General features: G+C 58.0%; 75 protein-coding genes (1 of these 75 cut by a window edge). 38 read left to right on the forward strand and 37 right to left on the reverse strand.

Features of this window, described 5'->3' with window-relative positions:
- Positions 1 to 210 precede the first annotated feature (210 nt).
- Complete coding sequence (locus RISK_RS26630; RefSeq protein ID WP_236696744.1) at positions 211 to 1,260, forward strand: PDZ domain-containing protein; 1,050 nt, start codon at positions 211 to 213, stop codon at positions 1,258 to 1,260.
- A 54-nt stretch (positions 1,261 to 1,314) separates the two neighbouring features.
- Here RISK_RS26630 and RISK_RS32755 read toward each other — a convergent pair whose 3' ends face one another.
- Positions 1,315 to 1,608 carry a hypothetical protein gene (locus tag RISK_RS32755; RefSeq protein WP_173442733.1) on the reverse strand — a complete coding sequence of 98 codons (294 nt, stop codon included), beginning with the start codon at positions 1,606 to 1,608 and terminating at the stop codon, positions 1,315 to 1,317.
- On the opposite strand from RISK_RS32755, the gene mutY reads away from it, so the two are divergent.
- Both mutY and RISK_RS26645 read left to right on the forward strand, forming a co-directional pair.
- Complete coding sequence (gene mutY / locus RISK_RS26640) at positions 1,511 to 2,623, forward strand: A/G-specific adenine glycosylase (RefSeq protein WP_047817362.1); 1,113 nt, start codon at positions 1,511 to 1,513, stop codon at positions 2,621 to 2,623. The genes RISK_RS32755 and mutY overlap by 98 nt on opposite strands.
- Positions 2,624 to 2,873: 250 nt before the next feature.
- The gene (locus tag RISK_RS26645; protein ID WP_083435192.1) at positions 2,874 to 4,103 is read left to right on the forward strand and encodes a cytochrome-c peroxidase; all 1,230 of its coding nucleotides are present in this window, start codon (positions 2,874 to 2,876) and stop codon (positions 4,101 to 4,103) included.
- 413 nt (positions 4,104 to 4,516) lie between these two features.
- Here the strand turns inward: RISK_RS26645 and RISK_RS26650 are convergent, their stop codons facing one another.
- Together RISK_RS26650 and RISK_RS26655 are read right to left on the reverse strand one after the other, a co-directional pair.
- The gene (locus RISK_RS26650; protein ID WP_047817363.1) at positions 4,517 to 5,947 is read right to left on the reverse strand and encodes a malic enzyme-like NAD(P)-binding protein; all 1,431 of its coding nucleotides are present in this window, start codon (positions 5,945 to 5,947) and stop codon (positions 4,517 to 4,519) included.
- A 198-nt stretch (positions 5,948 to 6,145) separates the two neighbouring features.
- Positions 6,146 to 7,558 (reverse strand): magnesium chelatase, encoded by a 1,413-nt coding sequence (locus RISK_RS26655; RefSeq protein ID WP_173442738.1) that lies wholly within the window; start codon positions 7,556 to 7,558, stop codon positions 6,146 to 6,148.
- A gap of 340 nt (positions 7,559 to 7,898) precedes the next feature.
- On the opposite strand from RISK_RS26655, the gene rpmF reads away from it, so the two are divergent.
- The 6 genes from rpmF (at position 7,899) to RISK_RS26690 (ending at position 12,771) form a co-directional block, all read left to right on the forward strand.
- Positions 7,899 to 8,081, forward strand: coding sequence for a 50S ribosomal protein L32 (gene rpmF / locus RISK_RS26665; RefSeq protein ID WP_007331836.1), 183 nt, complete (start codon positions 7,899 to 7,901; stop codon positions 8,079 to 8,081).
- A gap of 34 nt (positions 8,082 to 8,115) precedes the next feature.
- Positions 8,116 to 9,045 carry an ACP S-malonyltransferase gene (fabD, locus tag RISK_RS26670; RefSeq protein WP_047817365.1) on the forward strand — a complete coding sequence of 310 codons (930 nt, stop codon included), beginning with the start codon at positions 8,116 to 8,118 and terminating at the stop codon, positions 9,043 to 9,045.
- 147 nt (positions 9,046 to 9,192) lie between these two features.
- Positions 9,193 to 9,951 (forward strand): 3-oxoacyl-[acyl-carrier-protein] reductase, encoded by a 759-nt coding sequence (gene fabG / locus RISK_RS26675; RefSeq protein ID WP_047817366.1) that lies wholly within the window; start codon positions 9,193 to 9,195, stop codon positions 9,949 to 9,951.
- Between the two features lie 140 nt (positions 9,952 to 10,091).
- On the forward strand, positions 10,092 to 10,337 hold the full coding sequence (locus tag RISK_RS26680) for an acyl carrier protein (RefSeq protein WP_007324899.1): 246 nt from the start codon (positions 10,092 to 10,094) through the stop codon (positions 10,335 to 10,337).
- A gap of 444 nt (positions 10,338 to 10,781) precedes the next feature.
- Positions 10,782 to 12,071, forward strand: a complete 1,290-nt coding sequence (fabF, locus tag RISK_RS26685) for a beta-ketoacyl-ACP synthase II (RefSeq protein WP_047817367.1) — start codon at positions 10,782 to 10,784, stop codon at positions 12,069 to 12,071.
- A complete protein-coding gene (locus RISK_RS26690; protein WP_047817368.1) occupies positions 12,058 to 12,771 on the forward strand; it encodes a response regulator transcription factor in 714 nt (237 codons plus the stop codon). Before fabF ends, RISK_RS26690 begins: the two co-directional genes overlap by 14 nt.
- A gap of 75 nt (positions 12,772 to 12,846) precedes the next feature.
- Here the strand turns inward: RISK_RS26690 and RISK_RS26695 are convergent, their stop codons facing one another.
- Complete coding sequence (locus RISK_RS26695) at positions 12,847 to 13,833, reverse strand: efflux RND transporter periplasmic adaptor subunit (protein ID WP_047817369.1); 987 nt, start codon at positions 13,831 to 13,833, stop codon at positions 12,847 to 12,849.
- Positions 13,834 to 14,101: 268 nt separating this feature from the next.
- Here RISK_RS26695 and RISK_RS26700 point away from each other — a divergent pair, with 268 nt between their 5' ends.
- On the forward strand, positions 14,102 to 14,317 hold the full coding sequence (locus RISK_RS26700; RefSeq protein ID WP_047817370.1) for a hypothetical protein: 216 nt from the start codon (positions 14,102 to 14,104) through the stop codon (positions 14,315 to 14,317).
- Here the strand turns inward: RISK_RS26700 and pyrE are convergent, their stop codons facing one another.
- Complete coding sequence (gene pyrE, locus RISK_RS26705) at positions 14,318 to 14,899, reverse strand: orotate phosphoribosyltransferase (RefSeq protein WP_236696745.1); 582 nt, start codon at positions 14,897 to 14,899, stop codon at positions 14,318 to 14,320.
- 205 nt (positions 14,900 to 15,104) lie between these two features.
- On the opposite strand from pyrE, the gene RISK_RS26710 reads away from it, so the two are divergent.
- From RISK_RS26710 to RISK_RS26740, 7 genes are all read left to right on the forward strand, one after another.
- The gene (locus RISK_RS26710) at positions 15,105 to 17,051 is read left to right on the forward strand and encodes a hypothetical protein (RefSeq protein ID WP_047817372.1); all 1,947 of its coding nucleotides are present in this window, start codon (positions 15,105 to 15,107) and stop codon (positions 17,049 to 17,051) included.
- A gap of 211 nt (positions 17,052 to 17,262) precedes the next feature.
- Positions 17,263 to 19,665: a heavy metal translocating P-type ATPase gene (locus RISK_RS26715; RefSeq protein ID WP_047817373.1), complete on the forward strand. Its 2,403-nt coding sequence runs from the start codon at positions 17,263 to 17,265 to the stop codon at positions 19,663 to 19,665.
- 749 nt (positions 19,666 to 20,414) lie between these two features.
- Positions 20,415 to 21,356 carry a DUF3472 domain-containing protein gene (locus RISK_RS26720; protein WP_053061318.1) on the forward strand — a complete coding sequence of 314 codons (942 nt, stop codon included), beginning with the start codon at positions 20,415 to 20,417 and terminating at the stop codon, positions 21,354 to 21,356.
- Positions 21,357 to 22,294: 938 nt separating this feature from the next.
- On the forward strand, positions 22,295 to 22,486 hold the full coding sequence (locus RISK_RS26725; RefSeq protein WP_150122716.1) for a hypothetical protein: 192 nt from the start codon (positions 22,295 to 22,297) through the stop codon (positions 22,484 to 22,486).
- A 27-nt stretch (positions 22,487 to 22,513) separates the two neighbouring features.
- Complete coding sequence (locus tag RISK_RS26730) at positions 22,514 to 22,795, forward strand: helix-turn-helix domain-containing protein (protein WP_083435194.1); 282 nt, start codon at positions 22,514 to 22,516, stop codon at positions 22,793 to 22,795.
- Between the two features lie 11 nt (positions 22,796 to 22,806).
- Positions 22,807 to 23,823 (forward strand): reverse transcriptase family protein, encoded by a 1,017-nt coding sequence (locus RISK_RS28545; protein ID WP_053061319.1) that lies wholly within the window; start codon positions 22,807 to 22,809, stop codon positions 23,821 to 23,823.
- A gap of 58 nt (positions 23,824 to 23,881) precedes the next feature.
- On the forward strand, positions 23,882 to 25,882 hold the full coding sequence (locus RISK_RS26740; protein ID WP_083435195.1) for an acyl-CoA dehydrogenase family protein: 2,001 nt from the start codon (positions 23,882 to 23,884) through the stop codon (positions 25,880 to 25,882).
- 1,069 nt (positions 25,883 to 26,951) lie between these two features.
- On the opposite strand, the gene RISK_RS26745 is transcribed toward RISK_RS26740, so the two are convergent.
- The 5 genes from RISK_RS26745 to RISK_RS26765 are packed head-to-tail and all read right to left on the reverse strand — an operon-like array spanning position 26,952 to position 33,101.
- A complete protein-coding gene (locus RISK_RS26745; RefSeq protein WP_047817455.1) occupies positions 26,952 to 27,992 on the reverse strand; it encodes a class I SAM-dependent methyltransferase in 1,041 nt (346 codons plus the stop codon).
- Positions 27,985 to 29,772 carry an endo-1,4-beta-xylanase gene (locus RISK_RS26750; protein ID WP_047817456.1) on the reverse strand — a complete coding sequence of 596 codons (1,788 nt, stop codon included), beginning with the start codon at positions 29,770 to 29,772 and terminating at the stop codon, positions 27,985 to 27,987. The genes RISK_RS26745 and RISK_RS26750 overlap by 8 nt, the downstream gene beginning before the upstream one ends.
- Before the next feature lie 8 nt (positions 29,773 to 29,780).
- Positions 29,781 to 31,079, reverse strand: a complete 1,299-nt coding sequence (gene tyrS, locus RISK_RS26755) for a tyrosine--tRNA ligase (RefSeq protein WP_047817377.1) — start codon at positions 31,077 to 31,079, stop codon at positions 29,781 to 29,783.
- The gene (gene ispD, locus RISK_RS26760) at positions 31,076 to 31,807 is read right to left on the reverse strand and encodes a 2-C-methyl-D-erythritol 4-phosphate cytidylyltransferase (protein WP_236696746.1); all 732 of its coding nucleotides are present in this window, start codon (positions 31,805 to 31,807) and stop codon (positions 31,076 to 31,078) included. The genes tyrS and ispD overlap by 4 nt, the downstream gene beginning before the upstream one ends.
- Before the next feature lie 16 nt (positions 31,808 to 31,823).
- Positions 31,824 to 33,101, reverse strand: coding sequence for a Gfo/Idh/MocA family protein (locus RISK_RS26765; protein WP_173442736.1), 1,278 nt, complete (start codon positions 33,099 to 33,101; stop codon positions 31,824 to 31,826).
- A 58-nt stretch (positions 33,102 to 33,159) separates the two neighbouring features.
- On the opposite strand from RISK_RS26765, the gene RISK_RS26770 reads away from it, so the two are divergent.
- The 3 genes from RISK_RS26770 to RISK_RS26780 all read left to right on the forward strand — a co-directional run bounded on the left by RISK_RS26770 (position 33,160) and on the right by RISK_RS26780 (position 38,337).
- Complete coding sequence (locus RISK_RS26770; protein WP_047817378.1) at positions 33,160 to 33,801, forward strand: hypothetical protein; 642 nt, start codon at positions 33,160 to 33,162, stop codon at positions 33,799 to 33,801.
- A 16-nt stretch (positions 33,802 to 33,817) separates the two neighbouring features.
- Positions 33,818 to 34,423 carry a DUF2585 family protein gene (locus RISK_RS26775; RefSeq protein ID WP_047817379.1) on the forward strand — a complete coding sequence of 202 codons (606 nt, stop codon included), beginning with the start codon at positions 33,818 to 33,820 and terminating at the stop codon, positions 34,421 to 34,423.
- 122 nt (positions 34,424 to 34,545) lie between these two features.
- On the forward strand, positions 34,546 to 38,337 hold the full coding sequence (locus RISK_RS26780) for a DUF7133 domain-containing protein (protein WP_047817380.1): 3,792 nt from the start codon (positions 34,546 to 34,548) through the stop codon (positions 38,335 to 38,337).
- A 281-nt stretch (positions 38,338 to 38,618) separates the two neighbouring features.
- Here RISK_RS26780 and mgtE read toward each other — a convergent pair whose 3' ends face one another.
- Entirely contained in the window at positions 38,619 to 40,034 is a 1,416-nt protein-coding gene (mgtE, locus tag RISK_RS26785) for a magnesium transporter (protein WP_047817381.1), read from the reverse strand.
- A gap of 29 nt (positions 40,035 to 40,063) precedes the next feature.
- On the opposite strand from mgtE, the gene RISK_RS26790 reads away from it, so the two are divergent.
- A complete protein-coding gene (locus RISK_RS26790) occupies positions 40,064 to 41,317 on the forward strand; it encodes a M20 family metallopeptidase (RefSeq protein ID WP_047817382.1) in 1,254 nt (417 codons plus the stop codon).
- Positions 41,318 to 41,346: 29 nt separating this feature from the next.
- Here the strand turns inward: RISK_RS26790 and RISK_RS26795 are convergent, their stop codons facing one another.
- Genes RISK_RS26795 through RISK_RS26805 form a run of 3 tightly spaced genes read right to left on the reverse strand, consistent with a single transcriptional unit; the run spans position 41,347 to position 44,027 of the window.
- Positions 41,347 to 41,850 carry a YraN family protein gene (locus RISK_RS26795; protein ID WP_047817383.1) on the reverse strand — a complete coding sequence of 168 codons (504 nt, stop codon included), beginning with the start codon at positions 41,848 to 41,850 and terminating at the stop codon, positions 41,347 to 41,349.
- A 9-nt stretch (positions 41,851 to 41,859) separates the two neighbouring features.
- Positions 41,860 to 43,455: a vWA domain-containing protein gene (locus RISK_RS26800; protein WP_047817384.1), complete on the reverse strand. Its 1,596-nt coding sequence runs from the start codon at positions 43,453 to 43,455 to the stop codon at positions 41,860 to 41,862.
- Entirely contained in the window at positions 43,455 to 44,027 is a 573-nt protein-coding gene (locus tag RISK_RS26805) for a DJ-1/PfpI family protein (protein ID WP_047817385.1), read from the reverse strand. The genes RISK_RS26800 and RISK_RS26805 overlap by 1 nt, the downstream gene beginning before the upstream one ends.
- Positions 44,028 to 44,285: 258 nt before the next feature.
- On the opposite strand from RISK_RS26805, the gene RISK_RS26810 reads away from it, so the two are divergent.
- From RISK_RS26810 to RISK_RS26820, 3 genes are all read left to right on the forward strand, one after another.
- Positions 44,286 to 45,875 carry an outer membrane protein assembly factor BamB family protein gene (locus tag RISK_RS26810; RefSeq protein WP_047817386.1) on the forward strand — a complete coding sequence of 530 codons (1,590 nt, stop codon included), beginning with the start codon at positions 44,286 to 44,288 and terminating at the stop codon, positions 45,873 to 45,875.
- 199 nt (positions 45,876 to 46,074) lie between these two features.
- A complete protein-coding gene (locus RISK_RS26815) occupies positions 46,075 to 48,684 on the forward strand; it encodes a DNA gyrase subunit B (protein ID WP_047817387.1) in 2,610 nt (869 codons plus the stop codon).
- A gap of 4 nt (positions 48,685 to 48,688) precedes the next feature.
- Entirely contained in the window at positions 48,689 to 49,723 is a 1,035-nt protein-coding gene (locus tag RISK_RS26820) for an AAA family ATPase (protein WP_047817459.1), read from the forward strand.
- 55 nt (positions 49,724 to 49,778) lie between these two features.
- Here RISK_RS26820 and pheA read toward each other — a convergent pair whose 3' ends face one another.
- The gene (gene pheA, locus RISK_RS26825) at positions 49,779 to 50,858 is read right to left on the reverse strand and encodes a prephenate dehydratase (protein ID WP_047817388.1); all 1,080 of its coding nucleotides are present in this window, start codon (positions 50,856 to 50,858) and stop codon (positions 49,779 to 49,781) included.
- A gap of 339 nt (positions 50,859 to 51,197) precedes the next feature.
- On the opposite strand from pheA, the gene dnaK reads away from it, so the two are divergent.
- The 4 genes from dnaK to RISK_RS26845 all read left to right on the forward strand — a co-directional run bounded on the left by dnaK (position 51,198) and on the right by RISK_RS26845 (position 57,747).
- Positions 51,198 to 53,135 carry a molecular chaperone DnaK gene (gene dnaK, locus RISK_RS26830; RefSeq protein ID WP_047817389.1) on the forward strand — a complete coding sequence of 646 codons (1,938 nt, stop codon included), beginning with the start codon at positions 51,198 to 51,200 and terminating at the stop codon, positions 53,133 to 53,135.
- A 226-nt stretch (positions 53,136 to 53,361) separates the two neighbouring features.
- Positions 53,362 to 56,007, forward strand: coding sequence for an ATP-dependent chaperone ClpB (gene clpB, locus RISK_RS26835; RefSeq protein ID WP_047817390.1), 2,646 nt, complete (start codon positions 53,362 to 53,364; stop codon positions 56,005 to 56,007).
- Positions 56,008 to 56,288: 281 nt separating this feature from the next.
- Positions 56,289 to 56,837 (forward strand): YceI family protein, encoded by a 549-nt coding sequence (locus tag RISK_RS26840; RefSeq protein ID WP_236696748.1) that lies wholly within the window; start codon positions 56,289 to 56,291, stop codon positions 56,835 to 56,837.
- A 4-nt stretch (positions 56,838 to 56,841) separates the two neighbouring features.
- Positions 56,842 to 57,747, forward strand: a complete 906-nt coding sequence (locus RISK_RS26845) for a hypothetical protein (RefSeq protein ID WP_047817391.1) — start codon at positions 56,842 to 56,844, stop codon at positions 57,745 to 57,747.
- A 65-nt stretch (positions 57,748 to 57,812) separates the two neighbouring features.
- Here RISK_RS26845 and RISK_RS26850 read toward each other — a convergent pair whose 3' ends face one another.
- Together RISK_RS26850 and RISK_RS26855 are read right to left on the reverse strand one after the other, a co-directional pair.
- Complete coding sequence (locus RISK_RS26850; protein WP_047817392.1) at positions 57,813 to 61,181, reverse strand: UTP--glucose-1-phosphate uridylyltransferase; 3,369 nt, start codon at positions 61,179 to 61,181, stop codon at positions 57,813 to 57,815.
- On the reverse strand, positions 61,181 to 62,083 hold the full coding sequence (locus RISK_RS26855; protein WP_047817393.1) for a sugar phosphate nucleotidyltransferase: 903 nt from the start codon (positions 62,081 to 62,083) through the stop codon (positions 61,181 to 61,183). Before RISK_RS26855 ends, RISK_RS26850 begins: the two co-directional genes overlap by 1 nt.
- 228 nt (positions 62,084 to 62,311) lie before the next feature.
- Between RISK_RS26855 and RISK_RS26860 the strand changes: the two genes are divergently transcribed.
- The 3 genes from RISK_RS26860 (at position 62,312) to pgl (ending at position 65,741) form a co-directional block, all read left to right on the forward strand.
- A complete protein-coding gene (locus RISK_RS26860; RefSeq protein ID WP_047817394.1) occupies positions 62,312 to 64,141 on the forward strand; it encodes an arylsulfatase in 1,830 nt (609 codons plus the stop codon).
- 26 nt (positions 64,142 to 64,167) lie between these two features.
- Positions 64,168 to 64,977 (forward strand): 3-methyl-2-oxobutanoate hydroxymethyltransferase, encoded by an 810-nt coding sequence (gene panB, locus RISK_RS26865; protein ID WP_047817395.1) that lies wholly within the window; start codon positions 64,168 to 64,170, stop codon positions 64,975 to 64,977.
- Positions 64,978 to 65,039: 62 nt separating this feature from the next.
- Entirely contained in the window at positions 65,040 to 65,741 is a 702-nt protein-coding gene (gene pgl, locus RISK_RS26870; protein ID WP_047817396.1) for a 6-phosphogluconolactonase, read from the forward strand.
- 105 nt (positions 65,742 to 65,846) lie between these two features.
- On the opposite strand, the gene RISK_RS26875 is transcribed toward pgl, so the two are convergent.
- Genes RISK_RS26875 through thpR form a run of 3 tightly spaced genes read right to left on the reverse strand, consistent with a single transcriptional unit; the run spans position 65,847 to position 68,076 of the window.
- Positions 65,847 to 66,374, reverse strand: a complete 528-nt coding sequence (locus tag RISK_RS26875; protein WP_047817397.1) for a DUF4112 domain-containing protein — start codon at positions 66,372 to 66,374, stop codon at positions 65,847 to 65,849.
- A 47-nt stretch (positions 66,375 to 66,421) separates the two neighbouring features.
- On the reverse strand, positions 66,422 to 67,510 hold the full coding sequence (gene tsaD, locus RISK_RS26880; protein WP_047817398.1) for a tRNA (adenosine(37)-N6)-threonylcarbamoyltransferase complex transferase subunit TsaD: 1,089 nt from the start codon (positions 67,508 to 67,510) through the stop codon (positions 66,422 to 66,424).
- The gene (thpR, locus tag RISK_RS26885; protein WP_047817399.1) at positions 67,507 to 68,076 is read right to left on the reverse strand and encodes an RNA 2',3'-cyclic phosphodiesterase; all 570 of its coding nucleotides are present in this window, start codon (positions 68,074 to 68,076) and stop codon (positions 67,507 to 67,509) included. Before thpR ends, tsaD begins: the two co-directional genes overlap by 4 nt.
- Positions 68,077 to 68,199: 123 nt before the next feature.
- Between thpR and RISK_RS26890 the strand changes: the two genes are divergently transcribed.
- Positions 68,200 to 69,132: a YheT family hydrolase gene (locus RISK_RS26890; protein ID WP_236696749.1), complete on the forward strand. Its 933-nt coding sequence runs from the start codon at positions 68,200 to 68,202 to the stop codon at positions 69,130 to 69,132.
- Positions 69,133 to 69,236: 104 nt separating this feature from the next.
- Here the strand turns inward: RISK_RS26890 and RISK_RS32390 are convergent, their stop codons facing one another.
- On the reverse strand, positions 69,237 to 69,539 hold the full coding sequence (locus RISK_RS32390) for a hypothetical protein (RefSeq protein ID WP_047817400.1): 303 nt from the start codon (positions 69,537 to 69,539) through the stop codon (positions 69,237 to 69,239).
- Positions 69,540 to 69,585: 46 nt separating this feature from the next.
- Positions 69,586 to 72,447 carry a 2-oxoglutarate dehydrogenase E1 component gene (locus RISK_RS26900; protein ID WP_047817401.1) on the reverse strand — a complete coding sequence of 954 codons (2,862 nt, stop codon included), beginning with the start codon at positions 72,445 to 72,447 and terminating at the stop codon, positions 69,586 to 69,588.
- A 273-nt stretch (positions 72,448 to 72,720) separates the two neighbouring features.
- Here RISK_RS26900 and RISK_RS26905 point away from each other — a divergent pair, with 273 nt between their 5' ends.
- Positions 72,721 to 74,514, forward strand: a complete 1,794-nt coding sequence (locus RISK_RS26905; RefSeq protein WP_047817402.1) for an ABC-F family ATP-binding cassette domain-containing protein — start codon at positions 72,721 to 72,723, stop codon at positions 74,512 to 74,514.
- A 76-nt stretch (positions 74,515 to 74,590) separates the two neighbouring features.
- On the opposite strand, the gene RISK_RS26910 is transcribed toward RISK_RS26905, so the two are convergent.
- From RISK_RS26910 to RISK_RS26940, 7 genes are all read right to left on the reverse strand, one after another.
- Positions 74,591 to 77,704, reverse strand: a complete 3,114-nt coding sequence (locus tag RISK_RS26910; RefSeq protein ID WP_047817403.1) for an FG-GAP-like repeat-containing protein — start codon at positions 77,702 to 77,704, stop codon at positions 74,591 to 74,593.
- Positions 77,705 to 77,882: 178 nt separating this feature from the next.
- Positions 77,883 to 79,112, reverse strand: a complete 1,230-nt coding sequence (locus RISK_RS26915; RefSeq protein ID WP_047817462.1) for a DUF1559 domain-containing protein — start codon at positions 79,110 to 79,112, stop codon at positions 77,883 to 77,885.
- A 420-nt stretch (positions 79,113 to 79,532) separates the two neighbouring features.
- Entirely contained in the window at positions 79,533 to 79,706 is a 174-nt protein-coding gene (locus RISK_RS32760; RefSeq protein WP_053061320.1) for a hypothetical protein, read from the reverse strand.
- Between the two features lie 77 nt (positions 79,707 to 79,783).
- Positions 79,784 to 82,837, reverse strand: coding sequence for an FG-GAP-like repeat-containing protein (locus RISK_RS26920; RefSeq protein ID WP_047817404.1), 3,054 nt, complete (start codon positions 82,835 to 82,837; stop codon positions 79,784 to 79,786).
- Positions 82,838 to 82,914: 77 nt separating this feature from the next.
- Complete coding sequence (locus tag RISK_RS26925) at positions 82,915 to 84,273, reverse strand: BBP7 family outer membrane beta-barrel protein (RefSeq protein WP_047817405.1); 1,359 nt, start codon at positions 84,271 to 84,273, stop codon at positions 82,915 to 82,917.
- A 413-nt stretch (positions 84,274 to 84,686) separates the two neighbouring features.
- Positions 84,687 to 89,243, reverse strand: a complete 4,557-nt coding sequence (locus RISK_RS26935) for a beta strand repeat-containing protein (protein ID WP_047817407.1) — start codon at positions 89,241 to 89,243, stop codon at positions 84,687 to 84,689.
- Between the two features lie 306 nt (positions 89,244 to 89,549).
- Complete coding sequence (locus RISK_RS26940; protein ID WP_047817408.1) at positions 89,550 to 91,181, reverse strand: BBP7 family outer membrane beta-barrel protein; 1,632 nt, start codon at positions 91,179 to 91,181, stop codon at positions 89,550 to 89,552.
- 551 nt (positions 91,182 to 91,732) lie between these two features.
- Here RISK_RS26940 and RISK_RS26945 point away from each other — a divergent pair.
- Both RISK_RS26945 and RISK_RS26950 read left to right on the forward strand, forming a co-directional pair.
- Entirely contained in the window at positions 91,733 to 94,762 is a 3,030-nt protein-coding gene (locus tag RISK_RS26945) for a DUF1553 domain-containing protein (RefSeq protein ID WP_083435200.1), read from the forward strand.
- The gene (locus RISK_RS26950; protein ID WP_047817409.1) at positions 94,759 to 96,231 is read left to right on the forward strand and encodes a DUF1501 domain-containing protein; all 1,473 of its coding nucleotides are present in this window, start codon (positions 94,759 to 94,761) and stop codon (positions 96,229 to 96,231) included. Before RISK_RS26945 ends, RISK_RS26950 begins: the two co-directional genes overlap by 4 nt.
- Before the next feature lie 125 nt (positions 96,232 to 96,356).
- On the opposite strand, the gene RISK_RS26955 is transcribed toward RISK_RS26950, so the two are convergent.
- Together RISK_RS26955 and RISK_RS26960 are read right to left on the reverse strand one after the other, a co-directional pair.
- The gene (locus tag RISK_RS26955; RefSeq protein WP_047817464.1) at positions 96,357 to 97,391 is read right to left on the reverse strand and encodes a tetratricopeptide repeat protein; all 1,035 of its coding nucleotides are present in this window, start codon (positions 97,389 to 97,391) and stop codon (positions 96,357 to 96,359) included.
- Between the two features lie 134 nt (positions 97,392 to 97,525).
- On the reverse strand, positions 97,526 to 100,489 hold the full coding sequence (locus RISK_RS26960; RefSeq protein ID WP_047817410.1) for a hypothetical protein: 2,964 nt from the start codon (positions 100,487 to 100,489) through the stop codon (positions 97,526 to 97,528).
- 186 nt (positions 100,490 to 100,675) lie between these two features.
- Between RISK_RS26960 and RISK_RS26965 the strand changes: the two genes are divergently transcribed.
- Complete coding sequence (locus RISK_RS26965) at positions 100,676 to 103,129, forward strand: hypothetical protein (RefSeq protein ID WP_047817411.1); 2,454 nt, start codon at positions 100,676 to 100,678, stop codon at positions 103,127 to 103,129.
- Between the two features lie 123 nt (positions 103,130 to 103,252).
- Here RISK_RS26965 and RISK_RS26970 read toward each other — a convergent pair whose 3' ends face one another.
- Together RISK_RS26970 and RISK_RS26975 are read right to left on the reverse strand one after the other, a co-directional pair.
- On the reverse strand, positions 103,253 to 105,724 hold the full coding sequence (locus RISK_RS26970) for a hypothetical protein (protein WP_236696751.1): 2,472 nt from the start codon (positions 105,722 to 105,724) through the stop codon (positions 103,253 to 103,255).
- Positions 105,725 to 106,061: 337 nt separating this feature from the next.
- Positions 106,062 to 108,251, reverse strand: coding sequence for a M13 family metallopeptidase (locus tag RISK_RS26975; protein ID WP_047817413.1), 2,190 nt, complete (start codon positions 108,249 to 108,251; stop codon positions 106,062 to 106,064).
- A 198-nt stretch (positions 108,252 to 108,449) separates the two neighbouring features.
- On the opposite strand from RISK_RS26975, the gene RISK_RS26980 reads away from it, so the two are divergent.
- The gene (locus RISK_RS26980; protein WP_047817414.1) at positions 108,450 to 109,802 is read left to right on the forward strand and encodes a Gfo/Idh/MocA family protein; all 1,353 of its coding nucleotides are present in this window, start codon (positions 108,450 to 108,452) and stop codon (positions 109,800 to 109,802) included.
- A 187-nt stretch (positions 109,803 to 109,989) separates the two neighbouring features.
- Positions 109,990 to 110,115, forward strand: coding sequence for a hypothetical protein (locus tag RISK_RS33735; protein ID WP_390173971.1), 126 nt, complete (start codon positions 109,990 to 109,992; stop codon positions 110,113 to 110,115).
- A 219-nt stretch (positions 110,116 to 110,334) separates the two neighbouring features.
- Here the strand turns inward: RISK_RS33735 and RISK_RS26985 are convergent, their stop codons facing one another.
- The 4 genes from RISK_RS26985 to RISK_RS27000 all read right to left on the reverse strand — a co-directional run.
- A complete protein-coding gene (locus RISK_RS26985; RefSeq protein ID WP_047817415.1) occupies positions 110,335 to 111,549 on the reverse strand; it encodes a hypothetical protein in 1,215 nt (404 codons plus the stop codon).
- A gap of 666 nt (positions 111,550 to 112,215) precedes the next feature.
- The gene (locus RISK_RS26990) at positions 112,216 to 113,682 is read right to left on the reverse strand and encodes a serine/threonine-protein kinase (RefSeq protein ID WP_047817416.1); all 1,467 of its coding nucleotides are present in this window, start codon (positions 113,680 to 113,682) and stop codon (positions 112,216 to 112,218) included.
- On the reverse strand, positions 113,679 to 114,260 hold the full coding sequence (locus tag RISK_RS26995) for a sigma-70 family RNA polymerase sigma factor (RefSeq protein ID WP_047817417.1): 582 nt from the start codon (positions 114,258 to 114,260) through the stop codon (positions 113,679 to 113,681). The genes RISK_RS26990 and RISK_RS26995 overlap by 4 nt, the downstream gene beginning before the upstream one ends.
- 257 nt (positions 114,261 to 114,517) lie before the next feature.
- Positions 114,518 to 115,343: the end of a TlpA family protein disulfide reductase gene (locus RISK_RS27000; RefSeq protein ID WP_047817418.1), read on the reverse strand. 2,120 nt of this gene lie beyond the right edge of the window; only the last 826 of its 2,946 coding nucleotides appear in the window; the start codon falls outside the window, past its right edge — the gene reads right to left on this strand; it ends in the stop codon at positions 114,518 to 114,520.

A 115,343-nucleotide genomic window follows, 5' to 3' on the forward strand; every position in this document is an offset into this window, starting at 1 on the left:
CGACCCGGGACACCCTGCCCCGCACTGCAAAGGTGTCATCCTGACCTCAACCATGCCCTTTCGCGGCCCTCCCACCCATCCTGTGGCCCCATGCGTTTTGTTTCGTTGATTCACCAAAGCACGAAAATTGCTGGTTTTGGGTTGCTCCTGGCGCTCTTTCCGACCGTTCAAGCGGCCCCACCTGAGGGGATTGCTGCTCAAATTGAAAGCTTGTCCAGCGATTCCTATTTGCGACGCGAGAACGCTACGGAGGCCTTGCTCAAGGCCGGCCCGGTCGCGATCGAGCCTTTGTTGCAGGTCCTCGAGCGGGGCGACTTGGAAACCACCCAGCGAGCGATCGGCATTTTGCAATCGATCGCGATGGCTCGCCCGATTCTCGAAGGCGAATCCGATCGTCCCCAATTGGCTCAACCTGATCCCAACGAACCCGATGCGTGGGAAACGTTGCTGACTCTGTCCACGATGGGCGGCAGTCGCGGTGAGCGAGCCACCATGGCGGTGGAGGAAATCACCCAAGTTCGACGGGCACAGACCATTCAAACGCTGTCGATGCAGGGAGCGATGATCGGTGTCAAAGAATTTGTCTACAACGCGACCACCAATCTGCAACGCATTGTCGAGATCACGGAGGGCTACACCGGTGATGATTCGCTGTTGGAACTGCTTCGCTGGATCGACAAGGTCGAGTTCGCTCGCATCGAAGGGGCCGCGATTCGGCAAAGCGTGCTGAAGGGCGTGATCCAAATGCCGGACCTGAAGACGCTGTCGTTGCTGTACGGCGAGATCGATCTCGAAACGATGAAGGTCATCGGTGATTTGGATTCGATCGATCACTTGGAATTCCGTTATGTCCCGCTCAATGACGAATTGATCGATGCGATTGCGAAGCTACCGATTCGCATTTCGCTGACCCTCAATGGCACCGATCTCTCAACCGAGCGAGTCGACGCCTTGCGGCAAGCCCTGCCGGGGTTGAACATCGAATTCAAACGCGGCGGCTTCTTGGGGGTCCGCTGCAACGATTCCTTCAATGAATGCATCATTCAAAGTGTCGTCGAGGGCAGCGGCGCCGAGGTTGCAGGCCTGCTCCCCAGCGACGTGATCATTCAAGCCAACGGCGAACCCATTCGTAAATTCGCGGACCTGCAAGCCGTCATCAACACGCGAGACCCCGGGCAAACCATTCGCATCGGATATCGACGCCGTAACGTCGAGTATGAAACCGACGCGAAACTTGGCAAACTGACTGAGCCCAACTGATGCATCATCCTGCCATCGACTTTGGGTCCGACGGGTTTCCAGGTCCGTCCAACGTCATTGGCACCGACGCAATTGGAAGTCCGTCGTGCCATCGTCCAACCCAAAAGTTGTGTGTGGCGGATGCACTTGCCTGCCACTGACGAATTGTTCTCGCCCGCCTTTCAACGCCTCACCTTCATCCAGCACCATCGACACCGAAGTCCCGCAGATCGATTCTGGCAATTGGCGTGATTCCAACTGGCGGTCTCGAGTGCGCAAGCGGCTGCTGACCTGGTTCTCAGAAAATGCACGCGACCTGCCCTGGCGACGTGACCACTCGCCGTACCGGGTTTGGATCAGCGAGATCATGTGCCAGCAAACTCAGGTGGCCACCGTGCTGCCCTACTTCGAGCGGTTCCTCAGCACCTACCCCACCATTCGTGATTTGGCCAACGCTGACGAGAACCAATTGATGCGGATGTGGGAAGGACTGGGGTACTACCGCCGGGCCAGGTCGTTGCATGCGTCGGCGAAAAAGATGGCGGCGGAACACGAAGGGGAGTTCCCCGATTCGTTTGAAGACGTGTTGGCGCTTCCCGGGATTGGACGCTACACCGCGGGAGCCATCCTGTCGATTTCTCGCAATGAAGCCTTCCCCATTTTGGAAGGCAACACCCAGCGAGTTTTCAGCCGCTGGATCGGACTGACCACGCCGCCAACGGAAAAGATCGCTCAGACGCGATTGTGGGAATTGTCGGACAAGATGCTGCCACGGAAAAAGGCTGGCGATCGGACCAACGGCCCGGCAGGATTCAACCAAGCCGCGATGGAATTGGGGGCACTGATCTGCTCGCCCAAGGCGCCCAAATGCGACGTGTGCCCCGTCGCGACAATGTGCCACGCCAACCAATTGGGACTGCAAGCAGAAATCCCTGGCAAGATCAGCAAGGTTCAATACGAGTCACGCACGGAAATCGCCGTCGTGATTTCACAGGCTGAAAAGTACTTGGTTCGCACCATCCCCGAGGGCGTCCGGTTCGCCGGGATGATTGATTTCCCACGTGCTGGACCACCAGAAGCCGAGGACGTGATCGGCATGGAATCGTGGTTGGCCGAGCATCTCGGTGGCGACGTGACGATCGGAATGCGTTTGAAAACCATCAAACACGCGGTCACTCGCTATCGAATGACGCTGCACATTCACCTCGCCGATTTGGCTGGGCCGAATGCAGGCGACAACTCCGACGAGGAACACGGGCCGCTACCGGAGCCTTGGCGTTGGGCCTCGATTGACGAGCTGGCCGACATGCCGATGTCCGTGACCGGACGCAAAATCGTCCGGTTGCTGGACCGTCCCCAGCGGTCTCTTTTTTCAGAGATCTGAGTCGCGAGGCCAGGGTTGGCAAATGCGGTTCCGCATCGAGATTCGAATCGCGTCGAATCGGTCTGATTTCAGTCACACCTGCTGGCAGAGATGCTAAAATGATGTTCCTGCCTTCAGGCGAGAAAACGACGTGTTTTGTGCCGCCTTCTGATCGATTCCTCCGCCGCGACGGACGCGAGGGGAATGAGACCGGCGCTGTCCGCCCGATCCTTCGTTTCAACGATGCCTTCCTACAAATCTTGATTTCACCATGACCATTCAGCGCATTTTGATGTGTGCCGCGGCGACCTTGGTTGCCACCAGCCCCACTGTTTTTGCCGCGGAAACCGTTTCGCTTGGCGACCCAACCCTGACGGCCGGAATCCCTGGCGAAGGCCCACTGACGTTGGAACAAGCCCAACGTTTCATGGCCGACTCGAAAAACCACGCCGAACTGGATGTCGCGCTCCCCAAGGGCCTCGATGCCGCCGCGGGAAACATTTACATCCCAGAAGACAATCCGATGACGCGGGCCAAGATTGAGCTGGGCCGTCAGTTGTATTTCGATCCGCGTTTGTCAGCCGACGGCACGATTTCCTGTGCCACTTGCCACGCCGCCGAAACCGGCTGGGGTGCCCCCACTCAATTCGGCGTGGGCATCCGCGGCCTCACCGGAAACCGCAACTCACCGGTCTCGTTCAATCGCATTCTCAGCAAGCATCAATTCCATGATGGACGCGCCGCTTCGTTGGAAGAGCAAGCCGTGGGACCCATCGCCAACCCCATCGAAATGGGCAACACACACGATGTCTGCGTGAAGACGCTCGCCGACAACGCCATTTACAAGGCACAGTTTGACAAGGTCTTCGATGACGGCGTGACGATCGACAACGTTGGCAAGGCACTTGCAACGTTTGAACGTGCCATCGTGACGGGGCCGGCTCCTTACGATTACTACGCCCCGTTGTCGGCGTTTGAAAAGACGTTTGCGGAGGACCTGGAATACCTCGACGAAGAACCCGAATTGGCCGAGCAATACGCGAAGCTCCAGGCAGAGGCCGCCAAGAATCCGATGACCGAATCATCGATTCGCGGCATGGAACTGACGTTCGGCAAAGCCAACTGCACCGCTTGTCACGCGGGTGCCAACTTCACCGATGAACAGTTCCACAACTTGGGTGTGGGCATGGAAACGGAAAAACCTGACCTGGGCCGATTTGAAATCACCAAGGACGACAAAGATCGTGGTGCGTTCAAAACCCCCACGATGCGAAACGTCGCCGACTCCGGTCCCTACATGCACGACGGCAGCCAAGAGACACTGGAAGAAGTCATTGAGTGGTACAACAAGGGTGGCCACGCCAACCCGTACCTCAGCGACAAGATGAAGCCGCTGAACCTGACCGAGCAAGAGAAAGCGGACTTGGTCGAGTTCATGCGTCAGGGTCTGCAGAGCGATTTCCCTGTCATCGAGCCGGGACGCTTGCCAGCCGACGGCTGATCCGCGAGCCAACAACCTGTCGCTCGGTGGTCTCCACCGAGAAAGAGGTCGTGCAGTTTCGAATTCTTGTTCCCAGGCTCTGCCTGGGAACACACTGTCTTGGAGGCTCCGCCTCCCGATTCTGTCTCAGCAGGCGGGGCCTTCTCAACAGGCGGGGTCTGCAGTGCATTGCGTTCCCAGGCCGAGCCTGGGAACGAGAAAAAGCCTCATTCGCTTCGCTCCACCTTCCCGGAGGGAGGATGATGGTCAATGCCTGGCAACACGAGACTTGAATGCCGCAGGGCCTCGCAACAGGGCGGGGGCCGCCGTGCGACACCGCAGTCCGCCGCGTTTTGTTCGAAGGTCTCGGGCGAGACCTGGACGAGGTCGACTCTCGCGGCACCACCTTGGATTGGCGGAGCGATCCAGGACTCTTACAGGATGTCTTCGGCGGCCTTGTTTCGCCGGCGAGCGACTCCGGTCTCCACCGCGGCTTTCGCGACCGCCTGGGCGACCACCTTTGCCACCCGGCGATCAAACACGCTGGGGATCACGTAATCGTCCAACAGATCGGACTCAGGAATGGTTGCCGCGATGGCTTCCGCGGCAGCCAATTTCATCTCGTTGTTGATCGTTGTCGCGCGAACGTCCAGCACCCCGCGGAACAACCCGGGGAAGCACAGCACGTTGTTGATCTGGTTGGGGAAATCACTGCGCCCCGTTGCCATGATCCGAACGTGTGGGGCCGCGTTGGCAGGCAAAATTTCAGGATCAGGGTTGGCGAGAGCGAACACGATCGGGTCCTTGCCCATGTTGGCCACGTCTTCGGTTTGCAGAACGTTCGGCGCCGAAACGCCAACGAACACATCGGCTCCCAAAATCACTTCAGAAAGCTTGCCGGATGCACCGCGAGGGTTGGTGTTGTCCGCGATCCATTGCTTGGAATCATCGGGCTGGCTGGGTTCGCCGGCGTGGATCGCTCCTTCGCGATCGCAGACGACGATGTCTTTCGCTCCAGAGATCAGCAGCAACTTGACAATCGCGGTTCCGGCCGCACCAGCGCCGTTGACCACGATCCGGACATCCGCAAGTGTTTTCCCGACGCGAAGCAAGCTGTTTTTCAATCCCGCCAACACCACGATCGCCGTGCCGTGTTGATCGTCGTGGAAGACCGGGATTTCCAGTTCTTTGTCCAATCGTTGCTCGATCTCAATGCACCGTGGCGCGGAGATGTCTTCCAAGTTGATGCCGCCAAAGGTCGGTGCCAATTGTCGAACCGTCTCGATGATGGCTTCGGTGTCCTGGGTGTCCAAGCAAATTGGAAACGCGTCGACGTTCGCGAACTCTTTGAACAGCATCGCTTTGCCTTCCATGACTGGCATGGCAGCGCGGGGGCCGATGTTGCCCAGTCCCAGCACCGCCGAGCCGTCGCTGACGACCGCCACGGTGTTGTGGCGAATGGTCAGTGCGAAGGACGAATCGGGATCTTCCGCGATCGCGTTGCAAACCCGAGCGACGCCGGGCGTGTAAGCCATCGACAAATCGTCCCGAGTCTTGATTGGCATCTTGGGCAAGACTTCGATTTTTCCGCCGAGGTGCATCAGGAACACTCGGTCGGAGGTGTGCACGACCTCGACCTCTTCCACTGTTCGCAGGTGCTCGACAATTCGTTTGCCGTGATCGACGTCGCGAGCGTTGACCGTGAAGTCACGCGAGATTTTTCCGCCGCGAATATTGACGATGTCGACCGCCCCAATGGCTCCATCCGCTTCGCCGATTGCCGTGGTGATCTTGCCCATCGCGCCAGGCGAATCGGAATAACGCAAACGGATCGTGATGGCGTAAGACGGGCTGTGTTGGTTCATCGTGGCGAGTCACCCTTCAATGGCTGGGGCGTCGGTGGTCAGAATTAGGAGAGCCGACCTTGTACCACGTCACCGCAATCACGTCATTGCCAGAGAATTGCACCCGAGCAATGACACACTGAAAAATCGCCGGGTTTGGGCCGAGGGCGAAGACGCCACCCGGCCGGCAACCCAGGCATCCGAGGCTCGCCTTGGCACTCAAGTCTCGTAGCTGATCTTGCCGTGCCGCTGTGAGCGACTGATTTTGTCCATGCTATAGAGTCCTGCCAACACAAACTCCACACACGAGGCTCGCATCGCTTCGTTTTCACTGGCGTTGACCTCAAACGCTCGGTCCCAGGCCGGCGGGACATGCTGCAAACGCTCCGCGTACTCGCTGCTGGGCAGCATCGTTCCCACCTCCACGCGCACGCCGCCGCGGAAGATCTCTGCGATTTCTGCCAGCCCGTGTTCCTCGATGTACTCGGCGAAAACGGTGTGAATTGCTTCCGCAATCACCGAATCGATCACTTGCTTTTCAGACATTTGATGCGTGCCCATCAAATCCAATTCCAGCTTGCCGAGGCTGCTCGCGTAGAGATGCCCGAGGTCACTGATTCGAGGCACCGCGGGGTTCTCGCCGTGCACAATCCCGCGTTGGCGAGCCGAGGCCACGATCGTCCGAAAGTTCGCCAATGAGAACCGCGCCGAAACACCCGAGGCTTGGTCGATGTACTTGCTCTGCCGGGCCTGGTGGGTGATTTCTTCGATGATCTGGTACATGAACAGCGGCACATGCACCGGGTAATCTCCACCCAAATCGTCGCCGACTTCCTGCTGCAGGATCTCGATCCCCTGCGTCCGCTCGCTGGGGTAATGGGTCTGGACGATGGTCCCGATGCGGTCCTTGAGTTGCGGGATGACTTTCCCCGATCGGTTATAAGTCGAGGGGTTGGCCGAGAACAAAATCATCACGTCCAAGTCAAACCGGATCGGGTAACCGCGGATTTGCACATCGCGTTCTTCGAGGATGTTGAACAGGCCGACCTGGACCAAATCATCCAGTTCGGGCAGCTCGTTCATCGCGAAAATTCCGCGGTGCATCCGTGGGATCAAACCAAACGACAGGGCTTCTTCGGCACTCATGCTGACGCCACCGGTTAACTTGGCCGGATCAATTTCGCCGATGATGTCGGCGAATTTCGTGCCCGGGGACAAGCGTTCCGCGTAACGTTCCTTGCGGTGCCACCATCCGATCGGGATGTCCTCGGGGGAGCGATCGGCGACCAGACGCTTGCCCAGCGAAGTGATCGGGTTCAGCGGATCCTCATGAATCGGCAAATCGGGGTGATCGATGTAGGGAACCCAGGGATCTAGGAATTGCACCAACTGCCGCATGATCCGGCTTTTGGCTTGCCCCTTTTCGCCCATGAACAACATGTCGTGACCGGCCAGCAGCGCCAGGCTGATTTCTGGGATGACCGTGTCTTCGTATCCGATGATTCCTGGAAACAGCTCCTCTCGCTGAGCCAACATTCGAGAGAAATTGTCTCGAATCTCGTGCTTGACCGTTTTGGAAGACCATCCGCTGTCGATCAATTGCTTCAAATCGCGGGCTTCGGGGGCATCCATCGTGATTTTCTCGGGACTTGGCACAGGGCTGGTCACGTGTGGGCTCGGGGGAAAAAGGCGTCGGTGCTGGGAAGCAACTTCTGGGGCGTGAATCCTATCTGATTCAATCGTATGCAACCGGGGAGGGCCTTGGTTCGGACATCTCGGAGGAATCAGAGACTCTTTCCGAATTGGTGCAAACCAACCACCCCGTGACCCGAATGGAGCAAAAGGCCATTGAAAGCGGGACTTTTGGGTCCAGGACGCGTTGACGAAACCCACGTCCGATGCTTATCTTTCGCGGTTTGAAATTCGTCCACACCACCCATTCCAAGATCGCCCGTTCGCGGGCTTGTCTGCCATGGCCGTCCCAAAACGCAAGCACTCCAACAGCCGTACCGGCAAACGCCGCGCCCACGATCACTTGAAAAAACGTCAAGTGACCTACTGCCCGCAGTGCAGCACCGCAGTGCCGACGCACGTCGTTTGTCCGAAATGTGGTTATTACCAAGGTCGCACAGTCGTTGAATCGACTGACCAGTAATTCCAGCCACCAATTGAACTGAGTACGACCTGCTGTGAGTCTCGACGCAACAAAACCAGCGATCCTGTTTCCCGGCCAAGGTGCTCAGACGCCCGGCATGGGGACATGGTTGTGCGCGGAATATCCCCTCGCCAACGAACTGTTTGAAGAAGCAGGCGATGTGCTGGGATACGACCTGAAATCCCTGTGTGCGGACGGTCCAGCTGAAAAGCTGAACGAAACCGTTCACAGCCAACCGGCACTGTTTGTCGTGGGGGTCGCTGCTGCACGTGTGCATGACGAGTTGAACCCCGAGCTGGCAAAAAAAATCGTTGCCGCCGCGGGACTCAGCCTGGGTGAATACACCGCCGTTTGCTACGCCGGAGGCCTGTCCTTCGCCGATGGCCTGAAGCTGGTTCAGAAACGCGGCGAAGCCATGCAGGCTTGTGCTGACGCGACCGATTCAGGCATGGCCAGCGTGCTGGGGCTGGATCTCGAAAAGCTGACCGCGGTTTGCGAAGAGTGCCGCAGCGGGGACGAGATTCTGCAACCTGCCAACCTGCTGTGCCCCGGCAACATTGCGGTGTCGGGCCATCGATCCGCTTTGGAACGCCTGGGACCTGCCGCCACTGCTGCGGGTGCGATGAAGGTCGTGCCACTCAGTGTTGCGGGTGCTTTTCACACGCCCATCATGGATGGCGCAGTGGAATTGCTCACGCAGGCTCTTGCAGAGGTCGAGTTGTCGGACACGCGAATTCCGGTGTACAGCAACGTCGACGCGAAACCACACACCTCCGCCGAGGAAATTCGCCAGCTGCTGGCACGTCAGGTCGTCAATCCCGTCCGTTGGGACGATTCCATCAACGCGATGCTTGGTGACGGCGTGGATGGTTTTCTGGAAGCGGGGACTGGCCGTGTGCTGCGAGGCACGATCAAACGCATCGCTCGCAAAACGCCAACGGATGGCTTCGGCGACCAACCCTGAGCCGGTGAATTCCGATCCGACGGCCTTGGAAGGCCATCGGGCAACCGTTTGTGAACGCCACCGACGAAGACAACGCCCCTGACATCGCGGGGCAGTCCGTTCTTACAACCATGCTCCCCAACCTCCCAACCCCACAGACCTGCCCCCATGGATCTCTCCCTGTCGGTTGATTTGAAAGATCAAGTCGCCATTGTCACCGGTGCCAGCCAAGGTCTCGGCCGAGCTGTCGCTGTCGCACTGGGGCAAAACGGAGCCCACGTGGTTTGCGTCGCTCGCAACGCAGAGAAGCTGGCCGCTACCGTCGCGGAAATCGAAGCCGCTGGGGGAACGGGCGAAGCCCTGCCCTGCGACGTCACCGATCGCAAAGCCGCCGCCGAAGCCATCGAAGGCACCCACAAAAAACACGGTCGTCTGGACATCTTGGTCAACAACGCCGGGATCACGCGTGACAAGCTGATGCGGGGCATGTCCGACGAAGAGTGGGATTCTGTCATCGCCACGAACTTGACCAGCTGCTTCGTGTGCTGTCGCGCGGCCGCGGGAGTGATGCGGCGCAGCAAGTATGGTCGAATCATCAACATGGCCAGCATCTCAGGCCTGATCGGCAACCCAGGTCAAGCCAATTACTCGGCCAGCAAGGCGGGGATGATTGGGATGACGCGGACGATGAGCAAGGAGCTCGTCTCACGTGGCGTCACGGTCAACGCCGTCGCTCCTGGGTTCATTGCCAGTGAAATGACCGCTGAACTGGGCGACGTCATCCTGGAAGAAGTTAAAAAACGAATCCCCGCCAAGCGGGTTGGTCAGCCGGAGGATGTCGCTGCGGCGGTGTTGTTCTTGGCCAGCCGTGATGCCAGCTACATTTCTGGGCAAACCATTGTCGTTGACGGTGGAATGGTCGGCTAACGGCATATTGACGCGTTTTAGCTGCGTCACCTATGTTCTGCCCCGAGCGGCTATGGAGTGCCGTCTCGGTTGTGCCCTGCCCCACAGATTTGCACTTTCCCTTTTCGAATCTAACTGACATTTAAATCGGAGTTACGCCCATGGCGTCTATCGAAGAACGCGTGGTCGACATTGTTTCTGAACAGCTCGGCGTTGACAAAGACAAAATCACCCGCGAAACATCGTTCGTCAACGACCTCGGTGCCGACTCGCTCGACACTGTTGAGTTGGTGATGGAGCTCGAAGAAGAGTTCGACATCAGCATTCCTGATGACTCCGCCGAAAAGATCCAAAAGGTCGGCGAAGCGATTGATTTCATCGAAAAGGAAAAAGGCGAAGACGCCTAGTTCCCGATCTGATTGCATCCATGGCGAATCACTCGCCGTGGGATGCAATGCTCAACCACGGAACGCCTCGCGGGATCTTCCAAGCAAGATCCGTGAGGGGCTCCGATCCAAGACGGCGAAGCCAGACGCGGTCGTTGTCCCTGGTGTGAATCGCGATCTGAGTGTTCCAGCCATGCTTGCTTGACTCATCCGAATCCTGCGGCGGGTGCTTCGTTCACTTGATTTCTGCACACCGGATGACTTGACGCACATCTGGGCTCGGCGTCGCCCCGGCAATCTTTCGCCAATCGCAATCATCCGCATTACAGACCGCATCGTCGCCATTTTGCCCTGTCATTTCGCTACATTGACAAGGTTTCATTGGCGTTTTTTGCTAGGGTGCCAGTCACGCTCCCTGCGGTTCCTTCTCCCAACATTGCATGACGTTCATTCGTCACCACGCTCATGACGGACGCCTCCACAACGCCATCTTACGACCCTTCCAAATCACGACGTGTTGTGATCACCGGATTGGGAACCGTCACGCCATTGGGATCCGATGTCGCCACCCTTTGGTCGGCGTTGTTGGCTGGTAAGTCCGGGATCCACGAGCTGTCCATCATGGACACCTCCAAGTACAAGGTTCACTTTGGCGGTGACATCCCTGACTTCAATGTCGCGGATCACGTGGAAGCCAAAGAAGCCAAGCGACTGGACCGTTTCACTCAGTTCGCTGTTCATGCCGGGGCGCAAGCCGTCCTGGACTCGGGCATCGATTGGGACAAAACCGATCGCAAACGCTGCGGCGTGATCTTGGGTTCGGGAATCGGCGGGCTCAACGAAATTGAAGAGCAGATTGAGCGGATGCTCAACAAAGGCCCCGATCGAGTCAGCCCGTTCACCGTCCCGAAGATGATGGTCAACGCTGCCGGCGGAAACATCTCCATCCGATACGGGCTCAAGGGTCCGAACTACGCGGTGGCGACCGCTTGTGCCAGTGCCACCAACGCGATGGGCGATGCCCTTCGCAGCATTCGCGGTGGCGAAACCGATGTCGTGATCACCGGCGGAACCGAAGCGGCGATCACTCGCATGGGATTGGCTGCGTTCCAAAACATGAAGGCCCTGTCGACGCGGAATGACGACCCACAACGAGCCAGTCGCCCGTTCGATTCCGACCGCGATGGATTTGTGTTGGCTGAAGGCGCCGGTCTGCTTGTGTTTGAAGAACTTGAGCACGCTCAAGCTCGAGGCGCGAAGATTTACGCAGAAGTTTTGGGCTATGGCACCACCAGCGATGCCGGCCACATCACCGCTCCCGACCCAGAAGGATTGGGAGCTGCCGCCGCGATGCGCGCTGCAATTCAGGACAGTGGCCGCGCGGCCCACGAAATCGATTACATTAATGCTCACGGGACAAGCACACCCTTGGGTGACAAAGCTGAAACTCGCGCGATCCATACCGTTTTGGGTGACCACGCCCCCAACGTTGCCATCAGCAGCACCAAGAGCGCCCTCGGGCACTCCTTGGGTGCTAGCGGCGGGATCGAAGCAGTCATCCTTTGTCAAACCATTCAGAACAATGTGATTGCCCCCACCATTAATCTCGACACGCCAGATCCAAGTTGCGACCTCGACTACGTCCCCAATCAACCTCGGGAACAAAAAGTTGACCTCGCAATGAGCAACAGCTTCGGATTTGGCGGTCATAACGCGTGCGTTCTCTTTGGACGATTCTCCCATGACGGCTCTTGATAATCTGAACTCCGACTTGTTCGATCCCAATGCATCACCCCAGGAGGACGCTGGTCCCGAACCAGTCGTTTACTTGGTCGACGATCAACAAGCCGAATTGGACCTGTTGCAACGCTGGTGTTCTCAAGAAGGCTTGAAGACTGAAACTTTCAATCAGGCCGAAGATCTTCTCAAAGTCTTGCATGCCGAATCCCACGGCTGTGTCGTTGCCGACCTGCGGATGCCGCGACTGAGCGGCTTGGAACTGCAAGCCGAAATGTCTCGCCGGGAACTGACCGTTCCTGTGATCTTGGTGACCGGGCACGGCGATGCGGAAAACTGCCGAGCGGCATTCCAGCAAGGCGTTTTCGACTTCATCGAAAAGGGATTCCGGCACGAAGAGATCCTGCATGCGATCAACAGCGCCATTCGCAAACACCGTCGCGATCGCTTTCGGCATCAAGTTCGCAAGGAAGCTCTCGACCTGCTGCGGAAAATCTCGCCTCGCGAAACCGAAGTCATGCTGCTGCTGGCCGGTGGGTCGCCACTCAAAGGCATCGCTCAGGAACTCAGCATCAGCGTCCAAACGGCGTCGAAACACCGTGGCAGCATTTTCACCAAGCTGAACATCGACAACGAAGTTGACCTCTACAAGATGCTGTTGGCAGCCGAAGTCAACTTGGATGCAGGGCCTGCCGCATTGGTCCCGCCTGCTCCCTGATTGAATGTCCCCTTCATCACGCGGTTCATTCTGTGGACCGCATGGATGAACCGCAGCGGAACCAAATCAGCCAGTTCATTCAGCTGGCAAATCCAGCGTGCGGTCCGCGGGGAATATTCGCAGTGTCCCCCGGACTCCAGGTCGCGCCTTGCGATCTGGATTTCGCAAGCTTGCCCACATCCGAACTTGTGAGTTCACCGGGTGAAGTTCCAATGACACAAACGTCACTTCACCACGCAGCACGGTGATGTTTTCTTGACCGTTGATGGATTCGGTCCACTCGAATTCAACCGCTCGGCCGTTCAGTTCGGCTCCGTGCTGGCGTCCGTCGACGAACCCGCTGACACGAATCGGATCCAATGAGATCAAACGCAGCAGTGGTTGGCCGGCATCCACCCACTCGCCGGGAGAGACCGTCACTTCCGCCACGCTTCCAGAGAGCGGTGACTCCAGGCGATGCTCCGCCACCCGAAGTTCCGCCATTCTGACGAGCGACTGTTTTTCGTTCGCGTTGGCTTCTGCGATTTCCGATTCTTTGTGAGCCTGTTCGATCGACAGCCCCGCCTGGTCGATCACCAACTGCAAGCGATCAATCTCAGTCGCGGTGACGCTGTTTTGAAAACGCCGATTCGCGTCCAGGCTCTGTTCGAGCTCTCGCATTCGGACTTCACGGGTGCGTTCGGCATAGCGTTGGTCAACGTCACTGGTGGATTGCAGCGCAGCCGCTTGAGAGGCTGCTTGTGCCGCTTCCAGTTCCGCTTTCGCGCGGCGATCGTCCAACTGAACCAGCAGTTCGCCTTTGGAAACCTGCTGGCCTTCGACCACGCTCAAGGACCGGACTCGCCCTGCAACCGGTGCGGCGAGCGGGAGGTCAGTGACCAAAGTCGCTTGGGCCGCTTCGATCACGATGGCTTGGTTGCCCGATTCATCGGCCTGTAGCGACGAAGAAATGCACAGCGTCGCTGCAACCCAAGCGGCCGCGACCGGCAGATGGGCGTAGACAGCCTTGGCGAAATGCCCAAGCGGATTCACGATTGTTGACTGGGTGCCAGAAGCAAACATCAGGCATCACTCCGACGGGTTGTTTTGAGTGGATCAAACCAACCGACCAGTCTAATTCGAACATTCCGCTCCGTCGGCCGTTCTCGCCCGGTGGCAGGCCACGACTGAGACCTTCGTCCGGGTTGGCCGCATCTCACCAAACCGCCCCTCCGGCAGCCAATCTTGGTTGGGATTTGTTACGATGCGGGCCTTCGCCGATGCATTCTGGTGCGATCGATGAAGGCTGAAAACGTCCTGCTTCTCTTGAAAACTGACCCCGGAAACCCTCGTGCAACAAGTCAAACTCTTCAAAGGTGTGGATTCCGAGCTGCCCGAACTCGAACGGCAAATCAATCGCTGGATTCGCAAGAGCGGCGCTCGTGTTCTTTCGATCAATGGCAATCTGGCACCCGCACCCTCAGCCGGCAACGGGCCGATGAATTCGTTCGCTGCTGGCGACGTGTTGATCATTGTGCATGTCGAGATCGACACGCCTCAGGGCTGATCAGGGTTCCAAACCGAAGTCGCGAATCGTGGTCAGCGTTTTCAGCTCCAGGCCTTTCTTGGCGAAGGCCTCGGCACCTCCGGCCAAGCGATCGATGATCGCGAGCACGTACTGGACTTCCAGTCCGAATGCTTCGACCGCTTCGACGGCCTTCAACGCACTGCCGCCGCTGGTGATCACGTCTTCCACGATCACGACTTTTTGGCCGGGAGCGACGGGGCCTTCAACTTGCTGCCCCATTCCGTGGCCTTTGGCTTCCTTGCGGACCATGAACCCTTTGAGGTCGATGTCGTCACCACCAGCCAGCGTCACGATCGACGCGGTGATTGGGTCGGCACCGATCGCCATGCCACCGACCGCGGCGGGCATCACGCCGGATTCCTTCGCGTTCTCGAGCACCACGTCCAGCATCGCTCGTCCGATCAAGCCCGCGCCCTTGGGGTGCAGTGTGATGCGGCGGCAGTCCAGGTAATAGTTCGCCTTCTTGCCGCTTGCCAGCGTGAACTCCCCACGCTGCAAAGCTTCGGTTTCCATCAAGGCGATCAGAGGGGCAAGGTCACGATTGGCCGAGTCAGACGACATCCAAGTATTCTCCAGCGGGAAATTGAGCGGTTCAATCGGAACGAATACCACAATCGCTGCGATTCAGACACCCGCCGCAATCGATCCCAGAGGCTCAACCAGCCGATGGATCGAATTGCGAAGCCAACCGGGGCCTTGCGTGTCGCCAGCACCAGCTAGAATACCCACTCCACTCAACCCGCACATTCTCTCGACAGCGTGCCCCATGCCTTCCTCTGTCCTTCCCGTTTCAGTTCGTTTTGTGTTGGCGATCGCCTTGACGGGTGCCTCGGTTTGCCTGAGCGCAGCAGGTGTCGTCGCGAATGAAGCCGCCCAGTGGTTGCAGTTGATTGATCAATCCAAGTCGGGTTTGGACGCGGGGAAGTTGCCGTCCGTGGAAGCCACGGAAGCCGATGTGGTGGAGTCGATGCAGGCCGCCGGTGCATTTTTCCAGCGAGTGACGGATCAGGCCAATCACGAGGCCTGGATGCGTTTCCTCGATTTCGAACCGCTGAGATCCGCGATTGAAAACAACGAATCGATCGCGAAACGAGGCAACGCCGCCACTGAACTGTCCCAACGTTTGAGCGGCCCCGAAGAAGGGCTGGAACTTTCGCGTCTGGTCGCATTGCGATCTTCACTGGATCGATACCTCGCCGCGCTTCGTTATGGTGATCCCGAACGTGGCCTCGCGCTCTCCGAACGACAGCTCGAAACACTCGCCAAGCTTTTGGCCGCTGATGAAGAAGCCGGTTCAACGCCTCGTTCACTGACGGACCTTTCGGGCGAAGAAGTTGCCCAAATCGAATCGATCATCGAGTCGCTGGCATCAGCCAATCAAGCCGACGAATTGGTTTCCCGAATCACAGGTCGCTACTCGTCGCCCAACCTGCGTGCCTATGTCGACGGTGGCGTGATCAGCGACGCGATCACCCGTCCGGTCAACAATCCCGAACGAGTCAACGATTGCTTGCTCGGCACCCGCATCATCGGCGACGCCCGAGTTGTCGGAAACGTCACCGGTTCGTTGCTGCCATCCGAAGGCAATGTCCGCTTGTTGGTTCGTCTCGACGGTCAATTTTCGACATCGACGAAAGGCTACAACGGCCCTGTGACACTCCGGTCGTCAGGCTTTGGTCAGGTCTACGCGGCTCGGCAATTGATCATCACGGAAAAACGAATTTTCGCAGGTGAACCAATCGCAACGGCCAGCCTTTCGACGCAGATCAACCAAATCAATCACCCGCTCAAGCTGGTCCGCAAAATTGCGTCCAAGAAAGCGGCTGAGATGAAACCGCAAGCCGAAGCGATCTCTCGCCGAAAACTGCAAGACCGAGTGCTGGAAGGTTTTCGCCTGCAAACCGACGAAGCGTCGACTCGCACGTTCCCCGACCTCGACGCGAAGATGAGCCCTTGGCTGCGTCGTCTGGATTTGCCTTCGCCTGTTCGCACGATTGGATCCACCACGGATTCCGTGCACGTTCGAGCGACCATGCGGCGACCGTATGGATTGTCGGCACCCAGCGAAGGCCCCTCGTTGTCGACGGTCCGAACCGCGGCCTCATCGGGAACTTACCCGGGTGGCTACAGTGCCGCGATTCAGGTTCACGAGAGCATCCTCAACAACACGGTGATGAAGTTGCTGGCCGGAGAAACCTTCACACCTGAAAAACTGCGTGACCTCACCAGTTCGTTTGGGATCCCATCGGACAAGAGCGACACCCCTGACGAAGCCTCAGCCGCTGAGGGAGAGCAACCCGAAAGCTTTGAAGTCGACTTCTCCGGTTTCCGTCCGGTCTATTTCGAAGCTCGCGATCAAACGCTTCGCATCGGCTTGCGAGGCGACCGCTTCGCCCAAGGGGACCGAGAACTGGATCGTCGCTTGGAAGTCTCCGCCGTCTACCATCCCGCGATCACGGAAGACGGCCGGATGATGTTGATTCGCGACGAAGAGATTGATCTGAAGTTTCCGGGGGGCCGTCGTTTGACGCTGTCACAGACGGCCATCAAAGCGAACATCGAAGAAGGCTTTGACAAACTTTTCCCGATGACGCTGCTGCATCGCGAATGGAAGCTTCCCTCGACGCTGAAGCTTCCCACGCTCGCAGGACGCTCGGCGAGAGTCATTGGCATTGATGCTCGCGACGGTTGGCTCACGATCGTCGTCCGCTAACCGGCGGTTGATTGAATACGCCTCGCAGATTGGGCGATCAGCCATTGGGCGATCGCTCACGGTTGCCGGAGACGAACCGGACACGATCGCGTTCCGGCTGACGAAATCAGCAGGCAGCTAGTTCCAATCGTACGATGGCACTGTCCAGCCCAGAACAGTCGGAATGAGAATTGCGTAAGCTGCAGGGAAGCCTCCTTCCCAAGCCAAAACAATGAATCCCACCGAAATCCAAGCCATCGATCCCGTTTGCGGCATGTCGGTGGCCCCGTCGACTTCACTCTCCAGCCAACATGACGGGCGGACGTTCTACTTCTGCAGCGCTGGCTGCCAGAAAAAATTCGAGGCGGATCCAGAAGCGGTGTTGCGGGCCCGCAAGCAAAAAGAGGCTGCCTCGGCCGGTTCCGAACCCTCGTGCTGTAGCACCAAACCGACTTGCTGTGGCGGCTCGCACAGTAAGTCTCAAACCAGCGACCAACCCGCCAACCCCGACGCCGTCTACACCTGCCCGATGCACCTGGAGATCGAACAGATCGGCCCAGGTGATTGCCCGATCTGCGGCATGGACCTCGAACCAAAATTCGTGGATCCCTCGTCCACCGCGGACGAAGCCCAGTACAAAGACATGCAGCGTCGGTTTTGGATCGGCGTTGCCTTGTCGGTTCCATTGTTGATCCTTTCGATGGGGCCGATGATCGGTCTTCCGATCGATCGCTGGATTTCCCCTCGTATCGACGGCTGGTTGCAATTCGCTCTCGCGACGCCCGTTGTGTTCTGGTGTGGATGGCCCCTGCTGGTTCGGGGGGCCAAATCGTTCCGATCGTGGAACCTCAACATGTTCTCCTTGATCGCGTTGGGATCACTGGCCGCGTTTGGGTTCAGCTTGCTGGCCGTCTTGGTCCCGGATTGGATCCCCGCTGCGTTCTACGACGCTGACAGGCCACCGTTGTACTTCGAAGCCGCGGCCGTGATCATCACGCTGGTGTTGCTCGGGCAAGTCCTCGAACTACGAGCCCGTCAGCAAACCGGTGGAGCCATCCGAGAACTGATGCAGCTCACCCCCGACATCGCCCATCGAATCGAAGGAGACAGCGAAAGCGACGTCTCCCTCGATGAGATTCAATCGGGCGACCGCCTGCGAATTCGCCCAGGTGAAAAGGTCCCCGTCGACGGCGAAGTCATCAGCGGCACGTCCCGTGTTGACGAATCAATGCTGACGGGCGAACCGGTCCCCGTTGAAAAGACCGAAGGCGACGCGTTGACGGGTGGGACCCTCAATCAATCTGGGGCGCTGGTGATGACTGCGACGCAAGTTGGCAGCGACACGGTTCTGCACCGGATTGTGCAAATGGTCGCCGATGCACAGCGCAGCCAAGCCCCGATCCAGAAACTCGTCGATCAAGTCGCCCAGTACTTTGTGCCGGCGGTCATCCTCAGTTCCATCCTCGCGTTCATCGCCTGGTCAATCCTTGGCCCTGAGCCATCGCTGGCCTACGCGTTCGTGTCCGCGATCGCTGTCCTGATCATCGCGTGCCCGTGTGCACTCGGGTTGGCGACGCCCATGTCCGTCATGGTGGGCGTGGGGCGTGGTGCCAAAGAAGGTGTCTTGATTCGAGACGCTGAAATCCTGGAGATCATGGAAAAGGTCGACACCATCGTCGTCGATAAAACAGGAACGCTGACCAAGGGGAGTCCCGCGGTCACCGCAATCGAACCGCAGGGTGACTGGAGCGAATCGGATGTCTTGTCCATTGCCGCGGCGGTGGAGCAATCGAGCGAACATCCCCTTGGCCGCGCGATCGTTGAGCACGCGGAATCCTCGGGTTTCGAAAAGCGTGTTGCCAGGGACTTTCAAAGCACAACCGGAAAAGGTGTCGTCGCACATGTCGATGGCAAACACGTTGCGATTGGCAACCCCAATTGGTTGGCCGATTTGAATGTGACGGGATTGGATCGCGTCCGCGGGCAAGCGGAGACGCATCAAGCGGACGCGGCCACGGTGGTTTACATCGCCATCGATCGTACGCTCGCCGCGATCATTGCCATCCAAGATCCGATCAAGGGCAGCACGCCGGGGGCCATCAAGGCGTTGCACTCGCTGGGACTGCAAGTCGTGATGCTGACCGGCGACGCTCAATCCACCGCTGAAGCGGTGGCCAAACAACTGGGCATCGATGACTTCCGAGCCAACGTGTCACCGGAAGCCAAGCACGACTTTGTTCAGCAACTCAAACAAGAGGGCAAAACGGTCGCGATGTGCGGCGACGGAATCAACGACGCACCGGCCTTGGCGGCATCCAATGTCGGGATCGCCATGGGCACCGGAACCAGCGTCGCGATGGAGTCCGCTGGGGTGACGTTGGTTGGCGGCGACTTGCGAGGCGTCGTGGCAGCGAAACAGCTCAGCCAAAAGACGATGCGAAACATTCGCCAAAACCTCTTCTTCGCGTTTGCTTACAACGCACTGGGCATCCCGATCGCAGCCGGTCTGCTGTACCCCTTCTTCGGGATTTTGCTCAGCCCCATGCTCGCCGCCGCGGCGATGAGTTTCAGCAGCGTCTCCGTGATCGGCAACGCTCTGCGTTTGCGAACGATCCAGCTCGACGTGTCGAATTAGATCGATGATGAGCCTTGGGCACACGTTCGGAATGAGGAGTGCGACACCGGGCGGCTCGCGCCACTCCGCGAGAAGGACTTTGCCGAAGCCTCGGCCGACATTGTTAGCGGCAGGGCGCGAGCCCTCCGGTTCCACACTGTTCAGCCCCATGCTTGCGGCCGCGGCCATGAGCTTCAGCAGCGTCTCCGCGATCGGCAACGCTCTGCGTTTGCGACCGATCCAGCTAGACGTGTCGAACCGAGTCTGAGACTGGCGTTGGAATCGGTTCGAAAGTAGGCAGGTCGTGGTACCGGGCGGCTTGCGCCGCTCCGCTAGAAAGACTTTGCCGACGGCTGGGCTGGCTTTGTTAGCGGCAGGGCGCGAGCCCTCCGGCCCAACACGCAACGACCAAGCCGACGTCGGACTCGCATCGCTGAATCACGACGAGTTCGCACTCGAACCGCCCGCGTCTTAGGCTACCGCCCGTTGGCTGATCGTTCGAACTGCGAAACGTTTTCAATCAACAGCCTGATAGGCTTCCAGCCTTTGGTCGCATGGGATGATTCGCAGGATCCAATTCCTATGCCACCAACCAAACCTTTGGCTTGAAAGTCGGATCGGATTTTCCGCCGCCTTTATCAGACAACAAGGCCGCGCAAACCGGACTCCATTCGTCTGCCCTTTCCGAGGCGTTGCATTTCGCACCCGTGCTTCAACAATGGGAGGAGGCGGAACGCATTTCAATCGCAATCTTCTAGTCGAGGCATCAAATGAACAAGCTTGGTCGCGTCCTGGTTCTGAGTGGACTGTTTGTTTTCCTGCAGTTGGTTCCAGCCATCGCTGCCGACGAAAAACAAGCGGAAACCAAACCCATCGAGGCCGGTGGAGTCCGTCTTCCATGGCATACAACGGACGTGAGATGGCGAGGTTCACGGACCATCGATGACGTCGAAACCATCGGCGTGACCTTCACCGTCGATCGTGACGTGCCTGACACGGTCAACCTGTACATCTCCCCAATGGGTGGCCAGTACCTCAACAAAATTGTCTTTTACGGTGGCATCCAGTCGAACGTGAATGGCTGGCCCTCGCCGACAGAAGAACGTCGCGTCCATCCCGGCCCCGGAGCAATTTTTTCGCGGTGGGGCGGTGAGCCCGTCAGCATCGATGCAGCCCGTCCCGAAGAAGGTGGGTTGTGCGAGAGCGCGGGTTACGAAGGAGAATTCGTGAGCGTCCGGAAACCCTATCGCTGGAAAGCGGGCACCTACACCTGGGAAGTTAGAAAGGAGTCCACCGAGGAAATCGACGGCGAGCCTCACACCTGGTTCGCTTGTTATTTAACCGACCATGACCGCGAAGATGAAATTCGTGTGGGAGCGTTGCGGTTTGAAGGCGAGACGTTCTCGTTCAACGGTCACTCGACCTCCTTCGTTGAGATTTACGCCACCACCAAGATCCCTCGTTCGGAAGTCCCTGAAGTATCCGTCGTGTTTCAACCACCGGTGGTCAACGGCGAGCCATTGCCTCCAAGTGCGGTTTCGATCTATCACCCTCGCCAAGGTGATCAAGGCTCACCATCCCCACCCCTCGGTCGCGCCGAAGCGGTGGAGGGCGGCGTGAAGGTCAACCTGTACAACGAAGTTTTGCAGGGCGAAGCAGTTCCCCCGAACCGATACAACCTCGAAGTCCCACTGCGTTCCCAACAGAGCTGACCCAGTCCTCTTTGTCCTGTGGCATCGGCTCGAAAGTTGGAGCGTGGCACCGGGCGGCTTGCGCCACTCCGCTAACAAAGTTCACCGCTGTTTTAGCGGAAGGGCGCGAGCCCTCCGGTCCCTCACGCAATCACCCAACCAACCGCTCGACTCGCGGCACGATTCTGCAACCACTGGCAAACCCTAAGCAGGTACGCAGGTGTCATCGGGTATGTGAGCCGTTGGCGTTAGCCACGGTTTTCACGCGCAACCGGGGCTAACGCCCAAACGGCTCACATGGTTGTGCCCGATCATTCCAGCCGACCTGCTTAGGGGCGTCCCTCGCTCACGCGTCGGGTTGTGATTGGTAGTCTTGGCCGACTCAGACGGGCAAGGGTGCCCATCCTACGGGTACAAACGCGTTTCGGCCTGGAGTCAACGATGCGACCACGCGGACGCCCGAATTAACTGAAGCGGTGAAACTTAATGTTGCCCAATCAGCCAATTCGCTGTCCGACACCTTTCTTCTTCCGTTGCAAACTACCTTGCCACTGGCGACCACAGTGCTGCCTTTTTGTTCTAACGCATTTTCAAGAAAAGATCGTCCAAGCCACTTGTGTGATATTAAACTCTGAGTTAAACATAGGGCAGGACACAGAAATTCTCCAGCAGGCCTCGCGATTACTTTTCGCTCGGCCTTCCTTCGCCGGGCTTGCTCTGCGGGGGCTACTTCGGTGTGGCGTTGCCATGCTGCCTATTGGCCCGTCATATCTGGGACGACCTCCCTCTGATGTGACGTGTCACCGTGATGCGACTGATGTCATTGACTTCAAGTCGTCGGATGATTCCTGAGGTTTGGAACCCGGTACGTTACCGGCGGAAGGACCTCACATTCCTCCACACGGAGAATTGTTATGAGCGGTAAACGCCGTGAAGTTGTGTCCTGCAGGGAACGAAAGTTGAGTGCGATTGTCAGTTTCTGGCACTCGCTCCCCGACCCGAGTGAACTGGCAGGAATGAGTGGGAGGTCGCTTGCGGACCTTCGTCGTGAAGCGTTGGCTTGTTTGAAACGTTCGCCTCCGGACCTCAACGGTGCGCAGGCAGCCACCTTCCAAGCGATCCACGACATGCGAAACGATGAGCAAAGTTAGCGACCTCCCAAAATCATTAGAGAACCAATGCGACGATTAGGAAAAACAGCCCGGAAAGTTCGATCCAAACTTGGGCTTTCGCAAGCCAAGATGGCGAAAGAGCTAGGTATTTCGATCGTTCAGCTCAGCAAGATTGAGAACGATCATGCGATGCCTTCACCAAATTTGATCGAGAAGTACCGCGAAGTTGCGAACGTCGATTTGTACGTGATGGATTGGTGCGAGGATCCCGACATGACGACGTTGCCAATAGCGGTTCGTGAAGCAGCAGCAGAATTGCGGAACGCTTGGTCCCAGGAATTTGATTGAGCTCGATCGGCATGGACGCGAAATTGTTCAGCTTGCACCGTCCCCGGCAGGTCGCAGATCGTCTTGGCCTTGACGAGTCATGGTTGCTTCGTCTCTCGGAGGAACTCCGCACCGCTGAAGGACGGTCAAACTACATTCGCGAGTTTACGCTTTTTGACCCCCGGCCCGGAAAGAAACCAAGAGACATCATCTCGGTTCGCGGCGATCTTCGATTGGCTCAGCGACGTCTTCATCAACGACTCCTGTCGCATTCCATTGAGCCGACCCCCTATAGTCACGGTGGCGTTCGTGGCCGAAGCATTAAGACGAATGCCGGGCAGCATGCACGCAACCGCTTTGTTTACCTGACAGATATCGCAAATTTCTATCCATCTATTCACAGCAGTCGCATCAACGACTTTTTCAAGTCGAATGGGTGCCTTCCTGCAGTCGCTCGATTGCTGACCAGCCTCACGACTCTCGACTACCACCTGGCACTGGGGCTTATTACCAGTCCGATTTTAGCGGAAGCCATCATCCAGCCAGTCGATCGACGAATCGCGGTCGCCTGCGATCGACAGGGGCTCGTCTATAGCCGGTACGTTGACGATATCTGTATATCGTCCAAGCACAGCCTGCACGGATCGGGAATTGACGCAACAGTTAGAACGATCCTTCGCCAATCAGGATTCAAGGTTCGAGTGTCAAAGGATCGCTTCATCCGTGTCGATGAGGGTTGTGCGGTTACGGGAGTTCGTATCCATCGTGGACGACTTTCGGTGACACCAAGTTACATCGGTGAGTTGGAGACGGATCTCAGCAGCGCGCTATCCTTCGCTCGCGGCGGTCATCACACCGGACTCTTCTTCACAAAAGAGCAACTCTGGGGCCGCGTTCAATTCGTCCGGTGGATCAATCCCGGCCGCGCGAAACCACTGATTCGATTGTTCCGCCAAATCCCCTGGCGACGCTACCGTGTGGCGGCAAGCCAGAGCGGATTGATCGCTGCAAAGGCCTTTTTTGCTGAACGAAAAAGCTACGTCCTTTGAAACTGATTGAAGTGTTCGATTTTTCCCACAGTGCTGCCCCAAAAAACTAAACACCCAAATGATTGCTCGCTCAATACTCTGCCTGGCCGTACTGGTCATTGCTTCGCCGGTCTTTGCGAAACCGCAAGAGTCCCAAACGTTCAAGGGGAATTCAGGGGCTTTCTCAACGCCAGGCGAAGCCCTTGACCGTGTCCAGGGGGATCATTCGGACGAGATACCGATCGTGGTCGCACAAGGCGAGATGGACAAATTGATCGACTGCAAGGGCGGTGGTGCATGTCCAATTTCGGCTGCGTTGATCGCTTCGCAGGGAGTGCGGGTGATGGCGGGGTTACCAGTTGATTCGCAGCCGCACCGGACTGCGCTTCGCGTGTTTCAAGACAAACCGGAGTTGCTGCTGGGGCGGATCAGCAACGATCGTATGGTGATCTTGTTAGCTTATCTATGTGAAGATCTGGACGAGACGCCAGTCGTGATCTCGACAGTTTCCGCGCCGAACAGTCCTCATGCGGCGCTGGGGCCGAAATGGTCCGAAACCGATGGACCAGACCTTACGACATCGCCTGGGGAGTTGAAAATTCTCGCTTACACAGTGACGACGGCCGACGGCACGGTTCGTGGGCGTCACTTTGTTCTGCTAAAGACGTACGAGGGCGGGCGGCTGAACTTCATTGACCCCGGCAAACCGCTGAAGAAACGAATGTTCGATTTGGAATATCGCGGTGTGCCGTCGGCTACCAAGCGTCAATTGTTCTTTCAAGTTCCTAACGGTTTGGACAAGTCGAGCCAGACCTACGAGCTGAACACGATCTTTTCGATTCGGTTGCTGGTCAACGATCCGAACGCTACGTCAGACAGCGAATCAAGGGTCGAAACGATGAAGATAAACATCGACAACCTCGCCGAACGTTTGCGGGCGAGCGACGAGTTGACGTCGCCGATTGCGTGGCGGCGCGAAGGCGCGGTGTTCGGGTTGCCCGGCGTTGATCTGCCGGCCAGTGTCGATGGTGGAGGATACTCGGTCGCTGAATCACTCGAATTGTTCCGGCACGCGGGACGCATCAATTTGAATCTTCGTGATGTGGTGGGTGGAGCCCATGGTCGACCGCTGGCACAAGCCTCCACGCAGATCGCAGGCGAGGTGCTGAACAAGCTGGTCACCGGCGAGGCTTACGTTGCTGTCTCGATTACCGAACCGTTGGCTGGGTCGAACCCAAAGGAGATGCAGAGCAAGGCAGTTCGTTACGAAGGCGGTTTTAAACTCACCGGACGCAAATTATGGAATGCTCGCTTGCGACAGGCGACTCACATCGTGCTCTACACGCAGGCGGCCAATGGAAAGGAAGGTGAATTTTCGGCATTCCTGATCCCGATAGATCATCCCGGACTAAAAATTGTCGACCGATACGCACATGGACTGACCGGAAATTCATTCGGCGGTCTCGAATTCGACGACATGTTCGTCAGCCAAGACCATCTGATCGGAAAAGACGGCGAGGGCTGGAAAATCTTCACCAGACACTTTCAGTACTGGCGATTGATGCAGGCCGCTGCGGCGATCGGGTGTGGCGAAGCAGCGCTCGACCAATTGGCTGATCGACTGAAAACACGTAATGCGTTTGGCGGTCCGATCGGCCGATTCAGTCACCTGCAACAACCGCTCGGCGAATACACCACCAAATTGCGAATGGCGTTGGCATTGGCACGAGAAGCAGCGAAGTTGCTTGATGACGGCAACTACAAGGCGGCTACCTCATTGATCGACGGCTTGAAAGCCGAGGGCGTTGAGATCGCATTGTCGGCTTGCGACACCGCCATGCGTGCTCATGGTGCGATGGGTTACAGCCGAGACGTTGACCTTGGTGACCGGGTTCGCGATCTGATGGGATTGCGAATTGCCGATGGGACGACCGATGTGATGCGAATGTCAGTCGTCAAGAATGTCTACGGTTCAGAGCTTTGGATCATGGCGGTCTACGGTATGCCCAGGAACGAGGAAACCGAAACTGAAATCGAAGCAGGGGCTCCTGTCACCTCTGAGGTCAGCAATGATGAGTAAGCCGTCTAGCAGCGTCTGGAACGTACGAGCTGATCGAAGCATCGTCGTTACAGTGCTCCTGGTCGGGATAGTGACCGGCCAAAGGGGACGGGGGTAGTTTCGGGTGTCCAATCAAAGGAAGAATAGGAAGCAGCCTGTTTTGGACGAGGAAGAAAAGAGGGGGCGGGGGTCAAAATCAGACGCATCCTCTCAACAATGACCACCGTCCCATGGATCTCGCTCGGTTCTGAAAGAAGTTGACGCAGAGGCGGGGAGTCGCAGAGACGCAGGGGAGAGCCGTAACGCCTGATATCCCGTCTGGTCCCTCTGCGCCTCACCGCCTCTTGCGACTCTGCGTCGAAATTCGTGTGCGGGACTGAGGACCGATCAAACGGGACGGAGTTCTTTTGACCAAATGCATGCCCAGGAGAACTGGGGTAGCAGATCGCCGGATGGTGCCACCCAACATCCATTGCTCTTTCTCACTTCGGCTCCTCATCGGTTTTTCCTCGATGACCAGCGATTCGGAATCGGACGCTATCGCGTTCCGGCTGGTGGGAGTGGCCACGTTCGGTCTCCGCCGCCCGGCACTCACTCCGGTTCCGCCTTGTGACGGAAATTGTCAGTCACCTTCCTGTGCCCCCGAAGTTGCAATGCTGGACCGTGACTCAGTCACTTGCCGGTCAAAGTCGCCGAGCTGCCCAAAGGCCTCGTGGTCTGTCGCAAGCTAAAAGTGAGGGTTGATCGTAGTGGACGAGGCCACGAGTCCTCGGGGTTGACGGCAGTTCAGGACTCGTGGCCTCCTCCACTACCCTAATAATTAGGTCGTGACCGACCACTGGCCCTAGCGTTTTCCGAGGTTGGCATCGACGCATCGATGTGGCGTGACTGGGTATGGGGCTGGCAGAAATACTTCGATAGAACCAGCTGTGTGGGTTGCCCAGAATCAACGAAAGCCGATGACTCATGCCGACGTGCTTAGCAACGCGTGAACAGCAAGTGACGTTGTTGGCGGTGTGGCGCAAGCCGCCCGGTGAGGAACCGGAGGGCTCGCGCTCTTCCGCTACGTCACTGGTTATTCACGACGCGCTTACTCGCGGGTGAAACGCAGCAGGTCGTAGGACTGGGCGGTTTTTCGCTCGGTCATTTCGAGCGGCCACCAGTCGTATTCGAGGTAGCGATCGGTTTGCTTGGTGATGACGTAGGCTTCTCCGCCCGACCGCAGTTTCTTTGCGGCGGTGACCATGAAATGCTCGGCGATTCGGAAGTCGCCGTAGTAGGGCGGGTTGAGCAACGCGATGTCGCAAGCTGGCACGTCCGGCAGCATTCCATTGTGGTTGACGATCGCGGTGAGGTTGGTGAGTTGGTTTTGAGCTGCCGCACGCTCGGTGCACTGGACGGCTCGCGAATTGCAATCGACGGCGTAAACGTGACCGGTTTGTGATCGCACGGCGGCTGCCATTGCGACGGCTCCGTTGCCGCATCCGAGTTCCAGCACGGTGGATCCTTCGGGGATCGGCGCGTGCCGGATCATTGCCGCGGCGGCTCGGTCGACCGACCGATGAGAGAACACCGATGGACGAGAATGCACGGTCAGGATGCGATCGTCGACTCGGTGAGTGAATTCGGCGTCGAAGTTTTTCGGTTTGAATGTCTCGGATGATTTTCGCACGACGTAAACACGTCCGGTCGCGTGATCGTGGCATCGGACTTTGGGACCGAGAGCCTGCAACTGATTCAGCAGCCAGGTGTCTTTGGGAGCGTTGACCGCGGCGATCAGTTCACCACCGAGGGTCAGCCTTTGCCAGGATTGATGAATGAGGTTGCGATTCATCTCCGCTTCGCCGGTTTTCAAGACCGGCAACAAAGCGAGATCCCACGAGGTGTCAGGAAGATCGGGTTGGCAGATCACATGAACGTCTGCCGACGTCACCTCGCGAGCCTGTTCGGCGCGGTGCAAATCCACGAACCAGCTCGTGACTTTCGAGCTTGGAAAGGCGGCAATCAGTGCATCGGCCGATTGCCCTCGTCCCGGTGACATCACGATCGCGGAGGCGAGCGATGGGTGGGGGAAAGAAGCCAAGTGATCGATCAGCAATTGTTCCGACGGAAGCGGAGGCAGGTCACTCACCGCCAACTCCAATTTGTAGGGTGACGGTTTCGTCTTCGAGTAGATTCACGGTCTGAATCCTTGCCCAGTCTTGGGCTTCGGCTTGGACGCGATGTGTGCCACGAAAGGCTCGGACGGTGGCGATGCCTTCAGCGTTGGTTTGAACGGTTTGGTTGGTCCACCAGGCTTGAAAGATCAGCTCTTCCCAGACTTGGCCGTTGGGTTTGATTGTCCAGTCCTCTCGGATCATGGCGCCGTGGGGACGCCACATGTCGCCTTCCCAGAAGCCCCAGGTTGTGAACCCGGTGGTCGCAGGATGGGCAAACACCAGCGTGAGAAAATCGCGAGTGAACTGGGCTTGGGTGGCTTCGTCACGGGAGTCGATGTCGAACTCGGTGATCTCGATTGGCAACTGGAATCGTGACAGTTCGTTGAGCACTTTCCAGGCTTCGGGCATGGTGATCAGGTCGGCTTGAAAGTGCCCTTGGACACCGATGCCTTCGACGGTTCCTCCGCTATCCAAGATTTGTTCGATCTGCTGGATGTAAGTTGTGAGATGCTTGGACCGTTCGCTGCCACCGGTCATCAATCCGTATTCGTTGATGAACCAGAGGGCCTCGGGTTGCGATCGCTGGCCTCGATTGAAGACGTCGGCGTAGTAGTCGTTTCCTAAGACATCGCCGACCAGCGACACATCGCGAAGTTCATTGATCGCATCCCAGACCGCGATTGGCATATCGCGTGTTCGCTCCAGAGCGGCGTCCATCGCGGTTTCGATTTCGGCCTGGAATCGCGAGGGTTGATCGGCCAGTTGTTGGACGCGATCGGGAATGAAATGCGGGTACAGCAGCAGGTGGTTTTTGATTTCAAAGCCCGCGTCGATGGCCCACTCGGCGGTCGCGTCGGCTTTCACAACACCGGCGGGACGGTCCGTTCCCCAGTCCGCCCAATAGCGAGGCAGGGTGACACGGTTGAACCAATGCTTGGTTTGCTCGCGAAATTTGGCGGCGTCTTCGCCAGCATGGATGGGTGTGTTGCCCACGAACGTCCCGAAGGCGTAATCGTGCTCTTGCTGTTGGACGTGAACGGTTGCACCGGCCAGCGGTTCGCCGACCGCGTTGACGACACGGACCGTCAGGTCGCGTTTGCGATGACGTTCGATGCTGCGGAGAGCTTCGGCTCGCCAAGCATCGTCATCCGCACCCGGGTAGAACAACCGCGTGAACGGAAGGCTTGCGTCGGGAACGTTTCCCAGCCCGATCAATTTCAGATCGCGAATTTCGAGTCGTTGCTTCTTCTCGGCGCACTGGATCGAGGCGTAGACACGATTGGCGTCGTAATCCTGCTTGGCACGAAAGCAGATTCGAAACGGATGCCACTGATTGGGAACGTCGAAGGAGCGAAACCCGTTGGGTTCTTCGATTGGTTCCCAGGGATCGTTGGTCGCCATCGAGACATGAATGCTTCCCAGTCCATCCGTGCTGGATGCGATGGCTCGTGCGTCGAAGGAGACGCAGAACACGTCGGACTCTTGCACGGGAATTGAGATCGGCTCGCACTGAACCTGTAACGCCCAGGCTTCTTCTTGCGGGGCAGGGCAGTTGACCGTGATCAGGTTGTTTTGCCGGTGGATCGAGCCGGTGCCAGGGCGGACGTCGAGTCGAAACTCGGCGGTGGGAACGAGTGTGATTCCCTCCGCCGAAGTTTGCGATTCTTGTGCGAACGCATGGATGAGCTTGGCCGGTGTCCCGAGAGAACTCAGGAGCAAAGCGATTGCCAAAGAGGCCTGCCACCATCGCATGATCAAGCTCAATCTTGGATCTTGAGCAGGGCGTACTTGCGTTTTCCGCGGCGAAGAACCAAGACGGATCGACCGTCCAAGTCATCGGCGACCAAACGTTTTTGAACGTCTTCGACGCGAGCGTTGTTGACGTACACGCCGCCTTCGGACAAGGCCCGGCGAGCGTCTCCGCCGCTGTTGCAGAGCTTCGCCGTTTGCAGTGCTTCCACGATCCACAAACCTTCGCCCTCGAGAGCCGACCGCGGCACGTCGCAGGAGGGGACGTCGGCAAAGATCTCTTGCAGTTGGGCGTCCGTCGTGTCACCGATTTCGCCGCCGAACAGAATCTGCGTGGCGCGTTGAGCCGATTGGACTCCGGCTTCGCCGTGAACCAGTTCGGTCAACCATTGAGCCAGTCGTTTCTGCGCGGTGCGTTGGCCGGGATCGTTCTTGGTTTTGTCATCGAGTTCGTCGTATTCGGCTCGCTCGATTTCGGTCAGGTAGGCCAGGCAACGCATCACGTCTTCATCGGCGACGTTGATCCAGTACTGGTAAAACGCGTAGGGGCTGGTTCGCTCGGGATCCAACCACACGGCGCCGGATTCGGTCTTGCCCATTTTGCGACCGTCGCTGGTTGTCAGCAGCGGCGCGGTGATGCCGAACAATTGCTTGCCCAGCATGCGACGACCCAGGTCGATTCCGGCAGTGATGTTTCCCCATTGGTCGCTGCCACCGGCTTGGATGCGGCAATCATGGGTCTTGGCCAGGTTCACGAAGTCGTAAGCCTGCAAGAGCATGTAGCTGAATTCGGTGTAGCTCAGGCCGGCTTCGCTTTCCAATCGACTGCGGACGGATTCTTTGCCCATCATCGCACCGACGGGAAAGTTCTTGCCGACGTCGCGAAGGAACTCGAGGTAGGAGTAGTTCTTCATCCAGTCAAAGTTGTTCAGCAACTTGGCGGCGTTGGCACCTTCAAAGTCGAGGAAGTGACGCATTTGAGCTGCGACGCCATCGACGTTCTTTTGCAGTTGATCCGCCGACAACAGATTGCGTTCTTCGCTTTTGCCGCTGGGGTCGCCGATCATCCCAGTGGCTCCACCGACCAGGGCAATCGGATTGTGGCCGGCGCGTTGGAAGCGACGCAGCATCATCAACTGCATCATGCCGCCGACGTGCAACGAGGTTGCCGTGGGGTCGAACCCAATGTAGATCGTTTGCGGGCCCGAATTGAGCAGCTCGGCGATTCCGTTTTCATCGGTGGTTTGATTCAGCAAACCTCGCCAGCGGAGATCTTCGATCAGTGGGTTGGTGGCGTTGGAAGTGGTCATGCGAATTCGCTTCGGCATTCGTTCAGGATCGCCTCCGCGATGCGGAGATCTTCGGGGAAGGTGATTTTTAAATTGTCTGCGGAACCAGTGACAAGCTGAACTGGGTGAGAGGTTCGCTCCACCAGTTGAGCGTCGTCGGTGGCCATGCGGCCTCGGTCGCGAGCGTAAGCTTGACAAATGACGTCGATCGCGAACACCTGGGGAGTTAGTGCGACGTAAGTGTGGCGACGATCGACCGTGTCGGATCCATGGCTGGTGGCCCGTTTGAGGGTTCCGGAAACGGGGGCCGCCAGGATTGCCGCCCCGGTTTCAGCGGCCTTGGCGAAGACCCGGTCCAGGTCGACTTGGCGAACCAGCGGTCGAGCGGCGTCGTGGATCGCGACCAGTGTTTTCGTGGCGGTGCCGTTGGAAGCAGATTCGGCCGCGAATTTCTGGACTTGATCCAGGGCTGCACGAACGCTCTCGCTGCGTGTCGCGCCACCTCGAACAAGGTGGATTGGGACGGCGGAGGAAATCGCCGCGATCTGTTCGCGAAACGTGGAGTCGTCTTCCTCGGAGATTGCCAGCACGATTTGCCGGACGTCGCCGCGATGTTGGAATCGATCCACGGCGTGTTGCCACAGCGGTTTGCCGTCCAGGACCGCAAACAGCTTGTTGGACTGGCTGCCAAAGCGTTGCCCGCTGCCGGCAGCGGGCATGATCACAGAAACGGAGGCCGCGCAGTTCATCAAGCAGGATCGCCGATCAAACGCGCGCGACGGGGTGCTTCAGCGGCAACCAAGCCGCGTTGTCTTTGTGGCTGGCGACGCACTGCTGGATGAAGTACATGCCTTCGACGCCATCGTGAACGCTGGGGTACAGCGTCGTCTTGCGATCGATGGTGGCTCCTTCAGCGCGTTTGGCCATGTCGTCAAACGCGGCGGCGTAAACGTTCGCGAAGGCTTCAAAGAACGCTTCGGGGTGCCCTGATGGCAAGCGACAGGATGCCGCGGCGATGGGGTGCATGTAAGGCGCGTTGGGATCCCGCGTGTAAATCTGATGAGCCTTGCCGTTTTGACGGTAGTGCAGCTCATTCGGGTTTTCTTGACGCCACTTCAGTGAACCCTTGGTGCCGTCGATTTCGATTTCCACGTCATTTTCGCGGCCGTGGCTGATTTGCGATGCCGTGACCGTTCCCAGAGCACCGTTTTCATAGCGGATCACGGCGGTGCCGTAGTCATCCAGTTGGCGTCCTTCGACGAATGATTTCAGGCTGCAACTGACCGTTTCGGGCAACACGCCCGTCATGAAGCGACCCAGGTTGTAGGCGTGCGTGGCGATGTCGCCGAAGGCACCCGCCGCACCGCTCTTGGAGGGGTCGGTTCGCCAAGCGGCTTGCTTTTGATCTTCCGCTTCGATTTTGTCGCGAAGCCAGCCCTGAATGTACTGAGAGCGGATCGCGTTGATCTCACCGAGTTCGCCTCCCAAAATCATTTCGCGAGCTTGGCGAATCAGTGGGTAACCGGTGTAGTTGTGCGTCAGAGCGAAGACGACGTCCGAGTTTTCGACCGTCTTCAGCAATTGTTCGGCTTGGTCCAAGTCGAACGTCATCGGTTTGTCACAGACGACGTTGAAACCAGCTTCGACCGCGGCCTTGGCAATTTCAAAGTGCGTGTGGTTGGGGGTGGTGACGCTGACGAAGTCGATCCGCTGGTCCTCGGGAAGCCGCGATTCGGCGTCCAGCATGGCTTCGTAGCTGCCGTAGGCTCGCGATTCATCGACGCCGTATCCGGGGGCGGATTGGCGGCTGCGTTCCGGATTGCTGGAGAAGGCTCCGGCGACCAATTCGCTGCGATTGTCCAGTCCAGCAGCAACAGTGTGGACGCGACCGATGAAGGATCCCAGACCACCACCAACGATTCCCATGCGGAGTTTTCGGTTCAGGGGAGCATTGAGCGACATGATGATTTTCGCGAGAAACGTGGAAAGAGGCGGTTCAGGACACGAGATTCCAATCGTAAAGTTCTCAGCCGATGCGTACAATCACAGGCTGAATCAACTCCATTGTTCCCTTCCTCTGCCGCTAGCTGAGAAACGATTCATGAAAGACATTGCAGATTCCGCTCAATTGCCAGTCGTTCCAACCGAATCAATGCGATGCTGCGGGAATCGCGGATGGATGGTTGGTGTGACCTTGGCTGCCGTCGGGGTGGCCATCTACTTCGCAGGTGTCGCCTCCGAAGCCCGTCGTTCAGCAGAAACCACTGCGGTGGGATCAAGCTCATCCACCCTGGCCAATTGGCAAAACCTGCCGATTGCCAACGCGACCGCCGCGGTCAGCAGCGAAAAGTTCTCGTTGGCGACCGGTTCCGTCAGTGACCAAGCGGATGGATTGTTTGTGCTGGATCACAATTCGGGGCTGCTTCAGTGTTCGGTGATGTACCCGCGAGTCGGTCGATTTGCAGCCACGTTCACGGGGAATGTCGCCGAGGCGTTGGGAACGGATGGCAAAGGTGGGAGTTACATCATGGCCACCGGACAAGCGGATTTTCCTCGTAGCAGCAGCAATCCAGTCGGTCGCTCGGTCATCTATGTCTTGGACACCGCGACGGGCAACTACGCCTGTTATGGGGTTCCCTTCAATGCACAGGCGATGAATTCCAACCGTCCTCAACAAGGGGTGTTGGTGTTGATTGGACAGGGAACTGCCAACCCTGTGATCGATCGCGACGATCTGCGTTGAGCTGGAAACGGTACTTTTGAACGCACGCTCATCCGACACGCTGGAAAACTTCCACGATCGATCCCTATGGGACCCATCGTGGAGGGATGCACTGGTTGCCGGCTCGATGATCGCCGGAATGGTTTTGGTGCTGGCAGGGATGGGGCGTCAGTTTTGGTGTGAGTGTGGTTCGTGGGTCCCGTGGTCCTGGGACATCTGGACCGCCCACAACTCGCAGCACCTGATTGACCCGTATTTCTTCTCGCATGTTTTGCACGGCGTGTTGTTTTACTGGGCGCTGCTGTGGGTGCCGCGGCTAAACCAAACGTGGCGTTTCTTGATCGCGGTGGGATTGGAGGTGAGCTGGGAGATCCTGGAGAACTCGCCACTGATCATCGAGCGTTACCGCGAGGCGACGATGGCAGTGGGCTACACCGGGGATTCGATCGCGAATTCGGTCACGGATGTGGCGGCCTGCATGCTGGGGTACTGGTTTTCGTCCCGATTTGGTTGGCGTTGGTCGGTCGCTTTGTTCGTGCTCAGCGAGATCGTGATGTTGATCCTGATTCGCGACAATTTGCTGCTCAATGTGTTGATGTTGGTCAGTCCGATTCCGGCGATCCAAGAGTGGCAGAGTGCCTGATTCGATCTTGCAAGCATCCTCCGCCGGATGGTATTGCGGAGCGTGAATGTTTGAGAATCGGCGTGTTGGACGCCGTTTTCATTGAAAATGACTGACTCCACGCCATGGAAGGCTGAATCAGGATGTCTGCTGGACGATTCCATTTGATCGCGTTGACGCTTGCCGTCAGTGCTTTGTGTTTAGGCTGGGACACTCGAACCTTCGCGGCGGAAGCGGAGTGGATTTGGGCGTCGGGGACAACCGCGGAGCAAGCGATCCCGCACGGTGAAACGTGCTGGTTCCGCAAATCTTTGAACCTCCGCCATCGCGGCGAGGCCATCATCGAGATCGCGGCGGACGATGCCTACGAGGTGCATGTCAACGGTCGCAAAGTCGGTGAGGGCGAGTCCTACCGGCAGATGCAAGAGTTCGATATCAGTGACTACATCGAACCGGGACGCAATGTCGTCGCGGTGCAGGTGCAGAACACTCGTGGCGACACCGCCGCGCTTGTGGCTCGGGTGTCGATTCGACCTGAAATGGGCGAGAAATGGTTCACGTTCAGCTCCGATCGGACTTGGAAAACCAATCTGCAAGAAATTCCGCTGTGGAACACCGCGGCTTACAACGATGGAGCCTGGCAGTCAGCTTCGGTGTTTGGCCCGCTCGGTGAAACCGCTCCATGGGACCGCGAACCCAGCGTGGAGGTCGAAGTCGCCAAGGAGAATTCCGAACGTTTTCAAATCCAGCGCGGCTTCGGTGTTCAGCGTTTGATCAACGACGAGCAAGTTGGATCCGTCATCGCGATGGCGTTTGATGAATTTGGGCACGTGTTGCTGTCGCAAGAAGGCGGCCCGTTGTTGATCGTCACGGACCGTGACGACGATGGAGTCCCCGAAGACGTCCAGACCTATTGCGACCAAGTCGAGTCCATCCAAGGCATTCTGCCACTCAACGGCGAAGTGTTTGTGACCGCCGATGGCCCCGATGGTTCAGCTCTTTATCGCTTGATCGATGAAGACCGAGATGGCGAACTGGAAACCGTCAAGACGATCGTGAAATTCAGTGGCAACGGTGGAGAGCATGGCCCTCACGGATTGCGTCTGGGACCCGATGGCATGATTTACATCTCGGTCGGAAGCTATGTCAAACCGATCGGGAAAACAGGCAGCGGCGAAACACTGAAAGATGTTTACGAAGGCGACTTGCTGCCTCGTTATGAAGATCCCGGCGGGCACGGACGCGGGGTGAAGGCACCCGGTGGAACGATCATTCGGACCGACATTGAAGGCAAAGTCATCGAGCGTATCGCCGGTGGATTGCGAAACGCATACGACTTGGCTTTCCACCCGGAAGGCAACTTGTTTGTGCATGACGCGGACATGGAAGCCGACGTGGAAACGCCTTGGTACCGTCCCACCGCCTTGATGGATGTGACCGAAGCGAGTGAATTCGGATGGCGACCGGGTTGGGCGAAATGGCCTGAGTATTACATCGACCGACTGCCAAACGTGTTGGACACCGGGCGCGGCAGCCCCACTGGGATTGAGTGCTATGAGCATCACATGTTCCCGGTTCGCTACCACAACAGTTTGTTCATGGCGGATTGGTCCGAAGGTCGGATTCTGAACGTTCGCTTGAAACCCAATGGCAGCGGATTCCAAGCGGACAGCGAAGTGTTCTTGAAAGGGCAACCGCTCAACGTCACCGACTTGGCCGTCGGTCCAGACGGGGCGTTGTATTTCTGCACCGGAGGTCGCGGGACCGCCGGCGGTGTTTACCGCGTCGTCTATCAAGGCAAAATTCCTGAGGCGATGAAGCAACTCGGCAGCGGCATCGCAGCTGCCGTTCGCCAGCCTCAACTGGATGCGGCTTGGTCGCGTCAACGCATCGCCGCGATTCGTCGCGAGCTGGGAAGCGATTGGGATCAACAGTTGGCGGGGGTCGCCTACAGCGATGAAAACCCGCCGTCCTACCGCATTCGAGCCATGAACTTGATGCAGATGTACGGGCCCGTTCCCAGTGACGATTTGCTGATTGAATTGTCCAAAGCCGAAAGCGAATTGGTGCGACGTCGAGCTGCGATTCAGCTGGGACTGAACCCCTCATCGCGAGCGAAGGCTCGTTTGAACGACATGCTCACCGACAGTGACTTGCGAGTCCGTCGTGCGGTTTGCGAAGCGATGCTGCGGAGCAATCAAATTCCTGATGATCCACAACCGTTGATCGATCTGCTGGCCCATGAAGACCGAGTGCTGTCCTATGTGGCTCGCCAGGTCTTGCAACAGATTCCAGCGGCGAAGTGGAAGGAAACCGTCATCCTTCACGAAGACACACGGACCGCCTTGGTCGGCATGTTGGCACTGGTGGCCGCGGACACGAACAAGATGACTGGGTTGTTGGTGCTGAAACGGTCCAGCAACATGATGCAAGAGTTTTTGAGCGACAAGGACTTCGTTGACACGCTGCGTCTGTGTCAAGTTGCTTTGCATCGATGCAACATCAAAGCCAAAGATGTGCCTTGGTTGGCAAAACAAATTGCCGATGAATTTCCTGCGGGAGATTCTCGCATGAATCATGAATTGATTCGTCTGGCGAGCTACCTGCAAGCGGAATCGCTGGTGCCGCGTGCGATGGAGTACTTGGAATCCGATGCTCCGGAACTGGATCGAGTTCTGGCCGCGATGTGCTTGCAACGCATCGACCGTCAATGGTCGGCACGCGAACGGTTTGCATTGCTGAAGTTCTATGAAGGCATCGCTGGACGAGACAGCGAAGGCTCTTTGCCGATGTACATGGTGGGTGTGACCCGTGATTTCGCGCGTCACCTTTCCGAGGACGACATCCAGGCGATCCTGGACGAAGGCAGTCGTTGGCGAAACTCGGCTCTCGGCGCTCTGTTTCAATTGGAACGTCCGATCAGCGAGGCCACGGCAGAAAAACTACGCACGCTGGACGATGAACTGACCAAGGAAGACAAGGTCGATGACGTTCATCGTCGATTGCGAACGGGCATCATCGCGATGCTGGCAACCGCTCCTGACGACGCCTCGTCGGCTCACCTGCGAAAGATTTGGCGAACGGAGCCTCAGCGTCGCGCGGTGGTGGCGATGGCGTTGGCGCAGAACCCAGATGGAGAAAACTGGGACTACTTGGTTCGCAGCTTGAACGTCTTGGATGGTCCCGCAGCGAATGAAGTGGTCACTCGACTTCGAGCCGTGCCGATCGCCACCGATGATCCCATGGCATTGCGATCGTTGGTCTTGATGGGATTGCGAGCTGAAAAAGAAGGGGCCACATTTGAAAGTGTGGAGCAATTGCTGGAGCATTGGACGGGGATGCAGCGACCCGAAGGTGCCAAGCAATCCATGGCTGCTTGGCAGCGTTGGTACGCCAAGTCGTTCCCCGATCGTCCAGTGGCGGAACTCCCGCGAGAAGAGGAATCACGTTGGGACTTCGAACAATTGATCACTCACCTGGAGAGTGATGAAGGGCAGGGTGGTGACGCACTTGCAGGGGCGGAGGTTTACGCCCGGGTCCAGTGTGCCAATTGTCACCGTGCTGGCAACCAAGGGACTGTGATCGGACCCGACCTGACCAGTGTGGCGAGGCGATTCACCCGCCGCGAAATTCTCGAGTCGGTTCTGTACCCATCGCACGTTGTGAGTGACCAGTACGCGAGCAAAAAGGTGCTGACGCTGGATGGCGATGTTTACGTTGGCATGGTCAGCAAGGCCGGAAGCGACTTGCAAATTCGCGATTCGAACAACCACGTGACAATCTTGGCTGAATCCGAAGTGGATTTGATTCAACCGAGCCAATCGAGCATCATGCCGAGTGGTTTGTTGGACGAGTTGTCCTTGCAGGAGATCGCCAACCTGATGGCGTATCTCAACGATGCCAACCGGATTGAGGTCGCAACCCGACCGGAGTGAGTGGAGCGATTGGGTTCGCTGTCAAAAGGTTGGTATTGACACCGCTTTGGACTGCGCAGGTTTTGTTCCTCGACTTCGCCCCAACGGGGCAGCCCTATGCCAGCCCAGGGCAACGCCCTGGGTTGTGGCTGCCCCGTTGGGGCGTAGGACAGAATAAAAATCAACGTCGCATTTTCCGTGTCAACACCGAACATTTCGCAGTCCAGCGTGAGGCCCGGTTGTGCGTGAAAACCGTGGCGAACGCCAACGGCTCACATACACGATGACACCTGGACGCCTGCTTAGATCAGACGATCCAACAACGCCGTGGCCATCCCGAGGACCAGCAGGAACCCGCACATGTCGGTCACCGTGGTCAGCAATGGGCCACTGGCAACGGCGGGGTCAAACCCAAGTCGTTTGAGCAGCAGTGGAACGGTGCCACCGATCGAGACCGCGATCAGAGTGTTCGCGCACAACGCGATTCCCACGACCAGTCCGAGGTAAGGGTTGCCGTCCCAGATCACGGCGACAATCGCGACCAGCAGTCCGAGCACCGATCCGTTGATCAGGCCGACACTCATCTCTTGCAGCCACACGCGAAACATTTCGGCGGGGCGAACCAAGCCAAGTGAAAGCTCTCGCATGCTGACCGCGACGGCTTGATTGCCGCTGCAGCCGCTCATGTCGCTGATAATCGGAAGGAACACGGCAAGCGCGATCACTTTGGACAGCGTGTCTTGATACAAGGCAATGACACCCGCCGCGCCAATGTTGAGCAGGATGTTGATGCTGAGCCAGCTCAGGCGTCGTTTGGATCTTTGCCAGAGCGGCATCGTTCGCAGTTCTTCCCCGCCGATGATCCCCTGACTTTTGAGGAAGTCGTTTTCGGCAGCCCGGGTCGATTCGTAGTCCACTGCGTTTCGGTGGACGACGCCCAGGAGTTTGTGGTTGTCATCGACAACGGGGACGCCCAGGAAGTGATGGGCGTCAAAGAAATCTCGCAGTTCATCCAGTGGCATGCTGGCGGTGACCGACAGCGGATCGAGGATCATGATGTCCGCCACCGGGTCGGTGCGTTTGGCGAACAGCAGGTTCCGCATTGGCAACACGCCGACCAATTTGTCGTTGTCGTCAGTCAGGTAGGCGTACTGGACGTCGTAGTCGCGAAACTCTTCAGCGTTTTCGGAGAGTGTCGTGATGACTTCGTGGACCAAGCTGCTCTGCTTGAAACGCAGGATCTCGCGAACGAGCAAGCCACCTGCTTGGTCATCACTGTAGGCGGCCAGTTCTCGGACCGAGGCCGCGTCCGCGGGCGGCATCGCCAGCAGGATGGATTCGGCTTGTTCGTCGTCCAAGTCACCCAGCAAGTCAGCCTGCTCATCGCTGGACATCTCTTGGACGATGGCCGCGGCATCCGCTGCATCCAATGCGTCGACCAATTCGGCCGCTTGGGTCTCACTGAGGTGTCGCAGGACTTCGGCTGCTTCCTCGGCGGGGAGCAACGTCAGGACCGCGGTGTGGTGCTCTTCGTCCAAGCGGCTCAGAGCCAGAGCCTGGTCGTTTGCCCCCAGGCTGGAAAGATAGCTCTCCAGGCCTTCCGCGTCACCGGCTTCGGCCAGTTCGCCCAGTCGCTCCCACGGTCGCCAATCGGATGGCGGCCCGGTCTCGTTGGAATCGGGAGGCACAGAGCGTTCGGGGGAGGCGGGAGCATTCACGGGTGCAGAGGGCCGCTGGAAGGTGTAAATTGTCGGATTTGAGTTGCCACGGCTATTCCTACCGAGACCTCGTTTTGTCACTTGTTGTCAGACTATTGTCCGATTTGATCGCGTTCTCGACGGTCAGTCATACCAGCAATCAGGCGATCACGGAGTGGGTGGCGGAGCGTTTGCAAGCGCAAGGGTTCGAATGTGAGCAAACGCGGTACCTGGATGGCGAAGGTGTCCCAAAATTCAATTTGGTTGCCAAGCGTCTGCCGGTCGACTGGCCGGAAAAAGCGAGCGACTTGTCCATGCCGTCCGGCGATCGGGCTGAAAACCAAACGGGGCTGGCCTATTTTTGCCACACCGACGTTGTGCCGGCGGATCGATGGGTCGGGCCCGGCGGAAACCCCTTCGAGGCGGTGTTGGAAGGCGACCGTTTGTACGGTCGCGGTGCGTGTGACATGAAGGGATCGTTGGCTGCGATGCTGGCTGTGGTGGACGGTTTGGATGCGTCGAAGCAATCCGCGCCGCTCTGGATCGTTTGCACTGCCGACGAGGAGACGGGGCTCCGAGGTGCCAAGGAATTGGCGCAAAGCAGTCCGGCCTATCGCGACCTGGTGGCTCATGATCCGGTCGCATTGATCGGTGAGCCAACGGAGTTGCGGGTCGTCCACGCGCACAAAGGCATGGGGGGATTTCGAGTGGTCTCGCACGGGCGAGCCGCCCACAGCAGCACCAATCGAGGCGTCAATGCAAATGTTCTGATGATTCCCTTTCTGCAAACGATCCTCGAATTGCACGAACGATCGCAGACGGACCCGATGTTGCGAGACGATCGATTCGATCCCCCGACGTTGACGTTCAACTTTGGGATCAGCGACCACGCTGACGCGACCAATATCGTTCCGGATCGCAGCGAAGTGTGGGCCAATTGGCGGGCGATGCCCAGCGTCGATGGCGGCTGTTTGATGTCCGATGCGAAAGCGGCTGCGGAGCAACTCGGGTTGCATTTTTTCGGCTACAAATCCATTGCACCGCTGGAAACTCGCACCGACGATCCGGCCCTTGTTCGAATGTGCGAGTTGGCCGTCCCTTACTGCGGGCGGGAAAAACCCGAAACGGTCTGTTATTCCACCGACGGCGCGGTGTTGGGAGAACTCAGTCACCGAATCGTTTGTGGGCCAGGCAGCATCGAACAGGCGCACACGGTCGATGAGTTCATCGAACTGAAATCGTTGGAAGATGGCGTCTCGCTGTTTCGTGATGCCGTTCAGGCCTTCGCGATGCGGTCTTGCTAGCTCACCAATTTGATCGACTGGTGGAGGAGTCAGACGAAGAACGAGTCGATCCCAACGGCATCAAACGCGGATTCGTAGTGCTCGACGCGAGTCGGGTGTGGTTCATCGCCCGGCCACCAAACCGCGACCACGTCAAAGCGACAGGCAACGCCGAGTAGCTTTTGACGTTTCAAGTACCGCAGGGCAGCGCGGGTGATCCGGGCTTGTTTGTTTTCGTCGACTCGGTCGGCCGGGTGCCCCGGTCGTGTGGTGGAGAGCGTTTTGACTTCCACAAACACCATCAGCCGTGGACGTTTGCGAATCGCGATCAGGTCGATTTCACCAGCGCGATCGGATTCACTTTCGGCGATGACTTGCAGGCCTTTGCGTCGCAGCAACCGAGCGGCCACTTGTTCCCCGCGGCGACCGAGTTGGGCGTCGTCATCAATCGCACCAAATCGCTGGTCGATGTACCACTCGTGCCAACGATGGGCATGCGAGGTGATCCAAGCGAGCGTTCGGGGGACGCGATGGAGGAAGCGATCGGCGGCCAAACGTCGGCCTCAGGGTTTGGGGACGTGGCGGTATTGTCCGAAGTTCTTTTCCGCGATCCGGCGCATCCGACTTTCGCCTTCGCGGCTGTGGTAGCTGATCGTGTGAACGATGCTGATGGGGTCGGTGTCACCGAACAAGTTGGTCGACCGGTTCTCTTCGGTGAGCAAATCTTCGATGCCTTGTGGGAACTCGCCGTCGGACAGCAGGAAGATCACGTCGGGTTTGAGTTCCAGCGCGAATCGCAGCGGTTCGTAGGGAGCTTTGCCGCGGTCCATCGACACTCGCATCGCCCAATTGCGAAGTTGTTGTTTGTTGTTGGGGGTGGCGTAAGCACTGCGTGATTCGGGGGTGGGAGATCCGGACAGCTGCATGTAGTCGCACTCGGCGTCAAAGAAAACAACGTAGAAGCGTTGTTTTTCAGTGAGCATGTCAATCGATTGAAGCAGGGCGGATCGAGCCGAGGTGAAGGCGTCGCCCATGCTGCCGGAGCTGTCGACGAGATAGACAAAGTGGTTGCCGCCCCCTTCGACCCCGCAGAATTCCATTTGCGAATTGGCGTCGGAACTCAGCTTCTGCATCGCTTGAGAAGCCGCGGACGAGGAGCTGGAAAGTGACGAGAGGTTTGCCGCGGCCGTCGCGACCGAGTCCATGGCGGTTGAGGTGATGTCCACGATCGGCATCTCACCCATCTCACTGACATCGTACTGCGTTTCATCGGGCTGCGACTGAGTCGGCTCGGTGACCGGTTCGCTGCTTTCGATGGAAAAGGTTTCCATGGCGCTCTCTTCGTTCTCGCTGGTCGCGGAAGCGGAGAACGCCATTTGATCTTTGGGGCGTGCGTTGTTGAGAGTGAACGCGGCAAGGATGAACAGCAGAACCACGTGGACGATGGCGCTGGCGATCACCGCGACTGGTTTGCGACGACGGCCGCTGGTGTCGGTTTCGTCGTCATCCGCAATGACGCTTGGAAGCGGTTTGTTGGACGGGGGTGGTTCGTCATCCGTTGGAAAGTTTTGGTCGGCTGGAAGGCGTTGGTCGGCGGAGGAAACAGGCGAGTCTTCCAGCAGTTCAGATTCAGCAGTCGCGTCGGTTTCGACGGGGGCTCGATCGGTGGTCGCGTCTGAATCAGGAGCATCCATCGGAGCGGGGGAGATCGCATCCGGGAATGTTGTTTCGCCGAGGCGTCTCATTTTCGGTGCTCGCACCGAGACGCCGTGTCCAGGATCGTGGCGGGTGGTGACGTTCGCGAAGGAATCAACCGCTTCGCGGACTTCGTTCCAAGACGCGAAGCGACTGGTTCGTGCGAAGCCCGGGGGATTCCAGTTGTGTTGCGATGCAGAGGAGGCTGGTTCGTCGATGCTGGGCGGATCAGCCGTCTCGCCCTGTTCAATGGAGACGCGGCCAATGGATTCAAGCTCCGCTTCGATTTGGGAAGCGGTTGCTTCCAGTCGGGCGGCGTTGGCTTCGAGTCGTGCCGCATGTGCCTCGTGACGGACACGAATCAATGCGGCCTGCAATTGTTGTTTCCGTTCACGCAACGCGTCGGCATGGTCCGGTGGCAGGCCGGAGGGGGAATCGACGCGATCGGGATCGGGAACGTTCATCAATCCGAGGGGAGCAGTCGGTTGAATTCACGCATCCATGCGGGGTGAGCGGGCCAAGCCGGTGCGGTCACCAGATTGCCATCGACGTGGGCGGTGTCCATGCCTTCGCCGGGCGGCATGTAGGTTCCGCCGCCAATTTGAACCTCGGGGGCGACGGCGGGGTAGCAACTGCACTGGCGATTCTTCAGCACGCCGGCTGCGGCCAGGATTTGCGGTCCGTGACAGACCGCGGCGATGGGTTTGTTCTGGTCCGCGAAATGGCGAACGATGTCGAGGACTTGTTCGTTCAGACGCAGGTACTCCGGTGCGCGGCCGCCGGGGATCACCAAGGCGTCGAAGGTTTCGGGGTTCAAACCATCGAAGTCGGCGGTGATGGCGAACCGGTGGCCTGGTTTTTCGGTGTAGGTCTGATGGCCTTCGAAGTCGTGGATCGCGGTGGCCACGGAGTCACCGGCGGATTTGCCGGGGCAGACGGTCGCCACCTCGTGCTCCAGCATCAGCAGCATCTGATAGGGAACCATGGCTTCGTAATCTTCGACGAAGTCGCCGACGAGCATCAAAATTTTGGCCATTCTGGCTGGGAGCGGATACGAGGGAGTGGGATCAAGGCCGCCAAAAAGAGCCCGCGGAACGCACGGAAGCTCACGGCCTCGATAAAAGACGCGAAAAACTGGGGGCGATTACGACGTTTGAATCGATCTTGCGGCCCTTTTTCTCGCCAGCCGAGTGTACCGGAAACCGTTCCAATTGGGAAATTCGCGGTCGCGGTGATCGTGGATTATGCTGAACGGTCTTCCGGATGGCTCCCGTTCTTTTCTGGTATCGCTGCAATGCATCGCTTTTCTCAATTCCGCCTCATCCTTTCATTCACGCTGGTTGCCGCCTGCGCTTTGGGGGGCGCTGCTTCTGCACTTGCTGATCACCAACTGCTCGGCCCCGTCGAGACCCGCCAGCTTGGGTTGGAAGAGGTGTGGCGTCGCAGTCTGAGCGTCCCGGCTGGTCGGCAATCCATCGTCGATCAGCAGATGGTGGTTCACGAAACGCAGAGTCATGTGTTTGTGGAAATCGTCCAAAAGTCGGGGGAATCCAAGCCTGCCGCAGCGGAAGCTGACGCCGAGTCCACTGAAAATGCGGTGGACGAAAACGCTGTCGTCTACGCTCGATTTCAGGTCGACACCGATCTGACCAAACGGGGAGCCATTGACCAGGCGGAAGCAGAACGCTTGGGCCGGAATGAAATTCTTCGATTGAAACGCCGTGGCATCGAAGCCAAATCACGGATTCAGAAGGTGCCAATGATTCGGTTTTACACCTTGTCAGATGATGGGACCGTGGAATGCCGAGACGCTGAATCGGGGGATCTGATTTGGTTGCAACGGGTCGGATCCGAACAGCGTGGCTATGGCGGTTTGGGCGTCGATGAAGCGTTTGTCTCCGTCGTCAACGGTGGCGAGTTGATCAAGCTGGATGTCAAAAATGGACAGGTGTTCGGTGTCACCTCACTGGAATATGTGCCACTCCGAGGCGTCGTGCATTGCAACGGGTTTGCGTTGGTGCCGTCGATTGGTGATCGGATTGTTTGTTATGGATTGGTGGATCCAACCCTGGATCCTTTCGCTGAAATCGTCGCAGGATCGTCCTTGGCGGTGCCCACGCATGCAGCGGATTCCAACAAAGTGGCTTGGGGAACCAGCCGAGGTTTTGTTTACGTGATGGAGATGGAGGGCGAACCCAACGTGCAATTTCGATTGAACACGGATGGCATCGTCAGCGGTTCTCCGGCAGCTGCATCGGGAGAACGATTTTTCTTCGGCTCCGAATCCGGCCAGATCTATGGCATCAAAGCGACTCGTGAAGGCGAAGTGCTGTGGAGTCGGCCAACGGGCGAGCCGATTTATTCCAGTCCAATTTTCTACAACGAGAAGGTCCTGTACCCGACCATCTATGGCAACCTGATGTGTGTTTCGGCGAGTGACGGCTATTCAGTTTGGCCGCAGATGGTGCCGGGTGTTCAGGAGTTGCTCGGCGCGATTGATGGGAAGATCTACGCACGCAGTTTGTCGGGATCCCTGTTGGTGATGTCAGCGGAAGACGGCAAGTTGCTCGGGCGTTTTCCCGGCATTCAGCCCGAGGCTTTGGTGGTCAATCGCCATTCCGATCGCCTGTACTTGGTCAACGATCGTGGCACGATGCAGTGCCTGCGACGCCCCGGCTCGGTCTTGCCAAAGGTGCTCAAGTCAACGGCTCCTGTCGAAACCGAAGAGGAATCTGAGGTTCAATTGGAGACAACGAAACCGAAAGAGACAGCGCCAGAGAACGCCGATCCGTTTGGTGGGGGCGGTGGCGCGGATCCATTCGGGGGCGCGATGGAAGACCCCTTTGCTCCTGCGGGGGGGCAAGATCCTTTCGGCGACTTCTGAATCCGGCCCAGGATCGCCCTGTGCAGCCCTCTGCAGAATCGGAAACGTTTCCTCGCAGAGGCGTGCACGTGATCTAGCGCAAAGTCGTTCTTTTTGGTAGAATGCTGACTGCTATTTGACGCTTTTTTTTGACGAGCGGGCGAGACCGCCTGCAGCGTCGAAAACCCCGCATTTGACGGCCTCCACGGGCCGCCCATTCATGAGCGATTCCTCCTCGACTGACCCTGCTTCGAACGACCCATCCGAGGATCCAAACGTTGTGCCCGCGGGAGCGGTTTCCGGCGACGGGGATGCAGCCGAGGTGATCGCTGGTCCGCAAAAGCCGGTGGAGCGTGTTTCGACGGGACCGGCGGCGAACTCGGAGTACACCGACAAGGATTTGCTGCACCTGTCGGATCTTGAGCACGTGCGCGAACGTCCCGGGATGTACATCGGTGACACGACCGTCCGCGGTCTGCACCACTTGGTCTACGAAGTCGTCGACAACTCGATCGACGAAGCCATGGCTGGTTTCGCCAAATCAGTCAGCGTGATCGTTCACACCGATGGCAGTGTCACGGTGGAAGACGATGGTCGCGGGGTCCCCGTGACACGTCACGATCAGTTGTCAGAGGAGCTGGATCGCGAAGTCAGCACGCTGGAGGGCGTGATGACGGTGCTGAAGTTCGGCGGCAAGTTCGAAAAGGGGGCCTACCAAACCTCCGGCGGTTTGCACGGTGTGGGTGTGACCGTGGTGAACTTCTTGAGCCAGTGGGCCGAGGTGGAAGTCAGCCGGGATGGGTCGACTTGGACTCAGGGTTACGAACGCGGGATTCCCACCGGCCCGATTCAGAAAGGTCGGCCGACGAAAAAAACGGGGACCAAGACCACATTCAAAGCCGATGGGCAGATTTTCACGGTCACCAAGTACAACTTCGACACACTGCAGAAACGGCTGCAGGAACTGGCGTTCCTCAACAGTGGCGTTCGCATCAAATTCCTCGACGAGCGAAACGGCGAAGGCGGCGACTACCAGTATGACCGTGGGATCGTTGAGTTCGTGGAACACCTCAACCGTGCCAGCGACGTGTTGCACGGCGATGTGATTCAGTTCGTCGGTGAGAAAGAAGGTGTCGAGTACGACATGGCGCTGCAGTACAGCACCGAGTTCACGGAAACGGTTCAGTCGTACGTCAATAACATTCACACCATCGAAGGCGGAACGCACGTGTCCGGTTTTCGATCCGCTCTGACGCGGACGTTGAACAACTACGGCAAAAAAGAAGGCCTGTTCAAGAGCACCACGCCAACCGGCGACGATTTTCGAGAGGGTCTGACGGCGGTGATCAGCGTGCGGGTTCCTCACCCGCAGTTCGAAGGTCAAACCAAAACCAAGCTTGGCAATGGCGAGGTCGACGGCATCATCACCAGTGGCGTTGGCGAAGCACTCAGCAAGTACTTGGAAGAGAATCCTCGAACCGCCAAGGCGATTGTTCGCAAAGGTTTGCTTGCCGCGGAAGCTCGCGAAGCAGCTCGCAAGGCCAAGGATCAGCTGCGAAAGCGAAAGGACGCCCTCGGTGGCGGTGGTTTGCCCGGCAAACTTCGCGATTGCATTTCCAAGAAGATGGAAGAATGCGAAGTCTACCTGGTCGAAGGTGATTCGGCCGGTGGGTCGGCTGAAGGTGGGCGGATGCGAGAGTACCAAGCGATCCTGCCGCTTCGCGGTAAGATCATCAACGCGTACAAGAGTCGCGAAGACAAGGTGCTGGCCAACGAAGAAGTCCAGTCGATGATCCAAGCGATTGGGACTGGAATCGGCGCCGATCAGGATCTCACGCGACGCCGGTACAACAAAGTCATCATCATGACGGATGCCGACGTCGATGGCAGTCACATTCGCACGTTGTTGCTGTGTTTCTTCTATCGACAGATGTACCAATTGGTGGCCGCGGGACACGTTTATGTGGCCCAGCCGCCTTTGTTCCGGGTCTCGCAAGGCAAGAGCCGCTACTACATCCAATCGGAAGAGGAGATGAAGGGCCAGTTGCTCGAACGCGGTTTGAATGACACGCGATTCGAGACCGAAGATGGACGCAGCGCCGAAGGCGATACCATGCGAGCCCTCTGCGTCGCGCTGGCGTCGATGGAAGATGCGATCGTTGCCTTGGAACGACGCGGTGTCAGTCTGCGTGTTCACAGCGAACGATTTGATCCAGTCACCGGCAAGCTGCCTCCGTTCTTGTTAACGATCCTGGGGGAAGAACACTGGTTCATGAAGCAAGCGGATGTGGAGACTTACCTCGCTGAAAACAACGCTACCTTGGACATCGACCAGCCTGAAGAAGAGTTGAATGCCGACGGTGAGCCGGTCGCTGAGAGTGATGAGCCTGAAAGATTGGTCGCTCACTTGGCCGAGCTGCATGAGGTTCGGACGATCAACAGCGGTTTGAAGGACATGGAGCCGCTTGGGTTCGGGTTGCAGGATTTGATCCCGGCCGACCGAACCGGTTCCACCACGCCCCGCTTTGAACTCGTTCGTGGCGAAGACCTGCGTCGACCGCTGGAAGACCTGCGGGAGCTGTTGCCGGAAGTGCGGGCTGCTGGTGAAAAGGGTTTGCAAGTGACCCGCTTTAAAGGGCTGGGCGAAATGAACGCGGAAGAGCTCCGCGAAACAACGCTCGATCCCGCCAACCGGACGCTGGTGAAGGTCAATCTGACTGACGCAGGCGCCGCCGACGAAATGTTCCGTTTGTTGATGGGGGACAAAGTTGAGCCCCGTCGCGAATTCATCGAAACCCACGCACTTGATGTGCGAAACTTGGACGTCTAGCACGATGGTCACACCGCCTCCCAGAGACAATCCCGAAGGTTCGGACATCGAAACTGCGGAGGCGTTGATTCAGAGCGTTGCCCAGGTCAAGGAGCAGGTCGGCCGAATCGTGGTCGGTCAGAGCGATGTGATTGAGCAATTGCTGATTGCGATCTTGGCTCGCGGTCATTGTTTGCTGGAGGGGGTGCCGGGATTGGCAAAGACGTTGATGGTTCGGACCTTGGCGAGTTCGATGAGTCTGGATTTTCGTCGCATCCAGTTCACGCCTGACCTGATGCCGGGCGACATCACCGGCACCGACATCATTCAAGAGGATCACGAAACCGGCCGTCGAGAGATGCTGTTTCGGCCCGGTCCCGTGTTCACACAAATGTTGTTGGCCGACGAGATCAACCGGACGCCGCCCAAGACTCAGGCGGCGCTGTTGGAGGCGATGCAGGAGCACGAGGTCACGGCGGGCGGCAAGACCTACGCTCTCAAAGAGCCGTTCTTTGTTCTCGCGACGCAAAACCCGATTGAGCAGGAGGGAACCTACCCGCTTCCAGAGGCTCAGCGGGATCGGTTCTTGTTTCATGTCGTCGTTGGGTATCCCTCTCGCGATCAAGAGTCCGAGATTGTTGAGCGGACCACATCGGGTGATCTGGCGGATGTTCAGCCCGTCGTCAGCGGCGAAGACATTTGCAAGTTTCAATCCGTTGTCCGCCGGGTTCCATTGCCGGAGCACGTGAAGAACTGGGTGATTGACGCGGTTCGAGCGGCACGCCCCAGCGAGCCCGACGCGAAGGGCTGGGTGAAAGAGTGGATCCAATGGGGGCCTGGTCCGCGCGCGAGCCAGCAGTTGGTGCTGGCGTCCAAGGCACGTGCGTTGTTGCACGGTCGCACACATGTGACGCTTGAAGACGCACAGACGCTCGCGTTGCCGGTGTTGCGTCACCGAATTGTGCCAACTTTTGCCGCCGAAGCGGATGGGATTGCAGTCGAGGATTTGGTCGCGCGTTTGGTGGCCGAGCAGAGTGCCGGGGCGGCATCTGTTTTGTAGGAATGCCGGGCGAACGCTGCAGGTTGTGAAAGGCGGTTGGCTTTGCCGGCCATTCTCAGCTCTCGGCTCGAGCCGCGCGGCGGTAGCTTCCCAGCACGTGAGTGTGATGCGTCGCAGTTTTCAGGTGTTCGATTGCTTTGGCAACGGCGGGGTCCTCGCGATGACCTGGGAATTCGACGACAAAGAAGTACTCGTTCTTTGTCCCCGGCTGAGGAAACGATTCGATCCAGGTCAGGTTGAGCTCATGCTGCTTGAAGATGCCCATTGCATCGGCCAGTGTGCCCGGCTGATGGGCAACCTGAAACAGAAGGGTTGTTTTGTCGTTTCCAGTGGCGGTGGGTTGGTTGTGTCCGAGGACCGCGAAGCGGGTGATGTTGTCACGGTTGTCTTCGATGTTGGCCCCGATGACGCGAAGTCCGTGCCGGCGTCCGGCCGCTTCGCTAGCGATCGCGGCGACTCCAGGCTGAGTGACAGCCAATTTGGCGGCGGCAGCGGTCGAGCTGCATTCGATCAGTTTTGCAGTGGGTAAATGATTGGCCAGCCAGGCGCGGCATTGTGAGATTGCCTGTGGTTTGCTGTGGACTTCCGTGATTGCGTCGCGATCGCACATCGCCAGCAGTTGGTGGTGGATGGCAAGTTGGACTTCGCCGGTGATCGAGACTTTGCCTTTGGAAAGCCGGCCAAAGGTGTCGACCACGCGGCCATCGGTGCTGTTTTCAATCGGGGCAATTCCGCCCGCACAGTCGCCTCGCTCGACCGCGTCAAAGACCGCGCCGATCGATGGGACAGGCAAGAGATTGGCTGCCTCACCAAAGTAAGCGAGTGCTGCGAGGTGGCTGTAGCTGTCTGTCGGTCCAAGGAAGGCGAAGGTGCCAGGTCGGGTGGCGCGCCAGCAGGCGGAAGCGACGTGTCGCAAGACACTGCGTTGGTCTTCGGGGCAAATCGTGGGATTCGCAGCCGCTTCGTCTGCTTCCTTTTGGCTGACGAGGCGGTCGATCGACGCCAGGGTGCCGGCCCAATCGGATTCCGCGTTGGAGGCTGCTTGTTGGGTCATCACCCGACAGCGTTCACGCAATAGTTCCAGGATTTGGGTGTCGATGGATTCGGTTGGATTGCGTGATTCAGGTGAGCTCATGGGATCTGTCTTTCGAGCGTGTGCGAAAGGTGACTGCCGTTTTGGCAAGGCAGCATTGTGGCACAGAGCAAGGATTTAGGAGGGCTGCCAAAACGGAATGGAATGTTTTTTTTACAGCGGTCGAGTTGGGTTTTTGTCGGCGAATCAGGTGTTTTTCGAGAGTTGTCGTTTTGGCAAGAGGGGCGTGTGAAGGTGTCTGGCACAGATCTTGCCATATCTGGCGATCGAACCAAAAGGCTGACGAAATGGACCGCCCAGGTGCCGCGGTCGGCCCGGCGAAACCCAGACTCATATCATTTGACACCCACTAACCCGCTCGGACACAGGAGTTCACGCATCATGGCACAAGGCGAAAAAATCATCGGCATCGACCTCGGGACCACCAACAGCGTGGTCGCGATCATGGAGGGCAGCGAGCCCAAGGTGATTCCCAACGCGGAGGGAAATCGACTGACTCCGAGTGTGGTCGCGTTCACCGACAAGCAAGAAACCATCGTCGGCGAACCCGCTCGACGTCAAGCCGTCACCAACCCGAAACGCACCGTTTACTCGGCCAAGCGTTTCATGGGACGTCGTCACAACGAAGTTCAGTCGGAAGAAAAAATGGTGCCTTACGGCGTCACCGGCGGACCGGGCGACTACGTGAAAATTCAGGTGGGCGACAGTGAATACACCCCACAGGAAATCTCTGCCAAGATCCTTCGTAAGTTGAAGGAATCGGCGGAATCCTACCTGGGACACAAGGTCAACAAAGCGGTCATCACCGTTCCTGCGTACTTCAACGACGCACAGCGACAAGCGACCAAGGACGCTGGCCAAATCGCCGGTTTGGAAGTCGCTCGGATTATCAACGAACCAACCGCTGCTGCTCTGGCATACGGTTTGGACAAGAAGAAGGATGAAAGCATCATCGTCTTCGACTTGGGCGGTGGTACGTTCGACGTCTCTGTTCTGGAAGTTGCCGACAGTGGTGACGAAGATCAAGAGAGCCGCGTGTTCCAAGTGATCAGCACATCAGGTGACACTCACCTCGGCGGCGATGACTTCGACGAAGCATTGATCAACTATGTTGCCAGCGAATTCCAAAAGGAAAACGCGATCGATCTTCGCAACGATGCAATGGCTTTGCAGCGGTTGCAAGAGGCTTGCGAAAAGGCCAAGAAAGAGCTCAGCACGTTGCCTGAGACCGACATCAACTTGCCCTTCATCACGATGGATGCCTCGGGACCGAAGCACCTGACGATGAAGATCACTCGATCCAAGTTTGAAGAGTTGATCGATGCGTTGGTGGAACGTTGCCGCGGTCCAGTGCTGCAAGCATTGAAAGACGCTGGGATGGACCCCAAGGACATTGACGAAGTCGTGTTGGTCGGTGGTAGCACACGTGTGCCCAAGGTTCGCGAAGTTGTCAAAAGCATCTTCGGGAAAGAGCCTCACCAAGGCGTCAACCCTGACGAAGTGGTTGCGGTGGGTGCTGCGATCCAAGGCAGCGTTTTGGCTGGTGACCGCAATGATGTGTTGCTGCTTGATGTGACCCCGCTGACGCTCGGAATCGAAACCGAAGGTGGCGTGATGACTGCCTTGGTCGAACGCAACACCACGATCCCAGCCGAGAAGAAGAACGTCTTCAGCACGGCTGCTGACAATCAAACAGCAGTGACCGTTCGCGTTTTCCAAGGGGAACGCAAGATGGCCAATGCGAACCGGTTGCTGGCTGAATTCAACTTGGAAGACATTCCCGCCTCCCCGCGTGGCGTGCCGCAAATCGAAGTGAAATTTGACATCGATCAAAACGGCATTCTGAGCGTTTCGGCCAAGGAATTGAAAACAGGGAAGGAAGCCAATGTCGAAATCAAAGACAGTGGCGCGTTGTCTGACAGTGACATCGAGCAAATGCAGAAGGATGCGGAAGCCAATGCCGAGGAAGACAAGCGGCAGTTTGAATTGGTGGAAGCACGCAACAAGGTCAATCAGCAGGTCTACCAGCTTGAGAAGTTGATGGGCGAGAACGATGACAAGTTGTCCGATGACGACAAGGCTCCGATGAACGCTGCGATTGAGAAGGTCAAGAAAGCCGCTGAAGGCGATGACTTGGCTGAGATCAAGGCTGCGTCAGACGAACTGGAAGCTGCCTCGCAAGCATTCAGCAAGGTCTTGTACGAAAAGACGGATGCCGCTGGCGAAGCAGGAGCTGATGCGGCGGGTGCCGCTGGGGCAACTGCGGGCGGTGGCGACGACGACGACGCGATCGACGCGGAGTTCGAAGTCAAAGAGTGACCCAACCGATGTGAGTCGGATGGTTGAATCCTTTCGGCTCGCACGTTTTTGATAACGGCGAGTCTCGTTCGGCTGCATCGCAGCCGAGCGGGCGCTCGCTTTTTTTATGTCTGTTCATTTTGTCCTTGGCGATGCCGTTCGGCGCGGAAATTGTATTGCTGGTCCTCTCGATTGATTCCGTGTCCCACCCCCTTGTCCCACCCTCCTACTCTGCCTGGAGATTCTGATGGCCTTTCGAATCGACAAACTCACAACTCAAGCTCAAAACGTGGTTGCTGAGGCGCAAGCCCAGGCCACTTCCGCAGGCAACGCCGAGATCGATCCGCTGCATGTGCTTTCCGCTGCGGTGAACCAGCGAGATGGAATCACAACGCCATTGCTGGAAAAGATCAATGTGGATGTATCCAAACTGAAGTCGTTGTTGGTGAGCGAATTGGAAAAGCTTCCCAACGCGTCGGGCATGGGCCAGGCGCGTGTGTCCGCGAAACTGCAAGCGGCACTCGAAGCGTCGGCGACTTCTGCGGAATCGTTGAAAGACGAGTACGTCAGCACCGAGCATCTGCTCGTCGGTTTGGCTCGCACCGACAACAAGGCCAAGAATCTGTTGTCCTTGTTGGGCGTTTCTGAGAACGATCTGCTCACAGCGATGAGCCAGATTCGTGGGTCGGCCCGTGTGACAGATCCCAATGCGGAATCGACGTATCAAGCCCTTGAGAAATTCGGCATCGACCTGACCCAGTTGGCTCAAAGTGGCAAGTTGGACCCGGTCATTGGACGCGACAACGAGATCCGTCGTGTGATCCAGGTTCTCTCGCGTCGCACCAAGAACAACCCTGTGTTGATTGGCCAACCGGGCGTGGGCAAAACGGCGATCGCAGAAGGGTTGGCCCTCCGCATCTTCGAAGGCGATGTGCCGCAAAGCCTGAAAGGCAAGAAGGTGGTATCCCTGGACATGGGGGCTTTGGTCGCCGGAGCCAAGTTTCGCGGTGACTTCGAAGAGCGATTGAAATCGGTGCTTCGTGAAGTCAAGGATTCCGATGGCAAGGTGATTCTGTTCATCGACGAGTTGCACCTCGTTGTGGGAGCAGGCAATGCCGAAGGTTCGGCTGACGCGGCGAACTTGCTCAAGCCTGAGTTGGCTCGCGGTGCACTGCGATGCATTGGCGCCACGACGCTGGACGAGTACCGGCAGCACATTGAAAAGGATGCGGCGCTGGAGCGGCGGTTCCAGCCTGTGTTTGTGGGCGAGCCCAATGTGGAAGACACCGTGGCGATTCTGCGTGGCTTGAAGCCTCGTTATGAATCGCACCACGGTGTTCGGATCACGGACAGTGCGTTGGTTGCCGCCGCCAACCTTTCCGACCGCTACATCTCGGATCGGTTCTTGCCGGACAAGGCCATCGACTTGATCGATGAAGCCGCCAGTCGCTTGGCGATGGAAAAGGAAAGTGTGCCTGAACCGATCGATCGTTTGCAGCGACGCCTTCGCCAATTGGAGTTGGTTCACCGGCAGTTGGTGGATGAACAAGAGGCTTCTGCGGTCGAAAAACGAGTCGATGTGGAAGCGGAGATGGAAGCTGCCAAGGCGGAACTGGCCAGTTTGAAGGAGCAGTGGGAAACCGAAAAGATGGGGTTGGACGATGTCCAGTCCGTTCGCCAAGAGGTGGATCAGTTGCAGCATCGTTTCGCTCAGTTGGACGCGGAAGCCAAGGAGAAGCAACTCCGAGGTGAGAGTCCCGAAGACGCCTACAGTGAGATGTTGCAGGTGCAATCGCGGCTGCGTGAATTGCAGGCTCGAATTGATGAGGCTGAAAAACGCGATGAGTCAGCGCAAGAAGAAAGCGACGGTCCTGCGGATGAAAAGCGTCGTCTGCTCCGCAAGGAGGTGACGGAGGAAGAGATCGCTGAGGTTGTCAGCACTTGGACCGGCGTTCCCGTCACTCGCATGATGGAAACCGAACGGGCCAAGTTGTTGGTGATGGAAGAGCGTTTGCATCAACGAGTGGTGGGCCAGGATGAAGCGGTCACTGCCGTCTCGGACGCGGTCCGTCGCAGTCGCAGTGGTTTGCAAGATCCCAATCGTCCGATCGGATCGTTCCTGTTCTTGGGGCCAACCGGTGTCGGGAAAACGGAGCTTTGCAAGGCGCTGGCAGAAGTGATGTTCGATGACGATTCCGCAATGGTTCGCATCGACATGAGTGAGTTCATGGAACGGCACAGTGTCTCTCGTTTGATCGGTGCCCCTCCCGGCTATGTTGGCTACGAAGAGGGTGGCAAATTGACCGAGGCTGTGCGGCGGCGCCCGTACGCGGTGATCTTGCTCGATGAGATGGAGAAGGCTCATCCAGACGTCTTCAATATTTTGTTGCAGGTGCTCGACGATGGGCGCCTGACGGACGGGCAAGGCCGAACGGTGAACTTCACCAACACGGTCGTTGTGATGACCAGCAACGTTGGCAGCCAAGTGATCCAGCGCGTCACCGAGGAAGGCGGCGGCGAAGACGAAATGCGTGCGGCGGTCGAGGAAGCATTGAAGGCCAGGTTCTTGCCTGAGTTCCTCAACCGGATCGACGACACCGTGATCTTTCATCCGCTGCAGCAGACACAAATTCGGCGGATTGTGGAGTTGCAACTCGAGGAGCTTCGGACGCGACTGGCAGCCAACGGTTTGTCGGTCGAGATTTCGGAAGCCGCGATCGATCAAATCGCGGAGGTGGGATACGACCCTGCCTACGGTGCACGCCCTCTCAAGCGTGTGATCCAACGCGAGATCCAAAACCCGCTCGCATCCGCGATTTTAAAGAACAGTTATCCGGAGGGCACGGTGATCAAGATCGATCACAATGGCGACGGATTTGTGTTCTCGGGTTGAGTCGCTGCAGGAGGGCAACAGGGGCCGGTTCTCGCCGGCCCCTTTCTCATGGCGGGCTCCGTTCCGATCACAAAGCTGGCGGAATTGTCACGTGGACACCCTGAGTTTGTTGTTTGGCGTCCCGAGTCCTGCGACAATCACGGGGCCGATGATCCGTCCCCTTTCCGGTCAACGCTCCCATGAGATCTGGGGGCGGGTGCTGGAGCAGTTTGGGCATTGGTTGTTGGGTTTCGTTACGATGAGCTCACTTTGTCCCCAGTCCTCACGAGAGATTGTCCCTGATGTTGCAACGTTTTGCCTTGGTGTTGACGCTGGTTTGCGTTTCTTCCGTGGTTGGTTCCGCCGCGGAACAGCCCGCATTTGATGCTGAAAAATCGAAGCTCTCTTTCACTGGTTCCAAGCCGGATGGCAAGCATGAAGGTGGTTTCAAGAAGTTCACCGCTGACGCGGCCTTGAATATTGAAGAGCCCAGCAAGGGCTCGCTCAAGATCGAAATCGATGCGACGAGTCTTTGGTCCGATGCTGACAAGCTGACCAATCACCTGAAGAACCCGGACTTCTTTGACGTTCGCAAGCACCCCAAGATCACGTTCGAATCGACCAAGATTGAGCATGACCCGTCCGAAGACAAAGTGAACATTGTCGGGAAGTTGACCATGCTTGGCAAAACGGTCGAGGTCACCATCCCTTCGATGCCCAAGTTGACGGAAGACATGCTGGTCTTGGCTGCGAACTTTGACATTGATCGAACCAAGTGGGGCATGACCTACGGCAAGGGCAAGATCAACGACAAGGTTGCCATTCAAGCTCTCTTGGTCTTCAAGCGATAAGATTGTGGAAACGCAAATTCTACTTTGGTGTGTGCTGACGCCAGCGATCTTGTCGCTGGCGTTTGTCATTGGTGCTTGGGCAATTCTGCGATCCAAGCTGACGATTGCCCCGGATCGCTTGCCGGCAATCCTTGCGGTGATCGGGTGGTCGATTGCGGTGAGTGCCTGCATGTTGGCAAGACAGGATCTGGTTTGGCCTGCCCTGGACGCTTGGCAAGTCGTGTTGGCACCGATCTTTGTTTCGTCGTTGTTGTTGGCGGGGTGTCCTTGGGCACCCGCGTTGACGAACGCCACCGATTCAAAATCCAACGCTGGATTGTGGTGGTTGATCGCTGGTTTGGGATCCGTGGCCACGGCCATGTGGAGCATGCCCACCGGTGAGGGTTGGACGGACATGTTGCCGCTTCATCGTCCTTGGATGGCCTCCGTCGCCGGGGCCGCGTTGATCAACGTTTGGTCGTTGGACCGCATGCGGAGAACCGGTGCAGCGCCGTGGATCCTGTGGGTTGGACTGGCGGGTTTGGTCGCACCCACGTTGTTGGCCGCCAGTGCGTATGGTGGCTTGGCAGAGTGGATGGTGAGTGCTCTGGTGGCGACGACTGTTTTCGCCATCGCAGCGGCGCTCCTGCCCGAGTCAAAGATCGGAAGGCTGTTTCCGGCAGTGCTTCTGCTGGCGGCGAGCACAACCGCAACGGGGCGGTTCTACACTTACGAAGAACACCCGGCTTGGTTGTACGGTTTGATCCTGCTGCTGCCGACTTGTGTCTCCATCCCCGACGCTTGGCTTCAAAATCAATCGACAACTGTTCGAGTCTGCACGGCGGTCTCTGTCGCAGTGGTTCTGCTCAGTGTGATCGGATGGTTTCTGCTTGGGGATGCTCTGTTCGCCGAGCCGACGGAGGAATGGTGATTTGGAAGTGGAAAGGGCCACAGGGCCACAGGGCCACAGGGACTCAGGGACTCAGGACTCAGGACTCAGGACTCGTTCCATTTGCAGAGGGAGTTGACGTAGGCAGAGCCTCCGTCTCGGTTCCAGCCATCGAGTTGGCTGGGTTCTTTGAGTTGCTGGCCGCGACGCATGGGGGTCACAATGAATTGGCTGTCGATGTCTGGAAGCGTCGTCATGTCGCCCCATAGTTTTTCGAATTGCGCGACCGGGAACACGTCTTCTTGAGCGTGGCCCCAGCGTTTCTTGACTTCTTTGAGCGTGATGTAGGTGGGCAAGCGAGCGGCCATTTGGCGGACCGCGGCGTCGACAGCCGACGCGTCGTTCAGTGAATTTCGATCCAAGCCAAAGGAGTCCAGCAGGGCGTCGACGTCGATCCAGGTTGTCATCGAGTTGTAGAACTTGAGCCCAAACTCGATGCGTTCGTCGGGCATCGCGAGTCCTTCGACCAAGCGTGGACGACCTGCGACGAGGGCCAGTCCACCGCCGCGATCTTCGAGGCGACGAGGGATGACTTCGTAGCTGAGCGTGGCGCCGGATTCGATGTGCAAGCCGAACAGTGCCGGGTCCACGTTGGCACCCAGGGTGTCGATGTTGTGCAGCATCAGATAGCGAAGCGATGGTTGGTCACGCAGGAGCTGCGAAAGGGTTCCGTTTCGAAACAGATTCGGGACTTCGTACCAGTGTCCGACCGGGTGCACGCACTGTGCCGCGACGTTGTCGATGTAGTCGGAACCTTCGCCGGTTTGCTGCGCCCAGTTCGCAATCGCGGATCGAGCGCTTTCACGCATCTTTTGTTGTTGTTGATCCAGGACCTGTTGAGCGGTTTCTTCCCAAAGAAAGTGCAGGTCTCGAACCATGGGAACCATTCGCAATCCAACGCTGCGGCCACTGGAGACATGCACCGGACCATCGTGCCCATAGTTCTGGGTGCGATCCAGAACCGTGCGGATCGCTTCGTCGGTCATCCAGCTGGTCGTGATGACATGTGGGATGACGCCGCCGTGCTGAGCGGTGGTGGCCCGGTTCTTCGCCAAGTGGATTTCCAAGAAGCTTCGGTGCTTTCCCGCAAACCGGTGAAACGGATGCAGGGCTTTGCAGACGCCGGCGCCTTGCGTCCAGCGGCTGCCAACACCAGCCGCCAGCGTGATGACGCCAACTTGCCCGTCCGCGATCGCTTGGGAGCCAAGCTTGGCCAAGCGATCCTCCACACCATCGCGAGTGTCGGTGACGTGGGCTGGTGTGACATCGGTGATTTTGAGATCGCGAGAGAGTCGGTTGGCGGCCAAGCCAAACTTTCCGGCTCGCATGTCGGCCCGGATCTGCTCGTGTTGAGCCCGGTCAAAGCCGCTCCGTTTCAGGATCGCGGCCAGCGAATCATCGCTCATTGATGGCGCGTCGTTCTTCTCGTTTTCAGCTTGGCTGTCCGATGGCAGGACGCTTCGAAGCAGCAGAGCTGCATTGGCCTCGAGATCGTTTGGATCGCTGCAGCGTCGTGAGATGCCAGCGAGTTCCTCGCGGGTTTGAGGTGAGAGCTCACGCAGTGGTTTGCGAAGCCACTTGGGCATCATCAAGGCGTAGTACTTTTGCGGCAGGGCAGCGGACTGGGCTGGCAGCAGCTCCGCGAAAGTGCCGTGATCGTTGATTTGAAAGTCATAGACAACCGGATCCATTGCGAACGGCAACGCCGTTTCCAGTTCGCGTTTGACTGTCACCATCTCTTGGCTGAGCCAGTCCTGTGCGGCTTGTTTGATGGTGGGATCAAAGATGAACCCCATTCCGCCGCCGGACATTCCGCCCAGCATCCAGAATCCCCAGAACTGATCCCCGTACTGCTCGCGACAACGCTGGATCATCACATCGGTGAACCGGTTGGTTGCCCAGGGGATGATGGTCTGCAGTGGGCCTTCGAAGTTCTTGGTCGTCAGTGAACCGAGGCGACGGATGTCACCTTGTTGCAGTGCATCGACCACCTCGTCGTAAATCGACATCGCTACTTGACGGCCGATCCATTGGTCGCGTCCACGAACGAGGTAGTGCTCGGTGACCATCTCGAGAATGGGGCCGACGTTCTGTGCCATCCCGCCGTGCACGACGACCAGCGAGTCTTGCAGTTTTTGACGGGCGTCGGTGCTGATCCGATCTTCGCCGAGGACTTCATGGTCGGGCATCAGGCGACCGCGACTGATTCCAAATTCGGGATCTTCTTCGCCAGCGGTTTGGCCACAGATGAGTTTGATACCGGGCCACACGCCGCCGGAATCTTGCCACCCACCACCGCTGCCGCCGATCCATTCGCCCAGAATCGCGCGAGCGGCGATCAGTCGGCGGTCCGTTTCCGTGAGCACGCCTTCGAGTGACTGGATTTGCCCGGTCGCTCGCATCAGGTTGCTGATCAGAGAACCGAGCAGGTTGGTGGAAACGGCGAGTCGTGAACCTTTGGGGATGTCATTGATTTTGGAAACCAGTTCCAGGCCTTTGCCGCGGCCGACCACTCGTTCGAGCAGCGAGGCCATGTCGGACCCGCAACCTTCCAAGCCCGGAGGAACGACGCCGGCCGCGATCACGGCGGCTTTAAGAAGTCCCAGGTAGTCTCGGGCGAAATCGAACATCTCGGCGACCGTCGTGACTTCGACGCTGGCGTTGAGGTCGACACTGACCAATCGAAACACCGGTTGATCAATCACTCGCAAGTAAGTTTCGATTGGCGGTCGTACCTTTTCGTCCCGCCCGCGAACACCGAGGTCGACGGAGACGTTGATGACTCGGGCGCCTTCGGGGTAGTCCATTCCCAGAAAGAAGATGTCGCTCCAGGCGGAATGCGAGACATCCATTCGCACGGCGGTGGTTTCTTTCAAGACCGGCGAAAGGTGCGGGCTGCTTTCGGTTGGCAACAGTTCTTTGCGGATTCGGAGTGGGTGTTCAGCAACATGCCCCAAGCGAAACATCCATTGATTGCCGCGAACCGTGCGAACACTGTGGCGGACTTGGTCGGCGAGTGTTTGGAACCCCAGTTCGTGATACGCCGCCGCGAGCGCGCTGGACAAGGCGTCGCTGGGACCATCGCTGGATTGAACTTCCAGGAACTCGTCGATGGCTTCTTGGAAACGTCGGCCAAGCAAGTGTTCGTAGCCTTCGAACGGGATGCTTCCGGAGACCGATTGATCGAGACGCGATGGCAGGTGATAGCGATAGATCGCGGATAAAAAGAACAACGCTCGAACGCGTTGGTACAAGTTTTCTTCTTGGCGACGAAAACGATCCAGCTCGGCAATGTGCTGGAGAAGTTCGGGGAGCGTGGCGTCCTCGAGCAGTGATTCCAACGAGCGATCTCGCAGGTCAGCTTGATCGGTCGTGATGGTTTCAATCAACGAATTCAGGGAGCGAAGTTCCGGCATCAGTTGGACCCTTCTGGTGTCGATGATTCCGCCGAAGAATTGGACGCTGGCGCGACGGGCGACTCCGATCGTGTGGCCAGCAGTTCGACCAATTCGGTGAGCAAGAGGTCTCGGTCACGTCCCGACAAGCCAATCGCCAGTTGTGCGATCAGGACGCCGTATTGCTCGCCAATGTTGTAGCGGCGACCTTGCAGTTGATACGCGAGGTATTTTCCACGGTGAGGGAGCTTTGCTGCCGCGTCGGAAAGCGATGGGCGTTCCATGCTTGGATCGGCCACGACTTCATGCAGGCATTCCATGACCGCAGGAGTCAGAACGTGCATGCCGAAGTAGCCCAGGTAGTATCCGCTTCGCAGGCCCGGCGTGATCAGTGATTGTTCGGCGAGCGTCGGGGTTGGTTTTTCGACGACGGTGCGAACGTCATACAGACCATCGAATCGCGGCACGCTGGCTCCGCCGACAATGCCAAAGTACGGGAGGCGATGTTCTCGCGTGGATTGCACAGCGGAAACCGGGCAGGCGTGTTGCTCTGCCATTTGGATCAATTGAGCCGCGCAGCTTTTCGACGTTGCGGACAGATACAGGTGGTCGCTCACCAGGTGCAGAAAAGCGTCCTCGCCGCAGAACGATTCGGCTTGCAGGATCGCATCGGCATAGCCGAGGGGGCGTTCCTGATGAACGAAGTGCAGGTTCCCCAGAGAGCCACCGGCGGCTTGGCGGTAGTTGTCCTCGTCACCGGGTTGGATGACGACGCAGATCTCTTCCACACCCGCCGATAGAGTTTCTTCGACGATCAATTGGAGTGCCGTTTTCTCTTCGCCCGAACCGTCCACCAAGCGTTGCAGCGGAAGGGTGTTCTGGTTGGGGGCTGCGGCGGTGATGACCGCTTTTCGAACTCGCATGGGTCGGTCTTGCAGAAAAGGAAAAGGCCTTGGTTGGGTGCTTCGACCCACAGAATAGTCGAGGTGCTCGAGACCGCCACCGGATCAACCCAATCGGGGAGTCTGAGAGCAGGTTCCCCCGCCGCGGGAACGGTCAGCTATCCTGTTGGCGTTCCGCTTGGGAGGGCTGTGTTGGTTCTTCCGTTGGTGCGGGGTGCAGTTGATGGTCTTTCGATTCAAAGGTTGGTAGTGCGAGTCATCCCCCATTTTCGCGATGTTTTGATCGGGTTGTTGTTCTTGGCGATTGGGATTGGTGCTGGCGTTTCTTGCCGAGCCGACTCCAGTTCGCGGCCCAATGTGTTGGTGGTTCTGACGGACGATCAGGGCTGGGGGGATCTCAGCCTGCATGGCAATCCCAACTTGCAAACGCCGCACATTGATTCGTTGGCTCGCGATGGCGTGCAGATTCAGAACTTTTATGTGTGTGCCGTTTGCTCCCCGACTCGAGCGGAGTTTTTGACGGGGCGCTATCACACGCGATCGGGCGTGTTCAGCACCTCAGCGGGCGGTGAGCGGATCGACGCGGCCGAGCGGACCATCGGGGATGCGTTTCAAGAAGCGGGCTACGCGACGGCGGCTTTTGGGAAATGGCACTCGGGAATGCAGGCACCGTATCATCCCAACTCGCGCGGGTTCGAGGAGTTTTATGGTTTCTGCAGTGGTCACTGGGGCAACTACTTTTCGCCCATGTTGGAACACAATGGCGAAATCGTGCAGGGGAAAGGGTTCATCGTGGATGATTTGACGAACCACGCGATCGATTTCATTGAGCAGCATCGCGCTGATCCGTTTTTCGTTTATCTGCCGCTGAATACACCGCATTCACCGATGCAGGTTCCCGATGAAGATTGGAAGAAATTCGAAGGCAAGGAGATTGTGCCTGACTCTCGTCCCGAGAATGCCAAGCAGGAAGATGTTCAGCACACTCGGGCGGCGCTCGCGTTGTGCCAGAACATTGATGACAACGTCGGTCGGTTGTTAGGAGCCTTGGATCGATTGTCGCTTTCAGAAAACACGATCGTGGTGTTCTTTTGCGACAACGGGCCGAACGGTTCTCGGTTCAACGGCGGGTTAAGAGGCCGCAAGGGAGCGGTTCACGAGGGCGGATTGCGTTCGCCTTGCTTGATTCGGTACCCAGAGAAACTTGAAGCCGGTCGAACGGTCGGGGGGATCGCGGGAGCGATCGACCTGTTCCCGACTCTTGCCGATCTGTGCGAAGTCGAGGTGGGGGCCACCGCGGGACCGCTGGACGGCATGTCGCTGCAGGGCGTGTTGAACGATCCGAAGGAGTTGCCTGCGCAACGTTTGATTTTCACGGCTTGGAAGGGCAAGCTCAGCGTTCGATCCAACCAGTATCGCTATCACCAAAACGGCGATCTGTTTGATTTGCAAGCGGACCCCGGGGAAACTCGATCGGTCGCGAAGGAAAATGCTGCCGTTGTGGCGAGAATGAAAGGGGCGCTCGAGGATTGGACGCAAGAAACCAAGCCTCGTGAGCGGAACTATTCCGAGGAGCAGGTCTTTCCTGTCGGGCATCCCGATCATGCCTGGACGCAGCTTCCCGCCCGTGATGCGCAGGCAACCGGCGAAATTCGCCGGAGCAATCGGTTTCCCAACAGCAGTTACATGACTCATTGGCATTCGGAAGCGGATGCCGTCACGTGGGACGTGGACGTTTTGGCTGGCGGGCAGTTTGAAGTGGAGTTGCACTACGCGTGTCCGGAGTCGGCAGTGGGAACACGGTTGCAATTGGAATGGCAGCAACCCGGTGTGATGGAAGCAATTCAGTCTGTCGTGACGGAGGCCAATCCTTCCGGGGCCATTCATTTGGACAAAGATCGATCCAAGCGGGTGGAGAGCGACGAGAAGCGATGGGCAAAATTGTCGCTCGGGCGGATCGCTTTGTCGGAGGGCAGGGGACGCCTGTCATTGACCTGCCCAAGAATCATGGGCGAGGATGGGGAGCATCGAGGCGTGGAGATTCGGCTGATGATGCTGCATCGTGTTCCCGCTGAGTGAGCGACCCCACCTGAAAAGCAAGCAGAATGACGGAATCGGAAAAGAGAAAATCGCGAATCACGACTCGAACGCTGCAGCGCATGCGGGAACGCGGCGAACGAATCACGATGCTGACGGCCTATGATTTTCCGACTGCGAAAATTCTGGACGAGGCCGGTGTCGATGTTCTGCTGGTCGGCGACACCGTCGGCATGGTCGTTCAGGGGCACTCGACGACGTTGCCCGTGACGATGGATCAAATGATTTACCACGCGGAAATGGTCGGTCGGGCGGCCGAACATGCGATGGTGGTGGTCGATTTGCCATTCCCTGACGGCCAGCTCGATTTGCTTCACAGCGTCCGCTGTGGGGCTCGCGTGTTGAAGGAAACACAGTGCCACGCGGTCAAGTTAGAAGGCGGGGCTGAACAAGCCGAGCGGATTCAGGCGATGGTGGGTGCCGGGATTCCCGTGATGGCACACATTGGGCTGCGTCCGCAAAACATTTACGTGGAAGGCGGCTATCGATTGCAGCGTGACATCGAACGGTTGGTGGCCGATGCCAAAGCCGCGGAGGCCGCCGGTGCGTTTGTGGTTTTGATCGAGTGTGTGCCCAGCGAAGCCGCCGCCGCGATCACCGCGGCTGTCAGTGTGCCAACGATTGGCATTGGTGCGGGACGAGACGTTTCGGGGCAAGTCTTGGTGACCCATGACATCCTGGGGCTGACATCGGGTTACACACCCAAGTTCACCCGGTTGTTCGCCGACGTGGGGGCCACCATCCGTGAGGCGGCCAAGTCGTACTGCGACGAAGTGAAGGCGGCGAGCTTTCCCAGCGACGCGGAATCGTTTGAGTGATTCACGCCAGCTTTGTCGATCGATTGATTCAGATAGATTCCTCGCAACCTTGAGATTGCAACATGCAAGTTTTTGATTCTTTAGATGAGCTTTCCAACGCTGCTGCGGATGCGTTTTGCAACTTGGCCACCGAAGCGATTGAAGCGCGGGGTGTTTTTCGCGTGACGTTGTCCGGCGGTTCGACTCCCAAGCGTTTGTATGAGTTGCTGGCGACGAAAGAGTTGCCGTGGCAGAACATCGAGTTCTACTGGGGCGACGAACGCAACGTCACGGAAGACAACTTGGACAGCAATTACCGAATGGTTCGAGAAGCGTTGTTGTCGCATTTGCCGGCTGGTTCATTCCGAGCTTTTCCGGTGCCGGTGGATCCCGACAACCCTGCGGCCACGGCGGAAGCCTACGAGAAAACACTGCGGGAAACGTTTGCGGGTTCCGATCTTCCGACGTGGGATTTGGCGCTGTTGGGAATGGGCGATGACGCTCACACGGCGTCGTTGTTTCCTGAAACCAAGGCGATCGAGCAGAACGATCGTTGGTTCGTGGAGAACTGGGTGCCCAAGATGGAAACCTATCGCTACACACTGACCGCACCAGCGATCAATTCCGCTCGTCAGCGTTGGTTTTTGATTGGTGGATCGAACAAACGTCAAGCACTCGCGAGTGTTCGAAGTTCCGCCAGCGATTTGCCTGCCGCGCTGTTTCCATCGCGATTGATTGAGTCGCCGGCTTGGTTTGTCACACGCGACGCCGTCGCGACTGCTTAAGCAGGTCGGCAGGAGTCTTTCGGCATTCGAGCTGTTTTGGCAAGCATTATTCCTGCCACATACAACCGGGGCTAAGGCCCAAACGGCTCACACGGTTCTGCCCGATTATTCCTGCCCACTTGCTTGGAACAAGCTCATGATCGCGTTGATGCACCAGACGAAGATCATCACCATCAATCCCAGCAGGATGATCAGGGTGATCACGATGGCCATCAGGATCGGCCAAATGCTGCGGCGATGTTTGTCCTCGACGTAGTACTCCCGCAACAACAGCAAGTTGCGGTGGTTGGCTTTGTAGAACAAGTCAAAGAGGTTGCCCAAGATGGGAATGGTTCCGACCAAGGCATCCAGGCCCACGTTGGTGAGCATCCTCAGCACCAGCCTTGGGCTGGCACCATTTTTCGCCATGGTTGCGATCAAAATTCCGGAAAGACCCATGCTGATCGCATCGCCGGCACCGGGGACGAGGCCGAGAAGGAAGTCCAATCCGAAACGCACCTTCGTTCCGGGGATGCGAAAGCGGGTGTCCAGCAAACGGCTGTAGCGATCGACCCAACGCAGCGATGGATGGCTGAGTTGCACCTCCGTCAGGACAGCCGATTCACCGGTGAGCGATTGGGAGGCAGATTTCATGAGCGTGGAGGGGCTGGGGATGGGGCGTTGGATTTTAGCCGGCGTCTTCAGAATCCGCGCTGCAGTCCGGGGGTGATGTCCAAATCCAGCGGTGCGAATTGGTCGGCTTCGTATTTCTTCCAGGCGATCGCTCCCATGACCGCGTTGTCAGTGCACAGGTGCGGTGGCGCGATCCAGAGTTCGAACCCGTCTTTTTCGGCGGCGGCCTGCAGGTCACGCCGCAAGCGTAAGTTGGCAGCCACGCCACCGCCGACGATCAGCCGATTGGTTCCGCTGCCGGGTTCATTGGGACTGGAAGCGTTGCGATTCCTGTGCCGCTTGATTGCCCGACGACATTTTGCGACCAACACATCCACCACGGCAGCCTCGAATGACGCGCAGACGTCTCGTTTGACTTGGTCTGAGATTTCCAAGGTGGAAAAATCTTGCCGACCGGGTCCAGCGATGGCGTACCGAACCGCGGTCTTCAGTCCGCTGAATGAAAAGTTGTCGCCGGGATCGTGGATCATCGAACGCGGGAAGGAGTACGCTTGATCGTTTCCTTCCATGGCGAGCTTGGCGACCTCGATACCGCCCGGAAACGGCAGCGAGAGCATCGCGGCAACTTTGTCGAATGCTTCGCCCGCGGCGTCGTCGATGGTTCCGCCGAGGTATTCCAGTTCGATGGCGGTGTGACAGTGGTACAGGCTGGTGTGCCCGCCCGAAACGATCAGTCCGATTGCCGGGTAGATGTCATCGGGGGCACCGTCGATCAATTGGCACGCGTACAGGTGAGCGTGCAGGTGATTGAGTGCGATGAGTGGTTTGTTCCAAGCCAACGCGAGCGTTTTGGCAGCAACGACGCCGACCAGCAGGGAACCAGCCAGCCCAGGTCGATCGGCCACTGCGATCGCGGTCAGGTCCTCACCGCGGACGTTGGCCTGGTTCATGGCCGTGTCGATCACCGGCAGGATGCGTTCCAGGTGGGCTCGCGCGGCGATCTCGGGAACGACCCCGCCGAATTGTTCATGCAATGTTTCTTGGGTCGCGATGCATTGTCCCAGGACCGTGCCGTCGCGGCGGATCACGGCCGCGGCGGTTTCGTCGCAGGTGGATTCAATGGACAGCAGCAACTCGGGGCCAGTTGCGGCGGTCATAGCTGGACTCGTCCGAGGACGTTGTAGGTTGGCCCGTGTTTTTCTAAAAAGCTGCCAACGACATGGATTTCGCGGACGTTGAACTCGCCCACTTCGTCGTCTTCAAATTCCCGCCATCGATCGATGACTTCTGAATTGGCTCGGCGGCTTCCGCTGCGAGTGCGTCCCACGGTCAGGTGAGGCCGGTAGTCTCGGGGTTCGGGTTTGTAGCCGAGTTCTGCGAAACGTTTTTCGAGATCCGCGACCAAATTGGTCAGCGAGGAGGTGAAATCGTCGACGGCGATGGTCAGCACACGAGGTCGTTCGAGGTCGGGGATGCCTGAGGTACCCTCCAGAACCAAGCCAAAGGGATCCAGGTCGTCGCAAGTTGCTTGCAGTGTGTTGCAAACCGTCGGTATTTCAATGTTGTCGACTTCCCCGAGGAACTTCAGCGTGAGATGAAGATTCTCGTCGGGAACCCATTTGATTCCGTCTCCAGGGCTTTTGGTTTCCGCCATCCAACGCGATGCTGTGCGGGCGAGATCAGATGGCAACGGAATGGCCAAAAAAGTGCGAATGGTTTTCATGAGCGAAAGTTTAACGAGATGACGTTTTCAGTGCATCGGTTCGAACCACCGAGCTTTGTGCCGCATCGTTGGCGTCGAGGGGGGCACTTGCAGACATTGCTTGCACCGCGGGCAACGATGGGGATGATCGAATGGCAAAAGCTATCGACTCAAATCAAATCCGAGAAGCATCGGTTGCCGGTGTCGGAGGGCGACACACTGATCCTGCATGACGATATGCCTGCACCTTGGGTGGAATCTCCTCGGGGCAGCGTGCTGTTGTTGCATGGGATTTGTGGCTGTCACGCGGCCGATTACATGGTTCGATTCACACGAAGGTTGCTGGCGATCGGCGTGCGTGTGTTCCGATTGGACATGCGAGGTTGTGGTGAATCCGTGGCGTTTTGTCGAGGGATCACGCACGCGGGACGAAGCGACGATGTGTTGGCGGCGATCGAGTTCATTGCTTCGTTGACGAGCGATCGTGGGACGCCAATCGGAGCGGTGGGAACCTCCTTGGGCGGCAACCAATTGCTGCGTGCGGCGGGACGAGTCGGGGCCGGTCTGGATGCCCGTCCCTCGTACTGGGATCGTGTCGGGCCGATCGTCGCGATCGCGCCACCGATCGATTTGCAGGCCTGCAGCGACCGGATGGAGGCTTGGTCCCTGCGTTTTTACAACCACTACTTCATCACTCAGTTGCTTCGACGAGCCAAGTCGACGTTGCAGATGCGGGAGGAGTTGGGCGGTCTGTTGGACGGTCGGGCTCCAAAAACACTTCGTGAATTTGATCGCCGGATCACTGCGCCCATGGCTGGTTTTGCGGATGAGCGTTCGTACTACGCAGAGTCTTCGGCTCATTCGGTGGTGGAACAGATCGATGTGCCTGCGTTGATTGTCACCGCGGCCGATGACCCATTGGTGCCGGTTGATTCGTTTGTCGCTCTTCGCGAGCGGCTTCGCGAATCCACTCGCGTGTTGACGATGCCGACGGGCGGCCACCATGGGTACACCCAGTTGGATGGAACCGCATGGACCGATGAGCTGATCGCGAAATTTTACGACGCGGCCTGGTAAGGCTGGCCGTGCACCTTTTTTGTCCGGTGCCGTTCGGTACGAAGCGTGCGGAAGACGTTCCCTTTGATCTCGATTGGCATTCCCCCCGCACCGGAACACGCTCTTCATGTTGGCACTGCCGCGCGTGCGGAATTGATCCGGGCCCGGGTTCGACGGAAAACGCACGTCCAGTCGCGGAGCGACGGTAGTTGGGGACAGGTCGCAACCACCTGTCGCCGCTCCGCGGCTTGGTTGTTTTCGATGTCGCCGTGGGAGACCTCGGGTTGAAACCCGAGGCTGGCTGATGTCACCGCTCCGCGGTTGCGATTGCCGATGCCGATGCCGATGCCGATGCCGATGCCGATGCCGATGCCGATGCCGATGCCGATGCCGATCACGAGCACGAGCACGAGCACGAGCACGAGCACGAGCGTGGGCGTGGGCGTGGCGACGCAGTCGCAGGCGTTGGTGGGCTCAGTTGACGCCTTCGAAGGCGGCCTGGATCAGGTCGATTTGTTCCAGTTTGTGAGCTGCCATCGACCCCGTGCTGGGGCTGGCTGATTCCGCACGGGTGGCCTTGGTGAACCGGAAGCGAGTGTTGAGCTCGTCCCCGATCTTGAGTTTCAGGTACGGCCACGCACCCATGTTCTCGGGTTCTTCTTGGACCCAGCGGATTTCAGTTCCTTCGGCAAGACCTTCGAATGCGGCGAAGATTTCGCCCGGGGACAGCGGGTAAAGTTGTTCTAGACGCATGATTGGCACGCCTTCGATGTTCTTGTCTGTGCGTTCTTGCAGCAGGTCGTAATAGACTTTGCCGGTGCACAGGAGCAAGCGTTTGGCGTCTTCGAGCGGCACCTTGCGATCTGGCAAGATCTTGCGGAAGCCGCCCTCGGCAACCACGTCCAGCGGGCTGGTGACCTCGGCGTGCCGCAGCAAGCTCTTGGGCGTCAAGACAATCAATGGCTTGCGCCATTTGCGGATGACCTGACGACGAAGCAGGTGGAAGTACTGGGCCGGCGTGGTGGGCTGGCAGATCTGGATGTTGTCTTCGGCTGCCATCGCCAAGAAACGCTCGACACGAGCGCTGCAGTGTTCAGGCCCCTGTCCTTCGAAACCGTGAGGCAGCAGCATGACCAAGCCGGAGAGGCGATTCCACTTGTCTTCGGCACTGGCGATGAACTGGTCCACGATCACCTGGGCGGCGTTCCAGAAGTCGCCAAATTGGGCTTCCCACAGGCACAGGCCGCTGGGGCAATCGAGTGAGTAGCCGTATTCAAAGCCAAGCACACCGGCTTCGCTCAGCGGGCTGTTGAACAGTTCCAAGCGAGCTTGGCCGTCATGCAGGTTCTTCAGCGGGCAATATTCGTTGCCGTCACGCATGTCGTGCAGGACCGCGTGGCGGTGGCTGAACGTTCCGCGTTCGCAATCTTGCCCGGTCAATCGAATGGGGTGGCCCGCATCGAGCAGCGATGCGAACGCGGCGGCCTCTGCTGCGGCCCAATCCAGAGGTCGTTCGCCGCTTGCCATTTCACGGCGTTGCGACATGGGCCGCTTGAGCTTTTTATGAGGCGAGAATCCTTCCGGCAAACGGGTGAGCTTGTCGAGCAATTCGCTCAGTCGCTCGACCGGCATCGTGGTGTCGACTTCGTCGGTGGGTTCCGGTCCGCCGAAGTATTCCATCCAGTTCGCGGCCAGCGTTTGCGTGTCGGGGACAAAGGACTCGTGCTTGCTGGCTGCGAATTCGCTCTCGAGTTTCTCGGTCCGGTCGCGGCTGATTTCGTCGGCTTCTTCTTCCGTGATTTTGCCGAGTTTCAGCAAGCGATTGAGGTACTGTTGCCGGACGCCGGGACGGCGATCAATTTCGGCGTACATTTGCGGTTGGGTGAATCGTGGTTCGTCACCTTCGTTGTGTCCCCAACGACGGTAGGCGTACAGGTCGATGACCACGTCGCGATGGAATTTCTTGCGGAAATCCATGGCCAGCGAGACGACTTGGGCAACCGCTTCGGGGTCTTCGCCGTTGACGTGGAAAATTGGGATTTGCAGCATCTTGGCCACATCGGTGGCGTAGGTGGTGCTGCGTCCCTCGTCGGGTTCGGTGGTGAAGCCGACTTGGTTGTTGATCACGACGTGCAAGGTGCCGCCGGTGCGGTAGCCTTTCAGTTCGCTGAGGTTCAGCGTTTCTTGGACAACACCTTCCCCGGCGAAGGCCGCGTCGCCGTGAATCAGGATCGTCATCACGTCCTGGCGGTCCGTGTCGCCACAATTGTCCTGTTTGCAGCGTGTTCGACCGAGTGCCACGGTGTTGACGTATTCGAGGTGGCTGGGGTTAAAACACAGTGAAATGTGCAGGTGGTCACCCGAAGCGGTCTTCCAGTCGCTGCTGTATCCAAGGTGGTAACGAACATCGCCCCCACCGCGGCTGAGTTCCGGCGTGGGGTCATCGAACGACCAAAAGATGTTCATCGCCCGTTTTTTCAGAATGTTCGCCATCACATTGAGGCGACCACGGTGCGCCATCGCCATGACCACTTCTTTGACTTGATGCTGGCCTGCTTTTTCAAGCGCCAGGTCAATCAGAGGGATCAGGCTTTCCGCACCTTCGAGCGAGAATGTCTTGGCACCGACGAATTTGCGGCGCACGAATTCTTCGAAAATCGTGGCGTCGGCCAGTCGGGTGTAGATACGGCGTTGAACTTCGTGGGACAGGTCCAGCCGATTTTCGGTCGTTTCCATGCGGCGCTGCAACCAATCGCGAATGTTGCGATTGTCGATGTGCATGAACTGGGCGCCGATGCTGCGGCAGTAGGTGGACTGCAGTTTGTTCAGGATGACGTCGAGGGTGCTGCCCGAGACGTTTTCCAGGATGCTGCTGTCAAAGGGGCGCGCCAGGTCCTGTTCGCTCAACCCGTGGCTTCGTGGCGACAATTCGGGGCAGGTGTGTTCGAACAACCCGAGCGGGTCCAGGGTGGCGATCAGGTGACCCCGAACACGGTATTCGCGGACCAATTGGTCCACCCGGTCTTGGATTCGAGCCAGCCAGAGAGCTTGGTCGACATTCTGGTCGCCCGTGGATCCGGTGCGATCGGTCGTGTCGGCAGCGCTTCCGGCTTGGCCTGATGCAAAGGCGGGAGCCACCACAGAGCGTGCTCCCGAGGGCGTTCCGTTGGTGCCAGAGTCACCTTGCACGCTCTTGGGGGGCGAAGCAGAAACGCTTGCGCCAGCTCCTACCAAGAACTGCTCAAAGTATTGACGCCAGGTTTCCGAAACGCTCGACGGATCACGCACGTATTGCACGTACAAGTCGTCGATGTAGTCCAACGAATAGCTATTCATGAGTCCCGCAACGAACCGCCGTGGCCAAGCGAATCGCAAAGGAGGAAGGAAACGTGGAAGGTGGGGCAAGCGTTGACAGGCACGGCTCCAACCGGGGTGCCATTGTCGCGCTGAAGTCTACTGTACGGAACCGATCCCGGGGTGGGTAGGACGACCGGGTGAACTTTTCCTCGGTTCTCGGTACGTTTGACGCGGCGACAAGGTTTTGGGAACGTTTTTCCCAACCGCTTCGTCTTTGTTTGCTCCTCTTTCCGATTTAGAAATTTACTCAGAATGGCCGTTTTAATTCAGCTCCGAGACGCCGAGAAACGGTTCGGCGACCAAGTCTTGCTCGACGGAGCCAATGTGTCGCTGGTGGACGACGTGAAGGTGGGCTTCGTCGGACGAAACGGAGCCGGCAAATCCACGATGCTGCGAATCCTGCTCGGCGAAGAAGATGTCGAACGCGGCGAGGTGATTCACCACCCCAATTTGCGAATTGGCTACCTGCGGCAGCACGATCCTTTTCAGGAGGGCGAATCGGCGCTCGATTTCCTGATGCGTGACAGCGGCGAACCGGATTGGCGTTGCGGTCAGGTTGCCGGTCAATTTGAACTGAAAGGAGACTATCTGGAGGGGCCGGTCAAAGCCCTGTCGGGCGGTTGGCAAACCCGAGTCAAGTTGGCGGCATTGTTGCTGCACGACCCCAACTTGCTGATGCTGGACGAACCCACGAACTTCTTGGATTTGCGGACCCAGATCTTGCTGGAACACTTTCTGCGAGACTTCGGCAAAGCCGCGTTGATCGTCAGTCACGACCGCGCGTTTTTGAAAGCGACCTGCAGTCAAACGCTGGAGCTTTCCCGCGGGCAGCTGACGATGTTCCCCGGGAAAATTCAGGAGTTCCTCGAGTATCGCGATGAGCGCCGCGAGCACGAAAAACGTGTCAATGCGACGGTGCTTGCCAAGCAAAAACAGTTGCAGCGTTTCATCGATAAAAACCGTGCGAATGCGTCCACTGCCAGCCAGGCACGCAGCAAAGCCAAGCAACTCGAACGATTGCAGACGACCGAGGTGGTGGGCGATGAGCCCACCGTCAACATCCGGGCACCGCGCGTTCAGCCGCGGCAGGGGACCGCCGTCCGCTGCGAAGGCCTCGCAATTGGCTATCCGGGGCACGTGGTGGCCGAAGACATTTCGTTGGAGATCGAGCACGGGCAACGAGCAGCGATCGTGGGTGACAACGGCCAGGGAAAGACGACGATGCTGCGGACACTGGTCCACTCGCTCGAGCCCATCGAAGGTTCGATGAAATGGGGCCACGGGATCGAGATCGGCACGTATGCCCAGCACGTTTACACGACGTTGGATGAGCGGCAGACGATTCTCGAGCATCTCGAATACGCCTCGGATCCTGAAACCACTCGCCAAGATGTGTTGGCGATGGCAGGGGCATTGTTGTTCCGCGATGAACACATCCAGAAGAAAATCAAGGTGCTCTCCGGTGGAGAACGCGCACGTGTTTGCATGGCCAGTTTGTTGCTGGGCACGGCGAACGTGTTGGTGCTCGATGAACCGGGAAACCACTTGGATGTCGAAACCGTCGAGGCGCTTGCGGAAGCGTTGAAGCTGTACAAGGGCACGGTGATCTTCACCAGCCACGATCGTCACTTCATGGCCGAAGTCGCCACGAACGTCATCGAAGTCAGAGACCGACGAGTTCGCAACTACTTTGGCAGTTACGAGACCTACTGCGAGGCGGTCGAGAAAGAAATTGACGAAGGCGAACGGGTTCGCAATGCGAACGCCAAGGCGGCGGGGACCGCACCCAAGGCGGGGGCGGCCAAGAGCAGCGGGGATTCACGTCAGGACCAGAAAGAACAACGCAAACGCGAAAAAGAGGTCAAAAACCTGGAGCGAAAAATTGCCAAGCTGGATGACGAAAAGAAGGAGCTGAACCAGAAGCTGCTGAACGAAACCAACCCTGCCGAAGCGGTTCGTTTGCACGATCAAATGCAAGCCTTCGAAACGGAACTGGCGGAAGCGGAAGAGCGTTGGATGGAACTGAGTGCGGACCAGTGGGAGTGAGTGGAGGCTCGCGGTAGGCGAGTCCCACCATCGCTGAGTTCAGACTCCACGGGTCGCGTTCATTGAGCTTCGCGGGTCACTGAGTGCTGCTGGGTTCAACCAACAGCAGTTCGTTTTCGGGCATCGCCAGAGTGAGGTTTTGGGTGATCCCGCTCGGCCAGCGAACTTCCATGGTGACCTCCGAATCGTTGTTCGGAATCGCAAAGGTGAGGGTTGGCTCGTTCGAGCATTGGTATCCCGAACCCGCCATTCGCTGCCGCATCTGTGTTCCGGAACTGCTTGTCACCAGGACGGTTGTGCCGATCGCATCTCGCTCGGAGGAAACGCCAACCACGCGAACGGCCAACGCCTTGGTCACGCGAGGTGTTTGGTTGATCAGCAGGGCCGTGGGGCGGAACAAATCGGTGACGACCAAGTCGGTTTGCCCGTCCCGGTCGGCATCCAGCGTCGCCATGGCGCGTCCCAAACGCGGTTCTTCAAAGTAGGGACCGGCGGTGGATCCAGGGACCCATTGCCATTCATTGTTCCCGTCGATGGCAAACAACTGGGCAGGCATTTCATACTGCACGCCATCGTGTGAGAAGTCATCGATGTGACCATTGGCGATGACCAGTTCATCCATTGCGTCACCATCCAAGTCGATGAATTGGGTTCCAAATCCAAGCATGTCTTGACTGGTCTCAGCCAAGTGAACCGCCTCGGTTGTGTCTTGGAACAATCCCTCGTGAACTTGTTCGTAGAAGGTATTGGATTCGTCGGTGAAGTGAGTGACGAACAGGTCCATGTCGAGGTCCCCGTCTGCATCGGACGCTGCAATCCCCATGGAAGCCTCCGCGGCGGATTGATGGTTGAAGGCGAGTCCGCGAATGGTGGCTTGTTCGTGCAGTGACTTCGACGCCGGTTCAAATCGCCAGAAATGATTCGCGGTCATGTCGTTGGAAATGTAGACGTCCAACCCATCGGCACCGTCAATCTGTCCGACCAGAATTCCAAGCCCGCGACCGGGGTCGCTGTTGGCAAACCAAAGGTCGGTTTGATCCTCAAAGTGAGACGAACCCGTGAGGACTCCACGGTTGCGATGAACACGATCGCGTTCGGCAGGCAAGGTGGTTGGCTGACACGAACGGTATGCCTGGATTGTCTGATCGAGGCAACGTGTTTGATAGGGTGAGGAGGAGCCGCAGTAATTGACTTCGATCAAATCTGCGAGGCCATCGTGGTCGATGTCAGCGATCGCAGTCGACGAACTCCAGGTGTTTCGTGGATCGGTGCCGACGTCAGTTCGAGCTTCGCTGTCGGAAGTCATTGCATCGTCTGGACGATCAAACATCCACCGTGTGACGTTGGTGAAGGTTCCGTCCCCGTTGTTTTGATACAGGGTGTTGATGCCGATGTTTGCGATCAAGCAATCGGGAAAACCATCTGCGTTGAAATCGCCGATGCCGACTCCCTGCGTGAACCCAGTGTCAGCCAAGCCGCTGGCGGAGGAGACATCGATGAAAGTTCCTGCCAAATTGCGGGCGGTGGTGTTGGGTTGGCTGTCGCGTCGACCGGGTGTGCCACCTGCTGCTGTCAGGTGAAGATCGGGCCAGCCATCCAAGTCGAGGTCCAGCACCCCGGCGCCACCCAGACCCGATTGCCACAGCCACAGCCCGTCCTCTGGTCGTGGACGCTGCAGACCAACGGTGTGGTTCAGACCTCGGTTGGCCGCTTCATCGATCAACCGGTACCCGCGATCACGGATTGTACGTGCGGGTGCCGGGCGTTTGGGCGTGTTCGAAGCTTCCAAGGTGGAGCGGTCGTCCTCTGACAGACGCCTGAACCATCCACGCTCCGCCGCCGCGGCGAGTCGCTCTCTGGTATCGGACTTGGTTGGCAACCACTGCGTGTCAAAGGTTTGCCAGGGGGTTTTTCCGGTCAGTTGGCTTCGAGCGGCCGCGTAGGTGTCCTGCAGGTTTTCCGCAGGGTCTTGTGGCAATGCGAAAGCGGCCCGCAGCCAAACCACGGCTTCCCAGTGCCGCCCCAGCGCTTGCAGTTTCTCCGCCACGACAACTGCTAGACGCTGCGAGTTGCGACGCCAGCCAAGGAAACCATCGATGGCGTCTCGCAACTCGTTGACCCGCCCGGCTCGAACCGCCACTTTCTGGCTCAAGTCGAGGTTGCCTGCACTGGCCAAGGCCGCGGTCAGCTTGGTCAGTGCTTCGTGGTGATTCGGGTCCAGTCGCACCGCTTCTGTGAAAGCTGCGACGGCGAGCGAGGAATCGCCGTTTCGGTTCGCCCAGACACCACGAGCCAGCCACACTTGCGGGTGTTCCTCGTAGTCATCTGCAAAGGGTTGGAGGGCAATCTTCTGAAGGGTTTCGGTGTCGTTTTCTTCCACGGCGGCTCGAGTCAAGAAAGCCCAGGCAGGTGTGAATTCAGGGTGCTGCTTGACGACAGGTTTCAGTTGCTCGAGGACTTTTGCCCAGCGATGGTTGTAGGCGTCAAATCGAGTCATCGCGTATTGAGGCCGCAAGTCCGAGGGGTTGAGTTTGAGGGCTTGCTCACACATCTTGTCATCCGCCTGCGGACGCGACGAGTCACTGACGATCACCAGTTCCGAGATACCTGCCTGTCCTCGTTGAATCAGGTATTGCAAGTGCACCATCGCATCCCGCTCCAGCGCTTGACTGATCATCAAACCAAGCAGTGAAACCCTGCGACCAGCATCGTCGGGATGCAATTCCACGCATCGTTTCATCAATTCGATTGTGTCGAAGGTACGGCCCTGTGCCATGTAAGCATGACCGGTCTTCTCGAACAAATCGGCAGCCGGCAGGTCCGAGACTTCGATGGCCGTGTCGAACATCTCAATCGCATCGCTGGTTTCGCCGAGCGCGTTCCAGGCATCGCCGAGTTCTTCGTAGGTGTCGGCGTGGTCGCCCGCGGTGAGCATTGCTTGACGCGAGATGGAACGCAGTGACTGGGGGTCGCGGGCGGCGACCGCGGCCGCGATTTGTCGCCGGAACGAATGGGGATCGGAGTCACTGACCACATCGTGCCGACCAGCGGTGTGTTCCTTGGGAGCTGCATCCGTCTCGATGGAGGCGTGGCCAGCGCTTGATGGCGTAGCATTGGACGGATCACTTGGTCGGCATCCAGGCAGCCAAAGGATCAGAAGAATAAAAGCGAGGTTGCCGCCGAATTTCATGAGGGATCGAAAAACGAGTTGCGAAGCGTACCTGTTGGAGATTACAGCAGAACGAGGGGAAGGAGTTCACGTACAAAGGTACAAACACAAAAAAAACGGGCCCCGAAAGAAATTCGGAGCCCGTTCGAAGTTTGATCGGCGACGATTCGGGATGCTGAACGCACCTCGTCGTCGGATCCTAGAGATCGTCGATGCTGACGATTTCTTTCATGCCACGTGTGCTCAACGCACCCCACAACCCGTAGGGGCTGGCCGAGCCAGGAGCACGGTTTCCGGTTTGACCCAGCATCACCACGCCATTGTGGATGTTGCCCGAGTCGATCGAATCGGTCACGAACCGGACCGCACCATCACCCATCAGCACGTGCACACCACCTTGGTGGCGACTGCTGGGTGGGCAAGCACCGGTGTCGAAGTCGCCTGATCCACCGAAACAGATTTCGGCATTAGGAGGCAAGATGCAGTTGAAGCCGGTGTAGATGATCGGGGTGTCCATCCAACGGAAACCACGTTTCCAATCGGCGTTGCCGGTCCGGATTCCGCTGCTGCCAGTGCCGGCAACATCAGGATCCCAGAATTGGGGGCGGGCGGGGTTGATCCAACCGGCTTGGTCACGGCAGTGAGCAGGGTTGTTGTGAATCGTTCCCCAACCGACTCCATAACGAGCATTGGTCGTGATCGCGTTGTCACCAAGGTCGGTTGCGATCTCACCGCACGCGATGGTATTGGACAAGCCATCCAAGACGTCGCGGAATTTCAGCTGACGACGGTGGTAGAAGAAGCCACGGTTGGTTGCGTTGGCGTTTTGGCCATTGTTGGGAGTCAAGATCCATTTGCCACCACTGTGACGCATGTAACCGTGGTTGACCCAGTCCGTGCTGTCGCCAATGCAAGCGGCGTAGTTGGTCCGGCCGTGTGCTGGTGCACCGCGACCTGGATCACTGGGACAACGGAACGTTCCGACTTCAGTGAACCAAGGACGGTAGGAACCGCCCCAAGGTGCTGGGCCCATGGGTGGGAAACCTGGGTCAATGGCGTTGCCATTCATGTCCAAGTTGTAAGGGTTGCTGATTTGCTCCCAGAGACCTTGTTGCTCGATGAACGGTAGCACGGCGGGCAACCAGCTCAAGCGAAACTTGTTGGTGGTGAACCCGGGGCCGGAACCACCTGGGTCGCCATCAAGGTACGTGCCGCCAGCTTGCTTCGGCAAAGCATTGTAGGCGGAGTGATAGTTGTGAAGGCCCAAGCCAATTTGCTTGAAGTTGTTGCCGCACTGCATGCGACGGGCTGCTTCACGAGCAGCTTGGACGGCGGGCAAGAGCAGCCCAACGAGGACACCAATGATGGCGATGACAACCAGCAGCTCAACGAGCGTAAAGCCGGAAGCTTTTGTTCGGTTTCGAACCATTTCGCGCTCCAAAAGACGAATAGAGAAGAATAGGAGAGTGCAGGAATCAATGGCGAGCGAAAACACTCGCCGGGTCCCTGCTATGTCTTACGGGCGAAGGTTACGAGGATCTAAGGGGGCTTGGAATCGCGTAAGATGAAGCGCAAGGGTAGATGAACGATTCCTTGCGAATTTTGAAGGGGTGTTTGCTGCCTTCTCAATCGGGTGGGGAAGCGGAGGGTGCGTGAAAGGACGGAGTCGTTTGCTGCGAAGGAAAACACACGCGAAATGAGCTTTTTTCCCGGGTGAAACGCAGGCAAGGGATGGGGAGGGTGCGAGTTGCGACGTGGTCGGCGCGGGACAGGCCAGTTGCTCGCGCATGAAAAAACCCAGCACTGAGAGAGTGCTGGGTGGAGATAAAAATTTTTGAAATTTCTGTGACTAGTCTTGCTGCGCGTCTGTGGCAGCATCCATTTCTTGCTCGTACGAACTGTCGTCGTAACTGAATTCAGCAGGCGGTTCAATTTGAGTGGTGCTGTCGTCAGGAGCACAGCCCATGACAGAGAATGTGCCAGCGAATACGAGCAGTGCGAAAAAGGTCTTGGTAGCTTTCATGGTATGGCTCAATGAGGGGAATGGATTAACACCAGGTAAGCCTAATCGCTTGTGAAAGTTGCTGGCAAGAGTTTGGCTCAAGGTGAGCGGGGTGCGAAATTCACCCAGTGAATGTTTGGCTGTCCTTCGATGATCAACCCTCGTCGATTTAAATCTACTTTGTTGAAGGCTTGCTTCTCTCCACTGGGCCAGTTCACTTCAATCCGGTGCAACCTTTGGTTGGCAGGGATTCCGATGCAAACAACGGCTTCATTTCGGCACATGTAGCCGTCTCCTGTCACGATCGCGTGATCAATGGAACTGTCATTCAGTTGCACCTGCACTGTAGCGCCGATCGCGTCTCGTTCGGAGTTGGTGCCAATGAGCTGCAGTTGTAGCCAGTCGTTGTTCGTCTTGGTTTGGTTCTCCAGCAGTGCCAAAGGTTCCATCAAGTCGCCGACCAAGAGATCGACCAAACCGTCCTGATTCCAATCGAGTCGGGCGACGGAGCGGGCCAAGTGCTGGTTGGCAAAGTAGCCGCTGACATCGGCGGGCTGCGTTGCCATCCAGCGGTGATTGTGATTGATCAGCAACTGGGTGGGCATCCGGAAATGTTGCTTTTGTGGTCGTCGATCTTCGATGTCGCCATTGCCAACGACGAGATCTTGGTCGCCATCGTTCTCGAAGTCGATGGCTTGAGTTCCAAACCCAAGCATCGTCCGAGAGTGTTCTTCGAGACCACTTGAGAAGACGGCATCGGTGTAAAGGTGGTCTGCTTGTTGCAGATAGAGATTGGACAATTCGTCATCGAAATTGGTGACGTGGAAATCGAGAGTGTGGTTGCCATCAAAATCTCCCGCCGCGATTCCCATGCTGGCCAGCGGGCGACCAGTGATCCCGTTTGCGACACCGCTGAGAACGGCTGTGTCATGAAAGGTGACGTTTGAAGTTGCGTCGCGATCCCAGAGTTGATTTTGAGTTTGGTCATTGGTGACAAAGATTTCGTTGCTGCCATCGGCATCGAAGTCACCGACCACCAAACCCATTCCGCGATGTGCTTCTGATGTGGTGGGGCAGAGTTCGCGAAGGGCGTGGCCTTCCAGTGATCCGCTTGGACTGCTGAGAAAGACACGGTCTGCCGCGGCGGTGAACTGCATCGGACCGGGCAAGCGAATCGGGTTTCCGGAGGAATCGAATTGGATCGAATCAAAGATTCGTTCATCGTCGACGTAGTTGATCTCCACGATGTCTGGCAAATGGTCACCGGACACGTCCGCAATGGCCAACCCGGTCGTGTAGATCCCTTGGTCCCACGTTTGATCCACCTCAGCGGATCCAAAGGTGCCGTCGCCTTGGTTGATCAACAGGCGATTGCGTCCCATGTTGCCAATCACCAGGTCTGCGAATCCATCTTGGTTGAAGTCACCCGCTGTCACCGCCATCGAATACCCGCGGTCATCGACGTGGGCGGAGGCGGTAGCGTCTGCGAACGATGAGCCCAGGTGACGAGCGAGGTAGTTGGCGGATCGTCCGGGCTCGGTTGCGTTGCCATCGCCCTGAGCAGCGTAGATGTCGGTGTTCCCATCCAGATCAAAGTCGAAGCAGGCCAGTCCCGAGCCGAGTGGTTGGTGCAGCAAGAAATGCTTTTCGACGGGCGGGTTGGCATTGCGATACTGGAAGATCAGGCCAGTTTGCGAAGCAACATTTGCGAAGTGTGGTTGCATCGATGGTTCGTCGTTGGGCGTTTGTTGAAGTGGTGTGTCGGAGGCTGGCACGGTCGGTTCTCGTGAACGGACGAGCGACTTCCAATCGGTTTGGGGGGGCGTGGCGGGGGGCAACCCGACGCGTTGAGCGAGCAAGGAATCGGCAGAGTTGATGGTCTGTTTCAGCTGGCTCAACGCAGCGAGGTGTTGATCGACTCGAGCCTGTTGCGGGTTGGTGTATGCGATGGCGTTGAACTGCCAGGCGAGCGATTCATACGGCAGTCCGACGGAGGTGACTTGTTGAGCCAAGATTTGGCAGGCTCGGCCGACGTTGCCTCGTCGAGTCACGGTGGAAGTCGCGAGCTCGGCCAGATCCTTTGCCAGTTGGGCGCGTTCTTCCACACGGGAAGCGGCTGGGTCGGAGTTCAGGCCGCGCAGCGCGGTGCTGAGGCGTCGCAACGCTGACTCGTGAAGTGGTTCCAGTTCAACGGCCCGCTGGAAGGCTTGGCTCGCTGACGTCCATTCTCGGTTGGCTTGGTACCAGGTCCCGATCGCCATCCAGTGGTCGGGAAACCGTTGGCATTCGTCGGGAGCTTCCGCAAAAGCAGAGGATGCTTCCTCGGTTCTTCCCATCTCCGCCAAGATTCTTGCCCGCAGTGCAAGCAAGGCTGGTTCGTCCGTCGCAAAACCGGGAGCGTTTTCAAGGACGTCCATGGCCTGTTGGAATTGATTGTCGTCAAGCTTCTCGCGAGCCATTGCCAGGGCTTTTTGGGATGGCTTGGCGCGTGATTGTTGGCTGTCATGGATTTGTTGATCGGGTGCCAACAAGCAGAGCAGTTCCACCGTTGTCATCGGCGAGTGTTGAACCAAGCGTCGGAGGTGCTCGTTGGCTTCGAAACGATTGCCTTGTTCGTTTTGAAGGGCTGCGATGGAACGGAGCGAATTCACATTGGAGGGAGCTGACTCGAGCAGTTGCTTGTGTCGGTCGATGGCAGCGTTGTAGTCGCCGCTTTCCGCCAGCCAAGCGGCTGCATTGGCAAGCAGCGTGGGGCGGTGCTGCGGCAAACGTTCGGCGGATTCGTCCAGCAACTCGAGGGCAACGTCGAGGTTGCCCAGAGACCGTTCGGTTTGGGCTGTCAACGCGATCACTTCCAGTTGATCGGGTTGCGATTGCAAGAGCGATCGCAGTTCTGTCAGAGCGCCCGAGGGGTTCCCCGATGCAAGGAGACGTTGGGCATGCAACAGGGAGGGGGCTGCATTGTTTGCTGAGTCCGTCCCGGTCTGCGGCGGCGTCTTCGCGGAAGAGGACTCGGCAGGTTCAGCTGAGCGAGAGGGGAGGGGCGAAACTTTGGTGGACGAGTCCTGGCGGTCGCAACCCAGGATCGCTAGCAGAAGAAGCAGGACGAGGCTGGCAGAAAAGGAGGCGACCGGTTCGGTCCATTTGGACATGGCTCGTCACTGCAGAAGTGAAATCAACGTTGTGGATTTCACTCAGTGTAGCCGACCTGGTCGTTTTGACTGTCGCGTTAAAATCGCAGTTGACCACCAATGCTCAGGCCGTGCGCCACGTAATCGTTTTGGATGAATCGGAATTCAGGACGGGAAGGCGAGGTCACGATGCCGGGAGGGGCCAGCAGGTCGGGATCGACATCGCGGTCGATTTGGTCACCTGGGCGAGCGACGTTCGGCATGTAAAGCAGCGTGTATCCAACCGTCGCGTCCAAGCAACTGGTGAGGTGCACGCCGAGCGTGAACCCGACTTCGGGAACCATCGTGAACTCATCGCGACTGAACGTGCCCGAATTGTCTCGTTGAGCGTAGAGGCCGCCGGTGTATTCGTCGGTCACTCCAGATTCGGTGATGGTGGTGTTCCCATTGATGGAAACGGTTTGGGATGTCGTTCCCACCGCGACACGCAAGAGGCTTTCCAGCCAAATGCGTTCCAGGTTGGCTTGGTAGACCACTCCCAGTTGCAAACCATCAAATTCGTTGCTGGTCCGAAACGCTTCGTTCAGGTTGATCGTGCCGGGGGCGGCGGTGAGTTGCGATTCGAGTGATTCTGAAAACGTCAGCGATTCGTCCAGTTCGATGTGTCGATACCCGATCAGCCAATCGACTCGGTCGGTGTTGCGGCAGGTCACGCAGTTGCCGCCGCATGTTGGACACAAAGCAATCCGACCGTTGACCAGGTAGGAGTTGAGTTTGGAACTGGCCCCGACCGACAAACTGCCGTCGACCACGCCGGGATAGTTGATCAACTGAGACGTCTCGATGTCGGTGTCGGTTCGATAGAATGGGCGAGCCACAATTTGAGTTCCGCCATCGCGGCTGAAGCCGGATTCATTCGATCCGATTCGGAAGAATTCTCCTTCGATTCCGAATGCCGAGGCGGGTGTGACGAAGAACCCACCGCGGAACCGGATGCCGTTGGTGCTTTCATCGTTGATTTCGCCGCCATACAAGGTTTGGGTGTTTGCTAGTCCCAACACACCTGCATCGGTTTGAGCGGTGCCCGCGGGGCTGGTCGTGACCAAAGCAGGAGTGTCCATGCCGTCGGCCCACCAGCGGATGTAGTCGGTTCGCAACCAGAACCGATCCTGCGTGGCAACGGTGGGAGCCAACAGGTTGCTCGGGAACGATTGGCTCGGAAACCCTGCTAAGAATCCGCCACCTTGGGTGCCGGAATTGTAGGCCGCGGTGGCGTAGGGATCGAGGTTGTTACCACTGACTGGGACGACCGCATACTGTTGAGCTTGCACGCGTTGAGTTTCACATCCGAAGCTCAGCAATAAAATCAGCGAGGCGATGATTGCGCCGCAAGTGAATGGTTTGCTGAGAGAGCGTGAAGCGTGGGACGCGAAACGTAGATTGGTCGGGGCTGGCATTTTTTTTCCGTTCTAGATCGGATTCGCTCAAGATTTTGGCGTGTCCAACCGAACGGATCGTCAATCCAAGTCCATGGCGTCAAGACCAAACGAGGATCCTGGGTCAATTCCAACGATGCAACCGCTGTGAAACAGGCCTGACTCGCATGGTCCCAGGATGATGTGCGGAAGAATTGCAGGAGCTGTTCGTGGGAGCTCTGCGAGAGAGATCGGACGACGCCTTCCCACGCATGGACTCGCTCGATGGCCGACGGGATTCACTCGCCAGAGATTGACGATGGGCGCATGAAAAAGCCCGACCTTTTCCCCCCGAAAAAGGCCGGGCTTGACTCACGAAATCGATCCGAGCGTTCCACCGGCTCCCCGTTGCCCGGCATCGATTTGTTGTCGCGAGTTCGCTTCAGTCCAATGGATCAACGATCCGTCGGACGGTCCTGAACGCCTGGTGTTTGCATGAACGAAGCCAGGAAGCTGCGTTTGCTGTTGTCGACGACGGTGAAGTCGGTCAGGGCAACCACTGTTGGGTTGGTCCCACCCACGTCAATGTCGTCGATGCTCTCGCCATTGCCCAAGGTGCCTTCCGAGGCACTTGGGAACTCCGGCCCATCGCTGGTGCCACTTGGCAGGGAAAGACGAGTGACTTGGTACTTGCCAGGCAACAAGTCTTCGAACAGGTATTCACCATTGGCATCCGTGGTCACAGTCACGGGAGTGAACGTGCTGCCGTCGGTGAGGGTGCCGGTCAGTTGCAGTTGAACACCGGCGTAGCCAATCTCGCCTGTGTCCCGAACACCGTTGCCGTTGGCGTCACGGTACACGTTGCCCGAGATTTCATTGATGGCTTGGTCAATGGCGGTGGTTGCCGAAGCCGTGTTGTCGGTGGTGTTGGTTTCCGCGGTGGTGGTGGAGACCGTCACGTTGTTGACTTGGTCATCCGTCACGCCGTCGTTGACAGAAGCAATGATGGTGAACTGGAACGAACTGCCTGAGGCAATCGTGCCGCCGTTGACCGTGACCGTTTGACCGGTTGCCGACAATGCTCCGCTGGGTCCTGTGCCGCTGACGAATGTCAGTCCGGCTGGCAGCGTGTCAACCGCCGTGACGGCTGCTGCTGGCGAAGGACCGTCGTTGAAGACATTGACGGTGTAAGTCAGTTGGACACCGGTTTGAGCCGTCGTCACGTCCACGGTCTTGGTGACTCGCACGTTGGCTTCTGGAACCACGGTGACGGGCACGGATGCCGAGTTGTTGTCCGTTTGGGTTTCACCGGTGTCGGTCGCCAACGAAACGTTGTTGGTGATCGAACCGGAGGCGTCGTCATTGACGGTTGCCGTGATGGTCAGCGTTCGAGTCGTGCCAGGAGCAAGGTCGAATTCAGGGAAGACGATCACACCGTTGGTGGTGCTGGTGGGCGTCACGGCGGCACCGCCTGAGGTGGCGGAGGCGAATGTCAGCCCCGCGGGCAAGGTGTCGGTCACAATCGCACCGGTTGCCGTCGAGGGGCTTTCGCCGTTGTCGGTTTCGGTGCCGTCGTCATTGGTGTCGTGCGAGACCACAATGTTGAACGTCACGGTGTCATTGGGACCGAAGGTGGTGGCACCGCCCTGGACGGTTTTGGCGATCGTCAGATCGAACTCAGGAGTCACCGCCACGGTGACGGTGTCGGTGTTGTTGGTGCTATCCAGTTCCGTCACCCCAGGAACTGCGACGGCCGCTGAGTTGACCAGGTCCGTTGTCACGGTGGGATCCACGTCCGCGGTGACCGTGAAGGTCCGCGTGGTGCCAACAGGAATCGAGGCGTATTCGACTTCCAACAAACGAGTGGTGGTGTTGAAGTTGGAGGTCGAAGAACCAGCCGCGGTGATCACCACGTTGGACAGTCCGGCTGGCAACGTGTCGGTGACGCGAGAGTTGATTGCATCGGAAACGCTGTCGTCGTCATGCGAGACTGTGAAGGTGTAGGTCACGGTGTCCGCACCTGGGACAACGGTGGCTTCCGCCGCCGTCTTTTCCAGGATCAAGTCGATGCGAGCATCGGGATCGATGTTGACGGTGGACGTGTTGTTGTTGGAGTCCGATTCCGGATCCGTGGTGCTGACCGTGGCTGTGTTGGCGATCACATCGAATTCATCCGAGCCGATTCCGACTTCGAATTCAAACGTCAGCGATTCGCTCGGGTCCAGGTTTGGAACGGTGAAGGTCAGGGTTTGACCTGTTTGGATCACGGTGACCCCGGACGTTCCAGCATCAAAGCTGCCTGCGACCAAGGACAGGCCATCGTCCAAGATGTCGACGACCGAAACTCCGCGAGCTTCGGACGGTCCGGCGTTGCTGACCACGACTTGGTAGGTCACAAAGCCGCCGGCAACAACTTGGAATGGTGAGGTGCTGTCGATGATGTCATCGGAGTCATCGCCATCGGTGCGATCATCTGGAATCCGAGTTTCGACGACGGTTTTGGCGACCGTCACATCGACTTCTCGAACAACGTCGGTGGTGTCATTGGTGGTGACATCGGGAGCGTTGTCTGCGGATGCGGTGACCGAGTTGTCCAGCGGCGAATTTGCGTCGGCGATGGTGGGATCAACCGTGACAATGATCTCGATGGTTTCGTCTTCCCCGGCGGCCAAGTCACCCAAGACCATTTGGATCTTGCCGATGTCGGGACCCGCGGTCACGAGGCTGGCTGAACCCGCACCGTCAGTGAAGCTGGCCGAGACAAACGAGACTCCTGCGGGCAGCGTGTCCAACGCGGTGACGTTGATCGCGTTGTCGGAGCTGGTGTTGGTGACCGTGATTTCGTAGGTCAGTTGGTTGCCCGCGGTGACGGTCGTCAAGTTATCCGTTTTGGTCACGCTCAACGTTGCGATCGGAACGTCCGCGTTGGCCAGCGAAACGTTGTTCAGCAAGGGGTCGGAGTCGACTGGGTTGGTGGGGTCATTGTCGACCTCCACTTCATACCCACTGACGTGAGCTTCGTTTTCAGGGTCCGCCGTGATGTCGGTGTCGATGTCGGTGAAGACTCGGTAGGTCACCGATCCCGAGGCTGCCAAGGCACCAACGCTGAAGGTGCGGATTTCGCGACCGGCTCCGCCGACCTCGGTCGTGGTGGTGGTGGCAACGGCACCGCCGCCGCTGTCTTCGACGCGATCGAACGTCAATCCTTCAGGGATGTAATCTTCGACGTTCACATCGGTCGCGTCGGTGGGTCCCAGGTTTTCAATCACCAAGTCAAACACGGCGGTGCCGCCTGCGATCAGGCTCGACGAGGCGGTGACCAGCGACTTGGTGATTCGCAAGTCCGTGTTGGGGACCACACCAAAGTCGACGGTGGAGTTGGTGTTGTTGTCGGTGCCGTCGGTCGTGGGTTCGCCGTTGACTTCCAGCGTGATGGCACCGCTGACCAAGCCGATTCCATCGACATAGGTGCCATCGTTGTCGTCGTTGGCGTTCAGGTCGGTGTCCGCTGCTGCGGTGCCACTGGCGGAGTGCCCAAAGAGTGGTTGGCCCGTTGCGAATTCGGACTCAGGGATCACAACGGCGTAGGTTCCAGGGCCAAGTGGATCGCCGCTGGTTAGCGTGGTGAACGTGTAGGCGCCGGTGGTGACGCCGCCGGTCACGGTGGTGGTTGCGATCGGCGTGTCGCCAGCATCGACCGTGTCGGCTGGACCGCTCAGTGCATACAGTTCGACCACGATTTCATTGCCCACACCGGGGTTGGGGAAATCGGGTTCGCCGGCATCGCGATCGCCGTTGTTTTGGTTGGCTTGGTTGGTTCCGCCGCCATCATCGATGAAGATTTCACCGCCCAATTCCATGGGCTGAATGCTGGCCAGGTTGATGACGTTTTCGTTGCTGCGTTGGGATTCCAGGACCGAAACGAAGAGGTCCAAGCTTGGAGCTCCGCCGCCGGCATTGCTGCCAACACCGTCCACGAAGACTTCGATCGCACCGACGTCACCAAAGTCGGCACCCGTTCCGGTGTCGGAAAAGGCACTGAATGGCACGAACAACTCTTGAGCAAGGCCGATGTTGCTGGGCAGGTCCAGTTGGGCGGTCGAGAAGTTGGCGGCGTCGGTGTAGATTCGGATTTCCAGACCGTCGGTCACGACTTGGTCGCTGCGGACCGAAAGGACGATCCCGGCTGCGTTGTCCGAGTCAGAAAGATCGGCACTGCCCAGTCCCGTTGGGTCCAGAACCAGGGCACCGCCATCGGCGTCCACCCCGTCGTATTGCACGAGCAGGGTTGCGGTGACGTCGCCACCATTGCTGAAGACCAGTTCACCAGAACCGGTGACGATCTCGAACTGGCTGTCGCCGCTGGTTCTTGCATCCAGGAAGATCTCAACGTCTCGCTCGTCGCCGATCACATCGCCACCCGAGGTCAACGCACCGCTGCTGCTGGTGGTGGTGCTGCCGGCGACCGTTTCGGTGATCGGTTGGGATGGTTGGTCGATGGAAAACGCATCGATGGTGGCGGCGGTCACGCCCGTGTCGTCTGTGATGGTCACGGTCGCGGTGTCAGGGAAGACCAATCCGCTGAGGTCAGCACCACCCGGGGCGTCTTCTTGGGTCAAAAAGTACACACCGGTGGCTGTTGTGCCCGTGGCGTCGGAGCCGTCCAGGTTGGTGAAGCGGTACTCACCATCGGCCACCGTGGTGACGGAGCCTTCCACCACGTCGGTGCCGATTTCCAGCGTTCCGTTGGAGTTGGCATCACGGTACAAGGTGATCAACGCACCCTCGATGGCTGGTTCGCCACCGTCCATCGTTCCGTTACCATCGCTGTCGATGTAGGCGATGCCGCTGATCGCACCCAGGTCGGCGGCCATCAGCTCTCGCTTTTGCAGGGATTCCAGTCTCAGACGCCGTTGTCCGCGACGACCACGACGACTGGATTTCGCTTGATCAGCTTGATTGGTGCGACGGTTTTGACCGGTCAGACGGTCGATCATGCGTTGGAAGATCATGTCCAATTCCCTGGAAACTGTTGTCTTGTTGGGGGAGCGTGCGTCTCCGGAGCCTGCCACGCGAAATCATCTGGGATGACGCGACCGGCTCGTGGCTGGGTGGGGCCTTGGATGCGCTCACCCGGCGAATGGTTTCATTCTTCACCGCTCCGAATCCCTCGGCTTCGGTGTAATCGGCATGTTTGCTTCATTCGGGTCAGCTGATTCATTGCGAGTCAGCGGAATTTTTCGAATTGTTCCTCCCAGCACCCCACTCGGGATTGCCGGTCGAATCAGCAGGCCTTGCCAAGCCTCTGGACGTGTTCTTTACCAGCGGTACTCGCCGCCGAAGCTGATGCCTTGGGCCCAGTAGTCGGAGTTGTCGAATTCGAAGGCCGGGTAGTCAGCCAAGACCGTGCTGGCTGCACCGTTGGGCAATTGAGCCGTGTCGACGCGGCGGTCGATGTGATCGCCAGGTCGCACCACGTTGGACCAGTACAGGAACGTGTATCCGAACGTGGCTCGCAGTTGATCCGTGACTTGGTACCCCAGTGTCAGGTCAAGTTGTGGCAGGACAGAGAACTCGTCGCGGCTGTATTCGCCGATGTTGGAGTTCTGAGCCAGCAAACCGCCCTTTTGAGCTGCCGCACCGTCGATCGATGTTTCACCGTCGATGGTGACTCGTTGGCGAGTGTTGCCAACGCCCAAGCGGATCAGGGCATCAAAGGTCCAGTAACCGCGGGTTCGTTTGTACATCCAACCCAGGTCCAACCCGTTGAACTGGTTGCGAGTCCGGAAGTCATCGAAGATGTCGTACTGCATCACCGCTGCGGTGCCTGATGGGATGCTGGTGAGGTCTTCGGTGATTCGAACGCCTTCACGCAGTTCGACTTGGCGGAATCCGATCAGGTATTCAATTCGTTCACAGGTGTGTTCCGGGCAACCGCAGAAGACGCCTTGGCTGCAGCTGGTTTCGCTGCGGCGTAGGTGACGCAGGTTGATTCCCCAGCCTCGCAAGCGACTGTCGACATCGACGGCCACGGTTCCCGCAAGTTGGCTCGGGAAAGCGACTTGTTGCTGATCTTCGACGCTGCCGTTGGCCACGTTGATGAAGGGACGACCAAGGTATTGTGAGTCTGCACCACTGGCACGGTAGCTGTCGGTTTCTTCCCCGATTCCAAAACCTTCTGCACCGATGCCCCAGGTGTGGCACTTGTCCAACCAGAATCCGAACTTCAGACGCAAGCCGTCCATGTTGTCGGTCAAGACATCTTCTCCGCCGTACAACACGCGACCCGGATCATTCGGGAAACGTTGCGATGGCAACACGTCGGTGGACACCAAAGGTGGCAACGACATGCCGTCTTGCCACCACATCAGGTACTCAGCGGAGAACCATCCGTCTTGTGGCCAGCAAAGTGTCATGCAGGGACGCATCGCGTCGCAGTCGTTGTATTCGCCGCACATCGGATCGCCGTTGTGGCAAACACCACTGCCGCAACCGATGCCATCGCATCCGCCATAGCTGAGTGAACCGCAACCGCCATCGCACCCATGGTCGCCGCATCCGCAGCTGCCCATTGGCATGGAGTCGCAACCACCGTCCAGCATCGGGTCGTAGATGACCTGACCGTCCAATGGCATGGAGTGCGTCATGGAGCCCTCTTCAATGATCGGGTGGATCGAAGGCGGCATGGGCGGAGAAGGCAAAGGTGACGTGTGGTCCACCAAGCGAACGTTCGCCGACTGGGGGCGATTCGCGTTGGTCGACTGCGAGGTCGCTTTTTGCGAGAGGTCTCGGACCGGCTGCCACGACGCTCGAGCGTTCTGCTCGATGTAGCTCGCGTCGCGGACCGAACCGGATTGGCTCGACCGAGTTGAGTTGGTTTGTGCATGCAAAGGGGCTGCCATCACGGCAAGCGACCCAAAGATACAGAAGTAAAACAGACGTTTTGACACGGGCGTCACCCATCAATAGCTGGAGTCGGGGGGGGGAGGTGAGGCTCGACCCCGTTGGGCAGACGGACAAGTGCATGTCACGTCGCGCCGTCGGTCGAGAATCACCGGCTCACCACTCGTATCGACCCGGTTTGTTGAGATCCTGCATCCAAAAACGTCAAAATTGGAAAAATCGTTAGAGGCACCGCCTTCGGAAAACCTTCTCGGGGCTGCCTAGGTCCCCAGGGCTTCGCTTTTTGATGCTGTTGTTTCACAAATGCATGTTTCATGCGTCATCAGCGAGCGGTCTCGCGATCGCGAAACGTGTTCTGAAACGATTCCGCTATTCACGTGGTGTGGCGTTCATCACCTCGTTCTGCAAGGGCCAACAGGACAATGCGGGGATTTGCAGTTCGAGAGAGCTGCGATCCCTCTATAATACGCGTGTTCTGCTTCCGCCCAGAAACCCGCCTCGACCTCCCTCCATGCCATATTTCTGCCCCGGTATCTCCCTACCAGCCGATAAGAATTCCCCGATTCGTCCTGTGTTTGGGGGGTGTGATTTCAGGTCCATGCTCCGCTGGAGATGTGCCCTCGAACGCGGCATGCGGATCGGTCCGCTTGCCTTGCTAAGCTGCCTGTGCCTGAGTGGCGTCGTGGCGGACGTGGCTTCGGGTGCGGAACCAGTCAAAGCAAACAGTCCCACACCCGGCGACGAATCCCCGGTTGATTTCAATTCTCAGATTCGCCCGATCCTGGTCGCGAATTGCACGTCGTGTCACGGTGGGGTGAAACAAGCCGGTGACGTCTCGTTCATCTATCCTGAGCAAGTCCTGCCGCCGGATGGATGGATCGTGGAACCAGGCGACCCGGACGCGTCGATCCTGATCGAACGGATCACGACCGAAGATGCCGACACACGCATGCCGCCGCCGGATGAGCATCCCGATCCGCTGTCGCCGGAAGACATCGAGTTGCTGCGTCGCTGGATTGCCGAAGGAGCCCCGTGGCAGAACATGTGGGCGCTCACGCCGTTGACTCCCGCCGTGTCTTCCGTCGCTTCCGAGCTGGCCAGCAAAGAGGGCCCCAGTTGGGGAACCCAGTCGCTCGATCAAATCGTGCTGGCAAATTTGAAAGCCAAGGATCAAACGCCGAGCGAAGAAGCACCCGCGGAGCAGTGGCTCCGGCGAACCTCGTTTGATCTGATTGGATTGCCACCGTCGGAAGCACAACTCAAGGGGTTTCTCTCAAAGCTGGAATCAGCGTCTTCGCCGAACGAGAAAGAAGCTGCCTACGCGGCGCAGGTCGACGCGATGCTGGCCGAGTCTCATTTTGGTGAACGATGGGCATCCGTGTGGATGGACCTCGCTCGCTACGCTGACTCGATGGGGTTCGAAAAAGATCCGCATCGTGACATGTGGCCTTACCGCGATTGGTTGATCGAAGCCTTCAATGCCGACATGCCCTACGACGAATTCACCATCAAGCAATTGGCGGGTGACTTGGTCGAAGACGCGACGGCGGAAGACTGGATCGCAACCGCCTTTCATCGCAACACGCAAACCAACACCGAGGGCGGGACCGACGACGAAGAGTTTCGTATCGCCGCGTTGATCGACCGCGTCAACACGACTTGGACCGTGTGGCAGGCCAGCACCTTTGGTTGCGTGCAGTGCCATTCGCATCCGTACGATCCGATCGAGCACAACGAATACTACTCGTCGTTGGCGATGTTCAACGACACGATGGATGTGGATCTCCCAGATGATTATCCCACCATTCGGATCCCCAACGATCCATCACAATTGGAACACGCGATTGGTGTGCAGCGACGAGCCGAAGAGCTGCGTCATCAACGCAATGCAGTTGGATGGAACGTCACCCGCACCGCGAAATGGCAGTCGGTTGCGCCAACTTCGTTTGCAACCACCGACGGCAAACTGAAGCAGGTCGGCAATCAGATCGTCACGGATGGTGGCACCTTCCCGCCTGGCACGAAGTACACGATCGAGCTGGATCTCGAGAGTTTGCAAACTCAATTGGGTGAGCAGTCTTTGTCGGCGATGAAGCTGGACATCTTGCCGCTCAGCGATGATCCAGCTCAGTGGCCCGAACAAGGTTCCGTGCTCAGCGAACTCACTGCCGAATGGATCGACGCCGAAGGCAAGGCGACCCCGGTCGAGTGGGCCGGCGTCATCGTGGATGCGATCACCGGCAGCACTGAACCGGAAGATGTTCTTCGCGGCAACGCGTCGGGTGCCGGCGAATACCCGAAGCTGACTGGACCACGGCAAACCGTGTTCGTGATGCGAGAACCGAGTTCCTGGGAATCACTGAGTGAGAAGTCGATCCAAACGCTGCGGTTGAGCATGCGTCAGTCGCACTCGACCTCGGGAAACGTCGCCACACCGATCCGTCGATTGGAATGGTTCGCGACATCGGACGAGGAAGCCAGCCAGTTGCTCGCCAGCGACGAGTGGAAACAGCTCAGCGAGTCGCTTCAACAGGCCCGCAAGGAAGCGTCGCAGGTCCAAGGTCCCAAGCTGCCAATCGTTTCCAATCGTCCGGTATCCGCCGGGCGAGACACACGTGTGTTCGTGCGTGGGAATTGGATGGAACATGGGGAACAGGTTGATCCGGCCATTCCCGTGGCCTTCGTCCAAGGCACCTCGGTTCGTCCCGCGGACGTGAAGAACCGCTTGGACCTGGCACAATGGTTGGTTTCCAATGACAACCCGCTGACCCCGCGAGTTTGGGCCAACCGAGTGTGGGCTCAGTTGTTCGGAATTGGGTTGGTGGAAACGCAAGAGGACTTTGGATCCAGCGGTCTGCAGCCGACCCATCCGCAGTTGCTCGATCACCTGGCCCTGCGACTGCGAGACGAGCACCGTTGGCACCTGAAACCGTTCCTGCGTGAGTTGGTGTTGTCATCGACTTATCGCCAAACGCATCACGTCAGCAAAGAACTGCAGCAGGCCGATCCTCGAAATCAGTGGTTGGCTCGCGGACCGCGAACGCGATTGACTGCCGAGATGGTTCGCGATCAAGCGTTGGCTGTGTCAGGATTGTTGACCGAGCAAATCGGTGGCCCGTCCGTCATGCCGCCCCAACCCGATGGCGTTTGGCAGACCGTTTACAGTGGGGCGTCTTGGAAAACGGCGGCCGGCCCCGAGCGTTATCGACGGGCGCTTTACACTTACTGGCGACGAACGAGTCCCTACCCGAGTTTCTTGACCTTCGATTCACCCACGCGAGATCTGTGTGCACCACGGCGAATCGCGACCAACACGCCTCTGCAAGCCTTGGTGACGCTGAATGACCCCGTCTACGCCGAATGTAGCAGCGCGTTGGTGGGTCAAGCCACCGCAGCGGAATCCATGGACGCCAGCGATCTGATCGAATCACAAATCGCTCGGATGTTCGTGCTGGTGACCCAAAGCCAACCGACGGAATGGGAACTTCATGAATTGAAGGCACTCTACGACGACTTGGACGAAACCAGCGGCGTCCCACAAGGCGACGGCAAACTCAACGTGGACCAGAACGCACTTGCGATTGTGGCCAGCACCATTTTGAATCTCGACAAAGCACTGACCAAATGAATCCTCTCAACGACTCTGTGCGTCATGGTTTGTTGGAATGGCAAACACGGCGACACTTTTTGCAGAACTGCTCGCTCGGTTTGGCCGGGATGTGGTTGGGCAGTCAAGCCAACCCTGTTCGCGGTGAGGCCGCGCAATCCGGTGTCACGGCACCGAGGTTGGCACCGCATTTCCCACCCAAAGCCAAACGTGTGATCTTCCTGCACATGGCGGGCGGACCGAGCCAGTTGGAATTGTTTGACTACAAACCGGACTTGCAACAACTCGATGGGCAAGACACACCAGCCAGCTTCTTAGAAGGAAAACGTTTCGCCTTCATTCAGGGCGTCCCAAAATTGCTGGGGCCGCAATTCCCCTTTGCACAACATGGCGAAAGTGGGGCTTGGGTTTCCGATCGACTGCCCCACTTTCAATCGGTGGTCGACAAAGTTTGCTTCGTCAAATCGATGCACACAACTCAGTTCAATCACGGTCCCGCTCAGTTGTTGTTGCACACCGGCAGTCAAAATCTTGGCTCCGCGTCCTTTGGTGCATGGACGATGTACGGCCTCGGCAGCGAGAACCAGAACCTGCCCGGGTTTGTTGTCCTGGTCTCCGGCGGCAAAACACCGTCGGCGGGAAAGAGCGTTTGGGGATCGGGCTTCCTGCCTTCCGTGCACCAAGGCGTCCAGTGCCGCAGCAAGGGCGACCCGGTGCTGTACCTTTCCAATCCGGAAGGTGTCAGCCGCGTCCAGCGACGTCGTGCATTGGATACGCTGGCGAAACTCAACCGAGAAACGTTTGAGCAAACCGGTGACGCCGAGGTGCTGACGCGAATTTCTCAGTATGAAATGGCGTTCCGGATGCAGACCAGTGCGACCGAAGCGTTTGACCTGACTCAGGAAACCGCCGACGTTCATGCGATGTACGGGACCAAGCCCGGCGAAGAATCGTTTGCGAACAATTGTTTGCTCGCTCGCCGACTGGCTGAACGCGACGTGCGTTTCATTCAACTGTTTCACTGGGGTTGGGACTCCCACGGTGCCGGTGCCAACGAAGCGATCAACAAAGGGTTCCACGATCGTTGTCGTGAAGTCGACCAGCCGATGACGGCGCTGCTGAAAGACTTGGATCAACGTGGCCTGCTGGAAGACACGTTGGTTGTCTGGGGCGGCGAGTTTGGTCGAACACCGATGCGAGAGAATCGTGGCGGTCGCGAGATGAAGTTGATCGGTCGCGACCACAATCCGGGTTCGTTCACGATGTGGTTTGCGGGTGGCGGAATCAAACCCGGTGTTTCGATCGGGCACACGGACGACATCGGTTACGAGGCGGTCGAGAACAAAGTTTCGCCTCACGACTTGCACGCGACGCTTCAGCATCTGCTGGGCATCGATCATCACAAACTGACTTACATGAGCCAGGGCCTGCCGCAACGATTGTCCAACGTGACCCAGCCTTCACGGATCGTGACGGACATGTTCGCTTGACCTGCCATCTCGGGGCTTCCACCCCGAGCTATCCACGAGGACTCCTCCGGAGCCTTGGACGCAGATTCGCCCCGGAGGGGGCCGTCATCGTTAGCTCGGGGCGGAAGCCCCGAGGCCATCTGAAGTCAGCCGCTTAGGCCGGGGTAGCGTTGTTGCAGTTCGGAGCGGGCTTCGGCGGCGCGGTCGGGTTTGCCGACTTTGGTCCACAGATCCGCGAGTTGCTTCAGAGCTTCGGAGTGCGGGCCGGGGTGAGTCGAGAACATGAGTTGGGTGTGCAGGTAGGCGAGCAAGGCTCCTTCGGTGTCGCCCATGGCCGCGTAGCTGGCTCCTTGAGCGTTGTAGATCTCAGCGGCCGTCTCGGTGTCCGTCGGATTCAACTTGGCAATCAGTTCGTTGACCATGTCGAGTGCCTCTTGCCCTTTGCCTTGTTTCGCCGTGGCGATGGCCAGGGCTGCTTTGGACAGCGTCTGCAGGCGCGCACCCTCGGGCGATTGGACACCAATGCTGACGATCTTTTGCAAGTCGCTGGCGGCCTCGGCGTCTTTGTCTTGTTTCAGTTTGACCAACGCATTGAGATACAGCGATTCGATTTTGGTTTCCGACGAGGGAGCATTGCGAAGCGACCCGTAGTACTTCGACGCTTGGTCGTACGAACCCAACTTGACCGCCAAGTCACCGAGCAGTTTGGCTGTGTCGTAGAAGTGCCAAGAGCCCGTGTTTTGCTTGATGAAGTTGAGTGCGGCGGTTGCCGAGGCTCGCAAGTCGCCATTGCCGGACAATGCCTGTTGGGCTTGGCAGTACATCACGTAGTAGGCGAAGTCCGCTTTCTGAGGGGCGCGGTTCAGTTTGCTGGCATCGACAGTCTTGAGTTCTGCAATCGCTTGATCGAATTGATTGTCGATTGCGAATTCACGGCCTTGGGTCAGGCCACCGGGATCGCCTTGGAAGAGCACCTTCTCAATCGCACCGGCGTTGAACGTTTGGTCCTTGCCGGACACCGACATCACAATGCCGTTCTTGCTGATGGATTTGATCTTTCCCAAGACAACCTCGCCACCGCGCGGGTACAGCCGGTCGGTTTGCGCCATGACGGGGGACGCAATCAGCAAACCGAGCAAAACGGCACTGCAGCGAATGGAAAGACGAGCGGTGGCAATCATGGATGTCAGTGCTTGAAGAGTGAATGCAGGTTGTGAAGGCGTAGCGAAAGTCGTCAAGACTTTCGGCGAATCCGGGTGCAGCTCAAAACTCTTGACGAGTTTCGCTACCCCGGACATGGAATTGACATGGAACGTCACTTCAGGCCAGTCGCGGGTTGCCCAGCGGCTTGTTGAATCTGTTTGAGCAACGCGTCGAACTTTTGCTTTTGTTCCGGCCCGCCCATTTCGGGATACAGGACAACCAGTCCGGTGATGTCCCGAATGGCTTGTTCCACGATGGCGTCGCTGTTCGTCGATTTGCCTTGCAGGTAACGGCACAGAGCGACGTGGTAGCGAGATTCGAAAAAGATGTCTCGGAACTGTTCGTTTCGCTGAGTGAGTTGACTGATACGGCCCCAGCCCCAAATCGTGTTCTTTTTGTCAGGTCCAGGGCGACCTCCACTGAGTGCGGACTTGTAGGCTCGACCGGCCAATTTGGGTTGCAACTCGCCTGCCCATTGTTCGTACGTGAGCGCGGCTTCCTTTTGTGCGTCCAGCATCATCGATTTTTGCTTCAGAACGCTTTCCAGTTCATTGAGTGCCGCCGAATACTCGCCTCGCAGGCGTTGTGTCTTGCCCAGTAAGAATCGATTGGTCAGGCCTGCTTCGGAAGGATCTTTCAAACTGGTGAAAGTATCGGCAGCCGACGTCAGCAACGCGGCGGCTTGACCATCAGCTTTCTTTTGACCCGGGGCCATGGTGGCCTCACCAAGTTCCATCAGGGTCTGGCCAACCCATTGCAGGGTCGCTTTGTCGTCCGTCGAATCAGCGATGCGAGTCAGGAAGACCTGGAACGCATCGACGAGTTTGGTCTTCTTGGCCGGAGGTGCCGTGTCGAGTTGTTGACGAATGTCGTTTGCCAGCGACACGAACGTGCTGACCAAACGTTTCTCGCCGTCGGCTCCCTGGGCATTCGAACGAAGTTCATCGATTGCGCCCGCCGCACGGTCAAGCAACTTGTCCGTGCCTTCGTCGCTGGTTGTCATCAACCCAACCACCGCTTGCAGTTCCGTGCGATACAAATCGGAAATCATGGAAGTGGAGGGCTTGTCCATCTTCGATCGGTTTGCGATGGGGCCGAATTTCGGGTGGTCCAGTGTTTGGACAGCAGCATCGGGGGCATCGGTTCGGACTTGGATCTTGGCCAGGGTGAGCGCCGCTTGGAATGCTTCCATCGACACCAAGCCACCTGAGATCCCGTCGAGTCCCTTTCGAAGTTCCTTGGCGGCGGCGTTCATTTGTGCTTGCGATTCGTCTGGTTTCTCTTCTGAAATCAGGCGAATGGAGTCGTTCCACAGCGATTGGCCGAGCAGCCGAGCCAGCATGAATTTTTGTGGTCCGTCGGCCATTTCGTCGATCAGTTTTCGGCTGCCATCAAAGTCATCGTTGCTCAGTGCCAACCGCACCATGATGTCTTGTGCAGCGGCGGCCTTGGGATCATCCGGCCAGATGCGAACGAGGTAATCGCCAACGGATTGCAATTCCTTCAACCAGTACTCGGCTTCGCGATCGCCGGACTGGGTGATCAGTTTTTGAGCGGACCCCAGTGCCAAGACGCCACCGACCAACCCCGCGTCAGTTCCAGGAGCGTTCTGAGCGAGGAAACGGCCAGCCACAAAGCTGTCCCGGAAGTGGCTTTCCTGTTGCAGCAAGTAGGTCAAGAACTTGCGGGCTTCGTTGACCTGCATGGTGTCCGATTCGGCATCGATCATCGACAACCCACGCCGCAGGATGATCACCCCGGTCTGACGCGCGTTGACGAGGGAGTCTTCGACTTCCTTGATTTGGTCGGCGGGAGCTTGGTCCGCTTGCAGCTTTTGAAGTTGTTCGCTCAACAACTGAGTCGTTTGAACCAATTGGTTCGCCGAGCTGAAGGCTTCGTCAAAGTTGGCTGGGTCGTCAGCGGTGGGAAGTTCCACAGTTTCATCGCTGGATGCCACGCCGAGTTCGGCCAGCAGAGTTTGGGTTTCGTCGGCGTGAGGACCTTCCACCTTTCTGGCCGACAGGAGCAGTTGCCTGGCGTCGCTGGTCGCTCGTGTTCGTTCGTTGGGTTTGGTGTCTTTCTCGTCCTTGCTTTTGGCAATGAAGGCTTTGGCAAGCTCGATCCGCAGTTCTTGCGAAATCGGCAACCGCTTCTCGTTGGGCCGCAGGGTTTTTTCAAACTCTTCGCCTTGTTGGATCGCGTCTTTGTAGTTCGGTGGGTCTTCTGCGAGCGCGAGTTTGATCAGTCCGATCGTGGCCCCGATCTTGGGTTCACGAAGCGGATCAGCGTCCTGCTGTTCCAGCATTCGCGTGTAGCTTTCGATCGCCTTTTCTTTTCGGCCCAGCAAGCGTTCGATGTCACCGCGTTTGTGATAGGCGGACGCACCGATGATGTACTTCTCATACTTCTCGCTCAGTTCGACCATCTCGACGAGCGCTTTTTCGAGCAGGCTCTTGCCGTCTTGGGCTGGGTTTTCGAACGTCTTCGCGCCCATCATCTGAGCTTCGCCCGTGTTTTGGCGAGCGAGCAAGTACTCGAACCGATACTGGTCTCGCAGAGCTGCCTTGTCGGGATCCTTGGCAGGATCGATCTTGGCGCCCTGCATGCCTTCCAACTTGGATTTCAGATCCGCTTGGATGTCGTTGAAGGTTTTGGCGGCCTTGGCATAGGTCTCTCTGGCCTTGGTTCGCTTGTCGGAATCCAGCTCCCCACTCATGTATTGGGCTGCGCGAACCATTTGCAATTTGCCCAGCATCGATCGGGCTTCGCTGGCTCGTTCGTGAGACGAATTGGCGTTCACGTAGGCCTGCAGTTCCGATTCCGCTTTCTCGAATGCTTGGTCGCGTTGGCTGGTGCTGCGAGAGGCGATCGCGGCATCGATCGACGTCTGTGCTTTTTCGAGCGGGATCGCGGAAAGCAGCTTGGGGTCCACGCCGGGGACATTTGGCAACCGATCCAGGTACACATCGGCCAGTTCGTAGTAGCCCGCCGAGCGAAGACGTTTCAAAAATTCTTCCGCGGGTTCACCTTCTGCGGCAACGTTGGACGATGACTGCAGAATGGAACTGAAGAACATCGCCGCAACGACCCGGATGGCTAGTCGAGTTCGGCGACGAGACGATGGAGTCGGTGCTGGCATAATGGGTGCAGACGAGATGGGAGAAGAGCTTCGGATGGTGGTGCCGCGACCCTTGCGGTTGTGTTGCATCGCAAAGGACTAGATTAAAGTGCGAAAGTACCGGGAGCAACCTTTTGCGGCCGGATGTGTCCACGAATCCAATGCGTGACCATGCGTATCCCCAACGAAATCAATCGTGACAATCTCTATCGTCGACGCGCGAGAGGTGGCCTTCCCACCCAAACTTACCGGCGGCTGTTTCGGTTGATGCTGGCGTTGGTATTGGTCCTGATGGTGATGAGGCAAGCGGCGCGTCCTGGGGTGTATGCGATCTTCTTTCCCGAGACGATGGTCCCGGTCCAAGTGGAGACAACCTCGCGTTTGGCCGAGAAAACCGACGCGCAAGAGGCTCTATCGGAGTGGGAAACGGTTCAGGCTGCCGTCGCAGAACAAATTCTTTCAGAAGACCAAACGCTCGAAGACGGCGAACGTACTCCCACCCGAATGGAGCAGGATTCGCTCATCGCTCAGGTGGACGACGGAACCGTTTGGCGATCGGCGGATCAGCCCGCTCTGTGTGCGACGTTGGCGCTGCACCGATCTCAGCAGGCTTGGACAGCGGAGCCACCCTTCGAGCCTGTCCTGGAAACGGGGGTGTTGCCTTTGTTGCAGCAGCCCGACGTTTACCGCGGCCGAACGGTGCGTGCGACCGGAAAGTTAGTGCGAATTGTTTCCGTCCAAGCCAACGCGAACCAATGGGGAATCGATCGCTACTGGGATTGTTGGTTGCATCCCGAAGACGGAAGCCTGCGGCCTTGGCTGGTCATCGTTCCTGAATTGCCCCGCGGAATTCGCGAATTGGTGCCCGCCCTTGTGAGTGATCCAACGTCCAGCGGTGCCGTGGATCTGGATTCACCGCTGCCGACAATTGTCGTCGAGGGGGAATTTGTGAAGCGGCTTTCGTATCAATCCGCGGACGGGGTGGAGCTCACGCCCGTTGTCGTGGGGCATGTGCAAGCAGTCCGGTCCAACGGCAACCCTGTTGTCGGGGCCGCGATTCAATCTGTGCCGATGAAAGGTTCGGGGGTGCAGTCGCAGGAGAAGTCCCGTCCGCTGTCCTTGGGGATGATTGTCGTGATTGCGACTTTGATTGGCGTGGGCATCGGAGTCTTGGTGATGTGGCGTTCGGCGGTCTCGCACCGGCGTCTGCGGGCCCGACGCCAGCAAGATCATGTCACCCTGCCACTGGTGGCGTGTTTGGCGTTGGGGTTCTCGTCGTTGACAGTGAATCAGGTTTGGGGTGTCGCGCCCCAGGCCGACGCAATGGACCGTGTGGAAGAGAATGGCACCGGGGCAGGTGACTCGTCGCTATTGAACCTGTTGTCAGGGTTTGACGTCGAGCGACTGAAACGACTCGGCGATCGGATGCAGACGGGCAGCAATGGCAACGCGGCCAGAGACGAACAAGCCAAGTTGGTGTTCCGGTTGAAGCGGCTGTCGGAATCCACGTTGGATCAGCGGCGCCCCAAGTTGGCACCATCATCTGTTTCAGTGGGCGATGCCGTTGAGATCGACGGAAAGATTGAGTCGTTTCAGTTTGTGGCCGTTCCGGATGAGCTGACGGAGTTCTTGGGCCTGCGTCAGTTAATGGAATTGGTTCTGGCGGATGAAGCGGGGTCGCAAAGGCAGGTGGTTGCCGCGCCGTTGCCAAAGCAGGTTGCGGTGGGCGACCGGTTGTCGGGCATCGGGGTTGCACTTCAAGGTGGCGACAAGACGCCGGCGATTGCCGTGGCTGGAAATCTCCGTTGGCATCCGGTGCAACCGGAGTCACTCGGCTGGCAGGTGCTCAGCGAGTTGGATGTGGACATCTCGCGATTGCCCGAGATTGTGTCGCTCAGTCGCCGACCTTTGATGGACGCGGACTCTCAGGTTTTCTTCTCGATGATTGGGGCGGCGCATCAAGCCGGTTCGATTCCCATCAGCAGCGAACCGCTGGGGCCCATTGCGTCTGCGATGCGAGCGTCGGCGGTGGAGGTCAGTCCAACGGATCTGTTGAAGGAGCCCCAGAAGTGGATTGGGCAGTGGATCCGGATCGATGTGGAGACAGTCCGGTGGACCCGCGTGTCGGTGGAGTTGGATGCTCGGGCCCAGCAGGTTGGCAGCGACCATTACTACCAAATCGACGCGATGGGTGATCTGGGCAATGTGCAACTGAAGATTGCGACAGAAGATGGCGAGACCGTCACCATGCAAAATCGTTATCCGGTGACGTTGGTGACCGCCGAGTTGCCCGCGTTCCTGGCCGAGGAGAACGCTCTGTCACGCACGATTTCCAAGCCGGTTCGGGTGGAAGGGTTTTTCTATCGCTTGTGGAGTTACGAGTCCGATTTCATGGCCTCGCACGGCGGCAAGCAGTTTGCGCCGTTGTTGATCGCGGGCCGTTGGGGCGATCGAACTCCAACATCGAAGGATCCCATCGGCGTTGGTTGGATCGGAACCCTCGCGGCCGCGGGAGTGGTCACGGCGATTGTGGCGGCACTCGCGTTCGCTTGGTTCAATCGCCGCGGTGACCGCTTGGCACGCCAGCAGCGAGTGTAGAGGTCAGTTCCAACTCAATTTGAGGGTAGCGGAACTCGTCAAGAGTTTCGTTGGTTGCTGGAAAACCGAAAGCCTTGACGACTTCCGCTACGGCCGTAACTCGTTTTTAGGCCTAGCAGACCACTACCGGTCTTCGCCCAGTTTGATCTCAAAACCGGTTCGTTCGTTGATCGTTTCAAAGAATCCACGAACGATGTTGGTCGCTCCGTCGTCACCGATCAGCTGAGCCATGAAACGCTGTTGCGGCTGGCTGAATTGCTCACGCAGTTGCTCCATCTCAGGTTGGAACTGAGTGGGTTGAACCACGTAGTAGACCGAGAGTGGTGCGTTGGGGGCGACATTGGCTTGGCCCACTTCGGTGTTGAAGACCGATCGCATGAATTCATCACCGACCGAGTTCAGTTCAGGGACATTGCCGATCGAAGTTTGCATCATGCCAACCATGTTGAGCCAGCTGAACGGGCCCAGTCCGGTGTGCAAGTTGTCTTCTTTGCCTTCCGGGACGATGTCAGCCAGTTGCTTGCCTTCGGTCAAGGAGTCGGCCAGTTTCCTGGCGGCTGCTTGGGCCAATTCGCGAGCTTCTTCCGTGCGGATCGCCAGGATGACTTCTTCGCGAACCTCGTCCAATTCGGGGGTGTACGCTTCGATGTCTTTGGTCTTCCAGGAAACATACGACTTCGCATTTTCGAGGTCCACCGAACGTTGGGGCGCGAACGCTGGTTGGGCAGGGATGGACGAACCGTCCTGCATGGCGGCTCCAAACATCATCGCGTAGTAGGGAGCACCGCGTTGTTGCAGCGATTGGCCCAGCCCGTAGGATTCGCCGATCGGCTCTTCACTGACGGAGACACGATTGACCAAGCCAGTCGTGCCATAGCCGAGTCCCTTTTCTTCTGCGATCGCCTTCAAGTCCGGACGTGTGGGAGCCTCTTCGGCGGTCGAAACGCCGACCGCAACGTTGCTCTCGTGGACGGCCATTTCACTGAAGTAATCCCGCATCAAAGCGTTCATTTCGGTGATGGTTTGGTCCAGCTTTTGACGTGCGGTTTCGGAAACCATGTCGGTGGCAATCGCATCGCGAACGTCTTCGAACGATTGGGGTTTGGTCTCGGCGGGTTCGTCGCCCAGATCCAATCCATCGCCCAGTTCCATTTCGTCGTCGCTGGTCTCAGTGGCTGGGGGAGCGTCAGCAGGAGTTTCAGGGGCGTCATCGTCGTCTTGGAACGCGACCAGTTGAACCGCTTCGTCGCGTGAGCGGAGCATGGAACTGTCTTCGTTGGCCGGTTCGTCTGTGCTTTCTTCGGAGCCAGTTTCTTCTGAGGTGGTTTCTTCTGAGGTGGTTTCTTCTGAGGTGGTTTCTTCTGAGGTGGTTTCTTCTGAGGTGGTTTCCTCGGCAGGAGTTTCTTCGGAGGCGGGCTCTTCCGCTGGGGGTTCCTCGGACGAGGTTTCGCTGCTTTCTTCGCTGGTGGGCTCGGTTTCAGCTTCCGCTTCGGTGGTTTCTTCCACCATTTCTTCCGCGACCGTTTCTTCGGTTTCGGTGGCGGGAGATTCTTCTTCGGTCGTTTCCGCTGTTTCTTCGGCTGCTTCTTCCGCAGCGTTTTCGATTTCCATCGCTTCGAGTTCTGCGGTGGCGTCCTCGGTTGCCTCGACGGGCATTTGGAAATCGCCACCGGCCAGTCGGCGTTCGTACTCGGCGCGGATGGCTTCTTCGGTCAGCTTGGCTTTTTCTCGTTCAACGAAATCGTTCAGGTCGGCGAAGACGAATTCGATCTCGGCCGAATCCGGACGACGGAACTTGGGTTCAGGGCTTTGGTCGTTGGGATAGGCCAGCAGATCCTTTCCAGCGTCGTAGACCTCTTGGATCTTGGACTGGCTGGGGGATTCATCGGTTTGGTCGAGGTATTCGGCGACCAGCACGCCGTAGGCGTCGATGTTGGCGGACTGATTGGTCTTCAGGAAATTTCGCCACTGAGCCAAGGGGGTGGTGACGGGCATGCGGCCGTTCATCAGGCCCACCATCGCACTGCGTTGGTAAAGATCCGATAGCAAATGCATCCGCAACTGTTCGTACAGTTGGATGGGACCCATTTGGTTTTTGGTGAACTGCATCAGCATCGAACCGATTTCGTTGTCGCTGAGCAATCCATCGGTGTAGCGGCTGAGCCAGTTGCGAACGGACGTGTCATCCAGCTCGAAACCGGCTTTTCTGGCTTCGCTGTAAAACCGCATCGTGTTGATGGTGGCTTCTTCGCTTGGATTTGCATCGATGCCGAGCGATTGGATCTGGCCTGATTCTTGGTCGTATTGAAAACCAGGGACCTGTGGCACTCCGCCACGCCGGATCGTTTCTTGGCCCAAATCGCTCAGGAACCCGACGATGGCACGGTGCTGCTGCGTTGTGCGGGCGACGCGGCTCTGCGTCAGCGTGACACCGTCATAGACCGCCGCGACTGGGTCGGAATTGGATCCGCCTCCTCGCCGCAGGTAAGTGTCCAACGCAGGCAAGACGACGAACGCAAACAATGCCAACAAAGTCAACAAGACCATCATTGGTTTGAGGTTGCGTCGAAAAATCTCGAACGGGCTACTGCTCATCGTTGGGTCCAAAAAACAAAATGGTTGCAATTCAAACCGCAGAGGGTATCCCCACGGGAATTTACTGGTCAAGGTGAGTTGAATCGAAGGCTCGCCAGCGGGGCAAGCACCTCGGGGTGATTCGGCGGTCGATTGGGTGAAAGGGGTGTCAGAATAGGTAAGCGACGAAGAATGGCTGGTTCGTCACCACGCTTCGGGAGCTTCCTGGCCTTCTGGTCACCAAAAAACCGACCATCGCCTGCTCACTCGGAACGAGATGAGCCGTGAAAAAGAATCCGGGCTCCTTCTCTGAGAATGAGCTTGGGGAAACATCCGAGCTCTGAAAATCGCGGCGATCTCACCAGATCCGAATGCGTTCTTCGGGAGCGATGTAGAGCGGGTCGGTTTCGTCGATTCGGAACGCTTCGTACCAAGCGTCCATGTTGCGGACGATTCCGTTGACGCGGTATTCGCTGGGGCTGTGCGGGTCCGTGATCAAACGTTTCCGCAATTCGGGTTCGCGATACAGGCGACGCCAGATCTGGGCCCAGCCCAAGAAGAATCGTTGATCACCGGTCAAATTGTCGATGACCTTGGCCGGTTGGCCTTCCAGTGACAAGCGATAGGCTTCGTAAGCGACGCTCAGGCCGCCCAGGTCGCCGATATTTTCGCCCAGCGTCAGTTCGCCGTTGACGTTCATGTCCTCAAACGGTTGAAACGCATTGTACTGGTCGACCAAACCGGAGGCTCGCTTATCGAATTCTTCGCGATCCTTGGGCGTCCACCAATTCACCAGGTTCCCGTCGCCGTCGTACTTGCTGCCTTTGTCGTCGAAGCCGTGCGAAAGTTCGTGACCGATCACGGCGCCGATGCCGCCGTAGTTGACCGCGTCGTCGGCGGCCAAATTGAAGAAGGGGGGCTGCAGGATCGCAGCCGGAAACACAATTTCGTTCATCGTCGGGTTGTAGTAAGCGTTGATCGTTTGTGGCGTCATGTGCCACTCGTTGCGATCAATCGGTCCACCCAACTTGGCGAGTTGACGCTCGGTTTCAAAAATCGACGCGGCGATCAGGTTGGTCGCGGGGGACTCAGCCGTGATTTCGAGTTTGCTGTAATCCTTCCATTCGTCGGGGTAGCCGATCTTGGTGTGGAATTTGCCAAGCTTCGTGAGGGCCTGTTTCTTGGTGCCTTCGCTCATCCAGTCACGCGATTCAATGCGTTCGGCGAAGGCGCGTTTGAGGTTTTCAACCAATTCGTTCATGCGACGCTTGGCTTCGGGGGCAAAGTGCTCTTCGACGTACAGTTGCCCGACCACCTCACCCAAAACGCTGCCGGTCAAATCGACCGCTCGTTTCCACATCGGTTGCTGCTCATCGATTCCCGAGATGGCTTTGTCGTGGAATTCAAAGTGGCGTCGTTCCAGGTCTGCCGTCAATGCGGATGCGTAGGCATCGATCGCGTGGAATTGCAGGTACGCTTTCCATGCTTCAAGGCTGTGGTCGGCGAAGAGATCACCAAGAGATTTCAGGTAGCTGGGCTGCCGGACGACAAAGGCGTCTTGGTCGGTCAGGCCAATCGCATGGGTCATCGCAGGGACGTCGAAGCCCGCGATCGTCTCATCGACTTCCGCGAGCGTGAGTTTGTTGTAGGTTTTTTCGGGGTCGCGATTCTCGGTCTTGGTCCACTGGTTCTTCGCCAGTTCGGTTTCGATGGCCACGACTTGCTGTGCCAATTCATCGGCGGACTCAACCGACAAAACTTGCAGCATGTCTTGGACGTATACCTGCAACGCTTCGCGGGCCGACACGTATTGGGGATCGTCTTCGAGGTAGTAGTCGCGGTCGGGGAGCGTCAAACCTGACTGAGACAGGTACACCGTGTAGGTGTCGCTGGCCTTGGCATCGACGCTGATGTAGGCACCCAAGGGAGCGTCCACGCCGACGCGAGACAGTTGACCGATCGTGGCACCGAGCTCGTCTTTGGATTTCAATCCGTCGACGATCTCCAAAACCGGTTGGATAGGCTTGAGCCCGAGTGCGTTGCGTTGGTCGAGGTCCAACACACTGCGATACAGATCGCCGACCTTTTGGGCTGGCGTGCCCTGCTCGGCTTTGGTCTCAGCCGATTGTTCGATCAACGCTCGGACTTGGGACCGCGTCGCGTCGTCCAGCACCGTGAAGATTCCGTAGTTGGATTTGTCCGATGGAATCGGCGTGTTTTCCAGCCACTCTTCATTGGCGTGCAAGTAGAAGTTTTGGCCCGGTTCGACGGTGGCGCTGAATAGAGACTGGTCGATGCCAGAGACTTTGTCGGCAACCGTTTGGCTGGTCTTGCCGGGAGATTTCGCGGAGACAACGGCGGGCTGCAAGACTGTGCCGAGCAAGGCCAAACCCGCGGCGGATTTGCCAAGCGACGACAGGCCGGCCAAAGCGATTCCAAAGCAGCCCTGCAGGCGAACCCCGCGGGAAGAACGAGGGCTTGAGGGTCGGGGCATACGAGTGGTCACGAGCAATCCTTTTGTCGAAACGAGTCGATTGGAAAGAATCAATGGGAGGGTGCGAAGTCAGCGGAGAAACGACCCCTACGATTCCAGCGAATTGCTAGTTCGTGAGGCGAAACTCCGGGGGCATCGTCCCACAAATCCGGGTTGGTGTCAGGTGCTGAAATGCGACACTTGGGCACCCCGGCCGGGTAAGATGTCTGACCCACCCGCACCCCCGCCTTTCGTCCCCACTGCGAGGAAATTATGCCAAAGCCCCATCCCACCCCCGAGTCGCAATCCGTCTCGCGTCGTCGTTTCCAAAAAACAGCCGCGACCACATTTGTGCTCTCCGCCGGAACGGCTTTGTCGCGTGCCCAGGCAGCGGGATCCAACGATCGCGTCGGTCTGGGGTTCATCGGCGTCGCCAACCGTGGCAGCCAATTGATGAAGGCCTTCGCGGAGCACAAGGATTGTCAGCCTGTGGCGGTCTGTGATGTGGATTCCCAAGCGATGGCGACGGCCGCGGCAAAAGCAGGCGAAACCGCGGGCGGCAGCGTCTTTCAGACCGGTGACTACCGTGATTTGTTGGAACGTTCCGACGTCGATGCCGTGGTCATCGCCAGCCCCGATCATTGGCACGCCTTGCAAATGATCTCGGCTTGCCAAGCGGGGAAGGACGTTTACGTCGAAAAGCCACTCTCGGCGACGATTTTCGAAGGCCGAGCGATGGTCAAGGCCGCTCGCAAGTTCAACCGGGTCACGCAGGTCGGCACGCATCGCCGTAGCAGTCCGCTGTATCACGAATTGGCCGGGCGGGTGCAGGATGATTTGTTGGGGAAAGTCTGCGTGTCACGCGCGTACCGGCTCAGCAACATGGCTCCCGCTGGCATCGGCAAGCTTCCCACGTCGAAGCCACCCGCCCATCTGAACTGGGACATGTGGGTGGGCCCGCGGGCCGAGCAACCCTATCAAGACAACATCGCCCCGTACAAATTTCGTTGGTGGCAGGACTACAGTTCGCAAATGGGGAATTGGGGAGTGCACTACCTCGACGCGATTCGTTGGTGCCTGGGCGAAGAGGCACCGTCCAGCGTTTGTGCGATGGGCGGACGTTTTGGTGTCGACGATGACCGCACGATCCCGGACACGATGGAGGTGACATTCCAATTCGCATCGGGTCGATTGGCGGTCTTTGGACAATACGAAACCAGCATGAACCCGACGCTCGCCTCAGGCGAAATCGAACTGCGCGGCACAAAGGGAACGGCGTACGTTTCCGAACGCCAGTACGAGATCCTTCCTGAACGACGCGGTCAGTTTTCGAAGCAAGAAAACTTTGCCAAGCCGGAGACTCGTTCGGAGGTTTCCAACAATCACGTGCTGACCGTCAATCACGCTCGCAATTTCTTGGACTGCATGGTGTCGCGTGAACGCTGTCACGCTGACATTGAGATCGGTCATCGCAGCACCACGTTCTGTCACCTGGCGAACATTTCGCAAACGCTGGGCAAGCGACTGGAATGGGATGCAAAGGCGGAGCGGTTCACCAACGACGAAGCCGCCAACGAGATGCTGCACTACGAGTACCGGGCCCCGTGGAAATTGCCCACGGTTTAAGACGTCGTCGCTGCGTAGGCCAGGTTCCACCTGGCATGGGTGAAACGCCGAGGCACGGTGCGCACGCGAGCGATGTTGGATCACACGCCTCGCTTTGTTCCAAAGCATCGGACGTGTTGCCAGGTACAACCTGGCCTACGAATCTAGGTAGCCGGATTCGCCAGAATTCGGAAGGCACCTGGCGAACATTTCGCAAACGCTGGGCAAGCGACTGGATTGGGATGCAAAGGCGGAGCGGTTCACCAACGACGAAGCCGCCAACGAGATGCTGCACTACGAGTACCGGGCCCCGTGGAAATTGCCCACGGTTTAAGACGTCGTCGCTGCGTAGGCCAGGTTCCACCTGGCATGGGTGAAACGCCGAGGCACGGTGCGCACGCGAGCGATGTTGGATCACACGCCTCGCTTTGTTCCAAAGCATCGGACGTGTTGCCAGGTACAACCTGGCCTACGAATCTAGGTAGCCGGATTCGCCAGAATTCGGAAGGCACGGCGGTGTCACCCACCGAATTATTGGCGAATCCGGCGACGGTCAATTCTGGGTGTCTTGCAGGCTCTTGTCGATCAATTCTAGCTGTTTTTGGGCTCGCTGCTCGACCGATTCGGGGCGGCCGAGCTCTTGGATGGATTCACTGAGTTGTTGCAACTGTTTTTCCAGTTGCTGAATGTGCAGTTGCTTCATGCGGATCTGATCCCTTTCAAGCTCGATGAACAGACGCTTGATCCGATTTTTTGCTTGGGGCACCTCCTCTTCGCCTGCGCCTGTCAAACGCTTGAGTTCTCGGGCGATTTGTTGGCGAATTTCCTGAGTCTTCTCTGCGACCTGTTGGAGGGAAGGATCGAGGACGGGTGATGCGGACCGCTTCGATGGTTGAGCGGCGAATGGATCGGCTCCGCTGGAGGCTGCAAATGGATCCGATGACTGTGGCGACGAATTGGTTTTCGACGGGGACCCTCCAAACGGGTCGGAGGCCGCAGGGGCAGCAAACGGATCTGGTTGAGCGCCGGGAGAGGGCGCCCTGGCAAACGGATCGCCGTTGGGATGGTCAAACGGGTTGCGGTTCATCAGCTCTTGCGAGAAGAACAAGTCAATGCGGGGGCGTCGGCCGTTGGTCTCGGACGACTCGGCCAAATCCAACGCGATCGCGATGTGTTGTTCCATGTTGGATTTCAACGCCGTCTGACTTCCAACCGGGACCTGCAACCAAATGCTGCTTTGGTCTTTGGGAATGTTGAAGTCACTGGGCAGGAACGTCACACGGTTCAAACCAAATCGCAATGCTTTCAGGCGGATCTTTCGTTTCCAAGAATCGACGTCTTCTTCTTTCATTCCCTCCGGCATGCGGGCGATGACGTGCCGCTCGGGTTTGTCGGGGATCGAAAGTTTCATGTCCAAGTCGATCAACCCGGAGGTGGGTTGGCGGTATTGAACGGTGGAGAATGGCATGCCACCCATGCCTCCCATGCCGCCTCCCATACCGTGGTTTTGGGGTGGGAAACACTTCAGGACGTCCTGAACCGTCAGGAAGGGTTTGGTCTCGAAGTCATAGTCGGGACCGAGAAGAATCGTGACTTTGAGAGGGAGGTTGGAAGGTGACGGAGGAGGCGTGCTTCCCATTCCCATGTCCATCCCTCCATACATGTCCATCACCATGTCTTCCTGCGCCTGCAGCGAACCAGTGGGCATGGTGATGCCAAACATCAAAGAAAAGACAACCGCAAACAGCAGACTCAGTCGTGTGCACATGAGAATTCTCCGAGTAGGCCAGGTCTCACCTGGCGATGGTGATGGGACTGTTTCTCATTCTTCATGGGGCAGATCCTTTGTGGGTTTCGGCCCGGTGCACCTCTCCCGAAACGAAGTTTGGGGAGAGGTCGAGCGACGCCGTTCAGGCGTACGCGAGGGTGAGGGTCGGGCATGGTAGGCGGCGTGCATTGCCTGGACGGTCAACACTTGAGGGTTGATACCGTTCTGGACCGCGCAAGTTCTGTTCCACGACTTCGCCCCAACGGGGCAGCCCTATCACAGCCCAGGGCGACGCCCTGGGGTGCGGCGGGAAAAAGATTGCAAAGCCCCAACGGGGCGGTCCTAGCGTTTTTGAGGGGCTCTCTGTTAGGGCCGCCCCGTTGGGGCTCGCGTTGGAGCGTTCGTAACGAAACCCCAGGCGATGCCTGGGGCTATCGTAGGGCTGCCCCTTTGGGGCGTGGCGCAGAACCAAAAACAATGCCGCATTGTCCGTGTCGACCCTCAAGTTTTGACGGTCTTCGCGTAACCCTCCCCGGCATTCTCGCTGAACGCTCGCATTCAGCCCATCCCCAACTGCGTTCAGGAGAGTGAATTCACATTTGCAAACACTGCATCTGAACGCCTCACGGCCTCTTCGCTCAATCCTGTGAAGCGGGGACGAAGCATTCATGGTTGCTCATTGACTTCAAGGCTTCTTTGCAGCGATTCAATCTGCATCTGGATCAATTCCAGTTGGGAATCGATCTCGGCCAGCGAGGTGGATTCGTTCGTCGTTGGTTCGGTCCACACCGATTCGGTGACCGGACCCGCGAGGGCAAAGTCGGGATCGACGGGCTCGGGTTGGGACGCGGAAGGATTGCTAGCCGGTCGCGTCTCGACGACAGTCGATTGGGTCGTTCTCGATCGGTTCCAAACATTGGTGGCGATCAATGGAATGGAAGCCAGAAGCAGAACCGCCAGTAAAACCGCGAGACGGATGTGGGGTCTTTTCGATGCCATCACTTCGCTCGGAAGAGGGATGCTGGGTTGTTGCACGTGGGCCAAGCAGGCTTCCAGCAAACGCTGCGTTTCTTCGGCGCTGCTGATTCGATTTCTTGCGTCCTTGCGAAGCAATTGATCGACCAAGTGCTCCATCCAAACCGGAACGCTCGCTTGGCTTTCCCGCATCGGACGATGAGGATGATCTGTGATCCGGCGCAGAATTCCGTAACTGGTTTCCGAACGAAAGGGTGGACGTCCCGTCGCCATCGCGTACAGCACGCATCCGAGTGCAAACAGATCGCTGCGAGCATCGACCGATTCACCACGTGCTTGTTCGGGTGACATGTACTGGGGCGTTCCCGCGATCACTCCGGAGCGTGTGACCGTCACGTCATCGGCGGCCCGGGCCAAACCAAAGTCGGTCAACATCGTTCGGTCGACGGCAGGTTCGATCAGGATGTTGGCGGGCTTCACGTCGCGATGCACCAATCCTTGTCGGTGGGCGGCAGCGAGCGCCGCGGCGACTTGGATACCGATCCGCAGCACATCGGTGATCGGCAGCGGACCCTCGGTGTCGATGCGTTGTTGCAGTGTCCGGCAAGCCACATACGGCATGACCAAGTAGGGCAGGGTGGCCGATTCACTGACGGACAAAATCGGCATCACATTGGGATGCACGATCGCCGCGGTTGCCTGTGCCTCGCGAAGAAAACGTTTGCGAGCCGTTCCGATCGAGGCCAAGTGGGGCGACATGACTTTGATGGCCACCGGACGATTCAGCTCCGGTTGAAAACCCTTCAGCACAATCCCCATTCCGCCATGCCCGATCACGGACTGGACCTCGAACTCACCGAGTTTGCCAATCGCATCGGGTTGGTCGGTTGGCTGCAGAAACGATACCGCGAAATCGGCCAGCCAAGCCGTCTCGCTGGGAGCGGCCAGTTTGGGTGTGTCGAGCGCGAGGCTGCCCGACATGGTTTCACGCCGGAGCGATTCGCGAATCCCGTGGGAGGACTCCGCGAATTGTTCGATTCTGGTCTGGCAAAGCTCGCATTCATCGAGGTGGGAGGTGACGTCTTCGTCGGTCTGTGCGTCGGCGTGCTCGTCGAGCACCAATCGCAGGACATCGTCGCTGGGGTGCCAGGCGTTCACTGCATCACCTCGTCGAGAACCAATCGAATGCGACGCAAAATGCGGGAACGGGACATGTAAATGCTGCCCGCGGAAACGTTCAGTTCTCCGGCGATCTCAGCAACCGGTCGGCCTTCGATCATCGTGCCCCAAAACGCTTTCCAGCTTGTCGGGGCGAATTCGGAGCGGACTTTCTCGGCGGCCCAAACAATCAATTCATGTTGGTACTGATCCTCCAACGCGGGATCATCAATGGCGGGCTGTTGGTCGAGTTGCAACAGTGCGTCCGTGCCGCCTTGCCCGGTGATCTGTTTTCGCTGGCGAGCCATGTACTTGATGACGACGTTGCGGGAGACCTGGTGGACCCAACGCCGGAACGAGGCTTCTTTGCCGTCGTCAGAGAACCCATCAATGCTGCGTGCGATCGAGATCAGGACTTGCTGTGTGACGTCGGCCACGTGCGACGGGGGCGTTCCATGCCGTGCGACCAGGTGCTTGAGAAACGGTTCGTAGGTTTCCACAAACGACCACCAAGCCGATTGGTCTGCCGCACCGCCCAATCGAACGATCAAGCTCGGTCGTGTTTCGGGAGAATGCATGGCTGGGGACCGCCGAAAAGAAAAGCTGCACCTGCTCCGTCACGTGGCTCCTGTCGGAGCGACGCTGTGAACGAAACGTGTCGTCTAAGCAACGCGTCAACAACAAGTGACGATGTTAGCGGTGTGGCGCAAGCCGCCCGGTAAGGAACCGGAGGGCTCGCGCCCTTCCGCTACGTCACTTTTTGTTCACGCGTTGCTAAGAAGAACAGTCCTCCACCGAGCGAGAATCTCACGCCTGTCGAAAAGTTTTTTTAGATTCAGTTCTGTTTTGCTGGTTTACCCAGCGTTTCGCGAATGGCGTCGGCCAATTGTTCGCCCAGCTTCGATCCGCCGCCGACGAAGACTCGCGTCACGGTGCCTTCTGCGTCGATCACGACCGTCTGAGGAATCGCGTTGGCTTGGTAGCGTCCTGCAGCGACACCGTCGATGTCCAGCACGACTTCGGGGCTGACGCCGATTCGGTCCAGCGTGTTGCGGATATCTTCCGCACTTTCTTGCAAGTTGACCGCGACCAAACGGACTTGTTCGGGATCAAATTCGGCAACGGCTTCCTCGATCACCGGCATGGCTTGCATGCATGGACCGCACCAGGTCGCCCAAAAATCCAGAACCAGTGTTCGGCCGGTTTGATCGGCGATGCGGAACGGTTCGCCGTCGAGTGTTTTGAGTTTGAAGTCCGGAGCAGGGTGCCCTACCAGAGGCGATCGCGTGCCGGCCATCGAATCGTCGCCGCCACCCGAGTCGCCAATGATCGGTTCGGGGGCATTCACGAGCTGCCAAATCGCGTGCGGGTCATCCGCCAACTCAAAGTCATTTCGCACGCCGAGATAAAGTTCCTCGCAATTGGCAAGCGGCAAGCGAATCGGACCGAGGAAAAAGTTCTCACCGATCAGGGTTTGATTGATAACGCTTTCGGGCACCAACGACAAACGATTGCCATCGAGCATCTTGCCTTGCACCGTCAGTGCATCCGAATCGACGTCCGTTTCGTCGGCTGCAATCTTTTGGGAGGCATCCTCGTCGGTTGGTTCTTGGTCCTTCTCGGTGTCGATTGGTGGCTTCAACCAAATGATTTGCGAGATG

Origin of the sequence: Rhodopirellula islandica, from assembly GCF_001027925.1 — a bacterium.
Classification (GTDB): Bacteria; Planctomycetota; Planctomycetia; order Pirellulales; family Pirellulaceae; genus Rhodopirellula; species Rhodopirellula islandica.

Bases quoted from the DNA above. Each gene is read 5' to 3' on its own strand.
- RISK_RS26950 (WP_047817409.1), top strand. From the start codon at position 94,759: ATGAATCCTCTCAACGACTCTGTGCGTCATGGTTTGTTGGAATGGCAA.
- RISK_RS26695 (WP_047817369.1), bottom strand. From the start codon at position 13,833: ATGTTTGCTTCTGGCACCCAGTCAACAATCGTGAATCCGCTTGGGCAT.
- RISK_RS26805 (WP_047817385.1), bottom strand. From the start codon at position 44,027: ATGGCCAAAATTTTGATGCTCGTCGGCGACTTCGTCGAAGATTACGAA.
- RISK_RS26850 (WP_047817392.1), bottom strand. From the start codon at position 61,181: ATGCCGGAACTTCGCTCCCTGAATTCGTTGATTGAAACCATCACGACC.
- RISK_RS26890 (WP_236696749.1), top strand. From the start codon at position 68,200: ATGATCGAATGGCAAAAGCTATCGACTCAAATCAAATCCGAGAAGCAT.
- RISK_RS26730 (WP_083435194.1), top strand. From the start codon at position 22,514: ATGCGACGATTAGGAAAAACAGCCCGGAAAGTTCGATCCAAACTTGGG.
- pgl (WP_047817396.1), top strand. From the start codon at position 65,040: ATGCAAGTTTTTGATTCTTTAGATGAGCTTTCCAACGCTGCTGCGGAT.
- RISK_RS26770 (WP_047817378.1), top strand. From the start codon at position 33,160: ATGAAAGACATTGCAGATTCCGCTCAATTGCCAGTCGTTCCAACCGAA.
- RISK_RS26915 (WP_047817462.1), bottom strand. From the start codon at position 79,112: ATGGTTCGAAACCGAACAAAAGCTTCCGGCTTTACGCTCGTTGAGCTG.
- RISK_RS26840 (WP_236696748.1), top strand. From the start codon at position 56,289: ATGTTGCAACGTTTTGCCTTGGTGTTGACGCTGGTTTGCGTTTCTTCC.
- RISK_RS26955 (WP_047817464.1), bottom strand. From the start codon at position 97,391: ATGATTGCCACCGCTCGTCTTTCCATTCGCTGCAGTGCCGTTTTGCTC.
- fabF (WP_047817367.1), top strand. From the start codon at position 10,782: ATGACGGACGCCTCCACAACGCCATCTTACGACCCTTCCAAATCACGA.
- RISK_RS26740 (WP_083435195.1), top strand. From the start codon at position 23,882: ATGATTGCTCGCTCAATACTCTGCCTGGCCGTACTGGTCATTGCTTCG.
- rpmF (WP_007331836.1), top strand. From the start codon at position 7,899: ATGGCCGTCCCAAAACGCAAGCACTCCAACAGCCGTACCGGCAAACGC.
- RISK_RS26650 (WP_047817363.1), bottom strand. From the start codon at position 5,947: ATGAACCAACACAGCCCGTCTTACGCCATCACGATCCGTTTGCGTTAT.
- RISK_RS26910 (WP_047817403.1), bottom strand. From the start codon at position 77,704: ATGAAATTCGGCGGCAACCTCGCTTTTATTCTTCTGATCCTTTGGCTG.
- RISK_RS26970 (WP_236696751.1), bottom strand. From the start codon at position 105,724: ATGAGCAGTAGCCCGTTCGAGATTTTTCGACGCAACCTCAAACCAATG.
- RISK_RS26960 (WP_047817410.1), bottom strand. From the start codon at position 100,489: ATGTTCTTCAGTTCCATTCTGCAGTCATCGTCCAACGTTGCCGCAGAA.
- ispD (WP_236696746.1), bottom strand. From the start codon at position 31,807: ATGAACTGCGCGGCCTCCGTTTCTGTGATCATGCCCGCTGCCGGCAGC.
- RISK_RS26855 (WP_047817393.1), bottom strand. From the start codon at position 62,083: ATGCGAGTTCGAAAAGCGGTCATCACCGCCGCAGCCCCCAACCAGAAC.
- RISK_RS26945 (WP_083435200.1), top strand. From the start codon at position 91,733: ATGCTCCGCTGGAGATGTGCCCTCGAACGCGGCATGCGGATCGGTCCG.
- RISK_RS26875 (WP_047817397.1), bottom strand. From the start codon at position 66,374: ATGAAATCTGCCTCCCAATCGCTCACCGGTGAATCGGCTGTCCTGACG.
- RISK_RS26920 (WP_047817404.1), bottom strand. From the start codon at position 82,837: ATGTCCAAATGGACCGAACCGGTCGCCTCCTTTTCTGCCAGCCTCGTC.
- tsaD (WP_047817398.1), bottom strand. From the start codon at position 67,510: ATGACCGCCGCAACTGGCCCCGAGTTGCTGCTGTCCATTGAATCCACC.
- tyrS (WP_047817377.1), bottom strand. From the start codon at position 31,079: ATGACCACTTCCAACGCCACCAACCCACTGATCGAAGATCTCCGCTGG.
- RISK_RS26810 (WP_047817386.1), top strand. From the start codon at position 44,286: ATGCATCGCTTTTCTCAATTCCGCCTCATCCTTTCATTCACGCTGGTT.
- RISK_RS26710 (WP_047817372.1), top strand. From the start codon at position 15,105: ATGCCTTCCTCTGTCCTTCCCGTTTCAGTTCGTTTTGTGTTGGCGATC.
- RISK_RS28545 (WP_053061319.1), top strand. From the start codon at position 22,807: ATGGACGCGAAATTGTTCAGCTTGCACCGTCCCCGGCAGGTCGCAGAT.
- RISK_RS26980 (WP_047817414.1), top strand. From the start codon at position 108,450: ATGCCAAAGCCCCATCCCACCCCCGAGTCGCAATCCGTCTCGCGTCGT.
- pheA (WP_047817388.1), bottom strand. From the start codon at position 50,858: ATGAGCTCACCTGAATCACGCAATCCAACCGAATCCATCGACACCCAA.
- RISK_RS26935 (WP_047817407.1), bottom strand. From the start codon at position 89,243: ATGATCTTCCAACGCATGATCGACCGTCTGACCGGTCAAAACCGTCGC.
- RISK_RS26645 (WP_083435192.1), top strand. From the start codon at position 2,874: ATGACCATTCAGCGCATTTTGATGTGTGCCGCGGCGACCTTGGTTGCC.
- RISK_RS26905 (WP_047817402.1), top strand. From the start codon at position 72,721: ATGGCCGTTTTAATTCAGCTCCGAGACGCCGAGAAACGGTTCGGCGAC.
- RISK_RS26690 (WP_047817368.1), top strand. From the start codon at position 12,058: ATGACGGCTCTTGATAATCTGAACTCCGACTTGTTCGATCCCAATGCA.
- pyrE (WP_236696745.1), bottom strand. From the start codon at position 14,899: ATGTCGTCTGACTCGGCCAATCGTGACCTTGCCCCTCTGATCGCCTTG.
- RISK_RS26900 (WP_047817401.1), bottom strand. From the start codon at position 72,447: ATGAATAGCTATTCGTTGGACTACATCGACGACTTGTACGTGCAATAC.
- RISK_RS32755 (WP_173442733.1), bottom strand. From the start codon at position 1,608: ATGATCTCGCTGATCCAAACCCGGTACGGCGAGTGGTCACGTCGCCAG.
- RISK_RS26780 (WP_047817380.1), top strand. From the start codon at position 34,546: ATGTCTGCTGGACGATTCCATTTGATCGCGTTGACGCTTGCCGTCAGT.
- RISK_RS26815 (WP_047817387.1), top strand. From the start codon at position 46,075: ATGAGCGATTCCTCCTCGACTGACCCTGCTTCGAACGACCCATCCGAG.
- RISK_RS26655 (WP_173442738.1), bottom strand. From the start codon at position 7,558: ATGGATGCCCCCGAAGCCCGCGATTTGAAGCAATTGATCGACAGCGGA.
- RISK_RS32760 (WP_053061320.1), bottom strand. From the start codon at position 79,706: ATGAAAGCTACCAAGACCTTTTTCGCACTGCTCGTATTCGCTGGCACA.
- RISK_RS26680 (WP_007324899.1), top strand. From the start codon at position 10,092: ATGGCGTCTATCGAAGAACGCGTGGTCGACATTGTTTCTGAACAGCTC.
- thpR (WP_047817399.1), bottom strand. From the start codon at position 68,076: ATGAAAACCATTCGCACTTTTTTGGCCATTCCGTTGCCATCTGATCTC.
- RISK_RS26720 (WP_053061318.1), top strand. From the start codon at position 20,415: ATGAACAAGCTTGGTCGCGTCCTGGTTCTGAGTGGACTGTTTGTTTTC.
- panB (WP_047817395.1), top strand. From the start codon at position 64,168: ATGACGGAATCGGAAAAGAGAAAATCGCGAATCACGACTCGAACGCTG.
- dnaK (WP_047817389.1), top strand. From the start codon at position 51,198: ATGGCACAAGGCGAAAAAATCATCGGCATCGACCTCGGGACCACCAAC.
- RISK_RS26820 (WP_047817459.1), top strand. From the start codon at position 48,689: ATGGTCACACCGCCTCCCAGAGACAATCCCGAAGGTTCGGACATCGAA.
- RISK_RS26925 (WP_047817405.1), bottom strand. From the start codon at position 84,273: ATGCCAGCCCCGACCAATCTACGTTTCGCGTCCCACGCTTCACGCTCT.
- RISK_RS26800 (WP_047817384.1), bottom strand. From the start codon at position 43,455: ATGAACGTTCCCGATCCCGATCGCGTCGATTCCCCCTCCGGCCTGCCA.
- clpB (WP_047817390.1), top strand. From the start codon at position 53,362: ATGGCCTTTCGAATCGACAAACTCACAACTCAAGCTCAAAACGTGGTT.
- RISK_RS26985 (WP_047817415.1), bottom strand. From the start codon at position 111,549: ATGTGCACACGACTGAGTCTGCTGTTTGCGGTTGTCTTTTCTTTGATG.
- RISK_RS26715 (WP_047817373.1), top strand. From the start codon at position 17,263: ATGAATCCCACCGAAATCCAAGCCATCGATCCCGTTTGCGGCATGTCG.
- RISK_RS26965 (WP_047817411.1), top strand. From the start codon at position 100,676: ATGTGTCCACGAATCCAATGCGTGACCATGCGTATCCCCAACGAAATC.
- fabG (WP_047817366.1), top strand. From the start codon at position 9,193: ATGGATCTCTCCCTGTCGGTTGATTTGAAAGATCAAGTCGCCATTGTC.
- RISK_RS26750 (WP_047817456.1), bottom strand. From the start codon at position 29,772: ATGCGATGGTGGCAGGCCTCTTTGGCAATCGCTTTGCTCCTGAGTTCT.
- RISK_RS26995 (WP_047817417.1), bottom strand. From the start codon at position 114,260: ATGCATTCTCCCGAAACACGACCGAGCTTGATCGTTCGATTGGGCGGT.